General features: G+C 59.0%; 73 protein-coding genes, 4 tRNA genes and 1 riboswitch (1 of these 78 only partly in view). Of the genes, 55 read left to right on the top strand and 22 right to left on the bottom strand.

Translation table 11 applies throughout. The annotated features are described in order from the left end of the window. Positions 1 to 117, bottom strand: a 117-nt coding sequence (locus tag CKW14_RS30375) for a transposase (RefSeq protein WP_371857732.1), incomplete at its 3' end; no start/stop codon positions are given. A gap of 249 nt (positions 118 to 366) precedes the next feature. Continuing rightward, a complete protein-coding gene (gene gltA / locus CKW14_RS06170; protein WP_003222994.1) occupies positions 367 to 1656 on the bottom strand; it encodes a citrate synthase in 1290 nt (429 codons plus the stop codon). A gap of 363 nt (positions 1657 to 2019) precedes the next feature. Between gltA and sdhC the strand changes: the two genes are divergently transcribed. The 12 genes from sdhC (at position 2020) to CKW14_RS06110 (ending at position 16403) form a co-directional block, all read left to right on the top strand. Next, positions 2020 to 2394, top strand: a complete 375-nt coding sequence (sdhC, locus tag CKW14_RS06165) for a succinate dehydrogenase, cytochrome b556 subunit (RefSeq protein WP_016773673.1) — start codon at positions 2020 to 2022, stop codon at positions 2392 to 2394. Continuing rightward, positions 2388 to 2756: a succinate dehydrogenase, hydrophobic membrane anchor protein gene (sdhD, locus tag CKW14_RS06160; protein WP_003222999.1), complete on the top strand. Its 369-nt coding sequence runs from the start codon at positions 2388 to 2390 to the stop codon at positions 2754 to 2756. The genes sdhC and sdhD overlap by 7 nt, the downstream gene beginning before the upstream one ends. A gap of 3 nt (positions 2757 to 2759) precedes the next feature. Continuing rightward, on the top strand, positions 2760 to 4532 hold the full coding sequence (gene sdhA / locus CKW14_RS06155; protein WP_093439913.1) for a succinate dehydrogenase flavoprotein subunit: 1773 nt from the start codon (positions 2760 to 2762) through the stop codon (positions 4530 to 4532). An 11-nt stretch (positions 4533 to 4543) separates the two neighbouring features. Then, positions 4544 to 5248: a succinate dehydrogenase iron-sulfur subunit gene (locus tag CKW14_RS06150; protein ID WP_095050238.1), complete on the top strand. Its 705-nt coding sequence runs from the start codon at positions 4544 to 4546 to the stop codon at positions 5246 to 5248. 251 nt (positions 5249 to 5499) lie between these two features. Continuing rightward, positions 5500 to 8331 (top strand): 2-oxoglutarate dehydrogenase E1 component, encoded by a 2832-nt coding sequence (locus CKW14_RS06145; RefSeq protein ID WP_093439917.1) that lies wholly within the window; start codon positions 5500 to 5502, stop codon positions 8329 to 8331. Positions 8332 to 8373: 42 nt separating this feature from the next. Beyond that, entirely contained in the window at positions 8374 to 9594 is a 1221-nt protein-coding gene (odhB, locus tag CKW14_RS06140; protein ID WP_095050219.1) for a 2-oxoglutarate dehydrogenase complex dihydrolipoyllysine-residue succinyltransferase, read from the top strand. 98 nt (positions 9595 to 9692) lie between these two features. Then, positions 9693 to 11129 carry a dihydrolipoyl dehydrogenase gene (lpdA, locus tag CKW14_RS06135; RefSeq protein WP_007919881.1) on the top strand — a complete coding sequence of 479 codons (1437 nt, stop codon included), beginning with the start codon at positions 9693 to 9695 and terminating at the stop codon, positions 11127 to 11129. A gap of 182 nt (positions 11130 to 11311) precedes the next feature. Beyond that, entirely contained in the window at positions 11312 to 12478 is a 1167-nt protein-coding gene (gene sucC, locus CKW14_RS06130) for an ADP-forming succinate--CoA ligase subunit beta (protein ID WP_007919879.1), read from the top strand. Continuing rightward, positions 12478 to 13359 (top strand): succinate--CoA ligase subunit alpha, encoded by an 882-nt coding sequence (gene sucD, locus CKW14_RS06125; protein ID WP_008082972.1) that lies wholly within the window; start codon positions 12478 to 12480, stop codon positions 13357 to 13359. Before sucC ends, sucD begins: the two co-directional genes overlap by 1 nt. 320 nt (positions 13360 to 13679) lie before the next feature. Then, entirely contained in the window at positions 13680 to 14993 is a 1314-nt protein-coding gene (gene brnQ / locus CKW14_RS06120; RefSeq protein ID WP_095124981.1) for a branched-chain amino acid transport system II carrier protein, read from the top strand. 271 nt (positions 14994 to 15264) lie between these two features. Continuing rightward, complete coding sequence (locus CKW14_RS06115; RefSeq protein ID WP_095050220.1) at positions 15265 to 16002, top strand: DUF599 domain-containing protein; 738 nt, start codon at positions 15265 to 15267, stop codon at positions 16000 to 16002. Further along, entirely contained in the window at positions 16002 to 16403 is a 402-nt protein-coding gene (locus CKW14_RS06110) for an MAPEG family protein (protein WP_095050221.1), read from the top strand. Before CKW14_RS06115 ends, CKW14_RS06110 begins: the two co-directional genes overlap by 1 nt. A 78-nt stretch (positions 16404 to 16481) precedes the next feature. Here CKW14_RS06110 and CKW14_RS06105 read toward each other — a convergent pair whose 3' ends face one another. After that, positions 16482 to 16718, bottom strand: coding sequence for a hypothetical protein (locus tag CKW14_RS06105; RefSeq protein ID WP_007919867.1), 237 nt, complete (start codon positions 16716 to 16718; stop codon positions 16482 to 16484). Positions 16719 to 16875: 157 nt separating this feature from the next. Here CKW14_RS06105 and CKW14_RS06100 point away from each other — a divergent pair, with 157 nt between their 5' ends. The 4 genes from CKW14_RS06100 to CKW14_RS06085 all read left to right on the top strand — a co-directional run bounded on the left by CKW14_RS06100 (position 16876) and on the right by CKW14_RS06085 (position 20585). After that, entirely contained in the window at positions 16876 to 17352 is a 477-nt protein-coding gene (locus tag CKW14_RS06100) for a PaaI family thioesterase (RefSeq protein ID WP_095050222.1), read from the top strand. Beyond that, entirely contained in the window at positions 17349 to 17801 is a 453-nt protein-coding gene (locus tag CKW14_RS06095) for a PaaI family thioesterase (protein WP_095124979.1), read from the top strand. Before CKW14_RS06100 ends, CKW14_RS06095 begins: the two co-directional genes overlap by 4 nt. Before the next feature lie 82 nt (positions 17802 to 17883). Beyond that, positions 17884 to 19788 carry a molecular chaperone HtpG gene (htpG, locus tag CKW14_RS06090; RefSeq protein WP_095124997.1) on the top strand — a complete coding sequence of 635 codons (1905 nt, stop codon included), beginning with the start codon at positions 17884 to 17886 and terminating at the stop codon, positions 19786 to 19788. A 68-nt stretch (positions 19789 to 19856) separates the two neighbouring features. After that, entirely contained in the window at positions 19857 to 20585 is a 729-nt protein-coding gene (locus tag CKW14_RS06085) for a dienelactone hydrolase family protein (protein ID WP_095050224.1), read from the top strand. A gap of 231 nt (positions 20586 to 20816) precedes the next feature. Here the strand turns inward: CKW14_RS06085 and CKW14_RS06080 are convergent, their stop codons facing one another. Together CKW14_RS06080 and CKW14_RS06075 are read right to left on the bottom strand one after the other, a co-directional pair. After that, positions 20817 to 21683, bottom strand: coding sequence for a pirin family protein (locus CKW14_RS06080; RefSeq protein WP_095124977.1), 867 nt, complete (start codon positions 21681 to 21683; stop codon positions 20817 to 20819). Positions 21684 to 21744: 61 nt separating this feature from the next. Further along, positions 21745 to 22161, bottom strand: a complete 417-nt coding sequence (locus tag CKW14_RS06075) for an OsmC family protein (RefSeq protein ID WP_095050226.1) — start codon at positions 22159 to 22161, stop codon at positions 21745 to 21747. Between the two features lie 128 nt (positions 22162 to 22289). Here CKW14_RS06075 and CKW14_RS06070 point away from each other — a divergent pair, with 128 nt between their 5' ends. Together CKW14_RS06070 and CKW14_RS06065 are read left to right on the top strand one after the other, a co-directional pair. Beyond that, on the top strand, positions 22290 to 23345 hold the full coding sequence (locus CKW14_RS06070; protein ID WP_095124975.1) for an amidohydrolase family protein: 1056 nt from the start codon (positions 22290 to 22292) through the stop codon (positions 23343 to 23345). Positions 23346 to 23475: 130 nt separating this feature from the next. Then, positions 23476 to 25101 carry a methyl-accepting chemotaxis protein gene (locus CKW14_RS06065; protein WP_095124973.1) on the top strand — a complete coding sequence of 542 codons (1626 nt, stop codon included), beginning with the start codon at positions 23476 to 23478 and terminating at the stop codon, positions 25099 to 25101. A 274-nt stretch (positions 25102 to 25375) separates the two neighbouring features. Here CKW14_RS06065 and CKW14_RS06060 read toward each other — a convergent pair whose 3' ends face one another. From CKW14_RS06060 to purM, 3 genes are read right to left on the bottom strand one after another with little or no spacing between them, the layout of a single operon-like run. Then, positions 25376 to 26089, bottom strand: a complete 714-nt coding sequence (locus tag CKW14_RS06060) for a DUF3108 domain-containing protein (RefSeq protein ID WP_095050229.1) — start codon at positions 26087 to 26089, stop codon at positions 25376 to 25378. A gap of 8 nt (positions 26090 to 26097) precedes the next feature. Then, positions 26098 to 26748: a phosphoribosylglycinamide formyltransferase gene (purN, locus tag CKW14_RS06055; RefSeq protein WP_095050230.1), complete on the bottom strand. Its 651-nt coding sequence runs from the start codon at positions 26746 to 26748 to the stop codon at positions 26098 to 26100. Continuing rightward, complete coding sequence (gene purM, locus CKW14_RS06050; RefSeq protein ID WP_007919839.1) at positions 26748 to 27806, bottom strand: phosphoribosylformylglycinamidine cyclo-ligase; 1059 nt, start codon at positions 27804 to 27806, stop codon at positions 26748 to 26750. Before purM ends, purN begins: the two co-directional genes overlap by 1 nt. A gap of 374 nt (positions 27807 to 28180) precedes the next feature. On the opposite strand from purM, the gene CKW14_RS06045 reads away from it, so the two are divergent. The 5 genes from CKW14_RS06045 (at position 28181) to CKW14_RS06025 (ending at position 32859) form a co-directional block, all read left to right on the top strand. Beyond that, the gene (locus tag CKW14_RS06045; protein WP_095050232.1) at positions 28181 to 29239 is read left to right on the top strand and encodes a DUF2066 domain-containing protein; all 1059 of its coding nucleotides are present in this window, start codon (positions 28181 to 28183) and stop codon (positions 29237 to 29239) included. A gap of 34 nt (positions 29240 to 29273) precedes the next feature. Then, positions 29274 to 30347, top strand: coding sequence for an AI-2E family transporter (locus tag CKW14_RS06040; RefSeq protein ID WP_093440003.1), 1074 nt, complete (start codon positions 29274 to 29276; stop codon positions 30345 to 30347). A 206-nt stretch (positions 30348 to 30553) separates the two neighbouring features. Further along, on the top strand, positions 30554 to 31258 hold the full coding sequence (hda, locus tag CKW14_RS06035) for a DnaA regulatory inactivator Hda (RefSeq protein WP_007919828.1): 705 nt from the start codon (positions 30554 to 30556) through the stop codon (positions 31256 to 31258). Between the two features lie 226 nt (positions 31259 to 31484). After that, entirely contained in the window at positions 31485 to 32102 is a 618-nt protein-coding gene (locus CKW14_RS06030) for a C40 family peptidase (protein ID WP_007919826.1), read from the top strand. A 220-nt stretch (positions 32103 to 32322) separates the two neighbouring features. Beyond that, entirely contained in the window at positions 32323 to 32859 is a 537-nt protein-coding gene (locus CKW14_RS06025) for a C40 family peptidase (RefSeq protein ID WP_095050233.1), read from the top strand. Positions 32860 to 32992: 133 nt separating this feature from the next. Here the strand turns inward: CKW14_RS06025 and CKW14_RS06020 are convergent, their stop codons facing one another. Together CKW14_RS06020 and CKW14_RS06015 are read right to left on the bottom strand one after the other, a co-directional pair. After that, the gene (locus CKW14_RS06020) at positions 32993 to 34306 is read right to left on the bottom strand and encodes a sorbosone dehydrogenase family protein (RefSeq protein WP_095124971.1); all 1314 of its coding nucleotides are present in this window, start codon (positions 34304 to 34306) and stop codon (positions 32993 to 32995) included. 66 nt (positions 34307 to 34372) lie between these two features. Further along, a complete protein-coding gene (locus tag CKW14_RS06015; protein ID WP_095051078.1) occupies positions 34373 to 34957 on the bottom strand; it encodes a hypothetical protein in 585 nt (194 codons plus the stop codon). A 163-nt stretch (positions 34958 to 35120) separates the two neighbouring features. After that, positions 35121 to 35351: riboswitch (cobalamin riboswitch) on the top strand. An 80-nt stretch (positions 35352 to 35431) separates the two neighbouring features. On the opposite strand from CKW14_RS06015, the gene cobO reads away from it, so the two are divergent. From cobO to CKW14_RS05950, 14 genes are all read left to right on the top strand, one after another. Continuing rightward, positions 35432 to 36043 carry a cob(I)yrinic acid a,c-diamide adenosyltransferase gene (gene cobO / locus CKW14_RS06010; protein WP_003223053.1) on the top strand — a complete coding sequence of 204 codons (612 nt, stop codon included), beginning with the start codon at positions 35432 to 35434 and terminating at the stop codon, positions 36041 to 36043. After that, complete coding sequence (locus CKW14_RS06005; protein ID WP_095124969.1) at positions 36040 to 37365, top strand: cobyrinate a,c-diamide synthase; 1326 nt, start codon at positions 36040 to 36042, stop codon at positions 37363 to 37365. The genes cobO and CKW14_RS06005 overlap by 4 nt, the downstream gene beginning before the upstream one ends. After that, positions 37362 to 38012: a 5,6-dimethylbenzimidazole synthase gene (bluB, locus tag CKW14_RS06000; RefSeq protein ID WP_095124967.1), complete on the top strand. Its 651-nt coding sequence runs from the start codon at positions 37362 to 37364 to the stop codon at positions 38010 to 38012. Before CKW14_RS06005 ends, bluB begins: the two co-directional genes overlap by 4 nt. Next, the gene (gene cbiB, locus CKW14_RS05995; RefSeq protein ID WP_095051080.1) at positions 38009 to 38917 is read left to right on the top strand and encodes an adenosylcobinamide-phosphate synthase CbiB; all 909 of its coding nucleotides are present in this window, start codon (positions 38009 to 38011) and stop codon (positions 38915 to 38917) included. The genes bluB and cbiB overlap by 4 nt, the downstream gene beginning before the upstream one ends. Beyond that, the gene (cobD, locus tag CKW14_RS05990; RefSeq protein ID WP_095124965.1) at positions 38910 to 39902 is read left to right on the top strand and encodes a threonine-phosphate decarboxylase CobD; all 993 of its coding nucleotides are present in this window, start codon (positions 38910 to 38912) and stop codon (positions 39900 to 39902) included. Before cbiB ends, cobD begins: the two co-directional genes overlap by 8 nt. Continuing rightward, positions 39899 to 41350 carry a cobyric acid synthase gene (locus CKW14_RS05985; protein ID WP_095124963.1) on the top strand — a complete coding sequence of 484 codons (1452 nt, stop codon included), beginning with the start codon at positions 39899 to 39901 and terminating at the stop codon, positions 41348 to 41350. The genes cobD and CKW14_RS05985 overlap by 4 nt, the downstream gene beginning before the upstream one ends. Before the next feature lie 152 nt (positions 41351 to 41502). Continuing rightward, positions 41503 to 42024: a bifunctional adenosylcobinamide kinase/adenosylcobinamide-phosphate guanylyltransferase gene (gene cobU, locus CKW14_RS05980; protein ID WP_095124961.1), complete on the top strand. Its 522-nt coding sequence runs from the start codon at positions 41503 to 41505 to the stop codon at positions 42022 to 42024. Beyond that, positions 42021 to 43076 carry a nicotinate-nucleotide--dimethylbenzimidazole phosphoribosyltransferase gene (gene cobT, locus CKW14_RS05975; protein WP_095124959.1) on the top strand — a complete coding sequence of 352 codons (1056 nt, stop codon included), beginning with the start codon at positions 42021 to 42023 and terminating at the stop codon, positions 43074 to 43076. The genes cobU and cobT overlap by 4 nt, the downstream gene beginning before the upstream one ends. Beyond that, a complete protein-coding gene (gene cobC / locus CKW14_RS05970) occupies positions 43073 to 43648 on the top strand; it encodes an alpha-ribazole phosphatase family protein (protein WP_095051085.1) in 576 nt (191 codons plus the stop codon). The genes cobT and cobC overlap by 4 nt, the downstream gene beginning before the upstream one ends. A 1-nt stretch (position 43649) precedes the next feature. Beyond that, complete coding sequence (locus CKW14_RS05965; protein WP_095124957.1) at positions 43650 to 44381, top strand: adenosylcobinamide-GDP ribazoletransferase; 732 nt, start codon at positions 43650 to 43652, stop codon at positions 44379 to 44381. A 176-nt stretch (positions 44382 to 44557) separates the two neighbouring features. Further along, positions 44558 to 44962, top strand: a complete 405-nt coding sequence (locus tag CKW14_RS05960) for a MarR family winged helix-turn-helix transcriptional regulator (RefSeq protein WP_007919794.1) — start codon at positions 44558 to 44560, stop codon at positions 44960 to 44962. A gap of 53 nt (positions 44963 to 45015) precedes the next feature. Continuing rightward, entirely contained in the window at positions 45016 to 46224 is a 1209-nt protein-coding gene (locus CKW14_RS05955) for an MFS transporter (protein ID WP_093440060.1), read from the top strand. Then, complete coding sequence (locus CKW14_RS30145; RefSeq protein WP_256573964.1) at positions 46221 to 46343, top strand: hypothetical protein; 123 nt, start codon at positions 46221 to 46223, stop codon at positions 46341 to 46343. The genes CKW14_RS05955 and CKW14_RS30145 overlap by 4 nt, the downstream gene beginning before the upstream one ends. Positions 46344 to 46398: 55 nt before the next feature. Beyond that, the gene (locus tag CKW14_RS05950; protein WP_095051087.1) at positions 46399 to 46959 is read left to right on the top strand and encodes a glutathione peroxidase; all 561 of its coding nucleotides are present in this window, start codon (positions 46399 to 46401) and stop codon (positions 46957 to 46959) included. 210 nt (positions 46960 to 47169) lie between these two features. Here the strand turns inward: CKW14_RS05950 and CKW14_RS05945 are convergent, their stop codons facing one another. From CKW14_RS05945 to CKW14_RS05935, 3 genes are all read right to left on the bottom strand, one after another. Further along, complete coding sequence (locus CKW14_RS05945; RefSeq protein WP_095051088.1) at positions 47170 to 48441, bottom strand: OmpP1/FadL family transporter; 1272 nt, start codon at positions 48439 to 48441, stop codon at positions 47170 to 47172. Positions 48442 to 48587: 146 nt separating this feature from the next. Continuing rightward, on the bottom strand, positions 48588 to 49070 hold the full coding sequence (locus CKW14_RS05940; protein WP_095051089.1) for a hypothetical protein: 483 nt from the start codon (positions 49068 to 49070) through the stop codon (positions 48588 to 48590). Positions 49071 to 49344: 274 nt separating this feature from the next. Next, on the bottom strand, positions 49345 to 49569 hold the full coding sequence (locus CKW14_RS05935) for a hypothetical protein (RefSeq protein ID WP_003214941.1): 225 nt from the start codon (positions 49567 to 49569) through the stop codon (positions 49345 to 49347). A gap of 963 nt (positions 49570 to 50532) precedes the next feature. Between CKW14_RS05935 and CKW14_RS05925 the strand changes: the two genes are divergently transcribed. Further along, positions 50533 to 50856 (top strand): hypothetical protein, encoded by a 324-nt coding sequence (locus tag CKW14_RS05925; RefSeq protein WP_095051090.1) that lies wholly within the window; start codon positions 50533 to 50535, stop codon positions 50854 to 50856. Positions 50857 to 51031: 175 nt separating this feature from the next. Further along, a complete protein-coding gene (rmuC, locus tag CKW14_RS05920) occupies positions 51032 to 52396 on the top strand; it encodes a DNA recombination protein RmuC (RefSeq protein WP_176091711.1) in 1365 nt (454 codons plus the stop codon). A gap of 87 nt (positions 52397 to 52483) precedes the next feature. On the opposite strand, the gene CKW14_RS05915 is transcribed toward rmuC, so the two are convergent. Both CKW14_RS05915 and CKW14_RS05910 read right to left on the bottom strand, forming a co-directional pair. Continuing rightward, positions 52484 to 55954 carry a PAS domain-containing hybrid sensor histidine kinase/response regulator gene (locus CKW14_RS05915; RefSeq protein ID WP_095051092.1) on the bottom strand — a complete coding sequence of 1157 codons (3471 nt, stop codon included), beginning with the start codon at positions 55952 to 55954 and terminating at the stop codon, positions 52484 to 52486. A gap of 258 nt (positions 55955 to 56212) precedes the next feature. Continuing rightward, the gene (locus CKW14_RS05910; RefSeq protein ID WP_095124955.1) at positions 56213 to 56755 is read right to left on the bottom strand and encodes a TetR/AcrR family transcriptional regulator; all 543 of its coding nucleotides are present in this window, start codon (positions 56753 to 56755) and stop codon (positions 56213 to 56215) included. A gap of 91 nt (positions 56756 to 56846) precedes the next feature. Between CKW14_RS05910 and CKW14_RS05905 the strand changes: the two genes are divergently transcribed. The 4 genes from CKW14_RS05905 to CKW14_RS05890 all read left to right on the top strand — a co-directional run bounded on the left by CKW14_RS05905 (position 56847) and on the right by CKW14_RS05890 (position 61627). Next, positions 56847 to 58034: an MFS transporter gene (locus tag CKW14_RS05905; protein ID WP_095124953.1), complete on the top strand. Its 1188-nt coding sequence runs from the start codon at positions 56847 to 56849 to the stop codon at positions 58032 to 58034. A gap of 50 nt (positions 58035 to 58084) precedes the next feature. After that, positions 58085 to 58396 carry a cupin domain-containing protein gene (locus CKW14_RS05900; protein WP_095051094.1) on the top strand — a complete coding sequence of 104 codons (312 nt, stop codon included), beginning with the start codon at positions 58085 to 58087 and terminating at the stop codon, positions 58394 to 58396. A gap of 105 nt (positions 58397 to 58501) precedes the next feature. Continuing rightward, the gene (locus tag CKW14_RS05895; RefSeq protein ID WP_095124995.1) at positions 58502 to 59653 is read left to right on the top strand and encodes a TDT family transporter; all 1152 of its coding nucleotides are present in this window, start codon (positions 58502 to 58504) and stop codon (positions 59651 to 59653) included. 99 nt (positions 59654 to 59752) lie between these two features. Next, complete coding sequence (locus CKW14_RS05890) at positions 59753 to 61627, top strand: MFS transporter (protein WP_095124951.1); 1875 nt, start codon at positions 59753 to 59755, stop codon at positions 61625 to 61627. A gap of 114 nt (positions 61628 to 61741) precedes the next feature. Here CKW14_RS05890 and sugE read toward each other — a convergent pair whose 3' ends face one another. The 3 genes from sugE to rdgC all read right to left on the bottom strand — a co-directional run bounded on the left by sugE (position 61742) and on the right by rdgC (position 64223). Next, entirely contained in the window at positions 61742 to 62056 is a 315-nt protein-coding gene (sugE, locus tag CKW14_RS05885) for a quaternary ammonium compound efflux SMR transporter SugE (RefSeq protein ID WP_003223093.1), read from the bottom strand. A 119-nt stretch (positions 62057 to 62175) separates the two neighbouring features. Continuing rightward, a complete protein-coding gene (locus CKW14_RS05880) occupies positions 62176 to 63141 on the bottom strand; it encodes a bile acid:sodium symporter family protein (protein ID WP_095051096.1) in 966 nt (321 codons plus the stop codon). Positions 63142 to 63302: 161 nt separating this feature from the next. After that, entirely contained in the window at positions 63303 to 64223 is a 921-nt protein-coding gene (rdgC, locus tag CKW14_RS05875; RefSeq protein WP_064390914.1) for a recombination-associated protein RdgC, read from the bottom strand. A gap of 159 nt (positions 64224 to 64382) precedes the next feature. On the opposite strand from rdgC, the gene CKW14_RS05870 reads away from it, so the two are divergent. The 4 genes from CKW14_RS05870 (at position 64383) to CKW14_RS05855 (ending at position 64917) form a co-directional block, all read left to right on the top strand. Continuing rightward, positions 64383 to 64458 (top strand) — tRNA-Val (locus tag CKW14_RS05870). Positions 64459 to 64477: 19 nt separating this feature from the next. Further along, positions 64478 to 64554: transfer RNA gene (locus tag CKW14_RS05865), tRNA-Asp, on the top strand. A gap of 191 nt (positions 64555 to 64745) precedes the next feature. Beyond that, positions 64746 to 64821: transfer RNA gene (locus tag CKW14_RS05860), tRNA-Val, on the top strand. Between the two features lie 19 nt (positions 64822 to 64840). Further along, positions 64841 to 64917, top strand: a tRNA-Asp gene (locus tag CKW14_RS05855). Between the two features lie 114 nt (positions 64918 to 65031). Here CKW14_RS05855 and CKW14_RS05850 read toward each other — a convergent pair. Continuing rightward, positions 65032 to 66198 (bottom strand): catalase family protein, encoded by a 1167-nt coding sequence (locus CKW14_RS05850; protein ID WP_095124949.1) that lies wholly within the window; start codon positions 66196 to 66198, stop codon positions 65032 to 65034. Continuing rightward, positions 66195 to 68003, bottom strand: a complete 1809-nt coding sequence (locus CKW14_RS05845; protein WP_095124947.1) for a di-heme-cytochrome C peroxidase — start codon at positions 68001 to 68003, stop codon at positions 66195 to 66197. Before CKW14_RS05845 ends, CKW14_RS05850 begins: the two co-directional genes overlap by 4 nt. 270 nt (positions 68004 to 68273) lie before the next feature. Between CKW14_RS05845 and CKW14_RS05840 the strand changes: the two genes are divergently transcribed. The 7 genes from CKW14_RS05840 to CKW14_RS05810 all read left to right on the top strand — a co-directional run bounded on the left by CKW14_RS05840 (position 68274) and on the right by CKW14_RS05810 (position 76355). Further along, entirely contained in the window at positions 68274 to 68990 is a 717-nt protein-coding gene (locus CKW14_RS05840) for an FKBP-type peptidyl-prolyl cis-trans isomerase (protein ID WP_007919751.1), read from the top strand. A 294-nt stretch (positions 68991 to 69284) separates the two neighbouring features. After that, complete coding sequence (locus CKW14_RS05835; protein WP_095051099.1) at positions 69285 to 69740, top strand: YkvA family protein; 456 nt, start codon at positions 69285 to 69287, stop codon at positions 69738 to 69740. Positions 69741 to 69852: 112 nt separating this feature from the next. Further along, positions 69853 to 70194, top strand: a complete 342-nt coding sequence (locus tag CKW14_RS05830) for a helix-turn-helix transcriptional regulator (protein WP_095051100.1) — start codon at positions 69853 to 69855, stop codon at positions 70192 to 70194. Beyond that, positions 70191 to 70562: a hypothetical protein gene (locus CKW14_RS05825; protein ID WP_003223109.1), complete on the top strand. Its 372-nt coding sequence runs from the start codon at positions 70191 to 70193 to the stop codon at positions 70560 to 70562. The genes CKW14_RS05830 and CKW14_RS05825 overlap by 4 nt, the downstream gene beginning before the upstream one ends. Further along, positions 70563 to 70970: a tetratricopeptide repeat protein gene (locus tag CKW14_RS05820; RefSeq protein ID WP_095051101.1), complete on the top strand. Its 408-nt coding sequence runs from the start codon at positions 70563 to 70565 to the stop codon at positions 70968 to 70970. A 241-nt stretch (positions 70971 to 71211) separates the two neighbouring features. Then, on the top strand, positions 71212 to 75981 hold the full coding sequence (locus CKW14_RS05815; protein ID WP_095124946.1) for an RHS repeat-associated core domain-containing protein: 4770 nt from the start codon (positions 71212 to 71214) through the stop codon (positions 75979 to 75981). Continuing rightward, positions 75978 to 76355 carry a hypothetical protein gene (locus tag CKW14_RS05810; protein ID WP_093441580.1) on the top strand — a complete coding sequence of 126 codons (378 nt, stop codon included), beginning with the start codon at positions 75978 to 75980 and terminating at the stop codon, positions 76353 to 76355. The genes CKW14_RS05815 and CKW14_RS05810 overlap by 4 nt, the downstream gene beginning before the upstream one ends. A 43-nt stretch (positions 76356 to 76398) precedes the next feature. On the opposite strand, the gene CKW14_RS05805 is transcribed toward CKW14_RS05810, so the two are convergent. Both CKW14_RS05805 and CKW14_RS05800 read right to left on the bottom strand, forming a co-directional pair. Beyond that, on the bottom strand, positions 76399 to 78189 hold the full coding sequence (locus tag CKW14_RS05805; RefSeq protein WP_095124945.1) for a bifunctional diguanylate cyclase/phosphodiesterase: 1791 nt from the start codon (positions 78187 to 78189) through the stop codon (positions 76399 to 76401). A gap of 134 nt (positions 78190 to 78323) precedes the next feature. Beyond that, entirely contained in the window at positions 78324 to 80408 is a 2085-nt protein-coding gene (locus CKW14_RS05800; protein WP_176471253.1) for a carboxy terminal-processing peptidase, read from the bottom strand. A 138-nt stretch (positions 80409 to 80546) separates the two neighbouring features. Between CKW14_RS05800 and CKW14_RS05795 the strand changes: the two genes are divergently transcribed. Beyond that, a protein-coding gene (locus CKW14_RS05795) for a zinc-binding dehydrogenase (RefSeq protein ID WP_095050905.1) crosses the window boundary here: on the top strand, positions 80547 to 81064 show its 5' portion. The gene runs 445 nt beyond the window's last position; only the first 518 of its 963 coding nucleotides appear in the window; the start codon lies at positions 80547 to 80549; the stop codon falls past the right edge of the window.

Here is an 81064-nt window from a genome sequence, read left to right as displayed (position 1 = left end):
CAGAGCTGTAGGGCCCACGCCCATTGCTTCGCAGGCTTCACTCACCGAATAGTCTTTATCCAAAACCAGGCAAGCCGCATCCCGTTTGAAATCTGTCGAAAAATATCGTCTGGTCAAATCACACCTCGTCGTTGGGCGTAGATTAACGCCCTTTAGGGGTGTCCAGAATCATTAAGCCAGATCAGGTTACCTTTTCGGCGTTTGGAAAAGGTGACTCGCTGTAAGAGCGAAACCGCCAGCGGCACCACCCGCAGCAACGGATATGCCCCCAATCCCAAAACCCCAAATCCCAGACAAACAAAAACGGCCCCTATATAAATAGAGGCCGTTCCAGGTACAACTTAAGACTTCATCGCAAGACAAATCTTATTTGCGGTCTTCCAGCTTGGTAATGTCACGCGACTCGTAGCCGGTGTACAACTGGCGCGGACGGCCAATCTTGTACGGGCTGGAGAGCATCTCTTTCCAGTGCGAAATCCAGCCAACAGTACGTGCCAGCGCGAAAATCACGGTGAACATGCTGGTTGGAATGCCGATCGCCTTGAGGATAATCCCCGAGTAGAAGTCGACGTTCGGGTACAGCGAGCGTTCGATGAAGTACGGGTCGGTCAGCGCGATCTCTTCCAGGCGCATGGCCAGTTCGAGTTGCGGATCGTTGTTGATGCCCAGTTCCTTCAGTACTTCGTCGCAGGTCTGCTTCATCACAGTCGCGCGAGGGTCGCGGTTCTTGTAAACGCGGTGACCGAAGCCCATCAGTTTGAACGGATCGTTCTTGTCCTTGGCCTTGGCGATGAACTTGTCGATGTTCGAAACATCGCCAATCTCGTCAAGCATGGTCAATACGGCTTCGTTCGCACCGCCGTGGGCAGGGCCCCACAGTGCGGCGATACCGGCGGCGATACAGGCGAACGGGTTGGCACCCGAGGAGCCGGCCAGGCGCACGGTGGAAGTCGAGGCGTTCTGCTCGTGGTCGGCGTGGAGGATGAAGATCCGGTCCATGGCCTTGGCGAGCACCGGGCTGATCGGTTTGATCTCGCACGGGGTGTTGAACATCATGTGCAGGAAGTTTTCCGCGTACGTCAGGTCGTTGCGCGGGTACATCATGGGTTGGCCCATGGAGTACTTGTAAACCATCGCTGCCAGGGTCGGCATCTTGGCAACCAGACGGATCGCGGAGATTTCGCGATGCTGCGGGTTATTGATGTCCAGGGAGTCGTGGTAGAAGGCCGAGAGGGCGCCGACTACACCGCACATGACGGCCATCGGGTGGGCGTCGCGACGGAAACCGTTGAAGAAGGTTTTCAACTGCTCGTGAACCATCGTGTGGTTTTTCACGGTGCTGACGAACTGGGCCTTCTGTTCTGCAGTCGGCAGTTCGCCGTTGAGCAGCAGGTAGCAGGTTTCCAGGTAGTCCGACTTTTCAGCCAGTTGTTCGATCGGGTAGCCGCGGTGCAACAGAATGCCGTTGTCGCCGTCGATATAGGTGATCTTCGACTCGCACGAGGCGGTCGACATGAAGCCTGGGTCGAAAGTGAAGCGGCCCGTGGCCGTCAGGCCCCGAACATCGATTACATCGGGACCAACGGTGCCGGTTAAAATGGGCAGCTCGACGGGGGCTGCGCCCTCGATGATCAACTGCGCTTTTTTGTCAGCCATGTGGCCTCCTATTTATGCTTGAACCATCAGACAGACCCCCCACGCAGGGCCCGCACCACTATAGTGAGATAAATTCGAATGTCAATTTGCCTAAAGTCTTGCTCCAGAAGGCTTTAAGCGCACTTTTTCCTCGAAATTGACTGCCATTTACGCCTTTTATACGACTTGTGCAATCAGCTATTTGGGGTAGGTGATTGCGTTGTCATTAGTAGCCTAACTGTCTATACTCGGCCACCGACCGCCAAGGGCTTTTGGGCTTGCTTTCATTGGGGGTCGCATCCCTGGGTGGTGGTTACCTGACCAGTGCACTCCCCAACAACTTTGCCCTGATTGTTAGGGGCTCTTCAGTGTGAAAAAAAAGCCGTGAAAAGCCAACGACCTGTAAACCTAGACCTAAGGACCATCAAACTCCCAGTCACTGCTTACACGTCCATTCTTCACCGTATCTCCGGTGTCATCCTCTTCGTGTGCCTTGCCATCATGCTTTATGCATTGGACAAGTCGCTCAGCTCCGAGGAAGGCTTCGGTCAGGTGAAAGCGTGTCTGACCAGTCCGCTAGCCAAGCTAGTGATTTGGGGCATCCTGTCCGCTCTGCTGTATCACCTGGTAGCCGGTGTGCGCCATTTGATCATGGACATGGGCATCGGTGAGACGCTGGAAGGCGGCAAACTGGGCTCGAAAATCGTTATCGCCGTTTCCGTGGTGGTAATCGTTCTGGCAGGAGTTTGGATATGGTAACTAACGTCACGAACCTGTCGCGTTCGGGCCTCTATGACTGGATGGCGCAACGTGTGTCTGCGGTCGTTCTCGCGGCTTACTTCATCTTTCTGATCGGATACGTCGTGGCCCACCCTGGCCTCGAGTATGCCCAGTGGCATGAACTGTTCGCCCACAACGGGATGCGTATTTTCAGCCTCCTGGCCCTTGTTGCTCTGGGCGCTCACGCCTGGGTCGGCATGTGGACCATCGCGACTGACTACCTGACGCCGATGGCGTTCGGCAAGTCCGCAACGGCGATACGTTTCCTTTTCCAGGCAGTATGCGGCGTTGCGATGTTCGCTTACTTCGTCTGGGGTGTGCAGATTCTCTGGGGTATCTGAGTCATGGCTAACATTCCAACGATTTCTTTCGACGCCATCATTATTGGTGGTGGCGGTGCCGGCATGCGCGCTGCGCTGCAACTGGCGCAGGGTGGTCACAAGACTGCCGTGATCACCAAGGTTTTCCCGACCCGTTCGCACACTGTATCCGCTCAAGGCGGCATCACGTGCGCGATCGCGTCTGCTGACCCGAACGATGACTGGCGCTGGCACATGTACGATACCGTCAAGGGCTCCGACTACATCGGTGACCAGGACGCTATCGAATACATGTGTCAGGAAGGCCCGGCCGCGGTTTTCGAGCTGGACCACATGGGTCTGCCGTTCTCGCGTACCGAACAAGGCCGTATCTACCAGCGTCCGTTCGGTGGTCAGTCCAAGGACTACGGTAAAGGCGGCCAGGCTGCGCGTACTTGCGCGGCTTCCGACCGTACCGGTCACGCCCTGCTGCACACCCTTTATCAGGGCAACCTGAAAGCCGGTACCACGTTCCTGAACGAGTACTACGCTGTCGACCTGGTGAAGAACCAGGAAGGCGATTTCGTCGGTGTGATCGCGATCTGCATCGAAACTGGCGAAACTTCCTACATCCGCGCCAAAGCCACCGTATTGGCTACCGGCGGTGCAGGTCGTATCTACGCTTCCACCACCAACGCCCTGATCAACACCGGTGACGGCGTCGGCATGGCTCTGCGTGCTGGCGTACCGGTACAAGACATCGAAATGTGGCAGTTCCACCCGACCGGCATCGCCGGTGCCGGTGTACTGGTTACAGAAGGTTGCCGTGGTGAAGGTGGTTACCTGATCAACAAGCACGGCGAGCGTTTCATGGAGCGTTATGCTCCGAACGCCAAAGACCTTGCCGGTCGTGACGTGGTTGCTCGCTCGATGGTTAAAGAAATCATCGCCGGCAACGGTTGCGGTCCGAATGGCGACCACGTGATGCTCAAACTCGACCACCTGGGCGAGGAAGTGCTGCACAGCCGTCTGCCAGGCATCTGCGAACTGTCGAAGACTTTCGCCCACGTTGACCCGGTTGTTGCGCCGGTTCCGGTTGTTCCGACTTGCCACTATATGATGGGCGGCGTTGCCACCAACATCCATGGCCAGGCGATCACCCAGAACGCCGATGGCGTGGATCAGATCATTCCTGGTCTGTTCGCGGTAGGTGAAGTGGCTTGCGTATCGGTTCACGGTGCCAACCGTCTGGGCGGCAACTCGCTGCTCGACCTGGTGGTATTCGGCCGCGCTGCCGGCCTGCACCTGGAAAAAGCCCTGACCGACGGCATCGAATACGACGACGCTACCGAAGCCGACATCGAAGCTGCCCTGTCGCGCCTGAACGCACTGAACAACCGTACTGACGGCGAAGACGTCGCTACCCTGCGTCGCGAGCTGCAGAGCTGCATGCAGAACTACTTCGGTGTATTCCGTACTGGCGAATACATGCAGAAGGGTATCGCTCAGCTGGCCGATCTGCGCAAGCGTATCGCCAACGTGAAGATCAACGATAAGTCGCAGGCGTTCAACACTGCACGTATCGAAGCGCTGGAACTGCAAAACCTGCTGGAAGTGGCTGAAGCTACCGCCATCGCGGCCGAAGTACGTAAAGAGTCCCGCGGTGCTCACGCCCGTGAAGACTTTGAAGATCGTGATGACGAAAACTGGCTGTGCCACACCCTGTACTTCCCGGGTGACAAGCGCGTCACCAAGCGTGCCGTGAACTTCTCGCCGAAGACTGTTCCGACTTTCGAACCTAAAGTCCGGACTTATTAAGGGTGACCGCCATGTTGAATGTCAGTGTTTATCGCTACAACCCTGATCAGGACGCTGCGCCGTTCATGCAGGAATTCCAGGTCGATACCGGTGGTAAAGACCTGATGGTGCTGGACGTGCTGGCCCTGATCAAAGAGCAGGACGAGGGTTTCTCCTATCGTCGCTCTTGCCGTGAAGGCGTCTGCGGCTCCGACGGCATGAACATCAACGGTAAAAACGGTCTGGCGTGCATCACGCCGCTGTCCGCCGTTGTAAAAGGTAACAAGCTGATCGTTCGTCCGCTGCCAGGTTTGCCGGTTATCCGTGACCTGGTCGTCGATATGAGCATCTTCTACAAGCAATACGAGAAGGTGAAGCCTTACCTGCAGAACGACACGCCGGCTCCGGCCATCGAGCGTCTGCAGTCGCCAGAAGAGCGTGAAAAACTCGACGGTCTGTACGAGTGCATCCTGTGCGCTTGCTGCTCGACCTCTTGCCCGTCCTTCTGGTGGAACCCGGACAAGTTCCTGGGTCCAGCTGCACTGCTGCAAGCGTACCGCTTCCTGGCAGACAGCCGTGACACCAAGACCAACGAGCGTCTGGCTTCGCTCGATGACCCGTTCAGCGTTTTCCGCTGCCGGGGCATCATGAACTGCGTCAACGTATGTCCGAAAGGCCTGAACCCGACTAAGGCCATCGGTCACATCCGTAACATGCTGCTTTCGAGCGGCGTGTGATTCAGCTGCTGTAACCGCTGTACCGTAGAGGCTGTGGCGCGGGCTTCAACCCGCGTCATGGCTATAACCAGAGCAGTAGCCACAAGCTGCCGCTCTTATTTTGAAGAAATGAGACAAGCAGGGGCATCCGGGCTGGTACCCGGACTATCAGTGTGATCCTAAGTGGCTTGTTTTAGTCGCTGCATTCGGACTTCTGCAAGTTTGCTCGGTGTCGACATCGATGGTGTTCCCCTAACCGAGGGTGACCAAGCATGCAAGAAAGCGTGATGCAGCGCATGTGGAACAGCGCCTACCTTTCAGGTGGAAACGCTGCCTATGTGGAAGAGCTTTATGAGCTCTACCTGCACGACCCTAACGCTGTGCCAGAAGAGTGGCGCACCTACTTTCAGAAGTTGCCTGCCGACGGCAACTCTGCCACTGATGTTTCGCACTCCACGATTCGCGATCATTTCGTGCTGCTGGCAAAGAACCAGCGCCGCGCCCAACCGGTTTCCGCCGGCAGCGTGAGCAGTGAGCACGAGAAGAAGCAAGTTGAAGTGTTGCGATTGATCCAGGCCTACCGTATGCGTGGCCACCAGGCAGCCCAGCTTGACCCGCTGGGGCTGTGGCAGCGTCCTGCACCTGCAGACCTGTCGATCAATCATTACGGCTTGACCAATGCCGATCTTGATACGACCTTCCGTGCCGGCGACCTGTTCATCGGCAAAGAGGAAGCGAGCCTACGCGAAATTCACGAAGCGTTGCAGCAGACATATTGCCGCACCATCGGCGCTGAATTTACGCACATCACCGATTCCGAGCAGCGCCAGTGGTTCCAGCAGCGTCTGGAAAGCGTGCGTGGTCGTCCGACGTACTCCGCCGACATCAAGAGCCACCTGCTTGAGCGCGTAACCGCCGGTGAAGGCCTGGAAAAATACCTGGGCACCAAATACCCGGGCACCAAGCGTTTCGGTCTGGAAGGCGGCGAAAGCCTGATTCCGATGCTCGACGAACTGATCCAGCGTTCCGGTTCCTACGGCACCAAGGAAGTCGTCATCGGCATGGCCCACCGTGGCCGTCTGAACGTGCTGGTCAACACCTTCGGCAAGAACCCGCGCGAGCTGTTCGACGAGTTCGAAGGCAAGAAGAAGGTCGAGCTGGGTTCCGGTGACGTTAAGTATCACCAGGGCTTCTCGTCCAACGTGATGACCGCCGGCGGTGAAGTTCACCTGGCCATGGCGTTCAACCCGTCCCACCTGGAAATCGTTTCCCCGGTGGTCGAAGGTTCGGTGCGCGCCCGTCAGGATCGTCGTAATGACGCCACTGGCGAGAAGGTTCTGCCGATCTCCATCCACGGTGACGCTGCATTCGCAGGTCAGGGCGTGGTCATGGAAACCTTCCAGATGTCGCAGACCCGCGGTTTCAAGACCGGCGGTACCGTGCACATCGTGATCAACAACCAGGTCGGTTTCACCATCAGCAACCCGCTGGACTCGCGTTCCACCGAGTACGCCACCGACGTTGCGAAGATGATCCAGGCGCCGATCCTCCATGTGAATGGGGATGATCCGGAAGCCGTGCTGTTCGTGACCCAGTTGGCCATCGACTACCGCATGCAGTTCAAGCGTGACGTGGTGATCGACCTGGTCTGCTACCGTCGTCGCGGCCACAACGAGGCCGACGAGCCAAGCGGTACCCAGCCTCTGATGTATCAGCAGATCACCAAACAGCGCACCACCCGTGAGCTGTACGCTGATCGTCTGACCCAGGGCGGTGTGCTGGACGCAGAGCGTGTTCAGGCGAAAGTCGATGAATACCGCAACGCGCTGGACAACGGTCTGCACGTAGTGAAATCGCTGGTCAAAGAGCCGAACAAAGAGCTGTTCGTGGACTGGCGTCCGTATCTGGGCCATGCCTGGACTGCGCGTCACGACACTCGCTTTGATCTGAAGACCCTGCAAGAACTGTCCGCCAAGCTGCTGGAAATTCCGGAAGGCTTCGTGGTTCAGCGTCAGGTCTCGAAGATCTACGAAGACCGTCAGAAGATGCAAGCCGGCGGCCTGCCGATCAACTGGGGTTACGCCGAAACCATGGCGTACGCGACCCTGGCGTTCGAAGGTCACCCGATCCGCATGACCGGTCAGGACATCGGCCGCGGTACGTTCTCGCACCGTCACGCTGTGCTGCACAACCAGAAAGACGCGGGCACCTACATTCCGCTGCAGCACCTGTACGACGGTCAGCCACGCTTTGACCTGTACGACTCGTTCCTGTCGGAAGAAGCGGTACTGGCGTTCGAATACGGTTACTCGACCACCACGCCGGATGCGCTGGTGATCTGGGAAGCCCAGTTCGGCGACTTCGCCAACGGTGCACAGGTTGTAATCGACCAGTTCATCACCAGCGGCGAGCACAAGTGGGGCCGTCTCTGCGGTCTGACCATGTTGCTGCCACACGGTTACGAAGGTCAGGGCCCTGAGCACAGCTCGGCACGTCTTGAGCGTTACCTGCAATTGTGCGCCGAGCACAACATTCAGGTTGCCGTACCGACTACGCCAGCACAGATCTACCACTTGCTGCGTCGTCAGGTGATTCGTCCGCTGCGCAAGCCGTTGATCGTGCTGACGCCGAAGTCGCTGCTGCGCCACAAGCTGGCCATCTCGACCCTGGAAGATCTGGCCGAAGGTTCGTTCCAGACCGTGATCCCGGAAATCGATGCTCTGGACCCGAAAAAGGTCGAGCGCGTTGTTCTGTGTAGCGGCAAGGTCTACTACGACCTGCTGGAAAAACGCCGTGCCGAAGGCCGTGAAGATATCGCCATCGTGCGTATCGAGCAGCTGTATCCATTCCCTGAGGACGACTTGAAAGAAGTCCTGGCTCCATACACCAACGTCAAAAATGCCGTTTGGTGTCAGGAAGAGCCGATGAACCAGGGCGCCTGGTACTGCAGCCAGCACCACTTGCGTCGCAGCATCGGTAACCTCGACAAGTCTCTCGTACTTGAGTACGCGGGCCGTGAGGCTTCTGCTGCCCCAGCTTGTGGTTACGCATCGATGCACGCCGAGCAGCAGGAAAAACTCCTGCAAGACGCGTTTACCATTTAACGCCTTCGCGCACCTGAAACCGAATTTAAGGAACCACAGATAATGGCTATCGAGATCAAAGCCCCCACTTTCCCGGAATCGGTTGCCGATGGCACCGTTGCCACCTGGCACAAACAACCGGGCGACGCCGTCAAGCGCGACGAACTGATCGTCGACATCGAAACCGACAAAGTCGTACTGGAAGTTCTGGCTACCGCTGATGGCGTGCTGGGCGCAATCGTCAAGGGCGAGGGCGAGACCGTCCTGTCCGACGAAGTGCTGGGCTCCATCGTTGAAGGTGGCGCTGCTGCCGCTGCCCCAGCCGCCGCTGCTGCTCCGGCCGCTGCCGCTGCTCCAGCTGCTGCCGAAGGCGAAGACGATCCTGTTGCTGCTCCTGCTGCGCGCAAGCTGGCTGAAGAAAACGGCATCAACATCGCTTCCGTTGCCGGCACCGGCAAGGGCGGTCGTGTGACCAAGGAAGACGTGGTTGCTGCTGTTGCTGCCAAGAAAGCCGCTCCGGCTACCGCGCCTGCCAAGGCTGCTGCTCCTTCGGCTGCTGCTCCTGTGTTCGCCGCTGGCGACCGCATCGAGAAGCGCGTACCGATGACCCGTGTTCGTGCCACCGTGGCCAAGCGTCTGGTTGAAGCACAGTCGAACATGGCGATGCTGACCACTTTCAACGAAGTCGACATGACTGAAGTCATGGCCCTGCGTTCGAAGTACAAGGACCTGTTCGAGAAGTCCCACAACGGCGTACGCCTGGGCTTCATGTCGTTCTTCGTGAAAGCGGCCACCGAAGCGCTGAAACGCTTCCCGGCTGTCAACGCGTCGATCGACGGCGGCGACATCGTTTACCACGGCTACGCTGACATCGGTGTTGCTGTTTCCAGCGATCGCGGTCTGGTGGTTCCGGTTCTGCGTAACGCCGAACTGATGAGCCTGGCTGAAATCGAAGGCGGCATCGCCACCTTCGGCAAGAAAGCCCGTGACGGCAAACTGTCGATGGACGAGATGACCGGTGGTACCTTCACCATCACCAACGGTGGTACCTTCGGTTCGATGATGTCGACCCCGATCGTCAACCCGCCGCAGGCAGCGATTCTGGGCATGCACAACATCATCCAGCGTCCTATGGCCATCAATGGTCAGGTCGTTATCCGTCCGATGATGTACCTGGCACTGTCCTACGATCACCGTCTGATCGATGGCAAAGAAGCTGTGACCTTCCTGGTGACCATCAAGAACCTGCTGGAAGATCCGGCTCGTCTGTTGCTGGATATTTGATAGAAGCAGCTGCAAGTCTCAAGCTGCAAGCTGCGAGTAACCGCAGTTTGGCTTGAGGCTTGCGGCTTCACGCTTGCTGCAAAAAAGAGGATTTTTGAATGTCGCAGAAATTTGACGTAGTAGTGATCGGTGCTGGCCCTGGTGGCTACGTGGCTGCCATCAAGGCGGCGCAGCTGGGTCTGACCACTGCCTGCATCGAGAAGTACACCGACGCTGAAGGCAAGCAAGCCCTGGGCGGCACCTGCCTGAACGTGGGCTGCATTCCTTCCAAGGCGCTGCTCGACAGTTCCTGGAAATACAAGGAAGCGAAAGAAAGCTTCAACGTTCACGGTATCTCGACTGGCGAAGTCAAAATGGACGTCGCTGCGATGGTTGGCCGCAAGGCTGGCATCGTCAAGAACCTGACCGGCGGCGTTGCCACCCTGTTCAAGGCCAACGGCGTTACTTCGATCCAGGGCCACGGCAAACTGCTGGCTGGCAAGAAAGTCGAAGTCACCAAGCCAGACGGCTCGGTTGAAGTCATCGAAGCTGAAAACGTCATTCTGGCTCCAGGCTCGCGTCCGATCGACATTCCACCGGCTCCGGTTGATCAGAAAGTCATCGTTGATTCGACTGGCGCTCTGGAATTCCAGTCCGTACCTAAGCGTCTGGGCGTGATCGGCGCTGGCGTGATCGGTCTGGAATTGGGTTCGGTCTGGTCGCGTCTGGGCTCCGAAGTCGTTGTTCTGGAAGCACTGGACACCTTCCTGATGGCAGCGGACACCGCTGTTTCCAAGGAAGCGCTGAAAACCCTGACCAAACAAGGTCTGGACATCAAACTGGGCGCTCGCGTAACCGGCTCGAAAGTGAACGGCGACGAAGTCGTTGTGAACTACACCGATGCCAACGGCGAACAGACCATCACTTTCGACAAGCTGATCGTAGCCGTTGGTCGCCGTCCGGTGACCACTGATCTGCTGGCTGCCGACAGTGGCGTGACCCTCGACGAGCGCGGTTTCGTGCACGTTGACGATCACTGCGCGACCACCGTACCGGGCGTTTTCGCCATCGGTGACGTGGTTCGCGGCATGATGCTGGCTCACAAAGCTTCGGAAGAAGGCATCATGGTTGTCGAGCGCATCAAGGGCCACAAAGCCCAGATGAACTATGACCTGATCCCTTCGGTTATTTATACTCACCCGGAAATCGCGTGGGTTGGCAAAACCGAGCAGGCCTTGAAAGCTGAAGGCGTTGAAGTTAACGTCGGCACCTTCCCGTTCGCCGCTTCCGGCCGTGCCATGGCCGCCAACGATACCGGTGGTTTCGTCAAGGTCATCGCTGATGCCAAGACTGACCGCGTATTGGGCGTGCACGTGATTGGCCCGAGCGCTGCAGAACTGGTTCAGCAGGGCGCGATCGGTATGGAATTCGGCACCAGCGCTGAAGACCTGGGCATGATGGTTTTCTCCCATCCGACCCTGTCTGAAGCCTTGCACGAAGCTGCTCTGGCTGTGAATGGCGGTGCCATCCACATTGCCAACCGCAAGAAGCGTTAAGACACAATAAGAAACCACGGCGGTAACGGCCCGTCGTGAGCCTTGCGAGCAAGTCTCACCGCGGAATGTCCGCTGGACGCAGTCTTGCGTAGCTCAGCTACGCAAGCAGCAGTCACAGGTGGCGCGGCACTCAAACGAGCGCAGCGCCGAATGCGCAGTACCTAACGAAGACGGTAAAAAGCATGAATCTTCACGAGTATCAGGGTAAGCAGCTGTTCGCTGAATACGGCCTGCCAGTTTCCACTGGTTACGCAGTAGACACCCCGGAAGCAGCAGCAGAAGCTTGCGACAAAATCGGCGGCAGCGAGTGGGTTGTCAAAGCCCAGGTCCACGCCGGTGGTCGCGGTAAAGCGGGCGGCGTTAAGCTGGTTCGCAGCAAAGAAGACGCCAAAGCCTTCGCACAGCAGTGGCTGGGCAAGCGTCTGGTGACTTACCAGACTGATGCCAATGGCCAGCCAGTCACCAAGATCCTGGTTGAATCGTGCACTGATATCGCTAAAGAGCTGTACCTGGGCGCTGTCGTTGACCGTTCGAGCCGTCGCATCGTGTTCATGGCTTCCACCGAAGGTGGCGTGGACATCGAGAAAATCGCTCACGACACTCCAGAAAAAATTCTCAAGGCCACTATCGATCCACTGGTTGGCGCTCAGCCATTCCAGGGTCGCGAGCTGGCATTCCAGCTGGGTCTGGAAGGCAAGCAGGTTGCTCAGTTCGCCAAGATCTTCGTAGGTCTGGCCAAACTGTTCAAGGATCACGACCTGGCTCTGCTGGAAGTGAACCCGCTGGTGATCAAGGCTGATGGCGATCTGCACTGCCTGGACGCCAAGATCAACATCGACGCCAACGCCATGTACCGTCAGCCTAAGCTGAAGACTTTCCACGATCCGTCGCAAGACGATCCGCGCGAAGCGCACGCTGCCAAGTTCGAACTGAACTACGTAGCACTGGAAGGCAACATCGGTTGCATGGTCAACGGTGCTGGCCTGGCCATGGGTACCATGGACATCGTCAACCTGCATGGCGGCAAGCCAGCCAACTTCCTCGACGTAGGTGGTGGCGCTACCAAAGAACGCGTAACTGAAGCGTTCAAGATCATCCTGTCCGACACCAACGTCGCTGCAGTACTGGTCAACATCTTCGGCGGCATCGTTCGCTGCGACATGATTGCCGAAGGCATCATCGGCGCTGTGAAAGAAGTCGGCGTGAAAATCCCGGTTGTTGTTCGCCTTGAAGGCAACAACGCTGAGCTGGGCGCTAAAGTACTGGCAGAAAGCGGTTTGAACATCATCGCTGCTACCAGCCTGACCGACGCTGCTCAACAAGTTGTCAAAGCTGCGGAGGGCAAATAATGAGCGTCCTGATCAATAAAGACACCAAAGTTATCTGCCAGGGTATTACCGGTTCGCAAGGTAGTTTCCACACCCAGCAAGCCATCGAATACGGCACCAAGATGGTCGGTGGCGTTACTCCTGGTAAAGGCGGCACCGAGCACCTGGGTCTGCCAGTGTTCAACACCGTTAAAGACGCAGTAGAAGCCACTGGCGCTACCGCCAGCGTGATCTACGTTCCGGCTCCTTTCTGCAAAGACTCGATCCTGGAAGCGGCATTCGGCGGCATCAAGCTGATCGTCTGCATCACCGAAGGCATTCCTACCCTGGACATGCTGGACGCTAAAGTTAAGTGCGACGAGCTGGGCGTAGTCCTGATCGGCCCTAACTGCCCAGGCGTTATCACTCCGGGCGAGTGCAAGATCGGCATCATGCCAGGTCACATTCACTTGCCAGGCAAAGTCGGTATCGTTTCGCGTTCCGGCACCCTGACCTACGAAGCTGTTAAGCAGACTACTGACGCCGGTTTCGGTCAGTCGACTTGCGTCGGCATCGGTGGTGACCCGATCCCGGGTTCGAACTTCATCGACATCCTGAAGCTGTTCCAGGAAGACCCGAAGACCGAAGCGATCGTGATGATCGGTGAGATCGGCGGTTCGGCTGAAGAAGAAGCGGCTGCCTACATCAAGGCACACGTGACCAAGCCGGTTGTTTCCTACATCGCTGGTGTGACTGCTCCTCCGGGCAAGCGCATGGGCCATGCTGGCGCAATCATCTCTGGCGGCAAAGGCACTGCAGACGAGAAATTCGCTGCTCTGCAAGACGCAGGCGTGAAAACCGTGCGTTCGCTGGCAGACATCGGCAAGGCCCTGGCCGAGCTGACCGGTTGGGCTGTCAAGTAAGCCTCGCGCTTAGCTGACGCTTCACCAAACAAAGGCCACCTTCGGGTGGCCTTTGTCGTTTCTGACATCCGCTGATTTATAGGCTTTCGCCCAATTACATGCAAAAACGCGACACGGAAACGTCGCGTATCGGATAGTTCGCCCTCTAACAGTGCGTTTACACGCCAAATTCGTTAGGCTAGCAGCCATTTTTGCGTCTGCCGCCCACAAGGCATGCAACGCGCTTTAAGGGTCAGTCCCATACGGATCGACAGCATTTCCCTAATTACACAGGGCAATCCCCCTCTAAATTCCGATTTCAGTAGTGTGGTATTACCTTAATGAAAGTTTTGAAAGGTCAGGACATCCTGGCACTTGGCTTTATGACATTTGCCCTGTTCGTTGGGGCTGGCAACATTATTTTCCCGCCGATCGTGGGCTTGCAGGCCGGACCTCATGTCTGGATGGCCGCGCTGGGCTTCCTGATCACTGCGGTGGGTCTGCCGGTGATCACCGTCGTTGCACTGGCCAAGGTTGGTGGGGCGATGGATACGCTGAGCAGCCCGATCGGCAAGATTGCCGGCGGCATTCTGGCGGCTGCGTGCTACCTGGCGGTCGGCCCGTTGTTCGCCACCCCGCGTACCGCAACCGTATCGTTTGAAGTCGGTCTAGCGCCGCTCACTGGCGAAAGCCCGCTGGCACTGTTCCTCTACAGCTCGGTGTACTTCCTGCTGGTGTTCTTCATCTCGCTCTACCCTGGGCGTTTGCTGGACACCGTGGGCCGCTTCCTCGCGCCATTGAAGATCATCGCGCTGGCGGTCCTGGGTATCGCTGCATTCGCTTTGCCGGCGGGTGACATCGGCCATGGCACGCCAGAATACGTGGCGGCACCGTTCTCCCAAGGCTTTATCAATGGTTACCTGACCATGGATACCCTGGGCGCGCTGGTGTTCGGCATTGTCATCGTTAACGCGATCCGCTCCCGTGGCGTCGAGTCGCCCGCGCTGATCACCCGTTACGCGATCATCGCCGGGCTGATTGCCGGTGTCGGTCTGGCGCTGGTGTATGTCAGCCTGTTCCGCCTCGGTTCCGGCAGCCACGAAGTGGCGGTGGGCGCGACCAACGGCGCGGCGGTACTGCATGCCTACGTGCAACACACCTTTGGTTCGCTGGGCAGCGGTTTCCTCGCGGTACTGATCTCGCTGGCGTGCCTGGTGACAGCGGTCGGCCTGACCTGTGCTTGCGCTGAGTACTTCAGCCGTGTGTTGCCACTGTCCTACAAGACCCTGGTGATCATTCTGGCGGCGTTCTCGCTGCTGGTGTCCAACCTGGGCCTGACCAAGCTGATTGCCTTCTCGATCCCGGTGCTGACCGCGATCTACCCGCCGTGCATCGTGCTGGTAGCGCTGAGCTTCTGCAAAGACTTCTGGCATGAGCACGGCCGCATTCTTGGTCCGGTGATGCTGGTATCGTTTGTGTTTGGCACCATCGACGCGCTGAAAGGCGCGGGTCTGGCCGACTGGATGCCATCGCAGCTGTCCCACCTGCCGCTGAGCGAGCAGGGCCTGGCCTGGTTGGTGCCGTGTGTGATGACGCTGGTGGTTGCAGTGGTTTGCGATCGCATGCTGGGCAAGCGCAGCGAAGCGGTTGCCTGACGTTGCCTGACCCGCCATAAGCGGGTCTTCAACGCTTAAACAGAAATGCCCCGTATCAATCGATACGGGGCATTTTTTATGCGCGTCAGGCAGTGTCTTTTTCCCTAGGCTAACGTCGAAGAGTTGCCGAAGTCCTAATGTGGGAGCGAGCCTGCTCGCGAAAGCGTTGTGTCAGCCGCCATCACTGTTGCGTGATACGCCGCTTTCGTCGGAACGCCGCCCGGAGCAGGCTCGCTCCCACAGGTAGCATCCATACTCCACAGGGAATTGCATGTCGTTCATCCAAGCCAACCTGATCCACCTGCTCGCCGCCGTCTGGTTTGTCATCTGCTGGGGTGGTTACACCCGTTATGCCGGCTGGAAAGCCCGCGACACAGCGTGTCTGGCCAGTGTGCTGCACCTGTACCGCGAGGACTGGATGCGCCGTATGTTGCTGCGTGACAACCGCATCGCCGACGCCAGCGTGATTGGCAATCTTGAACGCAACGCCTCGTTCTTCGCCTCAAGCACATTGATTATTCTCGCCGGCATTCTCACCGTGCTTGGCGCGTCAGAGCGGGCGGTTTCGTTGCTGGCGGACATCCCGATGGTGCAACAGGCGTCGCAGGGCATGTCGGAGATCAAGTTGCTGTGTCTGGCGATGGTGTTCGTTTACGCCTTCTTCACTTTTAGCTGGTGCATGCGTCAGTACAACTTTGCTGCCGTACTGGTGGGTTCGGCGCCTATGATCGGCGAGCGGCAGGTGTCGGAGCAGGAGCGTAAAGCCTTTGCCTTGCGGGCGGCGCGAGTGATTTCAATGGCGGCCAACCAGTTCAACTTCGGCTTGCGTTCCTACTACTTCGGCATGAGCATGCTGGCCTGGTTTGTGAGTCCATGGTTGTTCATGTTGATGAGTGCCGGCGTCGTGGTGGTTCTGTACCGCCGGGAGTTTCATTCCGACGTTCTCGATGTCATGGTCTATACCCCTACAGAAGCCCCCCTTCCCGAAACAAACAGAGAGGTCGCTTGATGAGTATTCCGTTCTGGTGTGTGTTTATCAGCGCGCTGTTGATCTATATCGCGCGTATGCCGGTAGGCAAAGCGATGAAAGAGCAGGGTGGTTACAACAATCACCTGCCGCGTCAGCAACAGGCGCAATTGACCGGTTACGGCGCGAGGGCGCTGGCGGCGCATCAGAACAGCATCGAAGCGTTCATGTTGTTCGCAGTCGCTGTGTTGATGGCGCACACCACGCAAACGGCAGGATGGCTGATCGACACATTAGCGATCGTCTTCGTGATCGCGCGACTCTTCTACTTGTGGTTCTACCTGGCCGATCTTCCCAAACTGCGCAGTCTGGTCTGGATAGTTGGCGTATTGTGTTCGCTGTTGCTAATGATTAGTCCGACTTTTAGAACTGTCTTGCTCTAAGGCGACTCTGGCGTTAATTGCCAGGCAAAAGAAAACCCGCACTTGGCGGGTTTTCTTCTTTCTGCAGCAAAAAGCGAATTATTGCTTCTTGGCAGCTTCTTCTTGTGCAGCAGCGTTCGATTCAGCCTGAGCTTTGGCAGCTTCGGCGTTTTCTTTCGCAGCGTCGTTCACTTTATCCTGAGCTTTGTTCATGTCTTGCTGAGCTTGTTCAGCATGTTGGTTGGCATCTTGAGCTTTGTCCTCGGATTTTTTATCGCAGGCAGCGAGACCGAGGGAAGCGGTCAACATCAAGGCAATAGCAAAAGTCTTACGCATGGGGTGTTTCTCCTTATGGAAAATAACTACTGGCCTTAAGAACTCGGCGCTACAGGTTAAGTTCCTCATTTCTTTCAGATATATAAGTTTGTTTTTACACGGAACTTTTGCTGTTTTGCTCACTACTGGCAAAGGCTCTAACGAGAGTAATTATCAAATGGCCGAAAACACCGTTTTTGAGCGTGCGACGCGGTTTCTATCGGCGCTGCGTCACTGTCAGGTACTCGGTTTGCAGGTGCACAGCGCCTCGGCCGAAGGGCTTACGGTGATCTTGCCGTACAGCGAAAAAATCGTCGGCAATCCCCGGACCGGAGTCATTCACGGCGGGGCGATTACTTCATTGATGGACACCGCCTGCGGGATGTCGACCCTGTGCGTGTTGCCGGAGTTCGAGGTGTGTCCAACCCTCGATCTGCGCATCGATTACATGCACGCCGCCGAGCCGAACAAGGATGTGTATGGCTTTGCCCAGTGCTACCGAGTGACCACCGATGTGATCTTCGCCCGAGGCTTCGCTTATCAGGATGATCCCGAACAGCCCATCGCCCATGTGGTCGGCACCTTCATGCGCATGGGCAAGGGCCTCAAAGGCACCAAAGGTTTCGGCGGCGCGATCAAGGGAGAAAGTCAGTGATTGACGACCTCAAGCAACAATTGCAGCAGGCCCATGCAGAGGGTGATTACACGCCGTTGCTGGAACTGATCCCGTACGCCGGGCTAATCGGTATCGAGTGTTCGCGAGTCGGTGATGAACTGTTGTTCAAGCTGCCGGCGAACAAGGACAACATTGGTAACCCTTTATTGCCGGCGATCCACGGCGGGGTGATTGCCGGATTCATGGAGCTGGCCGCTGCCCTGCATCTGTTGATTTGCACCGGTGCGCCTGGCGTGCCGAAGATTATCGACTTCTCCCTTGATTACCTGCGCGCCGGGCAGTTCCGCGATACCTGGGCCAAATGTCAGGTCTGCCGTCAGGGACGCCGCGTCGCCAACGTTGCGATCACAGCCTGGCAAAGCACTGAAAGCGAACCGATTGCCACCGCGCGTGCGCACTTCAAAATCGAGGAGCCCTTGAAATCCTGAACAGCGCCCCAAACTCACAAGACAACCCGCCGTCGACCATTTCGGGTCGCGGCCACTGCCATCTGATTGGAGTTTGATGACCATGAGTGTGGAAACTCAAAAGGAAACCCTGGGCTTCCAGACCGAGGTAAAGCAGCTGCTGCACCTCATGATCCATTCGCTGTATTCCAACAAGGAAATTTTCCTTCGCGAATTGATCTCGAACGCCTCTGACGCTGTCGATAAGCTGCGCTTCGAAGCCCTGGCCAAGCCAGAGTTGCTCGAAGGTGGCGCTGATCTGAAAATCCGTGTGAGCTTCGACAAGGACGCCAAGACCGTCACCCTCGAAGACAACGGTATCGGCATGAACCGCGACGATGTGATCACCCACCTGGGGACTATCGCCAAATCCGGCACTGCCGATTTCATGAAAAATCTTTCGGGCGATCAGAAGAAAGATTCGCACCTGATCGGTCAGTTCGGTGTGGGCTTCTACTCCGCCTTCATCGTTGCTGACCAAGTTGATGTGTACTCCCGTCGCGCCGGCACCCCGGCCAGCGAAGGCGTGCACTGGTCGTCGAAAGGCGAGGGCGAGTTCGAAGTCGCCACCATCGACAAACCAGAGCGCGGCACCCGCATCGTTCTGCACCTGAAAGCTGCGGAAGACGAGTTCGCCGATGGCTGGCGTCTGCGCAACATCATCAAGAAGTACTCCGACCACATCGCTTTGCCGATCGAGCTGCCGAAAGAAGTTGCAGCTGCCGAAGGTGAAGAGGCTCCGGCCGTTGAATGGGAAACCGTCAACCGCGCCAGCGCCCTGTGGACCCGTCCGCGCACTGAGGTGAAGGACGAGGAATACCAGGAGTTCTACAAGCACATCGCTCACGACTTTGAAAACCCACTCGCCTGGAGCCACAACAAAGTCGAAGGCAAGCTCGAATACAGCTCGCTGCTGTATGTGCCGGCCCGCGCACCGTTCGACCTGTACCAGCGTGAAGCGCCGAAAGGCCTGAAGCTCTACGTGCAACGCGTGTTCGTCATGGATCAGGCCGAGTCGTTCCTGCCGCTGTACCTGCGCTTCATCAAAGGCGTGGTCGATTCCAACGACCTGTCGCTGAACGTGTCGCGCGAAATCCTGCAGAAAGACCCGATCATCGATTCGATGAAGACCGCGCTGACCAAGCGTGTGCTCGACATGCTGGAAAAACTGGCGAAAAACGAGCCTGAGCAATACAAAGGCTTCTGGAAGAACTTCGGTCAGGTCATGAAAGAAGGCCCGGCCGAAGACTTCGCCAACAAAGAGAAAATTGCCGGTCTGCTGCGTTTCGCATCGACCAATGGCGACGACGGCGAGCAGATCGTCGGTCTGGCCGACTACCTGGCTCGCGCCAAGGAAGGTCAGGACAAGATCTACTACCTCACCGGCGAAACCTACGCGCAGGTTAAAAACAGCCCGCACCTGGAAGTCTTCCGCAAGAAAGGCATCGAAGTACTGCTGCTGACCGACCGCATCGACGAGTGGCTGATGAGCTACCTCAGCGAGTTCGACGGCAAGACTTTCGTTGACGTGGCACGTGGTGATCTTGATCTGGGCAATCTGGACTCGGAAGAGGACAAGAAAGCTGCAGAAGAAGTCGCCAAGTCCAAAGAAGGTCTGGTTGAGCGTCTGAAAACCGCGCTGGGCGATTCCGTGGCTGAAGTCCGCGTATCGCATCGTCTGACCGACTCGCCGGCCATTCTGGCCATCGGCGAGCAGGATCTGGGTCTGCAAATGCGCCAGATCCTCGAAGCCAGCGGGCAAAAAGTGCCGGATTCGAAGCCAATCTTCGAATTCAACCCAAGCCACCCGCTGATCGAGAAACTCGATGGCGAGCAGAGCGAAGAGCGGTTCGGCGACCTGTCGCACATCCTCTTCGATCAGGCAGCCCTGGCTGCCGGCGACAGCTTGAAAGATCCGGCCGCTTATGTGCGCCGCCTGAACAAGCTGCTGGTTGAACTGTCGGTTTAACCAAGTCGTAGAAAAACCCGCTTCGGCGGGTTTTTTCATTCTGGTGTTTAGCAAATCAGGAGTCAGAAATGAGCGAAGTCACTGTACGTTCCGTGGTCTACCAGATCGACGGCCAGCCTTATGAAGGTCGTCTGGCGTTCGACGCCGAGCACAAAGGCGCGCGTCCGGGTTTGTTGATGGCGCCGAACTGGATGGGCGTCAGCGCCGGTGCCGAAGAGATCGCCAAATCGGTCGCGGCCAAGGGCTACGTGGTGTTGATCGCTGACGTTTACGGTCAGGCTGTGCGTCCGCAGAACGCGGATCAGGCCGGCGCGGCGATGATGCCGTTGAAGGATGATCGCGCGCTGCTGCGCAAGCGTATGCAAGCGGCGTTCGAGCAGTTGCAGAAGCAGGGCGAAGCGGCGGTGGATACTTCGAACCTGGCAGTGTTCGGTTTCTGCTTTGGTGGTTGCTGTGCGCTGGATTTGGCGCGCACCGGTGCGCCGGTGAAAGCGGCGGTGTCGTTCCACGGCACGCTGGATTCGCCGAATCCGGCCGACGCGCAGAACATCAAAGGTTCGGTGCTGGTGCTGCACGGTGCTTCAGACCCGTTGGTGCCAAAAGAGCAATTGCCGGCGTTTGAGGATGAAATGAACGCGGCGAAAGTCGATTGGCAACTGCTGAGCTATGGCGGTGCGGTGCACTCGTTCACTGATCCGCATGCGAATGTGCCGGGCAAGATGATGTACGACGCGAAAACCGCGAAGCGCGCGTTCAAGTCGATGCATGATTTGCTGGATGAAGTGTTCAAGGGCTGAAGCCTGAAAAGCAAAAGCCCCTCACCCTAACCCTCCCGAAACGTCGGACCGCCCGTAGGGAGAGGGGACTGATTGGGGGGATGCTTCAGGGTTACGCCGACCTGAAAGTGTCTTGGTGAATCCATAATCGCCAAGATTTTTCAGGTCGATGTATGACGCAAGACACCTCCGTCGGCTCCCTCTCCCTACGGACGGTCCGACGTTTCGGGAGGGCTGGGGTGAGGGTGCTTTTCAGCGCGGTAACTCGATCCGCTCAACTTCCCCCGGCACCGTCGGCCAATCCCCGGCCGCCCATTTACGCCGTGCTTCATCAATCGCCGCCGGATCGCTCGCGACAAAATTCCAGTTGATCCGCCGCGGCCCGTCCAGCGGCGCGCCGCCGAACACCACCGCGTGCACATCACTTTCGGCAAACAGACTCATCTCTTCCCCGGCCGGCAATACCACCAACGCATGCGGCTCAATCGCTTCGCCATTCAATTGCGCATCCCCACTCAACACATAAACCGCCCGCTCTTCATGCTCGGTCGGAATCAGCAAAGTGGTCGCGGTTTGCATGTTCACTTCCGCATACAACGTAGGAGAAAGCACCGGCACCGGCGATTCCAGGCAAAAGCCTGACCCGGCAATCATGCGGATCTGTACGCCAAGGTTATCGCTGACCGGCAATGTCGCTGCCGGGTGATGGCTGTAATGCCCCGGGCCTTGCTCGTGATCCTTGGGCGACGCCAGCCAGATCTGCAAACCGTGCATCGTGAAACTCTGGTCCCACAACGGTTCCGGCGTGCGCTCGACGTGTGCAATCGCACTACCAGCGGTCATCCAGCTGACATCACCGGCTCTGACTACTTGATCCGAGCCAAGGCTGTCCTTGTGCTGGATCTGACCTTCGAACAGATACGTGAGCGTCGACAGACCGATGTGCGGGTGCTGTCGGATATTCATACCTTTGCCTGTCGGATAAACCGTCTCGAGCATGTGGTCGAAAAACACGAAAGGCCCGACGCTGCGGCATTTGGCTGACGGCAACGGGCGCAGAATCGGCTGGCCTTCGACGTCTTCGGCGCGCGGGCGGATGATCAGAGGTTGCGTGTCCATGGTGCATTCCAGGCTGAGCGGGTGATGCCAGAAGCATAACCCGCCGCTGGCATGAGGAGGATTACTGGCTATCGAAGCCTTGCGGAGCGTGGGTTTCGATCGTCACGTCGCTGGTGGTCATCAGTTTGTGAATCGGACAGCGATCGGCGACGCGCAGCAGTTCTTCACGCTGGGCGTCGGTGAGTACGCCTTTGAGGGTGAGGGTTACGTGCAGGGCGTATTTGCCTTTCTGCTCTTCACTGTTGTCGCGTTTGACCTCGACTCCGACACCGGTCAGCGGGATGTCTTTTTTCTTCGCGTACATCTTCAGAGTCAACGCTTTGCAGGCGCCGAGGGCCGCATCGAAATAGTCGTGCGGCTCAGGTGCCGAGCCTTCGCCGCCGGCGGTTTTCGGCACGTCGGCAAACAGTTCGTGATCATCAATCTGTACGGTGTGACGAAAACCTTCAGCGGAGACGGTATTGACGGTAACAGTCATGGGAACCTCACAGGCAGTAGGAAAAGTCGTTCGATCAAAAAAGACCTTGCAGTTATAGAGCATTCCCACCGGTACGCGTTCCACTTTCCTGCGGGATGAACCCTTGTCGTCAGGGTGCGGTCTAGGCTATGCCTACTTCCCGGAGATTACTTGTGTCCCTGTATCGTCTGAGTCTTGCCTGTCTTCTTCTGGTTGCCGGCAGCGCGAGCGCCCGCGATTACACCTACAGCGATGCGCACCTGCATTACGTGGATTTTTTCCAGGAAAGCGCAGGCATGGCGAAACTGCTGACAGCCATGCAGGACAATTCCATCGAGCATGTGATGATTTCCGGCATTCCGGTGGCGAAGAAATGGCACGAAGACGAACCCAAGCGTCCGCGTTATTACGCGGGTGACGACGCTGACGCCTACTGGTACAGCGCAACCGATGTGATCGTTGCTGATGCCGTGCAAAAACTCAGCGCCGAGCAGCGCCCGTACTTTCATCCCTTCCTGGCCGGCTTCAACCCCAACGACAAGAACTCCGCCGCACATATCCAGCGCATGCTCGACCTTTACCCAGGGCTTTGGCAGGGCATCGGCGAAGTGTTTACCCGGCATGACGATCTCACGGCGCTGACCTCCGGCGACACGCCGCGGGCCAACAATGAAGCGATGACCAAGATCTATCATCTGGCCGCCGAGAACGATCTGCCGGTGATGCTGCATTCCAACATCACCTCCAAGCGTGAGAAAAATCCGCTGTACCTGAAGGAAATCGAAGAGCCGCTTCGTAATCACCCGCATACACGATTTATCTGGGCGCACGCCGGCACCAGTGCCGAAATTCATCGGCATCAGACACAACTGAAGTTCTTGCTGCCCACGCTGACGCGCATGCTTGAGGCGTATCCCAACCTGTTTATCGACTTGTCCTGGAGCATGCTCACGCCGTACCTGCTGGACGAACAGGGCACGCCGCGCGCGGAGTGGCTGGCGCTGGTCGAGAAATACCCGGAACGCTTCATGCTCGGCTCTGACGTGGTCGGGCGTTTCAATAAGCTCGGTGAAGAAATGCGCAGTTTCAAACCGTTCCTTGATGCGCTGCCGGAAGACGTTGCGCAAAAAGTCGCACGGGATAACTTCCTGGCAATCTTGCCGCGAACGGTGCTCAAGTCCGGCAAAAGCACGCTGAATCGTTAATGCCAACGGTTCGAAGGATCAAGGCCTTTTGATATCGCCTTTTCGTCTTACGCAAATTTTCGCCGGGCCGATACCTTCTAAAGCAACCAGCTGCAGGGTTGATGCAGCGCTTTTGGAAGGAACCAGAGCAATGAGTATCCGTAGTCTCAATATTGCCCCGCGCGCCGGCCTCGGTTTTGGCCTGTTGGCGCTGATGGTATTTGCCCTCGGGGCGTTCGCTTTGCTGCAAATGTCAAACATGCGCGCGCAGTCCGACGAGGTCGATAACAATTGGCTGCCGAGCGTGATGGCGGTCGGCGAGATGAGTCAGGACATGCTGCGCCTGCGAGCGTTGACCATGCGTCTGTTACTCAATCGTGATCCGCAGGCGCTCGAACAGAACGTTGCCAAACTCAATGAATTGCGCGGTGTGCTTAGTGAGGCGCAGCAGCGTTATGACGTGCTGATCGTGTTGCCCGAGGAGCGCAAGCTGTTCGATCGCTTCAAGGTTGCCGAACACCAGTATCTGGAGTTTCAGGCACAAGTCATGCAGTTGTCTGCGCAGAATCGGGTCGAGGAGGCCGCGACCATTCTCAATGGTCAGATGAGTCCCTTGGCCGACGAAATCGCAGTGCTTTTGCGCGAACTGGTTGAGCTGAATAAACACAATGCCAATCTCGCCACCGAAGCTGCGCGGTTGGTGTTCATGAATTCGCGGGTGTGGGTCGGGGTGATGATTGGCGTGACCGCGCTGATCACCATCGGCCTGGCCCTGTTGCTGACCCGCAGCATCGTGTTGCCGCTGGCGCAGTCGTTGGGCGTGGCCGAGGTGGTGGCGGGTGGCGATCTGACCGGCGACATCAACATCAGCGGCAAGGACGAGCCGGCGCGGCTGTTGCAGGCGCTCAAGAGCATGCAGCACAACTTGCGCGAGACGATTCGGCAAATCTCGGAGTCCTCCAGCCAATTGGCCTCAGCGTCAGAGGAGCTGAGTTGCGTCACGGAAGACGCTACGCGCGGGTTACACCAGCAGAGCCTGGAAATCGAACAGGCGGCCACGGCGGTCAATCAGATGACTGCTGCAGTGGAGGAGGTTGCCAGCAATGCCGTGGCAACGTCAGAAGCGTCGCGGGAATCCGATCGTATTGCCCAGCATGGTCGTGAACAGGTGCATCAAACGGTGTTGTCTATTGAATCGCTTGCCGATGATGTGACGGCCAATGCCAGCCAAGTAGAAGATCTGGCGCAGAAGGTCTATAGCATCAGCAAAGTGCTGGACGTGATTCGTTCGATTGCCGAGCAGACCAATTTGCTGGCGCTGAACGCTGCGATCGAAGCGGCGCGGGCCGGCGATGCCGGGCGTGGGTTTGCTGTGGTGGCGGACGAGGTGCGGGCCTTGGCGCATCGCACCCAGCAATCGACGCAAGAGATTGAGCAGATGATTGGCGGCATTCAGCAGGGCACCGATTCGGCGGTGAGTTCGATGCAGCAGAGCAATGTGCGGGCGCGCTCGACGCTGGAGTTAGCCAAGGCGGCCGGGGCTGCACTTGAAGAGATTGCCTCGGCGTTCACGCTGATCAACGAGCGCAATCTGGTGATCGCCAGTGCCTCGGAAGAGCAGGCGGCGGTGGCGCGGGAAGTGGATCGTAATCTGATGAATATTCGTGATCTGGCGATGCAGACATCGGCCGGGGCCAATCAAACGAGCGCGGCGAGTCAGGAACTGTCGCGGTTGGCGGTGGATTTGAACAGCATGGTCGCCAAGTTCTCGGTTTGAGGTTTGCCTTCAAAAGCCCCTCACCCTAGCCCTCTCCCGGAGGGAGAGGGGACTGACCGTGCGATGCGCTGCACATACGTCGACCTGAAACTGCTTGGGTGAATCCATAATCGACTCTGTTTTTCAGGTCGATGCCCAGCGCCAGACATCTCGGTCGGCTCCCTCTCCCTCGGGAGAGGGCTGGGGGGAGGGGCGAAGGTGACACAAAAAGTCGAGTTAAACACAGGCAAAAAAAAGCCCCGCATTTCGCGGGGCTCTTTGTTCTTGCGGCGGATCAGCTGCCTTTAACGGCTTTGCCGTTGACGGTGCCGTCTTGGAGCATGATGTTGTACTCCTTGCCGTCGGTTTCAACCTGTTGCAGGCGAACCAGCAGGTAATCCCAATCCTTGGCGAACCAGAGGACGGTGATGCGCTTGCTTTGTGTCGGGTCGCGCACGCGCTCGACCTTGATCGCATCAATCTTGCCAGCCTTGGTCTCGACTTTTTCCGAACCCAGCACGCGGAAGTCATAGGTATCGACTTCACCGTCATCGACCACTTGATAGCTCATGGTCTTCTTGCCGGCAGCAACGTCATGTTGCAGTGCCAACTGGTAAGTGGACTTGTCGACCATGCCGCGATTCAGCGGAATCTTCACCGCGTCGCCACGGTCGGTACCGGTGACCATTTTGCTGTTCCAGTCAAAATCCAGATCAGCCTTTTTCGCTTTGCCCAGACCGCCACGTTCAAAATGGTAGGACTGCGGTAGCAGGGTGTCCTTGTCCAGGGTCAGAGTGCTTTCTTCAGTCAGGCTGGCGATCATCATCGAGGCCTTGAAGCTGAGCTTCCAGACGCCGTTGGCTTCCTTGACCAGACTGCGCTCGGCGGTGCCGCTCATGGGCAACTGCTTCCAGTCGGCGGTGTAGCTGGCGGAGAACGGTTGAAGGTCCGCTGCCTGCGCGAAGGGCAGGGCGAGCAGAGCGCAAGCGAAGAGCAGGGCGCGACGCATAATATCTCCTAGTTTCGAATCAAGTGGCCGCTGGCCGCGAGTAACTGGCCGTCCAGCAAAGCACCGTGTTCACCGAGTGCCAGTCTGCCTTCGGCAAACCAGCGTACTGCCATCGGGTAGATCAGGTGTTCCTGAACGTGGACTCGCTGCGCCAGACTCTGCGGCGTGTCGTGCAACTCTACCGGTAATACTGCCTGTACGACCAGTGGTCCGCCATCGAGTTCCTCGGTGACGAAGTGCACGGAGCAGCCGTGCTCAGTGTCACCGGCCTCCAGCGCACGCTGATGAGTGTGTAACCCTTTGTATTTGGGCAGCAGCGACGGGTGGATGTTGAGCAGGCGACCTTGGTAGTGGCGAACGAAATCAGCGCTGAGAATGCGCATGAAGCCGGCCAGCACCACGAGTTTCGGATTGAATTCGTCGATCAGTTCGATCAGAGCAGCATCGAAGGCCTCGCGACCTTCGAATGCCTTGTGATCCAGCGAGCGGGTGGCGATACCCGCAGCACTGGCGCGTTGCAGGCCGTAGGCGTCGGCGCGATTGGAAATCACTGCAGCGATGCGGACCGGGCTGTCGCCGGTCCGCGTGCTGTCGATCAGAGCCTGCAAGTTACTGCCGGTGCCGGACAACAGCACCACGACATCACAGGTTGCGGACATTAATGAGCCTTAAGGTTCTGCAGATCAACCTGAGCAGCGCCTTCGGCAGCGGCAGCGATCTGACCGATGACCCAAGGCTGTTCGCCGGCGTCACGCAGGGTGTTCAGCGCAACTTCTACGTGTTCCTGAGCCACGCAGATGACCATGCCAACGCCGCAGTTCAGCACGCGGTGCATTTCGGTCTCGTCAACGTTGCCTTTTTCCTGCAGCCAGTCGAATACGGCAGGGCGAGTCCAGCTAGCCACGTCAACCACAGCCTGAGCGCCTTTTGGCAGAACGCGCGGGATGTTGTCGAGCAGGCCGCCACCGGTGATGTGGGCCATGGCTTTGACCGCGCCGGTGTCTTTGATCAGCTTGAGCAGCGGCTTCACGTAGATACGGGTCGGGGCCATCAGCAGGTCGGTCAGCGGTTTGCCGTCGAGCTGGATGTTTTCGATGTCGGCACCGGAGACTTCGATGATCTTGCGGATCAGCGAGTAGCCGTTGGAGTGCGGGCCGGACGATGGCAGAGCGATCAGCGCATCACCAGTGGCGACTTTCGAGCCGTCGATGATTTCCGATTTTTCCACGACGCCGACGCAGAAGCCGGCCAGGTCGTAGTCTTCGCCTTCGTACATGCCTGGCATTTCAGCGGTTTCACCGCCTACCAGCGAGCAGCCCGACAGTTCGCAGCCAGCGCCGATGCCGGTTACCACCTGGGCAGCGGTGTCGACATTCAGTTTGCCGGTGGCGTAGTAGTCGAGGAAGAACAGTGGCTCAGCGCCGCAAACGACGAGGTCGTTCACGCACATGGCAACCAGGTCGATACCGATGCTGTCGTGCTTGTTCAGGTTCAGCGCCAGACGCAGCTTGGTGCCGACGCCGTCGGTACCGGAAACCAGAACTGGCTGCTTGTAGCCGGCCGGGATTTCGCAGAGGGCGCCGAAACCGCCCAGGCCGCCCATGACTTCCGGGCGCGCAGTGCGCTTGGCGACGCTCTTGATGCGTTCGACCAATGCTTCACCGGCGTCGATGTCTACACCGGCGTCCTTGTAGCTCAGGGAGGGTTGCTTGCTCATGATCCAGGCCTTTAGGGGAGGGGATTCAGGGGTAACGACCGAGTTCAGCGGGAACGTCGAAATCGAGGGTGGCGATGGCCTCACGCGAGTTTCGAGGTGCCCGGCTGTTGCCGGTCTGCGAAGGCGCGCGATTTTATCAGGCTTGAGGGGCAGCGGCCATCCTCGCACCGACGGGCAGGGCCATATCAGCGGAAATTTTTTGCAATTGAGCCGTATGAACGCCTGTATAAGGTGTGGCGATTAACCGTCTATCGTTATCACTGTGCAAAAACTTACCGCTACCGTGTGAATGTTTTGCGATGGCAGATTGTCACAGCCTTGCTTAACCGGTTCACGCGGCCTGTTCCAGCCGCTCCTGTCGACGGGAATTTTCCATGCGTTTTTGTAAATTGTTGTTTGTGGGTTGTTTGTCTCTGCTCAGCCTGGCGAGTCACGCCGAAAATCTCAAAGGCCTTTATCAAGTGCGTGAGCCGGTCAATGGCCAGGCTCCGGAAGAACGTGATCGCGCCACGCAGGCGGCGCTCGACACGTTGGTGCTGCGTTTGACGGGCGATCCGAAAGCTGCGCAAAACCCGGGGCTGGCGGCGATTCGCAAGGATCCGCAGCAAATTATCAGTCAGTTCGGTTTCGATGCCGGGCCGCCGGAGGTGCTGAAGGTCGATTTTGATCCGGCGACCACCGAGCAGGCGCTGCGTCGGGCCGGCCTGTCGTTGTGGGGCGCCAGTCGGCCGTCGATCCTGAGTTGGTGGCTGAACGATTCGGCCGAAGGTTCTAGCCTGGTCGGTGACGGTCAGGCCGCTGCGGCGCCGTTGCGTACGGCTGCGCAACACCGCGGCTTGCCGTTGCGTTTACCGCTGGCTGATTTGAGTGAGCAGTTGGTTGCCACTGCGCCAGCGCTTGAGGGCACGGATCCGGCGCCACTGCGCGGTGCTTCGGAGCGCTACAACGCTGACGCCTTGCTGGCGGTGCATGCCCGTGAAGAGGGCGGGCAATGGCAGGCCAAGTGGCACTTGTGGCTGGGCGACCAGAAAGAGGCGGGCAGTGTGCAGGGCGCCGATCAGGCCGCTGTCGCTGATGCGGTGATGCTGGCGGTGGCTGAGCGTCTGGCGCCACGATTTGTTGCCAAGCCCGGTGCTTCGGGTCAGCAGACCCTGGAAGTCCAAGGCATGAATCTTGAACATTACGCGGCGCTGCTGCGGTTACTCGAACCGTTTGGCGTGCGTCTGCAAAGTGTTGATGGCGATCGTATCGTTTATCGGGTCAATGGCAGTGCCGATCAGATGCGTGCGCAGCTGTCGCTGGCGAAGTTGCAGGAGTTACCGGCCGAGGCGCCGGCTCCGGTAGCGGCGCCACAACCAGTGGCTGGTGGCGCAACACCTGTCGCGGCGCCAGCCCCGACCCCGGCAGCACCGTCGTTGCGGTTTCGCTGGTAAGTCTTTCCTTATATAGAAGCAACAGGAGTGGTACATGGCCGATACGCGGCGTTGGTTCTGGCTCGGTGGGGTAGTCCTGCTTTGCGCGTTTGTGTGGTTGCTGCACCCGATCCTCACGCCGTTTCTGGTGGCGCTGCTGCTGGCTTATCTGTTCGATCCGTTGGTGGATCGTCTGGAAAAACTCGGGCTGTCGCGAACCTGGGGCGTGATCGCGGTGTTTGCGTTGTTCACGCTGATCGTCACCGCACTGATGCTGGTGCTGGTGCCGATGCTCGCCAAGCAGTTGCTGCGTCTGTACGAACTGGCACCGCAGATGCTCGACTGGTTGCAGCACACAGCTGTGCCGTGGGCGCAGTCGAAGCTGGGGTTGTCGGACGGGTTCTGGAAGTTCGATAAGGTCAAGGCTGCGATCAGCGAGCACATGGGTCAGACCACCGACATTGTCGGCGTGGTGCTGAGTCAGGCAACGGCCTCCAGTCTTGCGCTGATCGGCTGGCTGGCCAATCTGGTGCTGATCCCGGTGGTGAGTTTCTACTTGCTGCGCGACTGGGACGTGATGATGGCCAAGATCCGCAGCCTGCTGCCGCGTGATCGTGAAGAGCGTGTAGTCGCCTTGGCTGGCGAATGTCATGAAGTGCTGGGCGCGTTCGTTCGTGGTCAGTTGCTGGTGATGCTGGCGCTGGGTGTGATTTATGCGGCAGGCTTGATGATTGTCGGTCTGGAGCTGGGGCTGTTGATCGGACTGATCGCGGGGCTGGCGGCGATCGTGCCGTACATGGGCTTCGTGATCGGCATTGGCGCAGCGCTGATTGCCGGGTTGTTCCAGTTCGGTGGTGATCTGTACCCGATGGTCGGGATCGTCGCGGTGTTCATGGTTGGTCAGGCGCTTGAGGGTATGGTGTTGACCCCGTTGCTGGTGGGTGATCGTATTGGTCTGCACCCGGTGGCGGTAATCTTCGCGATTCTGGCTGGCGGCGAGCTGTTCGGTTTCACCGGTGTGCTGTTGGCCTTGCCGGTGGCGGCGGTGATCATGGTGCTGGTGCGCCATGTGCACGACTTGTACAAGGATTCCGAGATCTATAGCGGTGTGGACGAGCCGGAGTTGTAACGGTGCAGGGCGGCCCGGCGATTAGCCGGGTTGGCCCGTGTCCTGCAGGCGCTGGCGCCAAAGAATCTGTCATAAAACCAGCGTGTTAACGCAAACCTTTGATTTTGCTTGGACTCTGTCGCATTGTGCGCTCAGCTTCACGGGTATAAACTTCGCAAACTTTACACAGAGGCCACTAACGGTTCCTTGAGAACTGTTCAGTCAGCATGAAACCGATTCAGCTGCCCCTAGGTGTGCGTCTGCGTGACGACGCCACCTTCATCAACTACTACCCAGGCGCCAATGCCGCTGCACTCGGCTATGTCGAGCGTCTATGCGAAGCCGACGCCGGCTGGACAGAAAGCCTGATCTACCTGTGGGGCAAACACGGCGTAGGGCGGACGCATCTGTTGCAGGCCGCATGCTTGCGCTTCGAGCAGATGGGTGAGCCGGCTGTGTATTTGCCGTTGGCCGAGTTGATGGACCGCGGCGTTGAAATCCTCGACAACCTTGAACAGTACGAGCTGGTTTGCCTGGACGACTTGCAAGTGATTGCCGGCAAGGCTGACTGGGAAGAGGCGATGTTTCATCTGTTCAATCGTCTACGTGACAGCGGTCGGCGCTTGCTGATTGCCGCCTCCACCTCTCCGCGTGAATTGCCGGTCAAACTGGCTGACTTGAAATCCCGCCTGACCCTGGCGCTGATTTTCCAGATGCGTCCGCTCTCCGATGAAGACAAATTGCGCGCCTTGCAATTGCGCGCGTCGCGTCGCGGTCTGCACCTGACTGACGAAGTCGGGCATTTTATTTTGACTCGCGGCACTCGCAGCATGAGTGCGCTGTTTGACTTGCTTGAACAGCTCGATCAGGCCTCCTTGCAGGCGCAGCGCAAGCTGACCATTCCCTTCCTGAAAGAAACCCTTGGCTGGTAGCCATCCCTTTGGTTCTGTGGCTTGTAGCGTGTTTCGGCATATTTCAGGCGCCAGAAAATCCGCTTTCCTGCGAGGTGCGCAGGCCGCGTATCGGTTCAAATGGGCTTAAGCGCTTAGATGTAAACGAGAAACCGAGAAGTCACAAAAAGATCGATTGAATTTGCAAATGAGGCTGATAGCGGGCATAGTCTCGGCTTCTTTACAACTATCAGCCACGGTCGTGCCCATGCTAAAGCGCTTCGCACCCCTCGTGCCTCTCGCACTCGTCACCCTGTTGTACGGTTGCGCTGCTCATTCTCCAGTTCAAGAGCAGCCTCAACAGGTCAAAAATTCTGCCACGGCTCAGTCTTCCGTTATTTACCAGGAAGAGCTGGACACCGAAAAAGAACTCAACGAATTCAATGGCAAGAAGCCTTATCAGCTTCCTGTTCTGGCCGACAGCATCCTCGAACGCGGCATGTCCCTGATCGGTACCCGTTACCGTTTCGGCGGTACCTCTGAAGCCGGTTTCGATTGCAGCGGTTTCATCGGCTATCTGTTCCGCGAAGAAGCTGGCATGAACCTGCCGCGCTCGACCCGCGAAATGATCAACGTTGATGCGCCGCTGGTCTCGCGCAGCAACCTTGAGCCGGGCGATCTGCTGTTCTTCGCCACCAATGGTCGTCGCGGTCGTGTCAGTCACGCCGGGATCTACTTGGGTGACAACCAGTTCATCCACTCCAGCAGTCGTCGCAGCGGCGGTGTTCGCATCGACAGCCTGGGTGATAGCTACTGGAGCAAGACTTTCATCGAAGCGAAACGCGCTCTGGCCAACGCTCCAACCGTCGTCACTGCTCGCAAGTAATTCCCCCGATGTCGCTGCGCTCGCGGCGACAATCAGGCTCCCTGCAATGGAGTAGACGTAGACTTTACAAGGTGAAGTTAAAGTCTTACTTGAAGTTTGCCGCGTAGCCGCTAGAATCCTGTATCTATATTGATGGCAAACCGCCTGCGTGCTCACGCAGGCGGTTTTGTTTTCTGTCCATCGGCAGAAAAAGCCGCAGCCAGATCAGGATGTTCTGCTTATGACGATGACGGCCCGCCTCACATTGATCTTCTTCGCAGCGCTGCTCAGCGCCTGCGCCAGTCGTACGCCGCCACCTGCGCCGGTGGTTCGCGCTCCGGTCGTATTCGGTCCTTCGCAAGCTTTCTCGCCGGCTGCTGAAGACGTGCTGTTTCGCGCGCTCGGCCTGGTGGGCACGCCGTATCGCTGGGGCGGCAACACGCCGGATTCGGGGTTTGATTGCAGCGGGCTGATCGGTTTTGTCTACCGTGATGCGGCGGGCATCTCTTTGCCGCGTTCGACGCGTGAGCTGATCGTTATGCAGGCGCCGAATGTCGGCAAGGAAGGCTTGCAGACTGGCGACCTGATCTTCTTCGCCACCAATGGCGGCTCGCAGGTCAGTCATGCAGGGATTTACGTCGGGGAAGGGCGCTTCGTGCATGCGCCGGCCACCGGCGGCACGGTGAAGCTGGACAGCCTGTCGAAGGCGTACTGGCAGAAAGCTTATCTGAGTGCCAAGCGGGTGTTGCAGCCGGAGCATCTGGCGCATAACCCGTAGTAAAAATCGCAGCAATCCTAATGTGGGAGCGAGCCTGCTCGCGAAAGCGGTGTATCAGTCAACTCAATGGAGACTGACACTCCGCATTCGCGAGCAGGCTCGCTCCCACAGTTGTTTCAGGTCACATTCAGCATCACTTCGTGGCCGACACTCGCCACACCTTATTGCCAACATCATCCGCCACCAGCAAACCACCTTGCTGATCGATCACCACGCCTACCGGCCGACCCAAAGCATTCTCGTCCTTGTCGAGGAACCCGGTCAGCACATCCACCGGTTTGCCGCTCGGCTTGCCGCCGGTAAACGGCACGAAAATCACTTTGTAGCCACTGTGCGGTTTGCGGTTCCATGAGCCGTGCTGGCCGATAAACGCGCCTTCCTTGAACTGCGCCGGCAGCGTGTTGCCCTCGGCAAAGCTCAGGCCCAGCGAGGCGGTGTGCGGCCCGACTGCATAATCCGGGGCAATGGCTTTAGCCACCAGGTCCGGATTCTGCGGCGTAACGCGGACATCGACATGCTGGCCGTAGTAACTGAACGGCCAGCCGTAGAAACCACCGTCCTTCACGGAAGTGATGTAGTCCGGCACCAGGTCACTGCCGATTTCATCGCGCTCATTCACTGCCGTCCACAGCGCGCCACTGGTCGGTTCCCAGGCCAGGCCGTTGGGGTTGCGGATGCCCGAGGCGAAGATCCGGTGATTGCCGGTTGCACGATCGACTTCCCAGATCGCCGCGCGGCCCTCTTCCTTATCCAGGCCATTTTCGCCGACGTTGCTGTTCGAGCCGACCGTGACATAGAGCTTGCTGCCGTCCTTGCTGGCAATAACGTTTTTGGTCCAGTGGTGATTCAGCGTGCCGCCGGGCAGATCGACAACCTTGATTGGCTGCGACTTGATCTCGGTCGCGCCGGGTTCGTAGTTGAAGCGCAGCAGGCGATCGGTATCGGCGACGTACAGATCGTTGCCGACCAGGGTCATGCCGAACGGCGAGTTGAGGTTCTGCAGAAACACCGTGCGGGTCTCGGCAACGCCATCATGATCGGCGTCACGCAGCAAGGTGATGCGGTTCGGACTCGGCACGCCAGCGCCGGCCTTGCCCATGACTTTCTTCATCACCCAGCCACGAATGCCGCTGCTGTCATCAGGCTTGGGTGGAGCGTTGGTTTCCGCCACCAGCACATCGCCGTTGGGCAACACATAGAGCCAGCGCGGATGATCGAGGCCTTCGGCGAATGACGCGACCTGAGTGCCAGCCGCCGCAGTCGGTTTGCCGCCCTCGGGCCAGCCGATCGCCGGGGCGATGTTCACCGTCGGGATCAGGGTCTTGTTCGGTTCGGGTAGTTTCGGTGATGGGCCGGTGCCGTCGGAGACTTGCAGGCTGGAGGATTCACCACAGGCGGCGAGCCCTCCGGCGAAGGCGATGACAAAAACGAGCTGGGGCTTGCGCATTGCTGATCTTCCCTATGAATGCATTCCTAATCATAGAGGAGGGCGCAAGCCCGATGGTTCAACTGCTCAGCCGCGGGCTTCCTTGAACAGCACGGCGATGCCCGGGTGATAGTTGCCCGCTTCGCTGCGCAATTTGCGGTAGGCGTAGGGGAAATACCAGGCGACCGCGCAGGTGTGTTCCTTTTGCAGGTCGTCGACCATGTCTTGCAGTTCTTCGGGGCTGGCGCTGTGCTGGGCTTTCTGCGGCGCGACAAACAGGCAGCCGAGCTTGAGGTCGCTGGCATAGCTGATGCGTTTGGCGTCGTTGGTGATGTCCAGCAGGGCTTGAGTCAGATTCAGGTTGGTAACCTTTGGCCAGCGCTGAGTGGCCTGGATAAAGGCGCGGTCTTCGGCACCGGCGAGAAACAGATCGGCGCGGGCATTGCGCTCGCCTTCTTCGTTCTGCTTGCGCGTGGCAGTGTCGTTCAAAGTGACCAGCTCAGCCATCCAGGCTGCGGCCGAGAGCACTCCGAGATTGGCTTTCTCGTCATGCCAGTAAGGGGTGTCGCTGTCGCCGCGCACGGCGTTGTAGCGGTCGATACAGTCAAACCAGCGTTCAAGCACCGGGCGCAGGAATTCCAGGCGCGGGTTGCTGATGATCATGCCTTGCATCGTCATCATCCTTTATTGTTGTAGTGGGCTTTTCGAGAAAAGCATGGCTCTTTGATATCATCTGTATCAGTGTGGCACAAGATTGGCGGCAGATAAGTGATCGGCGGCAGTTATTCGCCCGATGGCCGCCTCTTTAATTGACGCTCCACCCCCAACCCTCTAACCTTCGCGGCTTGTTTCAGGTGCTCTGTGACCTGCGTCGACAGAGTGAAACAGGGAAGCCGGTGAGGGTTGTCTTCGCACGAAGAACCACCACGATCCCGGCGCTGCCCCCGCAACGGTAAATGAGTGAAAACTGCGCCTTGAGCCACTGCCTCGAAAGAAGCGGGAAGGCGCGCAGTCAGGCATGCGCCGCTCATGAGCCCGGAGACCGGCCTGATCCATCCAGCGGCATCACGGTGGGCGATGCCAGGCTTTTTGCCTTCTATTCTTGTGCCTGCCCGCCGTTATCCAGCCTCAACGGAGAGCTCCCCCATGACTGATTCCCCCGAGCGCGACGAACGCCATCTGGCGCGTATGCAGCGCAAAAAAGCCGTGATCGACGAACGCATTGCCAACTCGCCCGACGAGTGCGGCCTGGTGCTGGTGCTCACCGGCAATGGCAAAGGCAAAAGCAGCTCGGCGTTCGGCATGCTCGCCCGCGCCATGGGCCACGGCATGCAGTGCGGTGTGGTGCAGTTCATCAAGGGCCGCAACAGCACCGGCGAAGAGTTGTTCTTCCGGCGCTTCCCCGAGCAAGTGCGCTTTCACGTGATGGGCGAGGGCTTCACTTGGGAAACCCAGGATCGTCAGCGCGACATCGCCGCCGCCGAAGCCGCGTGGGCCGTGTCCCGTGAATTGCTGCGTGATCCGTCGATCGGTCTGGTGGTGCTCGACGAATTGAACATCGCCCTCAAGCACGGCTACCTCGATCTTGATCAGGTGCTCAGCGATTTGCAGGCGCGTCCGCCGATGCAGCATGTGATCGTCACCGGTCGCGCGGCCAAGCCGGAAATGATCGAGATGGGCGACACGGTCACCGAAATGGGCATGCTCAAACACGCTTTCCAGGCCGGCATCAAAGCGCAGAAAGGCGTCGAACTTTGAATCAACCACGTCACTGCCCGGCGGTGCTCATCGCCGCGCCGGCCTCCGGTCAGGGCAAGACCACCGTCACCGCCGCGCTCGCCCGTTTGCATCGCAATCAGGGGCGCAAAGTGCGCGTGTTCAAATGCGGCCCGGACTTCCTTGATCCGATGATTCTCGAGCGCGCCAGCGGTGCGCCGGTGTATCAACTGGACATGTGGATGGTCGGCGAGCAGGAAAGTCGTCGTCTGTTGTGGGAAGCCGCCAATGAGGCGGATCTGATTCTGATCGAAGGCGTGATGGGCCTGTTCGACGGCACGCCTTCCAGCGCCGATCTGTCGCGGCACTTCGGCGTGCCGGTGCTCGGTGTGATCGACGGCACGGCCATGGCACAGACTTTTGGTGCGTTGGCGCTCGGTTTGGCCAGGTATCAGCCGGACTTGCCGTTTGCTGGCGTGCTGGCCAACCGTGTCGGCACCTTGCGCCATGCGCAATTGCTCGAAGGCAGCCTCACCGAAGGTCTGCGCTGGTACGGCGCGTTGTCCCGCGAGACCGGTATCGAACTGCCGAGTCGTCATCTCGGCCTGGTCCAGGCCAGCGAATTGAATGATCTGGATGTGCGTCTCGACGCCGCCGCCGACGCATTGGCCAGCAGTTGCGAGGTAGCGCTGCCACCGGCCGTGGAGTTTGCTGCACCGGACGTGATCGCTGTCGAGCCGTTGCTGAAGAATGTGCGAATTGCCGTCGCCCGTGATGAAGCGTTTGCTTTTACCTACGGCGCGAGTCTCGATCTATTGCGGGCGATGGGCGCCGAGTTGAGTTTCTTCTCGCCGATCCGCGACACGCAATTGCCTGAAGCGGACAGCCTATATTTGCCCGGTGGGTATCCGGAACTGCACCACGTTGCGTTGTCGCAGAACACCGCGATGTGTGAGGCGATTCGCGCGCATCATGCGGCGGGTAAGCCGTTGCTCGCCGAGTGTGGCGGGATGCTGTATCTGCTCGATTCGTTGACTGACGTTGAAGGTACCCGCGCTGAATTGGTCGGGCTGCTTAAGGGCGATGCGGTGATGCAGAAGCGTCTGGCGGCGTTGGCGTTGCAAGCGGTGGATCTGCCGGAAGGTTCGTTGCGCGGGCACACTTATCATCATTCGCTGACCACCACCGAACTGGCGCCGATTGCGCGGGGTTTGAGCCCGAATGGTGGGCGTGGCGCCGAGGCGGTTTATCGTGAGGGGCGGATGACGGCTTCTTATGTGCACTTTTATTTTCCGTCGAATCCTGCGGCTGTCGCTGCACTGTTTGCGCCTGATTCCGAAGGCGCCTTCGCGAGCAGGCCATGACCGACAACACATTCTCCGAAGCCGAGCGCGAAGCGGTTTATAGAGCCATCGCCGAACGCCGCGACATGCGCCACTTCACCGGCGGCAGCGTCGAGCCGGAGCTGTTGCGCCGACTACTGGAAGCCGCCCACCAGGCCCCAAGCGTCGGCCTGATGCAGCCCTGGCGCTTCATCCGCATCAGCGACCGCAGCCTGCGCGGGCAGATCCAGAATCTAGTGGAAGAAGAACGCATCCGCACAGCCGAAGCCCTCGGCGAGCGCAGTGACGAGTTCATGAAGCTCAAGGTCGAAGGCATCAATGATTGCGCCGAAGTGCTGGTCGCCGCGTTGATGGATGATCGCGAAAAGCACATTTTCGGTCGCCGTACATTGCCGGAAATGGACATGGCCTCGCTGTCCTGCGCGATCCAGAATCTATGGCTGGCCTCGCGCGCCGAAGGCCTCGGCATGGGCTGGGTCTCATTATTCGAGCCGCAGGCGCTCGCCGATTTGCTGAAGTTGCCCGAAGGTTCCAAGCCGCTGGCGGTTTTATGTCTGGGGCCGGTCAAGGAATTCTATCCGGCGCCGATGCTGGTACTCGAAGGTTGGGCGCAGGCGCGTCCGCTCAATGAGCTGCTGTACGAAAATTATTGGGGAGTGAGTCAATGAGTGTGGCGTTGTTGAGTGTCGCCGCGGTGGCGCTGGATGCGCTGCTCGGTGAACCGAAACGCTGGCATCCGCTGGTGGCGTTCGGCAATTTTGCCGGGCGCATCGAGCAACGTTTCAACGCCGGTGGCCGGGGTTGGCGCAGCCATGGGGTCACTGCGTGGGTGATCGCGGTGCTGCCGCTGACCTTGCTCGCCACGGCGTTTTCCTGGGCGCCATACGTGGGCTGGGTCGTCGAGATTCTCGCGCTGTATTGCGCCCTCGGCATGCGCAGCCTCGGCGAGCATGTCGCGCCGGTCGCCGCCGCGTTGCGCGCGGATGATCTGGACGAGGCGCGCAAGCGTGTCGGCTATCTGGTCAGCCGTCAGACCGATGAACTCGACAGCACCGCCGTCGCCCGTGCCGCCACTGAGTCGGTGTTGGAAAACGGCAGTGATGCGGTGTTTGCCGCGCTGTTCTGGTTTGTCGTGGCGGGTGCGCCGGGCGTGGTCCTCTACCGCTTGAGCAATACGCTCGATGCGATGTGGGGCTATCGCAACGAACGCTTTGAGCGTTTCGGTTGGGCAGCGGCAAAAATCGACGACGTGTTGAACTACATTCCTGCGCGTCTGGTGGCGTTGACCTACGCGCTGCTGGGTAAAACCCGACTCGCGTTGAAGTGCTGGCGCACACAGGCGCCGAAGTGGGACAGCCCCAACGCCGGTCCGGTGATGGCTGCCGGGGCCGGTGCCTTGGGCGTGGAATTGGGCGGCCCGGCGATCTATCACGGCGAACTTCACGACCGTCCGCAACTCGGCGAAGGCGCTCCAGCGGATGCCGATTCCATCGACCGTGGCTGGCAATTGGTCCAGCGCGGGGTATGGTTATGGCTGCTGATTCTCTGCGTGGGGGCTGAATTCTATGCTTGAGCACGGTGGCCGGCTGCGCAAGGCTGCACACGATTACGGCATTGCCGAGGCGGACTGGCTTGACCTGTCCAGCGGCCTCGCGCCGTGGCCATTTCCGATCCCGGAAGTCCCGCTACGCGCCTGGGCGCGCTTGCCGGAAACCGATGACGGTCTGGAGCAAGCTGCGTGCGATTACTACGGTGCCGCGCAAGTGCTGCCGGTGGCCGGTTCGCAGATGGCCATCCAGTTGCTGCCGCGTTTGCGCCGGGCCGGCAAGGTCGGCGTGTTGTCGCCGTGTTATGCCGAACACGCCGAAGCGTGGCGGCGCTGTGGTTACATCGTGCGCGAAGTGCTGGAGCAGGAAGTCGAATTCTTTCTCGACAGCCTCGACGTGCTGGTGGTGGTCAACCCGAACAACCCGACCGGCTTGAGCCTGACCCCGGCACGATTGCTCGACTGGCACGCGCGGCTCGCCCGGCGCGGTGGCTGGCTGGTGGTCGATGAAGCCTTCATGGACAACACGCCGCAGTTGAGCCTGGCCCCGCATGCGCATCAAGTCGGGCTGATCGTGTTGCGTTCGTTCGGCAAGTTTTTCGGTCTGGCCGGGGTGCGTCTGGGCTTTGTCCTGGCCGAGCGCAAGTTGCTCAAACTGCTCGCCGAACAGGTCGGGCCTTGGGCGGTGAGCGGGCCAACCCGAGTGCTTGGCCAGGCGTGCCTGCAAGACACCGAAGGTCACACCCGCCAACGCATTCGCAGCGATGAGGCCAGCGAACGATTGGCAACGCTGCTTGAGCGCTACGGCTTCAAGCCCCAGGGCGGTTGCGCGCTGTTCCAGTGGCTGATCACCGAGCATGCCGAAACGCTGCACGCATTCATGGCCCGTCGCGGCATCCTCCTGCGCATTTTCACCCACAACAGCAGTCTGCGTTTTGGTCTGCCCGCCGATGCGACTGAAGAGACGCGCCTCGAACAGGCTTTGATAGCCTTCACCAAGGACCACCCATGACCACCCTGATGGTGCAAGGCACCACTTCCGACGCCGGCAAAAGCACACTGGTGACGGCGTTGTGCCGCTGGGCAACTCGTCAGGGCGTTGCGGTCGTACCGTTCAAGCCGCAGAACATGGCGCTCAACAGTGCCGTGACCGCTGATGGCGGTGAGATTGGTCGCGCGCAAGCGGTGCAGGCGCAAGCCGCTCATCTCGAACCGCACACCGACATGAACCCGGTGCTGCTCAAGCCGAACAGCGACACTGGCGCGCAAGTGATCATCCATGGTCGTGCCATCACCACGATGAACGCGGTTGCCTACCACGACTACAAAGCCATCGCGATGCAAGCCGTGCTGGCCTCGCATGACCGACTCAGTGCCGCGTATCCGCTGGTGATGGTCGAAGGCGCGGGCTCGCCGGCGGAGATCAATCTGCGTGCCGGTGATATCGCCAACATGGGTTTTGCCGAAGCGGTGGATTGCCCGGTGTTGCTAATCGCCGACATCAATCGCGGCGGGGTTTTTGCTCATCTGGTTGGCACCCTTGAGCTGCTGTCGCCGAGCGAACAGGCACGGGTCAAAGGTTTCATCATCAACCGTTTTCGCGGCGACATCGCTTTGCTGCAACCGGGCCTTGACTGGCTGGAACAGCGCACCGGCAAACCGGTGGTCGGCGTGTTGCCCTACGTGATGGATCTGCATCTGGAGGCCGAGGACGGCATCGATCAGCGCCAGACCGACAAGGCTGAGCAGGTGCTGAAAGTGGTGGTGCCGGTGCTGCCGCGCATCAGCAACCACACCGATTTCGATCCGCTGCGTCTGCATCCGCAGGTCGATCTGCAATTCGTCGGCCCGGGGCAGGCGATTCCGGCGGCTGACCTGATCATTCTGCCGGGCTCGAAAAGCGTGCGCAGCGATCTGGCTTATCTGCGCGCCAATGGCTGGGATACGGCGATCTCTCGGCACTTGCGTTACGGCGGCAAAGTGCTGGGGATCTGCGGCGGTCTGCAGATGCTCGGTGAGCAGGTGCATGACCCGCTCGGCCTCGAAGGCGCGCCGGGCACGAGTGCCGGTTTGGGCTTGCTGGCGTTCGAAACCACACTTGAAGCCGAGAAGCAGTTGCGCAATGTGCGTGGACGGCTGGCGCTGGAAGATGCCGACGTCAGCGGTTATGAAATTCATGCGGGCGTGACCAGCGGACCGGCGTTGGAAAACGCTGCGGTGCATCTGGATGATGGCCGTTGCGACGGTGCACAGAGTGTTGATGAGCAGGTATTCGGCACCTATCTGCATGGCCTGTTCGAATCGCCGGCGGCGAGTGCGGCGTTGCTGCGCTGGGCCGGGTTGAGCGATGTGCAGGCGGTGGATTACCACGGCTTGCGCGAGCGCGATATCGAGCGGCTGGCGGATCTGGTGGAAAAGCATCTGGATACTGATCTGTTGCGACAGCTCTGTGGGATTTGAGGTGAATTTTATGGCCTCATCGCGAGCAGGCGAAGGCCTACAGGGTTATGTGTTTTACACAAAACTCTGGGTTGCTCGAGATCCCTTGTAGGAGTGAGCCTGCTCGCGATAGCGCCTATGGCTTCAACACATAATTTTCAGGATGTCCCCCCATGCTCCAACTGATCCTCGGCGGCGCCCGCTCCGGCAAAAGTCGTCTGGCCGAAAAGCTCGCCAGCGACAGCAACCTCTCGGTCACCTACATCGCCACCAGCCAGCCGCTTGATGGCGAGATGAGTGATCGCGTCGCCCATCACCGCGCCCGCCGACCCGTCGAATGGGCACTCATTGAAGAACCCTTGGAACTGGCCCGCGTCCTGCGCGAAAGCGCCAGCGCCGAGCGTTGCTTGCTGGTCGATTGCCTGACCCTGTGGCTGACCAATCTGCTGATGCTCGATGACGCCGAACGCCTCGCCGCCGAGCGCGAGGCCTTGCTCGAATGCCTGGCGTCTTTGCCGGGTGAAATCATTTTTGTCAGCAACGAGACCGGAATGGGTGTCGTGCCGCTGGGCGAATTGACTCGCCGCTACGTCGATGAAGCCGGTTGGCTGCATCAAGCTCTGGCTGAGCGCTGTCAGCGTGTTGTCCTGACTGTCGCCGGCCTGCCCCTGACTCTGAAAGGACCTGCGTTATGACTCAAACCTGGTGGCTGAATCCGTGTAAACCGGTCGATCTGAACGTTGTTGAACAAGCGACGGCGCGGCAACAGCAATTGACCAAACCGGCAGGTTCGCTGGGACGTCTGGAATCGGTTGCGGTGCAACTGGCCGGTCTGCAAGGCCAGGTCAAACCGACGCTGGCGCAGGTCTGGATTGCGATTTTTGCCGGTGATCACGGCGTGGTCGCTGAAGGTGTTTCGGCGTTCCCGCAGGAAGTCACCGGGCAGATGCTGCTCAACTTTGTCAGCGGCGGTGCGGCGATCAGTGTGTTGGCGCGGCAGCTCGGTGCGCAGCTGGAAGTGGTTGATCTGGGCACGGTGAATCCAGCGCTGAACCTGGCGGGTGTGCGCCACTTGAATATCGGCCCGGGCACGGCCAACTTCGTGCGGGGCGCGGCGATGACTCAGGCTCAAGGCGAGCTGGCATTGCAGGCCGGTCGCGACAGTCTGTTGCGGGCGAAAGCCGCACGCACACAGTTGTTCATCGGTGGCGAAATGGGCATCGGCAACACCACCGCCGCCAGCGCCTTGGCCTGTGCTTTGCTCGATTGCCCGGTGGCACATCTGACGGGTCCCGGCACCGGGTTGAATGCCGAAGGCGTCAGCCATAAAGCGCAAGTGATCGAGCGCGCATTGGCGTTGCACGCCGCGCAACGGGGCGATGCCTTGCAGACCCTGTTCAATCTTGGTGGTTTTGAAATCGCGGCGCTGGTCGGCGCGTATCTGGCGGCGGCTCAAGAAGGTGTTGCAGTATTGGTCGACGGCTTTATCTGCACGGTCGCTGCGCTGGTTGCGGTGCGCTTGAATCCGGACTGCCGCGAGTGGTTGTTGTTCGGTCACCGGGGCGCCGAGCCGGGCCATCGCCATGTGCTGGAAACGCTGAAAGCTGAGCCGTTGCTGGAACTCGGTCTGCGTCTGGGTGAGGGCAGTGGCGCCGCGTTGGCGGTGCCGTTGTTGCGTCTTGCTTGCGATCTGCACGGGCAGATGGCGACCTTCGCCGAAGCGGCGGTGGCGGATCGTCCGGCATGACGCTGCAGCTGGATCTGATGCGTCATGGTGAAACTGAACTCGGCGGTGGTTTGCGCGGCAGCCTCGACGATGCGCTGACCGAACGGGGTTGGGCGCAGATGCGTGCGGCGGTAGTCGAAGGCGGGCCGTGGCAGCGGATTGTCAGTTCGCCATTGCAGCGTTGTGCGCGCTTCGCCGCCGAACTGGGCGAACAGCTGAGTCTTCCGGTGCAGCTGGACCAGGATCTGCAGGAGCTGCATTTCGGTGCATGGGAAGGGCAGAGCGCAGCGGCGTTGATGGAAACGGACGCCGAGGCCTTGGGGCTGTTCTGGGCTGATCCGTATTCCTTTACTCCACCGCAAGGTGAGCCGGTCAGCGCGTTTTCCTCGCGAGTGTTGGCAGCGGTTGCGCGCCTGCACACTGCGTACGCCGGTGAGCGGATTTTGCTGATCAGTCATGGCGGCGTGATGCGTCTGCTGTTGGCGCAAGCGCGAGGGCTGCCACGCGAACAACTGCTCAATGTCGAGGTCGGGCATGGCGCAATGTTTGCGCTGACGGTCGAGGTTGACGGTTCACTCAAGGAAGGTCACTGACATGTTGCCGCTGTGGATCGCCCTGCAATTTCTCAGCAGCCTGCCGATTCGCCTGCCGGGGATGCCCGAGCCGGAGCAACTTGGGCGGTCGTTGCTGTTTTATCCGCTGGTGGGATTGCTGTTCGGCGTGATCCTGTGGGCGCTGAATCTCGCCTTGAGCGGCGCGCCGTTGTTGCTGCATGCGGCATTGCTGTTGACGGTTTGGGTGGTGCTCAGCGGCGCACTTCATCTGGATGGTCTGGCTGACAGCGCCGATGCCTGGCTCGGCGGCTTTGGTGATCGCGAGCGTACGTTGACGATCATGAAAGACCCGCGCAGCGGGCCGATTGCGGTAGTGACGCTGGTGCTGGTGTTGCTGCTCAAGTTTGCTGCACTGCTGGCGCTGATCGAGCAAGGGTATGGGCTGGCGTTGATCATTGTGCCGCTGCTCGGGCGGGCGGCGCTGCTGGGGTTGTTTCTGACGACGCCGTATGTGCGTGCGGGCGGGTTGGGGCAGGCGTTGGCTGATCATCTGCCGCGCAAGGCCGGATGGTGGGTGCTGGGCTTGAGTGCATTAGTCTGCGTGCTGATTGCCGGATTCAGTGCCGTCGTTGCGCTGATGATCGCTGTCGGTGTGTTTGTCTGGTTGCGGCAGGTAATGATGCGGCGGTTGGGCGGGGCGACGGGCGATACGGCGGGGGCGTTGCTGGAATTGCTGGAGATGGTGGTGTTGGTTGGATTGGTTTTGATCTGACAGTTTTGGATTGTCTGTGCTGGCCTCTTCGCGAGCAGGCTCGCTCCCACAGGGGGATCGCATTGCAAATGTAGGAGTGAGCCTGCTCGCGATAGCGGTGTGTCAGGCGCCACAAATGTTATGGGTAAACTCATCTGTAACTTGATTTAACATAGTCGCGGGTATATACACGCATCATGCTTCCTTCTCAGTGTTTGTGCACCAACCTGCGTCGCGCCGCTCGTGGCGTCAGCAGGCATTACGACGGCGCTCTCGACGGCTTCGGGATCAACGTTGCCCAGTATTCTTTGCTGTGCAATCTGCAGCGTCTGGATCAACCGAGCATTTCCGAACTCGCCGAGGCGATGGGTCTGGACCGCAGCACCCTCGGGCGCAATCTGCGGGTATTGGAAGGCGAGGGGCTGGTGGCGCTGGCCGAAGGCGAGGACATGCGCAACCGCATCGTCAAACTCACCGAGACCGGCGTGCAACGCCTGGCAGCGGCACTGCCGGCCTGGGAAGCAGCGCAGCAGCGGTTGATCGACCGACTGGGCGCCGAGAAGCGTGAAACCTTGCTCAGATTGCTGGATGAACTGGCCTGAGGCCGGTTTTTTCCAAACTCAAGCGGGTATATACCCGCAAGCGGAGAATAACAATGACATCGATGTGGCGTACGTGCGGTTGGGTGTTGCTGGGGAGTGCGCTGATCCTGGCGTTGTCATTGGGCGTGCGGCACGGCTTCGGGTTGTTTCTGTCACCGATGAGCGCTCAGTTCGGCTGGGGAAGAGAGGTGTTCGCCTTCGCCATTGCCTTGCAGAATTTGATCTGGGGCCTGGCGCAACCGTTTACCGGTGCATTGGCTGACCGCTTCGGCGCGGCAAAAGTGGTGCTCGTCGGTGGGGTGCTCTACGCGGTGGGTCTGGTGTGCATGGGCCTGTCTGATTCGGCGGTGACGCTATCACTGAGCGCTGGCCTGCTGATCGGCATTGGTCTGTCCGGCACCTCGTTTTCGGTGATCCTCGGCGTCGTCGGCCGCGCGGTGCCGCCGGAAAAACGCAGCATGGGCATGGGCATTGCCAGCGCCGCCGGCTCTTTCGGCCAGTTCGCTATGTTGCCGGGTACCCTCGGCTTGATTGGCTGGCTCGGCTGGTCGGCGGCGTTGTTGGTATTGGGCTTGCTGGTGGCGCTGATCGTGCCGCTGGTGAGCATGCTCAAGGACAAGCCGCTGCCGGTGCTTGGCCATGAACAAACCCTGTCCGAAGCGTTGCGCGAAGCCTGCTCGCATTCCGGGTTCTGGCTGCTGGCGTTTGGTTTTTTCGTTTGCGGTTTTCAGGTGGTGTTCATCGGTGTGCACTTGCCGGCCTATCTGGTCGATCAGCATCTGCCGGCCAGTGTCGGCACCACGGTGCTGGCGTTGATCGGGCTGTTCAATATCTTCGGCACCTACACCGCCGGCTGGCTCGGCGGACGCATGTCCAAGCCGCGCTTGCTCACCGCGTTGTATCTGCTGCGCGCAGTGGTGATCGTGTTGTTCCTGTGGCTGCCGGTGACGACCACGTCGGCGTACCTGTTTGGCATGGCCATGGGTTTCCTGTGGCTGTCGACGGTGCCGTTGACCAACGGTACGGTGGCGACCTTGTTCGGGGTGCGAAACCTTTCCATGCTCGGTGGCATCGTGTTCCTCTTCCATCAGTTGGGATCGTTCCTTGGCGGCTGGCTAGGCGGGGTGGTGTATGACCGAACCGGGAGTTATGACTTGATCTGGCAAGTGGCGGTTCTGCTGAGCCTGCTGGCAGCCGCGCTGAACTGGCCGGTGCGCGAGCGTCCGGTCGCACGCCTGCAAGCCGCAGCGAGCGCCGCATGAGCCGATTCTGGCGACGATTGGCCATCACTGCACTCGGCGCCGCTGTGCTGGCGCTGGTGTGGTGGGGCTGGCAGCAGGGCGGCCTGGCCTTGATGCAGTTGGGCATGAGCATTTGCTAGAAGCGGGCATGACGAGTAACGTCGAATCCTGAACGACTGCTCAAGGATGCTCGACATGCTGATGCGCTGGTGTGCTGTTCCCGCGTTGCTGATGGCGTTGACTGGTCTGGCCCAGGCCGCCGACTGTCCCGAATTGCTGCAAGGCTCACTGCCCAAGTTGCGAGCCAAGGAATCCATTGATCTGTGCAAGCAATACGCCGACAAGCCACTGGTGGTGGTCAATACGGCGAGCTTCTGCGGTTTTGCGCCGCAGTTCGAAGGCCTTGAGGCGCTGCATAAACGCTACGAAGGGCAAGGTTTGCAAATGCTCGGGGTGCCTTCCAACGACTTCAAACAGGAGTCCAAGGACAGCGCCGAGACTGCCAAGGTCTGCTACGCCAACTATGGCGTGACGTTCAATATGACCGAGCCGCAGAAGGTTCGTGGTGATGACGCTACGCATCTGTTCCAGATATTGGCGGCACAGAGCAGCGCACCGAAATGGAATTTCTATAAATATGTGGTCGATCGCCAAGGCAAGGTGATCGCCAATTTTTCCAGTCTGACCAAGCCGGATGATCCGGAGTTTATCGCCGCGATCGAGAAGGCTATCGCCTCGAAACCGCTGAAGCCATAGCGCTGTTTTTTTGTGGGAGCGAGCCTGCTCGCGAAAGCGATCTGCCAGTCGACAGGTGTATTGGTTGATACACCGCCTTCGCGAGCAGGCTCGCCCCCACGCGGGAAGTGTGTTGTGGTGGTGAGCAAAATCAAGGCATCAAAAAAGCCCCGCCTCTGCAAAGAGAGCGGGGCTTTTTTGTAGGCGAGGGATTAGCCTCGCCGTGCAGCATCAGAAGCGGTAAGTAGCGCCGACACCGAAACCGTTTGCCGAGTTTTCATACTTGGCATCGTAGGTCTGACCACGGTTGTTTTCGTTGCGGATCTTGACCGACTCTTCCTTCAGGTACGAGTAGGCGACATCGATGGTCAGGTCGTCGGTCGGGCTCCAGCCGGCACCGATACTGAAGATGGTGCGGTCGCCAGTCGGAATACGTGGCGAACGGTCTTCGTTATTGGTCGGCGACTGGTCGAACGTCAGGCCGGTACGCAATACCCATTCCTTGTTCAACTGATACGACGTACCCACGGCGTAGGCCCAGGAGTCATGCCAGTTCTGGTCTTCGTTGATCGAACCGAACTGACCGGCCAGCAGCGGCTGTACCCCGGAGTTCTTGACGGTGATTTTTTCCAGCTGGCTCCAACGGGTCCAGGTGGTACCGGCATAGACGTTCCAGCGATCGTTGATTGCCTGGGTGACCGAGAAGTCGATGGATTCAGGCGTGGTGATCTTCAGCGAAGCGTCGTATTTCTGGTTGGCGCCCAGACCGATTGCGCCGAGCACACCGTAGTTGACCTTGGTGTTGCCTTCGAGCTTGTAGTCGACTTTCGAGTGGTAAGTCAGACCCAGGCGCGTGGTATCAGTGGCTTGTACCAGCACGCCGACGTTGTAGCCCAGCGCGGTGTCGTCACCCTTGATCTTGACCTTGCCGTCCGGGAACGCCGGAGAAATCGACAGATTGGACTCCAGCGAGCCGTCGATGCGGTTGATGGTCGGACCGAAACCGATCGATACCTTGTCGTTGAAGGCGTAGCTGACAGTTGGCTGGAATGTGATCACTTGTACTTCGGACTTGCTGCCGAAGTAACGGCCGGCAAAGCCTTTTTCGTAGTCGGTAATCAGGCCGAACGGCACGTACACGCCCAGGCCGAATGCCCAGTGCTCATCAATTGGTTTGACGTAGAAGCCCATAGGTACAGCGGTGAAGGGCACCATGTCGCCTTTGTTGCTGCCGCCGTTGGGGCTGGAGCTGGCGTTGCTGATATCGGTATGAGCATCGACAACGGCTACACCGCCGGTGACTTGTTCGCGCTTGATGCGCGACATGCCGGCAGGGTTGCCATAAACAGTGCTTGCGTCGTCTGCAGAAGAAGATCGCCCGGCAAAACCAGTCCCCATCCCACTGATGCTTTGTTCGTTGAGGGCAAAGCCGGCCGCGAAAATTTGAGTGGAGGCAAGGGTAACGGCGAGGCTAAGGGTGGTTTTGAGCATGACTTTTTTCATTATTAGAACTCCTGGTGATCACCGGGGCGAAAATTACCAACATTTTCGCCCTAGCGCTATAGCTCGTATGCCTTGATTTAGAGCGGTTTTGTAGGACAATCCGACCAGATTCGCGACCTGTTGGCAGATCTTTTGAAACCAGACGGTCAGCAAGCGACCTGATTCACCGTTGAAACACAGGTGTGCCAGGCGTAAGTGAAGTCGCGCAGACGACCTTGGGGTTGGAAGGTCTGGCGCCAGATGCGCGCCATTCCCAGTAAATCGCTGGAATCGGGGAGTGTGGGGTTTTGTTCTTCTACCAGCAGCCAGGCAATGGCCGTGGCGTAACGCAGATTTACTGTCAATTCCAGGTGCGGACCGGTCAGGAAGGCATGCTGACTGGCGAGGCCACGAACCAGGCTGGCACGTTCCGGATCGAGCGCCAGATAATCATCCCAAAGGGCCTGGTGGCGATGCTCGGCGATACGGTAGAGGCCGTGGCCACGGCGGTCATGGAGGGCGGAACCCAGGGCAGACTGGCTGGCGGCGATGCCCAGCAGGAGAGATTCGGCGGTCGCGCTGTGGCGTCCCAGATAAATCAGCGTAGGACGGATCACGTAGCGGCACAGTTCGCTGGCAGCGATACCCATAACACCCTCGGTTCTTGTTATTAATGGCGAGTCCTGAAAGGGGGCTTGGCAGCTATGGATCGGTTCAGGCTCGCCGCAAGCGGATCATGCCGCTTGAGTTGAAGTGTAGTGTCATATTCGCGACGTAAAGGACTGTTTTTAAAATATTTCCCGCTGCGGGGAATATCCGTTATATCCGATGGTACTTAGCCGCTGAGGGGTAAAAGCGAAACATCAGGCAATAAAAAGCCCCGCATTGTGTGCGGGGCTTTTGCTTTTGCAGCCTTTTCGGCTCTCAGGCAACCAGTGCCTGACGGGTACGATCGATCACGGCCTGCAGCGGTTCAGCGCTGGAGTACTGATCGGGGTACAGACGCTCGCTGTGGCGGGCGATACCGTGTTCGTTGACCAGTGTGAAGCTGAAGCAGCCTTTGCGAGCGGCCATGATCAGGCAGTTCATTGGTGCAAAAGCGTTGGTTAGGGTGCGAATGGCATCCTGAGTATGGATTTGAGTAGACATAGTTATTAGGTGTTCCTACAAATGACACGGATAAGAACCGTGCAACGTTAAAACGTTCCAGTAACGTCGACCACCATTGGTCGAACGAAGAACCCGACTGGAACAAAGCAGCCAGTTTGAAGCGCTATTAAGTTGGCGCGCTTGGGCTGGCAGGTAGGTACTTAGGAGGGCAGGCATCACAACGAGGGCAAAGGTTCTGGGCCCGGGGTGAAGATCCTGATCAATTTGCAGGTTGGTTCGGTCAGAGTAAGTGTTCTTCGCAACACCCTTCACGTCATTGGAAGGCTGTGTTGTCGCAAGATTTACCTGGAAACCATCGAGGGGTCGTTCCCGCTTTTTTCGGTAGAGCTTCTTGGAAGAAGGCAGACCGTGGGGATGTGTTCGACCGGAATTGACTTTCAGCTTGGTACTAACGCCGCGGATACTAACGGATCGAAACGGGTAAAGCAAACTTCGTGTAGAAAAACATTGCAGACGCCGATTGAGTCTGCTTTGGGGGGGCGATGAATTGCCCGCATTTAGCGCAGCTAGTGACCGTCGGTCGGTGAAGATTTGTTCATCAAGTCCCGTGCCAGACCGGTTTATCCCCAGACCGGTTAGCAAAACGACCCGAAAAAGCGCATCGATATAACCGGGTAACAGGTACTTGTGCACATTAGTTGCGCAAGCTGTAACGGCACTGTCATACCAATCCTGACTCCACTGGCTGCCTGCATCGAAAGTTTAAGTCAATGAAAAACATCGCTTTTTTTTGTTGGTGAAAAAATCGTCAGTTTGACTGCGAGCCCCATTCCATAAGGCTTTGCGACGGTTGGAGGGCGGTTGTCCACTGAGTTATCCACAGCTTCTGTGGATTGTCCCGAGCGCTTGCTCTAGGACGGGCGTGCCGGGTTGTTTTTCGACTTTACCTGTAAGAAAAAGAGAGTAGAGTGGCGCGCCTTCCGATTCGTCCCACAGTGCTTTATGAAGTTTCGCTCAGTATCAGACTCTGTTACCTCACAACCTTCTCCTGTTACCCCGCCCAAGCGATTTTCTGTTCGCGTCGCAGAATGGCTGCTCGACAGCCCGCGCCTGAGCGACAGTCATAATGCCAAACACATCGCAGGGTGCTTGCTCAAACAACCGGCGCGTGAAGGCGTGGTGGCTGCGCAAAGCCGCCTCGGTCAGTTGATGTGCCGTGAGTGCGGTAACGCCCGGGATCGTCGCATCGGTCAGGATCTGCTGCGCCAGGCCGCTCGCGCCGGTGACCGTCGTGCGCAACAGGAACTCGGTCTGCTCGAAGACTGAGCTGTCCAAGACCTGACACCTTGGTTAACCTTCAGGCTTTATAAGATCGGCGGGAGTGGCTATGGCGATGGACTTGACCAGCGTATTGCTGGGGCTTGCGGGGGCGGGATTGCCACTGCTGGCGCTGGCCTGGCAACTGCAACGCCGGGCGAGCAATGGCCAGGCCGAGGTCGCCTTGCTCGAAGAGCGACTGGCCATGGCGCAACTGGCGCAGGACGGACTCAACGCGCAGCTCGACGCCAGCCGCGATGAAGTTGCCGATCTCGGCCAGGCCAACGCCGCCAAGCAGGCTGATCTGGCAGCGCTGCGCCGGGAAGTCGAGCTGCTGCAGATCGAGCGTGATGACGCCCGCGATGCCTCCCACGCCTGGAACCTCGAACGCGCGAACAAGGAAGCTGAGCTGCGCCGCCTCGACGCACAAGCCGCTTCACTGAACGCCGAACTGCGCGAGCAACAGGAAAGCCACCAGCAACGCCTCAACGACCTGCAAGGCTCGCGCGATGAACTGCGTGCGCAGTTTGCCGAACTGGCCGGGAAGATCTTCGATGAGCGCGAGCAGCGCTTTGCCGAGACCAGTCAGCAGCGGCTCGGGCAGTTGCTTGATCCGCTCAAGGAGCGCATCCAGTCCTTCGAAAAACGGGTGGAAGAAAGTTATCAGGCCGAGGCCCGCGAGCGCTTCTCGCTGGCCAAGGAGCTGGAACGTTTGCAGGCGCTCAATCTGCGCCTGAGCGACGAAGCCACCAACCTCACCCGCGCCCTCAAAGGCCAGAAAACCCAAGGCAACTGGGGCGAGCTGATTCTTGAGCGCGTGCTCGAACACGCCGGTCTGGAGAAGGGCCGCGAGTATCAGACCCAAGTTAACCTCAAAGGCCCGGATGGCGAGCGCTTCCAGCCTGACGTGATCATTTATCTGCCGGGCGACAAGCAAGTGGTGGTGGACTCCAAGGTGAGTCTCACCGCCTATCAGCAATACGTTGCAGCCGACGACGACACCCTCGGGCAGATCGCGATCAAGCAGCATGTATTGTCGTTGCGCAATCACGTCAAAGGCCTGGCCGGCAAGGATTACAAACGTCTTGAAGGCCTGCACAGCCTCGATTTCGTTTTGCTCTTCGTGCCGATCGAGGCCGCATTTTCGGCAGCTTTGCAGGCTGAGCCATCGCTGTTTCAGGAAGCCTTCGACCGCAACATCGTCATCGTCAGCCCGACGACGTTGCTGGCGACTTTGCGGGTGATCGACAGTCTGTGGAAACAGGAGCGCCAGAGCCAGAACGCGCGGGAAATCGCCGAGCGCGCCGGGTGGCTGTACGACAAGTTCGTGCTGTTCATTCAGGATCTTGACGAGGTCGGCAACCGCCTGCAGCAACTGGACAAAGCCTACAGCTCAGCGCGCAACAAGCTGACAGAAGGGCGCGGTAATCTGGTCAGTCGCAGTGAGCAGCTGAAATTGCTCGGCGCCCGGGCGAGCAAGAGCTTGCCGGCGGATTTGCTGGAGCGGGCGATGACCGATGTCGATGGTCTCGTCGAACTTCCTGAATAAAGATCAAAAGATCGCAGCCTCCGGCAGCTCCTACAGGATGTACGCCATACCAATGTAGGAGCTGCCGGAGGCTGCGATCTTTTGCTTCTATAGCGGCAAGTACCGACTCAACAACGCCCGCAACGCCGCCGGCTTCACCGGTTTGGGCAGATAATCCAGCCCCGCCGCATGCACCTGGGCGACCATCTCCGGTCGCCCGTCAGCGCTGATCACTACCCCCGGCACCGGCTCACCCAGGCTCGTGCGCAACCACGCCATCAGCTCAGTGCCGGTATCGCCGTGGTCGAGGTGATAGTCGACCAACGCCAGTTGCGGCCGCACGCCGTCATTTAACAGGGCAGCACATTCTTCGCGATTGCGCGCTGTCCACACCTGACAGCCCCAGCGACTGAGCAGGCTGTTCATGCCGATCAGAATGCTGTCTTCATTGTCGATGCACAGCACCCGCGCGCCGCTTGGCAACTTGCCATTCATTTCGGCTGCAGCGCTTGCCGGTTGGGCCTGCGAGCGAGCAAGCGGCACGCTGACGCTGAACACACTGCCGCGACCCGGCCACGAGCGCACCCGCAAGGTGTGACCGAGTACCCGGCACAAACCATCGGCGATTGCCAAACCCAGGCCGAGGCCTTTTTCAGCGCGGGTCTGATGACTGTCGAGGCGTTTGAACTCTTCGAAAATCACTTGCTGTTTATCTTCCGGGATCCCTGGCCCGCGATCCCACACCTCCAGACACAATTCGCCGCCGCGCCGCCGCACGCCCAGCAGCACCGGGCCTTTGGCGTAGCGGAAAGCGTTAGTCAGGAAGTTCTGCAAAATGCGCCGCAGCAATTTGATGTCGCTGTCGATACGCAGATGGCTGCCGCGCACCCGGAACTTCAAACCCTGTTCCTGCGCCAGTGCCTTGAATTCCGCGCCGAGCGTGTCAAACAGTTCATTGACCGCAAACGCCTTGCGGTCCGGGTTGATCTTGCCGTTTTCCAGGCGAGAAATATCCAGCAGATCGCTGATCAGGTCCTCGGCCGAACGCAGTGAGCTGTCGAGGTGCTGCACCAGTTTCTGCGCCTCGCTGCTCAAGCCGTCGTCCTGATGGGAGAGGGCGGCGGAGAACAGCCGAGCGGCGTTCAGCGGTTGCATCAAGTCATGGCTGACCGCCGCGAGAAAGCGGGTTTTCGACTGGTTGGCGGCTTCGGCGGTGCCTTTGGCTTCAGTCAGCGCGACATTGAGTTGCGACAGCTCCTGGGTGCGTTCGCTGACCCGTTGTTCCAGCCCTTCATTGGCTTCGGTCAGTGCCTGCTCGGCTTCGCGGAACGCGGTGATGTCGGTGAAACTCATGACGAAACCGCCCCCCGGCATCGGGTTGCCGATCAGTTCGATCACCCGGCCGTTGGGGAACAGCCGTTCAGAGGTGTGCGCGCGGCCCTGACGCATCCAGTGCAAGCGGCGGGCAACGTGGACTTCCGCTTCGCCGGGGCCGCACAGGCCGCGCTCGGCGTTGTAGCGAATGATGTCGGCAATCGGCCGACCGACGCTGATCAAGCCGTCGGGGTAGTTGAACAGCTCCAGATAACGACGGTTCCAGGCCACCAGTTTCAGTGACTGGTCGACCACGCTGATGCCTTGGGTGATGTTCTCGATCGCACCCTGCAGCAAGGCACGGTTGAACTGCAGCACCTCGGAGGCTTCGTCGGCGATGCGCACGACGTCCTCCAACTGCATTTCCCGACCTTCGATGGCGGCTTTTACCACTGCGCGCGTCGACGAAGCGCCGAGTACACCGGCCAGCAAGCGCTCGGTATGGGCGATCCACTCGCCGTCGGCATTCTGGTTGGGGTTGAAGCCTTTGCCCTGGCGATAGGCGAAGCGAATGAAGCTCTGGCGCGCACGTTCCTCACCGACAAAACGCGCGGCCAATTGCAGCAAGTCGTCGATTTGCACCGCCAGCATTGAGCGTGCGCTCGGTCGCGCACTGATCTCCTGACCGATGAAACGTCCGGCCTGCCAGTGTTCCGATACGCGGGTACGCGACAGCACCGAAACCCAGGCGAACAGAGTGAAGTTGCCGGCCAGCGACAGCACTACGCCTTGGGTCAGCGGGGTAATCGGCAGGTTCAGCGGATTGCTGTGCAACCACGCCAGCCCTGGAAAACTGCTTAACGACCAGCCAAGGCTGTGCGCGGCGATCGGCAGGATCAAGGTGTAGAACCACAGGAAAGTACCGGCGGCCAAACCGGCGAAAACGCCGCGCCGGTTGGCCTGTTTCCAGTACAGCGCACCGAGCATGGCGGGCGCCAGTTGAGTTACGGCGGCGAACGCGATCTGGCCGATGGTCGCCAGGCTTGCGGTCGAGCCGAGCAAGCGATAGCTGACGTAGGCCAGCAACAGAATCACCACGATGCTGACGCGGCGTACCGAGAGCATCCATTGGCGGAACACTTCGAACGGGCGCTCGGCGTTATTGCGCCGCAGCAGCCACGGCAACAGCATGTCGTTGGAGACCATGGTCGACAACGCCACACTGGCGACAATCACCATGCCGGTCGCCGCCGACGCGCCACCGATAAACGCCAGCATGGCCAGCGCCGGATGGGCCTGCGCCAGTGGCAGGCTGATCACGAAGGAGTCGGGCAGCACATCGCGTGGCAACAGCATCTGACCAGCGAGCGCGATCGGCACGACAAACAGCGCGGCCAAGGCCAGATAGGCCGGAAATACCCATTTGGCCAGGCGCAGATCTTGCGGGTCGATGTTCTCAACCACGGTGACGTGGAACTGCCGGGGCAGGCAGATGATCGCCATCATTGCCACGCCGGTCTGCACCACCATCGACGGCCAGTTGATGGTTTCTTTCCAGTATTCCTCGAGACGCGGGGCGAGCATGGCCTGGTTGAACAGGTCATCGAAACCGTCATACAGGCCATAAGTGACGAAAGCGCCGACGGCGAGAAAGGCGAACAGTTTGACCAGCGATTCGAAAGCAATCGCCAGCACCATGCCACGGTGGTGTTCGGTGGCATCGAGGTTGCGCGTGCCGAAGACGATGGTGAACAGCGCCAGCACCAGCGACACGATCAGCGCGGTGTCCTGGGCGCGAGTGCCCATGGCGTCGGCACCGGCGCCGATCAGCAGGTTCACGCCGAGGACGATGCCTTTGAGTTGCAGGGCGATGTAGGGGAGGACGCCGACCAGACAGATCAACGCCACGACCACCGCCAGCGATTGCGATTTGCCGTAGCGCGCGGCGATAAAGTCAGCGATGGAGGTGATGTTCTCCTGTTTGCTGATCATCACCATTTTCTGCAGGACCCACGGCGCGCCGACCAACAGCAGAATCGGTCCGAGGTAAATCGGCAGGAATGACCACAATTGCTCGGCGGCTTGACCGACAGCGCCGAAGAACGTCCAGCTGGTGCAATAAACCGCCAGCGACAGGCTGTACACCCAGGCACGCACGCGCGGCGGCAACGGCGTGCTGCGGCGGTCGCCGTAGAAGGCGATGGCGAACATGATGGCCATATAGGCCAGGGCGACGGCGGCGATCAGCCCGGTGGACAGCGACATGCAACACTCCCGACAAAAGACTCCCCGGCACTCCTGCCCGGGCGGACAGTCTCGCATGCGCGGGGCGGTTAGTCAGTGTCGACCAAGGTCGTGGCGTGGCGGGGTGTCGCAGGTTTGAATGGAGGCGTTGTGCGTTGACATTGCCAGGCATCGAACCCTGTAGGAGCTGTCGAGTGAAACGAGGCTGCGATCTTTTGATTTTTCAAAATCAAGATCTAAAGATCGCAGCGTGCCGCAGCTCCTGCATGAATATCGGCGTCAGTCCTGACGCAACGCAATATCAATCAGCCGATGCAGTTCATCCACCTCCAGCGCCGCCGCCGAAAACAGAATCCGGAACACCACCGGTGCGACCACCAGATTGATCAGCCGATCGACACTCGGTGCCGCTTCATCCGGATGCCGCTCGATGATCGTCTGCAACTGCGCGCCAATGATCGTCACGCAATAGCCCGGCGTAGCACTGGCCTGCACGTCGCGCATCATGTTGCGCCCAGGCTCCGAACTCATCTCATCGAGATACTGCTCAGCCCACGCACGAATATCACTGCGCAAGCTGCCGGTTTGCGCCGGTTCGCTGTCCGGACGCATGCGGGCGAGGGCGACGTCGGCCAACAATGCCGACAGGTCACCCCAGCGCCGGTAAATCGTCGACGGTGTAACGCCTGCACGCGCGGCGATCTGCGGGACGGTCACGCTCGAGCGCTCCTGTTCTTGCAGGAGCGCACGGACTGCCGAATGAATTGCATCTTGCACCCGGGCACTGCGGCCGCCGGGGCGTAAACCTTCTTTAATAGCCATGGCGCAGACCTTAACACAAAGAATTTGCTTTAAGCGCGAGGCAGTAGCACACTCCGCAAAAGCAAAAAATTAGCTTTTGCGGAGTGTACCCATGACCAGCCTTGCTTCCAATCGATCCAGCCTGTGGTTTCTGGCGATTACTTTACTGAGTTTTCTCGCCGCCTCCACGGCGCCAACGCCGCTGTATCACCTGTATCAGGATCAGCTGCACTTTTCGGCAGCCGTCCTGACCCTGATTTTCGGCGTCTACGCCCTCAGCCTGTTGGCGGCTCTATTAACAGTCGGTTCGCTGTCCGACCACTTGGGACGCAAACCGGTGATCTTCACCGCCGTGCTGCTCAACGCGTTGGCGATGTTGCTGTTTATCTACGCCGACAGCGTGGCGTGGCTGATCAGCGCGCGTGTTCTGCAAGGGTTTGCCACCGGCATGGCCACCGCTGTTTTAAGCGCGACATTGCTCGACGCCGATCGTCAGCAGGGGCCGCTGATCAACAGTGTGGCTCCGTTGCTCGGCATGGCCTTGGGCGGCATGGGGTGCGGTTTACTGGCGGAGTTTGCGCCGGCACCTATGCAGCTGACCTATTGGCTGCTGCTCGCACTGTTTGTATTGCAAGGCATTTATGTCTGGCGCTTACCGGAAAGCGTCACTCCGCAAGCGGGGGCGTGGGCCTCGTTGCGGCCGACACTGCACGTGCCGATTCAAGCGCGGGCCACCTTGTGGCGCGTGTTGCCACTGAACACGGCAACCTGGGCGCTCGGCGGTTTCTACGCCTCGTTGGCACCGTCATTGGTGCGCACCGCCACCGGTTCGACTTCCAATCTGATCGGCGGCGCAACCGTGGCCGCCCTGACAGTGACCGGTGCATTGATGATTTTCACGCTGCGCAATCGTCCCGCCGCACGGGCGTTGCAGTTGGGTGCGAGCCTGCTGCCGATCGGTCTGGTATTGATTCTGCTGGGCGTGCACAGCGCCAGCCTGTCGCTGTTTTTCCTCGGCACGCTGGTGGCCGGTTGCGGCTTTGGCTCGGGATTCCTCGGCGCCGTGCGCAGCCTGGTGCCGCTGGCCTTGCCCCATGAGCGGGCAGGATTGATGGCGGCCTATTACGTGCTCAGTTATCTGGCGTTCTGCCTGCCGGCGTTGCTCGCCGGGCACTTGTCGCGTAGCTACGGTTTGCTGGCAACCACCGATGGTTACGGGGTGGTGTTGATCGTGTTGGCCATTGGTGCGCTGTTACTCAGCCTGCGCCCAGCCGCAGCCAAAGTGTGCCGCGCTCCATAACCCCCTCGATTTCGGTTAGCCTTGCCCAGCCTTCTCTCACGGATCGCCCCATGAAGATTATCCGCAGCAAGACCTTCACTGCCGAGCGCGCCTGGGGCGCGCTGGACATCGCCAACATGAACGGCATCACCACGCGCCTGCACTGGACGGATCAGCCGTACAAATGGCACATCAACGATGGTGAGGAAGTATTTGTGGTGCTCGATGGCCAAGTGCTGATGCATTACCGCGATCTGGGCGAAGAAAAACAGGTGCAGCTTGAGGTCGGTGACATCTTCTATGCGAGTGTCGGCACCGAGCATGTCGCCCATCCGCAAGGCGCAGCGCGGATTCTGGTGATCGAGAGCGAAGGCAGCGTCTGACTGCTTATTGGTAAAACAGATAACAGTTAGAGAAATTACCCGTTATATAGATATTCGATTCGGTTCTACCATGGACTCAACCTCACCAGAGGAGAGGACTCCATGATGACTTGCCCCAACAGCGCCAAACCCGGCATCAAACCGTTCCGCCAGCTTCAGCACCCGCGTGAAGTGATTCGCCAGTTCACCCCCAACTGGTTCGCCGCGACCATGGGCACCGGTGTGCTGGCGTTGGCGCTGGCGCAACTGCCATTGGCCATTCCAGGCCTGCACGCTATCGCCGAAGGTTTGTGGTTGTTCAACATTCTGTTATTCAGCCTGTTTACCGTCGCCTACGCCGCGCGCTGGATGCTGTTCTTCGACGAGGCCCGGCGGATTTTCGGCCACTCCACGGTTTCGATGTTCTTCGGCACGATTCCCATGGGCCTGGCGACCATCATCAACGGCTTTCTGGTGTTTGGCTTGCCGCGCTGGGGTGACGGCGTGATTCACCTCGCCGAAGTGCTGTGGTGGATCGATGTGGCCATGTCGCTGGCTTGCGGCGTGTTGATCCCTTACATGATGTTTACCCGTCAGGAACACAGCATTGATCAGATGACCGCCGTCTGGTTGCTGCCGGTCGTGGCGGCAGAGGTGGCGGCGGCCAGCGGTGGTTTGCTCGCACCGCATCTCACCGATGCCCACTCACAACTGGTGATACTGACGACGAGCTACGTGCTCTGGGCCTTTTCCCTACCGGTAGCATTCAGCATTCTGACCATCCTGCTGCTGCGCATGGCCCTGCACAAACTGCCCCACGAAAATATGGCGGCGTCGAGCTGGCTGGCCCTCGGCCCGATCGGCACCGGTGCGCTGGGCATGTTGCTGTTGGGCGGTGATGCGCCGGCGATATTCGCGTCGAACGGTCTGCCCGGTATCGGTGAAATCGCCTCGGGTGTGGGGCTTATTGCCGGGATAACCCTGTGGGGCTTCGGGCTGTGGTGGATGCTGATGGCGCTGCTGATCACCGTGCGTTACTTGCGTGACGGCATCCCGTTCAACCTCGGCTGGTGGGGCTTCACCTTCCCGTTGGGCGTGTATTCGCTGGCAACTCTGAAACTGGCGAGCACCCTGAACCTGACGTTTTTCAGTGTCGTCGGCACGCTGTTGGTGATGTTGCTGGCGCTGATGTGGCTGATCGTCGGCAAACGTACCGTGCAAGGCGCCTGGCGGGGCGAGCTGTTTGTCTCGCCGTGCATCGCAGGTTTGAAGAAATAACCTGAAAAGTTTAGGTAAGGTGTGGCCTGGATCGCGGTTCGAGAATCCAATAAGCAGTACCCAGGCCTCTCTACCTTAAACATCAGGGAAACACGGAAGATGAGTCACCCCTCACAGTTCAACCTGCTGCGCACCCGGCGCTTCTTGCCGTTCTTCATCACGCAGTCGCTCGGCGCGTTCAACGACAACGTGTTCAAACAGTCGCTGATCCTCGCCATTCTCTATCGGCTGACCATCGAGGGTGACCGTTCGATCTGGGTCAACCTGTGTGCGTTGCTGTTTATCCTGCCGTTTTTCCTGTTCTCGGCACTGGCCGGGCAGTTCGGGGAAAAATTCGCCAAGGACGCGCTGATCCGTCTGATCAAGCTCGCGGAAATCGCGATCATGGCCGTAGGATCGGTCGGTTTTCTCTTCGATCACTTGTCGCTGATGCTGGTGGCGCTCTTCGCCATGGGTACCCATTCGGCGCTGTTCGGGCCGGTGAAGTATTCCATCCTGCCGCAGGCCTTGCGCGAGGATGAGCTGGTGGGCGGCAACGGCCTGGTGGAGATGGGCACGTTTCTGGCGATTCTTGCCGGGACGATTGGTGCCGGGGTCATCATGTCCTCTTCGCACTATGCGCCGTTGGTGTCCTGCGCCATCGTCGGGATCGCCGTGCTGGGTTATCTGGCCAGTCGCAGCATTCCGCGCGCGGCGGCATCCTCCCCAGAGATGCGCCTGAACTGGAACATCTTCAGTCAATCCTGGGCCACGCTGAAGCTCGGTCTGGGCCAGACGCCAGCAGTGTCGCGCTCGATTGTCGGCAACTCGTGGTTCTGGTTTGTCGGGGCGATTTACCTGACGCAGATTCCCGCCTACGCCAAGGAATGGATGCACGGCGATGAGACCGTGGTCACCCTGATTCTCACCGTGTTCTCGGTCGGGATTGCGCTGGGTTCGATGCTTTGCGAGAAGCTGTCCGGGCGCAAGGTGGAGATCGGTCTGGTGCCGTTCGGTTCGTTCGGTCTGACCGTATTCGGTTTGCTGCTGTGGTGGCATTCCGGCGGGATTCCCGACAGCGTCAGCGGCCACAGCTGGATTGAAGTGCTGGGCTTCGTGCACACCTGGGCGGTGTTGGTCGACATCCTCGGCCTCGGCATTTTCGGTGGTTTCTACATCGTGCCGTTGTATGCCTTGATCCAGTCGCGCACCGCCGAGAACGAGCGGGCAAGGGTGATTGCCGCCAACAACATTCTCAACGCACTGTTTATGGTGGTCTCGGCCATCGTCTCGATTGTGCTGTTGAGTGTGGCCAAGCTGTCGATCCCGCAGTTGTTCCTGGTGGTGTCGCTGCTGAATATTGGCGTCAACGCCTACATCTTCAAAATCGTCCCCGAGTTCAGCATGCGCTTCATGATCTGGCTGCTCAGCCATTCCATGTACCGCGTCGAGCACCGCAACCTTGAAGCCATTCCGGATGAAGGCGCGGCATTGCTGGTGTGCAACCACGTGTCGTTTGTCGATGCGTTGTTGATTGGTGGCGCGGTGCGTCGGCCGATTCGCTTTGTCATGTACTACAAGATCTACAACCTGCCGGTGCTGAACTTTATCTTCCGCACGGCGGGGGCGATTCCGATTGCCGGACGGAATGAAGACATCCAGATCTACGAAAAGGCTTTCACCCGGATTGCTCACTATTTGAAGGCCGGTGAGTTGGTGTGCATCTTCCCGGAAGGCAAGTTGACGGCGGACGGCGAGATGAATGAGTTCAGGGGCGGGCTCACGCGGATTCTCGAAGAGACACCGGTGCCGGTGATTCCGCTGGCGTTGCAAGGGCTGTGGGGGAGTTTCTTCAGTCGCGATCCGAACAAAGGGTTTTTTCACCGATTGTGGTCGCGGGTGACGTTGGTGGCAGGAGCGCCGGTGGGCGTTGATGCTGCTGAGCCGGCGAAGTTGCAGGGGTTGGTCGGGGAGTTGCGCGGGGCAGTTAGATAGCCGGCGATTTTAAGGTCCTCTTCGCGAGCAGGCTCGCTCCCACATTCGATCGCGTTCCGTCAGAGGAATACGATCAACTGTGGGAGCGAGCCTGCTCGCGAAAGCGGTAGTGGCTTAAGCGCTGACCTTAAGCCCAATCAACCCGGTAATGATCAACGCCACACTGGCCAGCCGAATCAACGCCATCGACTCGCCAAACAGGATGATTCCGGCAATCACCGTGCCCACCGCACCGACGCCGGTCCAGATCGCATAGGCGGTGCCCAACGGCAATTCCTTCATCGCAAGGCCGAGCAGGCCAAGGCTGATGGCCATGGCCGCAACGGTCAGAACGGTGGGGAGCGGGCGGGTGAAACCGTCGGTGTATTTCAGGCCGACGGCCCAGCCGACTTCAAACAGGCCGGCGAAAAACAGAATGATCCAGGACATGAAAGACCTCCATCGATAGACGGGGTCGTCCCCAGATTAATAACTCGATCGAGCCGCAGGGTCGTCCCCGCGTTACGCAATAGTGTGACGAGCATTAACCCGGGGATCAAGTTTTCGCCTCAGTCGGCCGCTTGCTGCGCCAGCGACTCGCGATCTTCCTTTTCACTCATGCGCCGGAAGTACGTCGACAGCAGTGCCCCGGAAATATTGTGCCAAACGCTGAACAGCGCACTCGGCACCGCCGCCAATGGCGAGAAATGTGCACTGGCCAGCGCGGCACCCAATCCCGAATTCTGCATGCCGACTTCCAGCGCCAGCGATTTGCGCTGGGCCAGCGGCAGCTTGAACAGGCGTCCGGTGAAGTAGCCCAGCAGATAACCGAAGCTGTTGTGCAACATCACTACGGCCATGATCAGCAGGCCGGATTCGGCGATTTTCGCCTGACTGGCGGCCACCACGGCAGTGACAATGATCACGATGCTGATCACCGATACCAGCGGCAACACGTCCACGGCATGACGAACCTTGTCACCGAGCATGCGTTGGGCAACCACACCAAGAATGATCGGCAGCAGCACCACTTGCAGGATCGACCAAAACAGCTCCATGAACGACACCGGCAACCACGCCGAAGCCAATAGCCAGATCAGCGCCGGCGTCAGCAGCGGGGCGAGGAGGGTGGTCACGGCAGCAATGGCCACCGACAACGCCAGATCACCTCGGGCCAGCCAGGTCATCACGTTGGACGAGGTGCCGCTCGGGCAGCAGCCAACCAGAATAACCCCGACGGCGATTTCCGGCGGCAGATGAAACACTTGGCAAAGCAACCATGCCACACCGGGCATGATCACGAAATGTGCAACCACGCCCAGCGCCACACGCCACGGGTGGCGGGCAACGGCAGCGAAGTCGTCGAGTTTGAGGGTCAGGCCCATGCCGAACATGACAAGCCCGAGCAGCGGTACGATCGCGCTTTTCAGGCCGAGGAACCACGCCGGTTGCAGGAACGCAATCACCGCGAAAATCAGAACCCAGTAAGCGAAGGTATTGCCGACAAAGCGGCTGAGTGCAGCCAGTGCGCGCATGGCTTGTTCCTTATTGTTTGTTACACCACAAAACATTGTGGGAGCTGGCTTGCCAGCGATGGCGGCGTGTCAGACTCCCTATAAGCCATCTGTAACACCGCTATCGCTGGCAAGCCAGCTCCCACATTTGAACCGGTTCCATCAGTTGGAACTGGTTGGATTTAGATCCCCTGCGGAGTCTCTTCCCCACCCAACGCTTCAACCAGCGCTGGCAGGAAATCACCGAAGGTCAGCATCATCAGCGTGAAGCTGGCATCCAGTTGACCCAGCGCCTCGTCGCCACCGTCCTGCTCCGCCTGATCCTGCAACAGATCTTCGAACTTCAGACGTTTGACCGTCATCTTGTCGTCGAGCATGAACGACAGTTTGTCCTGCCAGGCCAGCGACAACTGAGTGACGACTTTGCCAGTGCTCAGGTGCAGCTGGATTTCTTCGCTGGTCAGGTCCTGACGCTTGCAACGCACGATGCCGCCATCTTCGTGGGTGTCGCGCAGTTCGCACTCGTCCAGTACATAGAAGTCATCAGCGGCTTTTTGGGTGGTGACCCAGTCAGTCATGACCGCAGTCGGTGCCATTTTCACGGTCAGCGGACGGACGGGCAGGGTGCCGATCACTTCACGCAGGGTCGACAGCAGGTCTTCGGCGCGTTTCGGGCTGGCCGAGTTGACCAGGATCAGACCCTGTTTGGGTGCGATAGCGGCAAAGGTCGACGAGCGACGAATAAAGGCGCGCGGCAGGAACGCCTGGATGATTTCATCCTTGATCTGATCGCGTTCCTTCTTATAGACCTTGCGCATCTGTTCGGCTTCGATCTCTTCGACCTTTTCCTTGACCGCGTCGCGCACGACGCTGCCCGGCAGAATGCGTTCTTCTTTACGCGCGGAAATCAGCAGGAAGTCACCGCTGACGTGCACCAGTGGAGCATCTTCGCCTTTGCCGAACGGCGCGACGAAACCGTAGGTGGTCAACTCCTGGCTTGCACATGGACGCGCCAGTTTGGTGGCCAGTGCAGTTTCCAGCGCCTCGGCATCGACAGGCAGGTCTTGGGTCAGGCGATAGATAAGCAGGTTTTTGAACCACATGGGGTGAGTCTCTCCTTTATACAAAGGGGGGCATTATTGTCTTCGCCGTCCCATAGGCCAACCCTTCTCTAAGCCTTTGGAAGGCCTGAGAAAATTATTTAAAAAAGTGCTTGCCAGAGGTTGGGTCGCTCCGTAGAATGCGCGCCACACCGAAGCGAAGGGTGATTAGCTCAGCTGGGAGAGCGTCTGCCTTACAAGCAGAATGTCGGCGGTTCGATCCCGTCATCACCCACCATTCGTTTCAAGTGTTTAGCGCAGCGGTAGTTCAGTCGGTTAGAATACCGGCCTGTCACGCCGGGGGTCGCGGGTTCGAGTCCCGTCCGCTGCGCCATATTCGGTAACCTGGACCACTGAACGCCAGGTCACCACGGAAAAACCCGCCAAGGCGGGTTTTTTTCTGCTCCAAGGTTGTACCCGCGGGATGTGTCGTTTTACTGGTTTTCGGATTTATTTGAAAAAAAATTCAATTAAATCAACACTTTACGAAAACTTGTGGCATAATGCGTCCCGTAACGAAGCGAAGGGTGATTAGCTCAGCTGGGAGAGCGTCTGCCTTACAAGCAGAATGTCGGCGGTTCGATCCCGTCATCACCCACCATTCGTTTCAAGCGTTTCGCGCAGCGGTAGTTCAGTCGGTTAGAATACCGGCCTGTCACGCCGGGGGTCGCGGGTTCGAGTCCCGTCCGCTGCGCCATATTCGGAATCTGGAACACTGAACGCCAGATTCCACAGAAAGCCCGCCTAGTGCGGGCTTTTTGCTGTCCTGGATTTATTGATTCCATGTCCTCAAAGGTGCTTTGACACCGCTCTACTGCGCGGCATTCTGGCTGTGCCGATAATCGCTCACTGCCTCATACACCGCTTTACGCAAGCGGTTGATTCCGCCAATCGGCCGATGCGCCTCAATCCCGAACCATGGATTGAACGAAAGATTGTCACACGCCAGATTCAGCGCCGGTGTATCGAAGTCCTGCGGTGGCAGAGTGATCCGCGCTACGGTTTCAAACGGCGAATCCTGCTCGCGCCATTCGATGCTGGTGTCTTCGATCGGCATGTACTTGTTGGCATCCTGACGCTGGATCTGCAGGACGAAACACGCCGGTATCCGGTCCGTCGACAGTTGCTGGTTTAAGGCGCTGCGCAAGAAATTCGGTAAATCATGATTCTGTTTTGGCAGTGTGTAGTCCGGGCAGTTGTCCGGGGCCGGCGCCACCCGAAACTTTGCATTGGCTTCACCAAATTTGTACGGCGATACCGAAAAATAAGTGGTCGCGGTCGGACTGTCCGGCGGCGGTGACAGGGTTGCCAGCGCAATAAACAAATGGCGGACCTGCCATGTGCGCGGGTCCCATCCCGGAAAAAATGCCATGACCTTTTTGCCGTCAGCCTGCGCCGACACGTTCTGACGATACTCGGCGACATCGCTGACAAAAAAGTTCGGGTGGCTGAACATCACAAAATCCTGCTCAGGCTGTGACTGGCGGTTGCCGAGCAGCTGTTTTCCCGAAACGTCCAGCAGTTTGATCGCCATCCCCCGGGCGTCGCGCAGGCTGTCGAACTGTGGATAGGCATTGCCATTGGACAGGCGAATCATCGCTTGCCAGGTTTTTCCGGGCTCACTGAACACGCCCTGTCGCAGCGGTTGCGCCAGTTCCGGCAGCACTTGCACCTGCGCCTTCACGCAGCCATGGGCCTTGGCATGGGCGTCGCGCAGATAACGGGTGCCTTCGCGATGCTGATCGACGATGCGCACGGCGGTCTGGATCACGTCCTGTGTCATCGCCGCTTCGCCAGGCGGAACCTGCTCCAGCGCCGACACCGGGCCGCGGTGATGCCAGGCAAACCATGCTGTGGCGATGGCCCAGCCGAACAGGCCGATGACGAGCGCTATCAACAGAACCTTGCCCAGTACACGACCCAGCCACAACCAGATTCTGGCCAGCAGCGACTGTTCTTTCTTGAAGGTTGAGATCATGGCAGTTGCGCCTCCAGTGGGCCGCCGAGGACTTTCAGGTACTCAAGAAGTGCCCAGCGTTCTTCGGGCTGCAATAGCCGGCCAATCACGCCGTTGCCACGTTCGCCGGCGCGGAACTCATGGCCGCTGTTGTGGTTGCCGGTGATGCGCGTGTCGAACAGGAAGCCATTGGTAAACGCTTCGGTGCGATAACCCAGATGTCGCGGATCGTATTCAACGGTGCCTTTGAAAAAGGTCGTGACGCGTTCATCCTGCGGCGACAGCAACTGATAAATGCTCGGCACTGAACCGTTGTGCAAAAACGGCGCGGTGGCCCAGACACCGGCCAGTGGGCGCGCCTTGTAAGCGACTTTTTCGCGTACGCCGATGGGTAGGCCGAAGCCGTCCAGGCGTGGTTTTTCCTGCGGCGTGACGTTGGCTTCGCGATAGGCGCGGTCTTCGACGAAGGCGGTGACGTAAGCCAAGCCCTTGGCCACCGATAACTGGCTCAAGTCCAGTGGCTCCTTGGGTGTCGGATGCAGCTTGACGTCCATTTTTTCGAGTTCTTTCAGATCCCACTGCAGGGCTGTGAGGTCGAAACGGTGGTTGGCGATATTGTCGGCAGCGGTCGGGTCGGTGCCGATGACAGCGACTGGCAGCATGTGCAAATGCTGCACCCAGCGCTCACCTTCCTGAGTCTGGCGCGGTACGTGACAACCGGCGCAGTTCTCGACAAACAGCGTGCGGCCCTTGGTTGCCAAGGGTTTGTCGATGGCGCCAAACAGATCCTCTGGCCAGGCTGGTGGCTTGAGCCTTTGCAGGGTTTCTTCGATTTTGTGCAGATCACGCACACGCACGCTGGAGGCATAGCGTGCTTCGCCCTGCAGTGGCTGGCCGTTGTCATCGAAAAAATTCAGGGTGGCGCCGACGCCCAACGCTTCACCGATATTGCGTGCCATCGGCTGCTGCGCCGAGCCGTTCCACTGCACCCAGTCGAATGACCACATATCCCAGAGCTGCGGATAATCCACCGGGGCATTGGCCACGCGGTAGTTGGCGGGGGAAATCGCATCGCCAAACGTCGCGTTGGCAATGCGTCCGAAGGCATCTGCGCGGCCGGGGCCTTCTTCGGTCGGGTAGAGGCCGCGATGGGTATCGTTCCAGGCGACTTTGAGGAATGTATTCAGTGAGGTTTTGAAGTCTTTGCGCAATTGCTCGTGACGCGCGTCGTAGTCGTCGCCCAGTACGGTTCTGGCGAAACGTTCGAATTTCCATGGGTTGTAGTAAGTGGAGGTCAGACTTGCCACCAATGCCTGTCCGAAACTGCCGCCGCGCAAAGTAGGCACACTGGACGGCAGCACATGTTGCGCGGTACCCCCGTCAATTCGCACGGCCTGACCTTTGAAGCGCAATTCGCCGGTGTGGCAAGCGGCGCAAGTGATGTCCAGATATTGTTCGGTGCTGCCGGGGTTCTGATGTCGGGCAAAACCGACGGGGAGGTTGCCGGGGTTGGTCGTCGTGGCTTTCTGCTGCGGGTCGATCAGAAAACCGAAACGCGCCAGGTAATCAGGCGAGGCGAAACGTTGCGCCGAGAAGGGCAGTTCCAGCGCCTGGAACCACTCATAGCGCAGGCCTTTGACCTGCGTACCCTGGGGCGTGAAATAGTAGGTTTGCCGGTCTTCGTCACTCCACTGATCGAGGTAATGCACCTGCTCGGCGGGGGTGTAGAAGGGCAGTTTCGGATTGGCGACGTAATACAGGACCACGGCGAGAACCAGTCCCAGCAGCACGACGATCAGGGTCAGCACACGGAATAAGAGGCGCAAGATAAACATCCTTGTCGATTTGTTCCGCTGTTATGCCTGAGCCTGGCCCTGTGCGGCAAGTGGCCATTACGCCAGATGATGCTAGAAGAAACGACGCCGATTGCCGGGACGAGATGACAGAAGCTTCATCGTCGCTTCGCGCCAATGCGTTTTAATCCCTGAACTTATCGGAAGATTCCTGCTCTCATGCCGGTAGCCATTGGTCGTGGCGGCCTGATAAGCTCGCGGCTTTACTCGATTGCCCTTTCGGCGCATGAACAAGGAAATAGCATGAAACAGCATCGGTTGGCGGCGGCGGTTGCCCTGGTTAGCCTGGTCCTCGCGGGTTGTGATTCGCAGACCAGCGTAGAGCTGAAAACCCCGGCGCAAAAAGCTTCCTACGGTATCGGCCTGAACATGGGCAAGAGCCTGGCTCAGGAAGGCATGGATGATCTGGACTCCAAAGCGGTAGCCCAGGGCATCGAAGATGCCGTCGGCAAGAAAGAACAGAAGCTGAAAGATGAAGAACTGGTCGAAGCCTTCGCCGCGCTGCAGAAGCGTGCTGAAGAGCGTATGGCCAAGATGAGCGAAGAGTCGGCAGCCGCCGGCAAGAAATTCCTCGAAGAAAATGGCAAGAAAGCAGGTGTGACGACCACCGCTTCCGGCCTGCAGTATGAAGTCGTCAAGAAAGCTGATGGCCCACAGCCTAAGCCGACTGACGTAGTGACCGTTCACTACACCGGCAAGCTGACCAACGGCACCGTCTTCGACAGCTCCGTCGAGCGCGGCAGCCCGATCGATCTGCCGGTGAGCGGCGTGATCCCGGGTTGGGTTGAAGGTCTGCAACTGATGCACGTTGGCGAGAAGTACAAACTGTACATCCCTAGCGATCTGGCTTACGGCGCTCAGTCGCCAAGCCCGGCAATCCCGGCCAACTCGGTTCTGGTCTTCGACCTGGAACTGCTGGCCATCAAGGATCCAGCTAAAGAAGCCGCTGCTGCCAAGTAATCGGTAACGGGTCTGACAACAACGCCTCGCTTATGCGGGGCGTTGTTGCATCTGGACCCTGCCAAGGGTAAACAGAGCGAACCGATGGCGGTCGGGAGAGTCATAGCCAATGAGACTGCCATCGCTAGCCGCCCTGAGCAGCCAAGTCAATGAAATATTGGGGTTTTTTATGTGAGTAAAAAACGCCCGATCTGAGCGCAGCCCTTATGAAACGGGGCTTTCAGCGCTGAAATGCAGCTCTGTTCACAAGGTTATCCACAATTTGTGTGGATAACATTTCAACGGGAGGAATAGATGAAAGCTCCGTGGAATTTCGCTCGATTCCTGCCCTTGGCCGGCCGTCTGTTGGCGCGTGGCCGTTTACCGACCTTACTGTTTGCGGTTGCCAGCAAAGGCGCCGCGCAAGGCAATCGTCTCGGTAAACTCAAGGACGATTTACGCTTGCTTCAGGCATTGTGCCTGGCCTACTGGCGCGGCGAGTACCGCGCTATCAGTGGCAAAGCCCTGGTGTCGGTGGTGGCGGGTTTGATGTACTTCCTCAGTCCGGTGGATGCGATTCCAGATTTCATTCCCGTGTTTGGCATGTTCGACGACATCGCCGTCCTCGCCTGGCTGATGAAAACCCTCGACGATGAACTCAATGCGTTTCGCCTGTGGCGTAACCGTCAGCAACCGGAAAAACTGGCAGTCGTCGAACGCCTGCCGGATACCCCCGAACAACTGCAACTACAGGGGCCGAAAAAAACCTGATTCTCAGCACCCACATACAGATAGATACCCCCCGCGACCTTGGCCGCTGTTAGGATTACACTTCTAGGGAAAAGTGCCGACTCGCTAAGTGTTGTTGTCCTACGGGGTAGTCATGGATATTCAGATAATTGCACGCGATGGCGAACCCGAATACGCGGTTCTGCCGTGGGCTCAGTATCAGGCTCTACTAAAAGCAGCAGGCATCAACGAAACACCGTCGCGTCCGGCAGCCACGCCGCTCACGGCCTCACCAGACGCGATACTTCCAGGTCTGGATCAACTACGCAGTTTGCGCGAAGGGAAGGGCATCGCCATTGAGGCGCTGGCCCGCACGGTAGGCATCAGCCCGTCTTATCTGGCCATGATCGAAAGTGGCGAGCGTCAGCCCGACGCCGCGATTCGCCGCAGCCTGGCCTGGGAATTGACGGTGCCAGGGTGGAGGGATGAATCGTGAGCGTACGCATCAGTCGTCAACATTGGGACGGATTGCTCGGGGAACTTGATCAGGCGCGTCGCCAGCGCCATCTGCTGACTTATCGGGCGTTGCTCGAGCGGTTGCAATTGCCGACGCCGGCCATGCAAACCCTGACGGCCGCGCTTGAACATCTGGCCGCGCTGGATGCCAAGGCCGAACAACCGTTGCGCAGTTCGCTGGTGATCAGCCAGGGCGCCAGTCGCCTGCCGCGCACAGGTTTCTTCGAATGTGTTGAACGTCTGGGGCGTTTTTCCGGGCCATCCGACGGCGTTGCCGCGGCTTCCTGGCATGCCTCGGAAGTGGTCAGGGTCTTCGAATACGAGTACCCGGAATCGGCAGAGGCCTGAGTGTTTTTACGACTCAAGGCGCGGGCCAGTTACTGGCTGGCGCGCAGGCTGTTTCACTGGTCGTGGTTTGTCCGCCAACCGCGAGGCTGGCGCTGGCTTGAAGGGCAGTTTGCGCGCATGGCCAACCTTGGCGATGTTGGTGCACAAAGCTTCTACGGGCACATCCTGACCTTTCGTGGTGTCGGCCTGGGTGCACGTGAAGAAGGTGTTCGCCTGTTGCGGCTGGCCGCGCTCGCGGGTGATGGCAAAGCGGCTTATCAGGTCGGCGTGATCAGTTTGGCCGGAACGCCGAGCAAACCGCCGGATCCTGTCGAAGCCGCCCGCTGGTGGGGCATGGCGGCCAAAGCCGGACACCCGTTGGCGGAGCTCAAATTGAAAGAGCTGAGTACTCGCGACTCAACACTGTAAATCCATTTGTGTCTGCCCGAACAAACGCGGCGTGAGGTTTTCCTCACGCCGCGTTTGCGTTTTTGTGCGCCTGTTTATCTGTGAGCTGTTTTTTACAGATAAGTCCTACAGTCATCGCCTACTTGCCTGACTTCTTTCCCGATTGATCCCCCGCACAGTTCCCGCGCCTAATTTTTTTGCGCGAGGGAACGCCCATGTTTGATCCGCTTATCCAGTCCACTTCGCCCACCCGCGTGCGTTGATGGACGCCGTCACCCGCATCGAGCAAGCACTCGACAGCTTTCCCGACACCCTCAGCGTTTACCGCGAACAGCTCAAACATTGGGCCAGTCGCGCGGCGGACGAGGTCAGCCACGCGGCGGATCTGCCGTCACTGATGGGCATGGAGCGGATCATTCGCTTCGGCTCCGATAGCACTGCCGTCAGCAGCACCGACAACGCGTTTTTCTCCGGTGTCGTCCAGTGCCCGAAGAGTGGCCCGATGCTGATCGAAAGCAAATTCGAGTCGGTCTACGACATTCCGCTGGGCAACATCGTGGTCGATGTGATCGCCATGAACAGTGGCGAAACCACCCCCATCACCCTTGATGCGCAAGGCAAAGGCTCATTCAAAGGAATACCTGGCAAGTTCTACCGGGTGCAGGTGCACAGCGCTGTCACTTCGGGTCAGGTCGAGGACCTGTTCAAAGCCTATGACGGCCTGACCGCGGAGCTGGATGGCTGGCTGCGCAGTGAATGGCAGAGTTTCAAGCCACAGTGGTCGCAGTCGGTGGCCACGGCGGCGGGCAACGGCATGCTGGCCGGGAGTTGGGCGGCGATCGAGGGCGTGTGGGACAGCATTGGTTTGCTCTCGGACATTCTCAAGGATCCCGGTCAGTTTGCTGAGCGCTTGGGCAGTGGCGCGGCGGATCTGATCGAGCTGGCGAAAACCGCGCCCGAGGTCATGGAGAAGCTGCAACTGCTGGTCAGTGACGAGGCGGCGCTGTGTCTATTGCTGCGCACTGCCAGCTTTTGGCTGGAGATGCTGCCACCCAGTGAAATCGCCGGCAAAACTGCTGAAGCGGCGTCGATGATGATGGTCCAGTTGCTCATCGATGTGCTGATCAGCGTCGTCTTGACGTTCGTCAGTGGTGGCGCAGGCATCGCTTATCTGACGCTGCGTCTGGCGGATCGCGCCGTGCAATTGCTCTCGGCGGTAAAGCGTTTGGTGAAGGCGATGTTTGGCATCGTCGAAGGGTTCATCAAATACGTCGATCAATACAAAACCGTTGCCGCCCGTGGCATCGCCGCCGGGGTGAAAAAAGGCCGGATGCAATTGCGCTGGGATGCGCAGCGCAACACCTTGTTGAAGAAAGACGAGCATCACGACGACTCGCCGGATCAGGCGAAAAACCCCAACGGCGACAGCGCCGATTGCGTGCCGCGCACCTGCACCAACGGCTGCCCGGTGTCGATGGTCACCGGCGAAGAACTGCTGACCTTGAGCGATGCGCTGCTCGATGGCGTGTTGCCGTTTGAGTTCACGCGCTTGTATCGCTCCAGCGCCGCCGAAATCGATGTTGGGTTGGGCTTTGGCTGGAGTCATTCGCTGGCGCATCGGCTGGCGTTTGAAAGCGAATTTGTGGTCTGGGTCGACCACGAAAACCGCCGCACCCGTTTTCCGTTGCCGAGCGTTGAACGACCGGCAATTCACAACAGCCTGTCGCGGGCGGCGATTTTCCTTGGCGATGAACCGGAGGAACTGATCCTGGCGCTGGCCGGCGACACGGCGCGCTTTTATCACTTTCGTGCAGGACGGCTGACGGCGATCAGCGATGCCTATGGCAATCGTCTGACGGTGCAACGCGATCGCTCTGACCGGGTGCAGCGCCTGGACAATGGCGCCGGGCGTTCGCTGCTGTTGCGCTATGAGCAGGCGCAGTTGCTGGGTGTTGATTATCAGGTGTTTCGCGAGGGTGCCTGGAGTACCGAACAGGCGCTGGTCAGTTACCGCTACGACGCGTACCGGCATCTGATCGAAGCGAGCAACGCCGTCGGTGAAAGCGAGCGTTACGACTACGACGACGCTCACGTGATCCTGCAGCGGCAACTGGCCGGCGGCGCGAGCTTCTTCTGGGAGTGGGAGCGGTCGGGCAAGGCTTCTCGCTGTGTCAGGCATTGGGCATCGTTCTCGCAGATGGACACGCGCTACGTCTGGAACGATGACGGCAGTGTCGCGGTGCATTACGTCGATGGCACCGAAGAGACCTACGTCCACGACGAGCGTGCGCGGCTGGTGCGTCAAGTCTCGGCGGATGGTGGCGAGCAGCTCAAGGCCTATGACGCCTCGGGGCGGCTGATCGCCGAGCAGGATGCGTTAGGCGCTGTCACCGAATACCGCTACGACGAAGTCGGACGGCTGATCGCGCTGATTCCACCGGATGAGGCGCCCACGTCCTACGAGTATCGCAACGGTTTCCTGCATAAACGCTCTCGCGGCGAGGCGGTGTGGATCTACCGGCGCAATGCCGAGGGCGATGTCACCGAAGCGGTCGATCCCGACGGTCAGGTCACCCATTACTACTACGACACCCGGGGGCAATTGCTGTCGATCCGCTACCCGGACAGCAGCCGGCATCGTTTGGTCTGGAACAGCCTTGGCCAGTTGACCGAGGAAACCCTGCCCGAAGGTGGCGTGCGGCGCTTTTCCTACGATGCACTGGGGCGGCGGACCACGACTGCGGACGAACACGGTGCAGTCACCCGTCAGCACTGGGACGCCGTTGGCCGACTGATTCAGACGACATTTCCTGGCGGCAGCACCCGCGCCTACAGCTACGGCGCCTACGGTCAGGTCACCGCCGAGCGCGATGAACAGGGGCACATCACCCGTTATGAGTATGACGACGATCTGCACCTGGTTTCGCGGCGGATCAACCCCGACGGCACGCGGGTGCAATACCGCTATGACCATGCGCAACTGCTGCTCACCGAGATTGAAAACGAATCCGGGGAAAAGTACCGACTGGACTACACGCCGACCGGGCTGATTCGTCAGGAAAGCGGTTTTGACGGCCGCCGCACCGCGTACGCCTATGACCTCAACGGGCATCTGCTGGAGAAGACCGAGTTCGGCGATGACGGTTCACAGTTAGTCACGGCGTATAAACGCGATGCTGCCGGGCGTCTGCTGGTCAAAACCCTGCCCGACGGCATCAAGATCACTTACCAATACGACCGCCTCGGTCGTTTGATTGGGGTCGATGACGGCCAGCAACATCCTTTGGCCTTCGAGTACGACCGTCAGGACCGGCTGATCACCGAGCATCAGGGCTGGGGCACCCTGCGTTACCGCTACGACGCCTGCGGCCAGCTCAAGCGCATGCGCCTGCCGGACAACAGCGTGCTCGACTACCGCCACGCCAAGGGTGGCGCGCTGACCGACATCGACCTCAACGGCACGCCGCTGACCCGCCATGTCTACCAGTCCGGTCGCGAACTGCAACGCCAACAAGGCCTGCTGCTCAGCGAATATTCCTACGACGATCAGGGACGATTACTCGCCCACGCCGTAGGCCATCAGCGCGATGCACTGTACCGCCGCGATTATGCCTACAGCGCCAACGGCAATCTCGCGCACATCGCCGACAGCCGCCACGGCCAGCGCACCTACGGCTACGACGCCCTCGACCGGCTGATCCGCGTCCGTCACTCACGCGACGAGCTGCCGGAATCCTTCGCCCACGACCCGGCCGGCAACCTGCTGATGCAGGACCGTCCCGGTCCGAGCCAGATCCAGGGCAATCGCTTGCTGATGCAAGGCGATCGTCATTACGACTACGACGCCTTCGGCAACCTGATCCGCGAACGTCGCGGCCGCGCGCAGACTCTCGTCACCGAATACCGCTACGACAGCCAGCACCGCCTGATCGGCCTGACCCGCCCCGACGGCCAGACCGCCAGTTACCAATACGACGCCTTCGGCCGGCGTATCCGCAAAACCGTCAACGGCGAGATCACCGAATTCTTCTGGCAAGGCGATCACCTCGTCGCCGAAAGCAGCGAACACGAATACCGCAGCTACGTCTACGAACCCGGCACCTTCCGCCCGCTGGCACTGCTCGACGGCAAAGGCCCGAAAAAAGCCTGCCCCTTCTACTACCAACTCGACCACCTCGGCACCCCGCAGGAACTCACCGACTACAGCGGCGACATCGTCTGGTCCGCGCAATACGACGCCTACGGCAAAGTCGCCGCACTGACCCTGGCCGGCGAGGACTACCTGAACCAGCCGCTGCGCTTTCAGGGGCAGTACTTCGACGGGGAAAGCGGGCTGCATTACAACCGGCATCGGTATTACGACCCGAGGCTGGGGCGGTATCTGACGCCGGATCCGATCAAGTTGGCGGGTGGGTTGAATCAGTACCAGTACGTGCCGAATCCGACGGGGTGGGTGGATCCGTTGGGGTTGACGTCGAACTGCCCGCCGCCGAATAAGCCGGGTTGCGAGGTGCCCGGCGGTATTGGTGGGGCTAAGGTTGACGAGGGTGAGCCCGCGCTACCGAAGATGACGGCGCAGGAGCGTAGAGCGAGGATTGATGACTTGGCGGAGGCAAATGCTTTTAGGCGTTTGGATGAAATGGAGAAAGCCACACCAGGCGCACACTTCGTAGAAAAACATGGCAAACAAACCACATTGGCCTCTCAGCAAGAACGTTCAGTGACGGGAAGAAATCCATCGACCGGAGTCATAGAGCTTTACACCAACGGAAGGCGAGCAGGGCAGCCAAAAATTCCCAGTGCAGCCACTCACTTTTTTAGTAATCGAGACCAACTGAACGCCATACATCGTGCCCAGCTTATTTTTAGGCGGAACGGACAAATCGCGTCGAAGGAGCCAATGAATATGGGCAAAATTGTAGGTGAAGGATACAAGAGGGGGGGAGTCATTTACGGACAGCAAACACATGCGGTAGTAATTCTTGATAGAGCCGGCAAGCCGATAACCTCTTATACGGATTTTATGGAATGAAACGTAAACCTGAGTATTTTGTTTTGCGTGGTCTGCTGTTTCTATTTGATATAGAAAATACTGACGACGACGCTCGTGAAAAAATCATTGTTTCAAAGAACGTGAATGATAAGAAGGAGCTTGCCGAGCTATTCGATATTCTTATGAAACCTGAGTTTCTCTCTTATAGCGTTGAAGAGCGCGAGTGGTGTGTTGAAACGTTGAAACACTATTTGGACGTCGATGATGACTTTGATGCGGTATTCACGAAAATCACCACCTATTTCGATGATGATGTAGAGGATCAACGGCAGTTTATGCAGGTTTTGTTGAGTTGTTTATTGAGGTATCAAATCGAAAATCTAAAGGTTGACCCAGTAAACAAATTTGATTGAGCTGCCTCTTCGCGCGGCCTGAGGGTTTGACAGCTTTCAGGAGTCAACATTGGCCAATTAGCTGCGATTGGCGCAGGTCGGGCGCGGCAAGACTGTCAATCACATGCACGCTGTACCCCGGAATATTCTTCGCATGATGCTTCGCCTGGGAAGCCATTTCCGCGAGTTGACTGGCATCGAGTTGTGCGCAGGCCTCGGGGTGTAGATGCACCACGCCGATGGACAGCGACAACAGCGGAAACTCCTGCCGCACTCCCTGGCGATTCGGTGCGATGAAGCAGCCAGCTTCAAGGTGTTCAGGGCGATAGAAGCGTCGGCACTGGCTCTGGAAGTCATCAAGCAGTTGATTGACACGTTTGCGCCAGTCTTCCGGGCCGAGGACGAGCAGGAAGTCGTCGCCGCCAATATGGCCCACGAAGTCGCGGCTCGGGTCGACGCGCTCGTTGAGGCATTGCGCCAGACACAGCAGGACTTCGTCGCCGCGCCCGTAGCCATAAATGTCGTTGAAGGGTTTGAAACTGTCGATGTCGACGTAGCAGATGACCGACTCGCGACCCTGCTGTAACAGGCGAGTCAGGCATTGTTGAATCGGCACATTACCCGGCAGCAAGGTCAGTGGATTGGCATAACGCGCCTGTTGAATCTTCAGTTCGGTGATCAGTTTGAGTACGTCGATCACCCGGCCAAGACCCAGGTAGCCGCCGTTAAGAGTAATGATGAAGTCTTCTTCGATGCGTTGCCGCGCGCGGCTAGTGATCAGGCGGCTGACCTGTTGCAGTGACTGGCTCATTTCCACGGCGAGGAAATCGTCGTTCATCAGACGGCTGATCGGTTTACGCGCGAACAGGTCGGTGGCGAACGGTTTGAGCAACGCATCCGACAATGAGTGGCGGTGGACGATGCCGCAGGGTTGGCCTTGTTCGTCGAGTACCGCCAGTGAGTTGAGGTTGGCCTGGCGGCGGAAGGCCTCCAGCACGTTGGCGGTGGGTGTGTCGCGGTGCACGGCCGGTTGGTCGTTGAGCAGGGCGCTGAGGTCGCTGCCTTCGTCGTTCAGCGCAACGCTGCTGCTGTCGTGTTTGGGCATCAAGGCGCGGGCGTCGCGGGGCGGATGTTCCTGAGGACGACCGAGCAAGTAACCCTGCACCAGATCGACACCCATTTCCGTCAGCACCGCGAGTTCTTCTGGCAGTTCGATGCCTTCGGCGATGACTTGTGCGCGAGAGGCTTTGGCGATTTGCAGGATCGAGCCGACGAACTCTCTCTTCAGCGCGTCCTGATGAATGCCATCGATGAAGTGTCTATCGATCTTCACGTAGTCCGGGCGCAGCTCCGACCACAGACGCAGGCTGGAATAGCCGGCACCGAGATCATCCAGTGCAATGGAAAAACCCATCGCTCGATAGTGATGCAAGGCGGTTTGCAGCAACTGGAAATCGTCGATGGGCGTCTGTTCGGTCAGTTCGATGACCACCTGACTGGGCGGAATGCCGAAATCCTGCAGCAGCTGCAACGTGCGCCCCGGTTGATGCGCGGCTTCGAGCAAGGATTCCGGCGAGACGTTGAGAAACAGTTTGCCCGGCAGTTGCTGCTCGTTGAAGCGGCGACAAGCGCTCTGGCGGCAGGCGATTTCCAGCTCGCTCAAACGCCCGGCCTGACGGGCCACGGCGAACAGCGCGATCGGCGAGTGAAGAGGGCTGTTGGAAGGGCCGCGCGTGAGCGCTTCGTAGCCGAGAATGCGCCGTTCCGAGAGACAAATGATCGGTTGGAACAGGCTGTGTAAACCGCTTTGAGTCAGGATCGAGCTCAAGGCACTCAGCTGTTCGGTCGTGGTCATGGCAATCTCTGGCGATAAAAAAAGGACTGGGAGCGTTCTCAATGAAGAGAGTGGCTCCCAGTCCTTTATTGCACGACAGAATGATGACTGTTTGATGACGATCCGGGGATCGTCAGCACTAAATTGCCATCACCTTACTTCTTGGCCACCTGATTGCTCAGCTTCAGGTAATCCAGCAGCACGCGCCCGGTTTCGCTCAGGTAGGCATCGTCCTCCGGTTTGACCTTGTCCGGGTCAGCGGCCGCAAGAGCGTCTTCGTCTTCTTTCTTCAGCTCTTTAAGCGGCTCTTCGCCTTTGGCTTTGCGACGGATGTTTTCCATCGTCAGTTGCTTGGCGTCGATGTCGTTGTGCTGGGCACGGCGCTCGGCTTCGTTGAGGCTGACGGTTTTTTCTTCCATCAGTTTCTGCGCCAGAGCCAGCTTGTCACGGATGAACACGAACTCGGCATCCTTGGCGGTGCGCGTGTCATGCTCGGACTTGAGCTGAGCCAGGAACGGCTTGAACGGATCGGCTGCCGGTTTGATTGCCGCGCGGATGGTGTCCCATGGCATGGCTTCCGGCAGTGCGCTCTCGCCGATTTCCTTGGTGTCGATCAGCGACGGATAGTCGATGTCCGGCAGCACGCCCTGATGCTGGGTGCTCTGCCCGGAGACACGGTAGAACTTGGCCAGGGTCAGTTTCAGTTCGCCATGGTTGAGCGGCTGAATGGTCTGCACCGTGCCTTTACCGAAGGTCTGGCCACCGATGATCAACGCGCGGTGATAGTCCTGCATGGCGCCGGCGAAAATCTCCGAAGCCGAGGCGGACAAGCGGTTGACCAAGAGTGCCATCGGACCTTTGTAGAACGCGCCCGGGTTTTCGTCTTCGAGTACGTCGACACGGCCATCGGCATTACGCACGAGTACGGTCGGGCCTTTGTCGATGAACAGACTGGTCAGCTCGGTGGCTTCCTGCAGGGAACCGCCGCCATTGTTGCGCAGGTCGATGACCACGCCGTCGACTTTGTCTTTCTGCAACTCGGTGAGCAGTTTCTTGACGTCACGGGTGGTGCTCTTGTAGTCCGGATCACCGGCACGGAACGCCTTGAAGTCGAGGTAGAAGGCTGGAATCTCGATCACACCGAGTTTGTAGTCCTTGCCGTCCTGTTTCAGGTTGAGCACGGACTTCTTCACGGCCTGGTCTTCGAGCTTCACCGCTTCACGGGTGATCGGCACGATCTTGGTGGTCTGGTCATTCGGCGCATTGCTCGCCGGAATCACTTCCAGACGCACCACGGTGCCTTTCGGGCCACGGATCAGTTTGACCACTTCGTCCAGACGCCAGCCGACCACGTCGACCATTTCCTTGTTGCCTTGGGCAACGCCGATGATCTTGTCAGCCGGTGCAACTTGCTTGGTCTTGTCGGCCGGGCCTGCCGGCACCAGACGCACGACTTTCACCTGGTCGTTGTCGCTCTGCAACACGGCACCGATGCCCTCAAGGGACAGGCTCATGTTGATGTCGAAGTTTTCCGCGTTATCCGGCGACAGATAGTTGGTGTGCGGATCGTAAGACATGGCGAAGGTGTTGATGTACGCCTGGAAGATGTCTTCCGGACGGGTCTGGTCCAGGCGCGCCAACTGGTTCTTGTAGCGCTTGGTCAGGGTTTCCTGGATCTGCTTCGGCTCTTTGCCGGCGATCTTCATCCGCAGCACTTCGTCCTTGACGCGTTTGCGCCACAGGTCGTCGAGTTCAGCGGTGGATTTGAGCCAAGGAGCGTCCTTGCGATCGATCAGCAAGGTTTCCCTGGTGGTGAAGTCCATCTTGTCGACGCCTTTGTTCAGCTCGGCAAGGGCGAAGTCCAGCCGCGACTTGACGCGGTCCAGATAGCGCTTGTAGATGGTGAACCCGGCGTTGAGGTCGCCGCTTTTGAGGAAGTCGTCGAACTGGGTCTTCCACTTGTCGAATTCGGTGATGTCGCTGGCCATGAAGTAGCTGCGCGACGGATCCAGCAGCTTGAGGTAGCTGTCGTAGATGATCACCGAGCGCGCATCGTCGAGCGGCGGCTTGCTGTAGTGGTGACGCTTGAGCAACTCGACGACGTTCAGGCTGGCGATGACTTCATCGCGATCAGGCTGCAACTTGTCCCAGCTGTTGGCTGCGAATGTAGTGCCCGACACCGGTAACAAACCGATACCGATGAAAAGAGCGAGGGCGGTGCTGGGGAGCAAATGCTTCATGCTGATTCGACGCGGGGACAATTGATAACGCATATTAGGCCGTCTTTGAAGTCGCCGGTTCTACGAGAGCCGGTCGCATAATGCAAAAAGCCCGGCGCTACAGCTTCGGGCTCAGTCCAGACTCACTATGGAGGCACTGTGAAGGCATTGCAAGGCGTTGACGGTCAAGTGGCATGGGTTGAGGAGCCGAGTCCTACGTGCGATGTAGGACAAGTCCGCATTCGAGTGGCGGCAGCCGGCCTCAATCGCGCCGATTTATTACAGAAAGCAGGGCTTTATCCGCCCCCACCAGGTGCCAGCCAAGTGCTTGGGCTTGAGTGCTCCGGGGTGATCAGCGAGGTCGGCGCCGGCAGTGCCTGGCAGGTTGGCGATAGGGTTTGCGCCCTGCTGGCCGGGGGTGGCATGGCCGAAGAGGTAGTCGTCGACGGCCGGCATGTGCTGCCGGTTCCCGAAGGCGTCTCGCTGATCGAGGCCGCCGCATTGCCTGAGGTTTATGCAACAGTCTGGCTGAATGTGTTTCAACTTGCGGCGCTCAAACCGGGTGAGAAAGTTCTCCTGCATGCCGGCGCAAGTGGAATCGGTTCAGCCGCCATTCAGTTGTGCAAGGCGTTCGGCAATCCATGTTGGGTAAGCGTCGGTTCGGCCGAGCGTTTGGC

Source organism: Pseudomonas sp. Irchel s3a12, from assembly GCF_900187485.1.
Classification (GTDB): Bacteria; Pseudomonadota; Gammaproteobacteria; order Pseudomonadales; family Pseudomonadaceae; genus Aquipseudomonas; species Aquipseudomonas neuropathica.
Note: the sequence above shows the minus strand (reverse complement) of the source record. Positions and strands in the feature narration are given on the sequence as shown.

What these genes read in the sequence shown, in the direction of transcription:
- CKW14_RS05985 (WP_095124963.1), top strand. Translation starts at nt 39,899, where the DNA reads ATGACCACCCTGATGGTGCAAGGCACCACTTCCGACGCCGGCAAAAGC.
- CKW14_RS06020 (WP_095124971.1), bottom strand. Translation starts at nt 34,306, where the DNA reads ATGCGCAAGCCCCAGCTCGTTTTTGTCATCGCCTTCGCCGGAGGGCTC.
- brnQ (WP_095124981.1), top strand. Translation starts at nt 13,680, where the DNA reads ATGAAAGTTTTGAAAGGTCAGGACATCCTGGCACTTGGCTTTATGACA.
- sdhA (WP_093439913.1), top strand. Translation starts at nt 2,760, where the DNA reads ATGGCTAACATTCCAACGATTTCTTTCGACGCCATCATTATTGGTGGT.
- CKW14_RS06070 (WP_095124975.1), top strand. Translation starts at nt 22,290, where the DNA reads ATGCCTACTTCCCGGAGATTACTTGTGTCCCTGTATCGTCTGAGTCTT.
- CKW14_RS05830 (WP_095051100.1), top strand. Translation starts at nt 69,853, where the DNA reads ATGGATATTCAGATAATTGCACGCGATGGCGAACCCGAATACGCGGTT.
- rdgC (WP_064390914.1), bottom strand. Translation starts at nt 64,223, where the DNA reads ATGTGGTTCAAAAACCTGCTTATCTATCGCCTGACCCAAGACCTGCCT.
- CKW14_RS05840 (WP_007919751.1), top strand. Translation starts at nt 68,274, where the DNA reads ATGAAACAGCATCGGTTGGCGGCGGCGGTTGCCCTGGTTAGCCTGGTC.
- cobC (WP_095051085.1), top strand. Translation starts at nt 43,073, where the DNA reads ATGACGCTGCAGCTGGATCTGATGCGTCATGGTGAAACTGAACTCGGC.
- CKW14_RS06025 (WP_095050233.1), top strand. Translation starts at nt 32,323, where the DNA reads ATGACGATGACGGCCCGCCTCACATTGATCTTCTTCGCAGCGCTGCTC.
- CKW14_RS05955 (WP_093440060.1), top strand. Translation starts at nt 45,016, where the DNA reads ATGACATCGATGTGGCGTACGTGCGGTTGGGTGTTGCTGGGGAGTGCG.
- CKW14_RS05900 (WP_095051094.1), top strand. Translation starts at nt 58,085, where the DNA reads ATGAAGATTATCCGCAGCAAGACCTTCACTGCCGAGCGCGCCTGGGGC.
- odhB (WP_095050219.1), top strand. Translation starts at nt 8,374, where the DNA reads ATGGCTATCGAGATCAAAGCCCCCACTTTCCCGGAATCGGTTGCCGAT.
- CKW14_RS05935 (WP_003214941.1), bottom strand. Translation starts at nt 49,569, where the DNA reads ATGTCTACTCAAATCCATACTCAGGATGCCATTCGCACCCTAACCAAC.
- sdhD (WP_003222999.1), top strand. Translation starts at nt 2,388, where the DNA reads ATGGTAACTAACGTCACGAACCTGTCGCGTTCGGGCCTCTATGACTGG.
- CKW14_RS06075 (WP_095050226.1), bottom strand. Translation starts at nt 22,161, where the DNA reads ATGACTGTTACCGTCAATACCGTCTCCGCTGAAGGTTTTCGTCACACC.
- sucD (WP_008082972.1), top strand. Translation starts at nt 12,478, where the DNA reads ATGAGCGTCCTGATCAATAAAGACACCAAAGTTATCTGCCAGGGTATT.
- CKW14_RS06100 (WP_095050222.1), top strand. Translation starts at nt 16,876, where the DNA reads ATGGCCGAAAACACCGTTTTTGAGCGTGCGACGCGGTTTCTATCGGCG.
- CKW14_RS06015 (WP_095051078.1), bottom strand. Translation starts at nt 34,957, where the DNA reads ATGCAAGGCATGATCATCAGCAACCCGCGCCTGGAATTCCTGCGCCCG.
- CKW14_RS05895 (WP_095124995.1), top strand. Translation starts at nt 58,502, where the DNA reads ATGACTTGCCCCAACAGCGCCAAACCCGGCATCAAACCGTTCCGCCAG.
- CKW14_RS05805 (WP_095124945.1), bottom strand. Translation starts at nt 78,189, where the DNA reads ATGACCACGACCGAACAGCTGAGTGCCTTGAGCTCGATCCTGACTCAA.
- CKW14_RS05915 (WP_095051092.1), bottom strand. Translation starts at nt 55,954, where the DNA reads ATGTCGCTGTCCACCGGGCTGATCGCCGCCGTCGCCCTGGCCTATATG.
- CKW14_RS05835 (WP_095051099.1), top strand. Translation starts at nt 69,285, where the DNA reads ATGAAAGCTCCGTGGAATTTCGCTCGATTCCTGCCCTTGGCCGGCCGT.
- lpdA (WP_007919881.1), top strand. Translation starts at nt 9,693, where the DNA reads ATGTCGCAGAAATTTGACGTAGTAGTGATCGGTGCTGGCCCTGGTGGC.
- cobU (WP_095124961.1), top strand. Translation starts at nt 41,503, where the DNA reads ATGCTCCAACTGATCCTCGGCGGCGCCCGCTCCGGCAAAAGTCGTCTG.
- CKW14_RS06045 (WP_095050232.1), top strand. Translation starts at nt 28,181, where the DNA reads ATGCGTTTTTGTAAATTGTTGTTTGTGGGTTGTTTGTCTCTGCTCAGC.
- CKW14_RS05965 (WP_095124957.1), top strand. Translation starts at nt 43,650, where the DNA reads ATGTTGCCGCTGTGGATCGCCCTGCAATTTCTCAGCAGCCTGCCGATT.
- CKW14_RS05950 (WP_095051087.1), top strand. Translation starts at nt 46,399, where the DNA reads ATGCTGATGCGCTGGTGTGCTGTTCCCGCGTTGCTGATGGCGTTGACT.
- bluB (WP_095124967.1), top strand. Translation starts at nt 37,362, where the DNA reads ATGACCGACAACACATTCTCCGAAGCCGAGCGCGAAGCGGTTTATAGA.
- CKW14_RS06080 (WP_095124977.1), bottom strand. Translation starts at nt 21,683, where the DNA reads ATGGACACGCAACCTCTGATCATCCGCCCGCGCGCCGAAGACGTCGAA.
- CKW14_RS05945 (WP_095051088.1), bottom strand. Translation starts at nt 48,441, where the DNA reads ATGAAAAAAGTCATGCTCAAAACCACCCTTAGCCTCGCCGTTACCCTT.
- CKW14_RS06030 (WP_007919826.1), top strand. Translation starts at nt 31,485, where the DNA reads ATGCTAAAGCGCTTCGCACCCCTCGTGCCTCTCGCACTCGTCACCCTG.
- CKW14_RS06105 (WP_007919867.1), bottom strand. Translation starts at nt 16,718, where the DNA reads ATGCGTAAGACTTTTGCTATTGCCTTGATGTTGACCGCTTCCCTCGGT.
- CKW14_RS05890 (WP_095124951.1), top strand. Translation starts at nt 59,753, where the DNA reads ATGAGTCACCCCTCACAGTTCAACCTGCTGCGCACCCGGCGCTTCTTG.
- CKW14_RS06145 (WP_093439917.1), top strand. Translation starts at nt 5,500, where the DNA reads ATGCAAGAAAGCGTGATGCAGCGCATGTGGAACAGCGCCTACCTTTCA.
- sugE (WP_003223093.1), bottom strand. Translation starts at nt 62,056, where the DNA reads ATGTCCTGGATCATTCTGTTTTTCGCCGGCCTGTTTGAAGTCGGCTGG.
- cobD (WP_095124965.1), top strand. Translation starts at nt 38,910, where the DNA reads ATGCTTGAGCACGGTGGCCGGCTGCGCAAGGCTGCACACGATTACGGC.
- CKW14_RS05815 (WP_095124946.1), top strand. Translation starts at nt 71,212, where the DNA reads ATGGACGCCGTCACCCGCATCGAGCAAGCACTCGACAGCTTTCCCGAC.
- CKW14_RS06115 (WP_095050220.1), top strand. Translation starts at nt 15,265, where the DNA reads ATGTCGTTCATCCAAGCCAACCTGATCCACCTGCTCGCCGCCGTCTGG.
- gltA (WP_003222994.1), bottom strand. Translation starts at nt 1,656, where the DNA reads ATGGCTGACAAAAAAGCGCAGTTGATCATCGAGGGCGCAGCCCCCGTC.
- purN (WP_095050230.1), bottom strand. Translation starts at nt 26,748, where the DNA reads ATGTCCGCAACCTGTGATGTCGTGGTGCTGTTGTCCGGCACCGGCAGT.
- sucC (WP_007919879.1), top strand. Translation starts at nt 11,312, where the DNA reads ATGAATCTTCACGAGTATCAGGGTAAGCAGCTGTTCGCTGAATACGGC.
- CKW14_RS05940 (WP_095051089.1), bottom strand. Translation starts at nt 49,070, where the DNA reads ATGGGTATCGCTGCCAGCGAACTGTGCCGCTACGTGATCCGTCCTACG.
- CKW14_RS06085 (WP_095050224.1), top strand. Translation starts at nt 19,857, where the DNA reads ATGAGCGAAGTCACTGTACGTTCCGTGGTCTACCAGATCGACGGCCAG.
- hda (WP_007919828.1), top strand. Translation starts at nt 30,554, where the DNA reads ATGAAACCGATTCAGCTGCCCCTAGGTGTGCGTCTGCGTGACGACGCC.
- purM (WP_007919839.1), bottom strand. Translation starts at nt 27,806, where the DNA reads ATGAGCAAGCAACCCTCCCTGAGCTACAAGGACGCCGGTGTAGACATC.
- cobO (WP_003223053.1), top strand. Translation starts at nt 35,432, where the DNA reads ATGACTGATTCCCCCGAGCGCGACGAACGCCATCTGGCGCGTATGCAG.
- CKW14_RS05960 (WP_007919794.1), top strand. Translation starts at nt 44,558, where the DNA reads ATGCTTCCTTCTCAGTGTTTGTGCACCAACCTGCGTCGCGCCGCTCGT.
- CKW14_RS05810 (WP_093441580.1), top strand. Translation starts at nt 75,978, where the DNA reads ATGAAACGTAAACCTGAGTATTTTGTTTTGCGTGGTCTGCTGTTTCTA.
- cbiB (WP_095051080.1), top strand. Translation starts at nt 38,009, where the DNA reads ATGAGTGTGGCGTTGTTGAGTGTCGCCGCGGTGGCGCTGGATGCGCTG.
- CKW14_RS05800 (WP_176471253.1), bottom strand. Translation starts at nt 80,408, where the DNA reads ATGAAGCATTTGCTCCCCAGCACCGCCCTCGCTCTTTTCATCGGTATC.
- CKW14_RS06150 (WP_095050238.1), top strand. Translation starts at nt 4,544, where the DNA reads ATGTTGAATGTCAGTGTTTATCGCTACAACCCTGATCAGGACGCTGCG.
- CKW14_RS05925 (WP_095051090.1), top strand. Translation starts at nt 50,533, where the DNA reads ATGAAGTTTCGCTCAGTATCAGACTCTGTTACCTCACAACCTTCTCCT.
- CKW14_RS05850 (WP_095124949.1), bottom strand. Translation starts at nt 66,198, where the DNA reads ATGATCTCAACCTTCAAGAAAGAACAGTCGCTGCTGGCCAGAATCTGG.
- CKW14_RS05910 (WP_095124955.1), bottom strand. Translation starts at nt 56,755, where the DNA reads ATGGCTATTAAAGAAGGTTTACGCCCCGGCGGCCGCAGTGCCCGGGTG.
- CKW14_RS06040 (WP_093440003.1), top strand. Translation starts at nt 29,274, where the DNA reads ATGGCCGATACGCGGCGTTGGTTCTGGCTCGGTGGGGTAGTCCTGCTT.
- CKW14_RS06065 (WP_095124973.1), top strand. Translation starts at nt 23,476, where the DNA reads ATGAGTATCCGTAGTCTCAATATTGCCCCGCGCGCCGGCCTCGGTTTT.
- CKW14_RS30145 (WP_256573964.1), top strand. Translation starts at nt 46,221, where the DNA reads ATGAGCCGATTCTGGCGACGATTGGCCATCACTGCACTCGGCGCCGCT.
- CKW14_RS06060 (WP_095050229.1), bottom strand. Translation starts at nt 26,089, where the DNA reads ATGCGTCGCGCCCTGCTCTTCGCTTGCGCTCTGCTCGCCCTGCCCTTC.
- CKW14_RS05880 (WP_095051096.1), bottom strand. Translation starts at nt 63,141, where the DNA reads ATGCGCGCACTGGCTGCACTCAGCCGCTTTGTCGGCAATACCTTCGCT.
- htpG (WP_095124997.1), top strand. Translation starts at nt 17,884, where the DNA reads ATGAGTGTGGAAACTCAAAAGGAAACCCTGGGCTTCCAGACCGAGGTA.
- CKW14_RS05905 (WP_095124953.1), top strand. Translation starts at nt 56,847, where the DNA reads ATGACCAGCCTTGCTTCCAATCGATCCAGCCTGTGGTTTCTGGCGATT.
- cobT (WP_095124959.1), top strand. Translation starts at nt 42,021, where the DNA reads ATGACTCAAACCTGGTGGCTGAATCCGTGTAAACCGGTCGATCTGAAC.
- CKW14_RS06110 (WP_095050221.1), top strand. Translation starts at nt 16,002, where the DNA reads ATGAGTATTCCGTTCTGGTGTGTGTTTATCAGCGCGCTGTTGATCTAT.